Origin of the sequence: Bradyrhizobium sp. LTSP849 (assembly GCF_000938255.1) — a bacterium.
Taxonomy (GTDB): Bacteria; Pseudomonadota; Alphaproteobacteria; order Rhizobiales; family Xanthobacteraceae; genus Bradyrhizobium.
In genome coordinates, this window is record NZ_JYMR01000055.1 from 100772 (window position 1) to 216114 (window position 115343).

Below are 115343 nucleotides of genomic sequence, written 5' to 3' on the forward strand. Positions count from 1 at the left end.
TCAGCCGCGTCAACAGCATAGTCTTGCCCGCACCGCTCCAGCCCGCAAGGCCGATGACTTTCATCGCAACCCAATCTCCGCCAGCCGTATCACACGACTGGAACTGCCTGGTTCATCATTGTGAGCATGCTTATATCGGCTTGACCCGAATGTCATGCTAACGTCGCGGCCATGATGAAGATCGACAAAGCTCCGGTGCCCCTGATCGTTCCTGATACGGCCGACCCGCGCCTGACCCAGAGCGTGACCGGGACCGACCAGGCCGGTGCCAGGGTCGAGATCAAGGTGCCGATGGAGCGTCCGCTGACGCTCTATTTGAATGCACAGGAGATCGTCACCATGATGACGATCGGCGACTATCCGGAATATCTGGCGCTGGGCTATCTGCTCAACCAGAACATGCTGAAATATAATGACGCGGTCACCGAGGTCGAATACGACGACGATCTCCAGGTCGTCGTCGTGCGCACCGAGCACCACACCAATTTCGAGGCCAAGCTGAAGAAGCGCACGCAGACCTCTGGCTGCGCACAGGGCACTGCTTTCGGCGATCTGCTCGAGGCAGTCGAGAGCGTTGCGCTGCCGAAGGCCGAGCTGCGCACCTCCTGGCTCTACCAGATGACGCAGACCATCAACACCATGCCTTCGCTCTACCTCGAAGCGGGCGCGATCCACGGCTGCGTGCTATGCAAGGAGGGTGAGCCGCTCTGCTACACCGAGGATGTCGGCCGCCACAACGCAGTCGACAAGATCGCGGGCTGGATGTACCGCCACGGCGTCGATGCCTCCGACAAGATCCTCTACACCACGGGACGGCTCACCTCGGAGATGGTGATCAAGACGGTCCGCATGGGCATTCCGATCCTGGTGTCGCGCTCCGGCTTCACCGCCTGGGGCGTCGATCTCGCAAGGCAAGTGGGCCTGACGCTGGTCGGCCGCGCGCGCGGAAAGCGCTTCATGACGCTCGCGGGCGAAGACCGCATCGTCTATGACCAGAATCTCGCTTACGTCGAGGATGAGTCGGCGAAGCACAAGCGGAAGGGTGAAGCTGGTGACGACTAGGATTCCGGCGACAAGCTTTCCGTCGACTCTTGGCGTGCTGCTCGCCGGCGGCCTGGCGCGACGCATGGGCGGCGGTGACAAGCCGATGCGCACCATCGGCGGCCGCACCATTCTGGAGCGCGTGATTGCGCGCCTCTCATCCCAGTGCAGCGGGTTGATTCTCAATGCCAATGGTGATCCCGCACGCTTCGCTGCATTCGGGCTGACGATCGTTGCGGACGACGTGCCCGGCTTCCCGGGCCCGCTCGCGGGCATCCTCGCCGCGCTTGACTGGAGCGCGGCGAACCAACCGGAGATCGAATGGGTGCTCAGCGCGGCCGGCGACTGTCCGTTCCTGCCGCGCGATCTGGTCGCACGCTTGCATGAAGCGCGCGAACGAGAGGGCGCACAGCTCGCCGTTGCAGCTTCAGGCGACCAGACGCATCCGGTGATCGGTCTGTGGCGCGTGAGCTTGCGCAACGAGCTGCGTCACGCGCTGGTGGTCGAGGACATCCGCAGGATCGACCGCTGGACCGCGCGCTATCCGCTCGCGACGGTGACCTGGCCAACCGAACCGCTCGATCCGTTCTTCAATGCCAACACGGTCGAAGACATCGCGGAAGCCGAGCGGTTGGCGGCGCTGGATGCAGCGTCTTAATCAAGCTCAAGCCGCCAGCGGCTCGGTCCAGGCGTCGTAACCGTACACCCAGCTCGTATCGGTCCGCTCCTTCAGCCAGATGTTGGCGCGCGAGGTCTCCTGCACCCGCGTGGTCCGCACCTTGCGCGTCGCCTCGAAGCGACGGAACGCGTTGCCGACACCGTCACGGTCAATGCCCTCAAGACATCGGGAGAGAACGGCAGCGTCCTCGATCGCCATCGCCGCGCCTTGCGCCATGTAGGGCGTCATCGGATGGCAGGCGTCGCCGAGCAGCGTCACCTTGCCGTCAGACCAGCGATCCAGCGCGTCGCGGTCCATGATCGCCCATTTGTGCATGTCGGGGCACGCCGCGAGCACCTCTCCGACCTGCGGATGGAAACCTTCGAACGATGCGCGCAGATCGCGTACGTCACCCTTGGCCGACCAGGACTCGATGCGGAAGTTCGGCTCGGGCTGGCTGGTGACGAGATAGACTTCGCTGCGGTCCGGCTTGACGTAGTAGATCACGATGTGGCGGTCCTCGCCCCACCATTTGGTGCAATCGTCGATCTTCTCGCTGCCAAGCAGCGATGCGGGGTAAGTCGTGCGGTAGGCGATGCGGCCGGTGAACTTGACCGGCGCGGTGTCGAACAGGATGTCGCGGACCGCTGAATGGACGCCGTCCGCGCCGACCACCGCATCGGCAACGGCACTCGTGCCGTCGGCGAAAGTCAGCCGGACGCCATCGCCGGTCTCGTCCAAACCGACCAGCTTGTGGTTGAGCCGGACGCATTCATCCGGCACCGCGCTCGCCAGCGCCGCGTGGAGATCACCGCGATGGGCAAGCAGATAGGGCGCGCCGAACTTCTCTTCCGCACTCTCGCCAAAGATCATGTCGAACTTGATGTCGCCGCTCTTCCAGTCGCGGTTATTCCAGGAGCGCGGATAGAACGACTGGCCGCGCATCCGTTGCTCAAGCCCCAGCGCGCGCAGCACTTTCATGGCGTTGCAGCCAATCTGGATGCCGGCGCCGATGCGGGCGAATTGGAAGGCCTGTTCGTAGACCATGACGTCGACACCGACGCGCCGGAGCGCAGCGGCGGTCGCAAGCCCGCCCATGCCGGCACCGACAATCGCAACCGAAAGCGGCCTTGCCATCGCGTCCCCCACCTTCTCGCGCGGCTTGAACGCCGCGTCGTCCTCTTAAACCGGCCGGAAACCGGCCCGCTCCAGCGCCGCGCGAGATTCGTCCGAGCCGAGTGCGTCGAGGAAAGCCTGCACCGCCGGACGCTGCTTGCGCGCTGTGACCAGCGCGAAGTCATAATGCTCTTCCGCGAGCGGAATGAAACCGAGGCCGACCGCATGGGCGACCGGCGCAATGGTCATGCCCCAGTCGGCGCGATGCTGCGCGACAGCGGCCGCCACGGCGTTGTGCGAACGCAGCTGGTTCCAATAGCCCTCCGGGCGCGCGCCGCCGAGCAACCGGTCGATCAGGATGCGCGTGCCGGCGCCCTGGTTGCGGTTGACCATGATGCAGGCGGAATCGGCGAGCGCAGCGGCGACGGCCTCCTTCGCGCTCAGGCCTTCGAAGCGCTTATCGCCGTTCCGGAACACAATGCCCTGCATCCGCCGCCAACCCGGCACGAGTTCGAGTCCCTCGACGAGATAGGGCGTATTGTACGTCTCGCTCTTGTCGTCGAACAGATGGATCGGCGCGAGATCGCATTCGCCGCGTCGCGCTGCCGCAAGGCCGCCGAGGCTGCCGACCGCAATCGAGCGCACGGTCAGGCCGGCATGCGCGAGCGGCGCGGTGACGAGATCGAGGCCGGTGCAATGGCTGCCGACGATGACGAGATCAGGCACCCGCACATGCGGCGTGAACAGCGTCACCTCGACCTCGGTCCCGGCCGGCATCTGGTCGGCGAGCGCATCGATGCGCAGAAAGCCGTCGGCCTGCGCGAATGAGGTGATCGCACCAGAGCCTTTGCCCGAGGGATAGGCGATCAGGCCGTCCTTGCCGTCGACCAGCGAGACCATGACGAATTCGGTGCGGCCGAGCTCGGAGGCGATGCGCACCGGGACGGTCGCGCTGACCTTGGCATCAGAGCGCGGCGGCAGTCCGGCCATCCTGCGCAACACCGGCACGATCATGTCGTGGAAGGTGAACATCGCCGAGGTCGGAAATCCCGGCAGGATCACCACAGGCTTGCCGTCGCAGACCGCAAGGCACAGCGGCTTGCCGGGCTTGAGCGCCACGCCGTGCGCGATGATACCGGGCTTGCCGAGCCGATCGATGATGCGGTGGGACAGATCACCCGCCCCTTTCGAGGTGCCACCCGACAGCACCAGCATGTCAGAGTCCGCCAACGCGTTGCGCATGGCGGATTCGAGCTTTGCTTCATCGTCGGGAATGGCGCCGAGGAAGATCGCCTCGCCGCCATTCTCGTCGATCGCAGCGGCGACGATCGCACCATTGGTGTCGTAGATCGCAGCCGGCGCGAGGGCTTCGCCGGGTTGAACGAGCTCGTCGCCGGTCGAAATCACGGCGACCCGCGGCTTACGTGCGACAACCACCTCCGCAATACCGCAAGCCGCCAGCATACCGATCTCGCGCGAGCCGATGACCGTGCCGGCGCGCAGCAGCGCCTCGCCGCGCGCGATGTCGGATCCGGCGTAGGACACGAATTGCCCGGGAGATGCGGCGCGACGGACATCGATAGCATCAGAGCCGGCCGGCTGGGTGTGCTCGACCATGACGACCGCGTCGGCGCCGCGTGGCACCGGCCCGCCCGTAGCAATCGGCGTCGCGGTCCCCGCCGCCACTTGCAGTGCCGGCGCTATGCCGCAGTGGATAGTCTCGCCATTCAACGCAAGGCGCACGGGCGCGCCTTCGCCAGCCGCAGAAAGATCCGTCGAGCGCACGGCAAAGCCGTCGACATTGGAACGATCGAAGGGCGGCACGTCGATCGGCGCCATAACGTCTTCGGCCAGCGCCGCGCCGAGCGCGTCGGCGAGCTTAAGCGTTTCGCTTGGGATCGCGCGCGGGAACAGCGCGGCCTCGAAACGCGCCAGCGCATCCTCGCGCGACAGGATCTTGAGGAACTGCTCTTGCTCAAATGCGCTGCGATCTTGCGACTGCGGGACCTTGGTCATGTCGGAACCCATATCATTCCCGCATCAGATAAGCATCGGCAGCCGCGCCCGCCGCGAATCCCTCGTGGCTAGCGGAAATGAGCAGCCACGCATCCGCTCGGGCAATTGCCTGGAACGACCATTCGCCCACGGCAATTGGCGTCCACGCACGATGTTCCTCGGCCAGCAGCGCGATTTCGGCGATCCCGACATTCGATGCGATCTTGCGCGCGAGCGGCAAGGTCATCGACCGACGCGGCAGCCGCGCCGACAATCGGTCGATCAGCGGAAGCACCAATGCCAACCAAACCGCGAGCGCGTGATCGGGCGAACCGGGCAAGGCGACGACAGGAACTTCTCCAAACCGCCCCACCGCGGCGGTGCGTCCGGGCTGGAGCGCAAGACCATGGGCGATCAAATTGCCCCGCTGAGCCAGCGCCAAGACAGCGGCATCCTGGCGACCGACGCCGCTGCCGCCGATCGTCAGCAGGAGGTCGCAGGCGGAAACATCAAGCGCGGCCGCGATCGATGTCGCATCGCGCGCGCCGGCTTCGAGCGTGCTCACATCCAGTCCCGCTGCGCGCGCGACGTCGGCGATCATTTGCGTCGTCACTGTTGCGCCCGGCAAATTGACGAGGCGCAGCCGCGGTCGTCGTACGCTCAGCTTTTCCGTGCCGGCGACACGCGCGAGCAGCAGAACCGCCGCACTGATCGGATATCCCTCTGCGGCGACAGGCGTGCGTTCGGGGATGTCGGTGCCCGCACGCCGAACGCCCTGCCCTGGCACGCCCTCCGCCAGCACCTGCGCGAGTGGACCCGACACCTCGACTGCGTCGGCATCGAGCACGCAGTCGCATCCTTCCGGCATGGCATCACCGGCATCGACCCACACTGGAAGCCTGGTCACAGGCAGCGGCGAATAGGAGGACGCGCCGACGAGATCGTTAGCACGCAGCGCCCAGCCGTCCGCGGCGGCGATGTCGCAAGGCGGATAGGCCGCGAGCAGCGGCATCCCCGCCGCGATGCAGCCGGCCGCTTCAGTCAGCGGCAATTCGACCGGTGCGACCGGATCAACGCCCCGCAGCAGCGCGGTGAGCGCAGTGTCGAGCGGCGTGAGCGAGGGCGGCAGGCGCTGGGTCATGCGCCATGATGGACCATGCATCACCGGGTTTGGCAACCGCTCGCGCTTCGCGCATCAACCGCCCGGCTTGTCCGCGTTCGGAAAGAACACCTGCTGCCCGTCGACCTTGTAGCCGGCGATCGCCGTCTGCCCTTCCGGCGAGATCAGCCAGTCGATGAAGGTTTGGCCCAGCTCCTTCTTCACGTCCGGATACTTTTCCGGGTTTACCAGCATCACGCCGTACTGGTTGAGCAGCCGCTTGTCGCCTTCGACGACAACGTCAAGATCGCCACGATCTTTGAAGGCGATCCACGCGCCGCGGTCGGACAGCACATAGGCGTTCGCCGTACGCGCGGCTTCGAGGGCCGCGGTCATGCCCTGCCCGATCTCGCGATACCAGGCGCCCTTGGCGCTGGCGATGTCGATGCCGGCGACGATCCAGAGCGCGAGCTCGGCCGCGTGGGTGCCCGAGCGATCGCCGCGCGTCACGAACGGCGCACCCTTGGCCTCGATCGTCTTCAGCGCGGTCGCGATGTCCTTGCCCTTCACGCCGGCGGGATCGCTCTTCGGCCCGATCAGCACGAGATCGTTGTACATCACGTCGAAGCGTTTCGCGCCAAAACCGTCAGCGACGAACTTTTCCTCCTGCGGCCGCGCGTGCATCAGCACGACGTCAGCCTCACCCCGTCGCGCCATGTCGAGCACCTGATCGGTCCGTCGTGCGATCACCGTCACCTCGATGCCGGTCTTGGCGGTGAAGATCGGCAGCAAATAGTCGAGCAGGCCCGAATCCTGCGTCGATGTCGTCGAGGCCAGGACGATCGCGCGATCCTCGGCGGATGAGGGCGCAATGCCCGCGGCAAGACCGCAGAGAAGTGTCAGTGCAACCGACAGTCGGCGAACGGCCATGAAGGGTTCCCATTGCATAGGACGCAATCATGAGGATCGATTGCGCCACACTCGTGACGCGTTTGCCCATTGCGGCAGCAACAGGAGATAGAATTCAGTTCGAGCCGCTACCGAAAGGCAGGCTTTGCCGCGTGCCGGCGACCGCACGGAGATGAGTCACTCGGGAAATCTCGGCAATGAATCAACCGGCATGTTGATTGCAGTCACGAGCGAGACGGCCGCGAGGCCCGCACCATTCGAGCCTCTCAAGATCGTCAACCAAGATCACAACACGCGTCAGGATGTGTTGCAAAGCAACGAGATCATCAGGCATGGTTCGCACTGACTGAAATTGAAGTGCAGAATTCCACCTGCGTTGAACGTCAAAAAGAAGCAAGAATTTGCATAGGAATGCAGGATGGAATTCCTGACGACCAGCGAAGCCGCTGACTATCTCCGCCTTGGCGAACGCAAACTCTACGAACTCGTCACCAACGGTGCGATCCCCTGCACCAAGGTGACCGGAAAGTGGCTCTTCCCCCGGCACGAACTCGATCTCTGGGTGCTGTCCGGACTGGCACGTCCGGCCGGCATGCTGACCGCGGAGCCGCCGCCGGTCGTGGGGGGCAGCCAGGACGAGCTGCTGGATTGGGCCTTGCGCGAATCCGGCTCGGGGCTGGGATCGATGAGCGAGGGGAGCGCGCGCGGGCTTGAACGCCTGCAACGCGACGAGGTGATGGCCGCGGCGGTCCACTTCCACAGCCTCGATTCCTCCGGCAATCTCGCCTCCGACGCCAGCATGACGGCGCTGCGGGACGCGCCTGACCTGCATGATGTGCTGCTGGTCGCCTTCGTGCGCCGCGAGCAGGGTCTCGTGCTGCCGCCGGGCAATCCGAAGCGGCTGCGCGGTCTCTCCGATGTGCTCGCGCTCGGCGTCAGGGTGGCGATGCGACAACAGGGCACAGGCGCGCAGATGCTGCTCGACATGCTGCTCAAGCGCGCGGGCGCCTCGACGCGCGATCTGCGCCGGGTGGAGACGCCGAGCCTGACGGGCCCGGATCTCGCCGAAGTGGTGCGCGCGGGACACGCCGATTGCGGGGTGGCGACGCGCGCGGCGGCGCGCTCCGCGGGCCTCGATTTCGTGCCGCTGGTCTGGGAGAACTTCGATCTGGCACTGCGGCAGCGCAGCTATTTCCGCCCGCCAATGCAGGCCCTGATCCGGTTCCTCAGCGAAAGACGGCTGCGGCAACGCGCCGAGGAGCTGACCGGCTACGACCCCTCGCCCGCCGGACAGATCCGCTTCGCGGCCTGACATTGACGCCCGCCCCCAAATAGTTGCAAAAGAAACCAATTCAGCCGGGCCATACCCGGCAGGCAACAGCGGCCAACGCGCCGATGAGGGAGGACAAGCGTGAATCCAATGAGATTTGGACTGCCGGTCGCTGCCGCGTTAGCGGCGACGCTGATGTCGGGCGCCGCAATGGCGCAGGTTTCGGACGACGTCGTCAAGATCGGCGTGCTCACCGACATGAACGGCCCGGCCTCCGCGCCGACCGGCCAGGGCTCGGTGACGGCGGCGCAGATGGCGATCGACGATTTCGGCGGCACCGTGCTCGGCAAGCCGATCAGCATCGTGATCGGCGACCACCAGCTCAAGGCCGATATCGGCGGCGGCATCGCGCGGCGCTGGTATGACGTCGATCAGGTCGATTTGATCGTCGACGTGCCGGTCTCGGCGGTCGGGCTCGCGGTGCAGAACGTGGCCAACGAGAAGAAGCGGCTGTTCATCACCCACTCCACCGGCACCGCCGATTTCCACGGAAAATTCTGCTCGCCCTATGCGATCCAGTGGGTATTCGACACCCGCGCGCTCGCGGTCGGCACCGCGGATGCGGTGGTCAAGCGCGGCGGCGACAGCTGGTTCTTCATCACCGACGACTACGCCTTCGGCCATTCGCTGGAGCGTGATGCCTCCAGCGTCATCACCGCCAATGGCGGCAAGGTGCTGGGCTCGGTGCGGCCGCCCTTGGCGACGCCCGACCTCTCCTCCTTCGTGCTGCAGGCGCAGGCCTCCAAGGCCAAGATCATCGGCATTGCCGCGGGTCCTCCGAACAACATGAACGAGATCAAGACCGGCTCGGAGTTCGGCGTGTTCAAGGGCGGCCAGCAGATGGCGGCGCTGCTGGCGCTGATCACCGACATCCACGGCCTCGGTCTCCAGGCAGCCCAAGGGCTGTTGCTGACGACGTCGTTCTACTGGGACATGGATGACAAGACGCGCGAATGGTCGAAGCGCTATTTCGCCAAGATGAACAAGATGCCGTCGATGTGGCAGGCCGGCGTCTATTCAAGCGTGATGCACTATCTCAACGCCATCAAGGAGACCGGCACCGACGATCCGCTCAAGGTCGCGGCGAAAATGCGCGAGAAGCCGATCGAGGATTTCTTCGCCCGCAACGGTAAACTGCGCGAGGACAATCTGATGGTGCACGATCTCTGGCTGGTGCAGGTGAAGACGCCGGAAGAGAGCAAATATCCGTGGGACTATTACAAGATCCTCACGACGATCTCCGGCGACAAGGCGTTTGGTCCGCCGGACCCGGCGTGTTCGATGGTGAAGAAGTGACGGCCTAGCCGCGCTGACGGTGCCCCCTCTCCCCTTGCGGGAGAGGGTGGATGCGCGAAGCGCAGCCGGGTGAGGGGTTGTCTCCGCGAATACAACTCGTACTGAACTTGCGGAGGCAACCCCTCATCCGGCGCTTCGCGCCACCTTCTCCCGCAAGGGGAGAAGGGAAGTAAGAGCCCGCTACTTCACCACGCCGATCTCGCGAAAATACTTCATCACGCCGGGATGAATCAGCTCTGGCTTGGGCGCCGCCGCGACCGTGTTCGCGGCGGTGGTCTCGCAGGCCTGCGCGAGCTTCTTGCAGAAAACAGCTTCCGCACCGTGCAGCGTCTTCGCCAGCCGATAGGCGACATCGTCCGGCAGATCCTCGCGCGTCAGCACAAAGCTCCACGAGCCGAGCGAGGCGATCGGCTCGGACTGCTTCGGGTAAGAGCCGGCCGGCACCGTGAGCGGCTTCAGGAACGAATGCTTGGCGCGGATGCGCGCGATCTCCTCGGTGCTTGGCGCGATGAAGCGCGCGCCCGATGGACTTGATGCCACCGCCGCAAAGCCGGGCCAACCGATGCCGGCGCCCCAGAGTGCTGCGACACGGCCGTCCTCGACCATCGCGGGGCCGTCGCCGGCGCGATCGAGATAGATCGCCTTGAAGTCCTCGTCCTGCTTCAGGCCGAGCCCGTCGAGCACATAGCGCGCCAGGATCGGCAGGCCCGAGCCTTTTGCGCCGAACGCGACCGGCTGACCGACGAGATCGCGAATGGTCTTGTAGGGACTGTCGGCGCGCACCACGAACATGCCGGGATTGGAATAGATCGCGGTCAAAATCTTCAGCCGCACCGGCGCACGGCCGATGCCGGCAAAAGCTTCATAAGCAGGCTCGCCCGCGACCAGCGCGAGATCGAGCTCGCCCTTCTCCAGGAGCGGAATGTTCTCGTTGCTGCCCTTGGTGTTGCGCGGGACGATGGTGAGCGTGCTATCTGCCGCATTCATCACCTCCGCGAAGGCGTTGCCATAGAGCGGGAAACCGCCGCCGGGCGTCGCGGTGCCCAAGCTGATTGTCGTGGTCGGAATGGCGTTGCCTCCGGTTTGAGCGGCGGCGGGGCTCGCTAGGGGATTTGCGAGCAGCGCCGCGCCGAGAAGGATGATCGAAGCAAATTTCATTGATTGAGTCCCGGCCCGCCCGCGTCAACATCGACTTCCGACGATGTAGGCAGCGGACGGTTTTTGTGAAAGCATGCAAGCAACGATAATAAAGCAATGGGAGGCGTCATGTTGCGAATTTTGCGTAACAGTGTTTTTGGGCTCGCGATCATCTCAGGCCTGTTCAGCGCCGCGCCTTGCGCCTCCGCCGCCGACTACCCCAACCGCCCCGTGCACTGGATGATCGGCTTCGCCGCCGGCGGTCCGGTCGACATCGTGGCGCGGATCATGGCGCAGTGGCTGTCGGACCGTTTTGGCCAGCAATTCATCGTCGAGAACCGCGCCGGCTCCGGCGGCAACATCGCGGCTGCGGCTGCGATCAACGCAGCCCCCGACGGCTATACGCTGCTGTTCGTCGCGCCCAACAACGCGATCTCGACTTCGCTCTACAAGAAGCTGCCTTACGATTTTCTGCGCGACACCGTGCCAGTGGCGAGCATCATGCAGCTCACCAACATGCTGGTCGTCTCCAACGCGATGCCGGTGAAGACGGTTCAGGAGTTCATCGACTACTGCAAGGCCAATCCCGGCAAGATCTCGTTCGCCTCGTCCGGCAACGGCACCTCGGTGCACATGTCGGCGGAGCTGTTCAAGGCGATGACCAAATGCGACATGGTGCACGTGCCCTATCGCGGCTCGGCCATCGCCTTCCCCGACATCATCTCCAACAAGGTGCAGCTGATCTTCGACAACCTTCCCTCCGCGCTCGAGCAGGCGAAGGGCGGCACTGTCCGCGCGTTAGGGGTGACCTCGCCGCAGCGCTGGCCGATCGTACCCGACGTGCCCGCGATCGCCGAGACCGTGCCGGGATTCGAATCGGTCGGCTTCTACGGCATCTCCGCGCCAAAGGGCACGCCGGGCGAGATCGTCGAGCTCCTCAACAACGCCGTCAACGAGGCGCTGAAGGACCCGAAGCTGGTGGCGCGCCTCGCCGAGACCGGCGGCATCCCCAAGCCGATGACACCCGCCGAGTTCGGCAAGCTGGTCGCGGACGAGACCGAGAAGTGGCGCAAGGTGGTGGAGTTCGCCGGGGTCTCGGTGGACTAGGGGCAACCTGCCGCGAGCTTGCAGCTCGCCAGCGAGACATCGGAGGGGATCGGAAGGCCCCCTCCCATCAAAAACGTCGAAAACAACCCCATGCACAGTAGAAACAGCAAGCGATCACAAGGGGTTACAGAATCGGAAAACAAGCCTTGGCGGGGGGCGGTTTGACCCGTCGGGCAAAACAGGACTATAAGTGGATCATCGCCAATTTCGGGTATTTAAAAATATCAGGCCTTGCTGCGCCGGCGTTTCCGCCACCAGGCCGAGCATTGCACCCCCGCCTCCATCCCTGTAAACGAACCGCGCACCGTTGCCGGCCGCGCGATCCCGCGGCCGTCTCGCGGCGGGGCCTGTAGCTCAATGGTTAGAGCCGGCCGCTCATAACGGTCTGGTTGCAGGTTCGAGTCCTGCCGGGCCCACCAGCGGATCAATGGCTTTTAGCTCGGCATGCGACGTTCTCCGAAGCGCCTTACCTCAGCAGCACGCAAGCACTGGCCGAGGCCGGAAACGCTTCTTCTCCCGGCAACGTCTGAAGCAGCTTGTAGTCGTCCCATGAACCCTTCGACTCCAACTTGCTCTTCACTTCAAACAGATGGAAGTCGCGAACCGCCCGTCCATCGGCGCGCAGGCGGACGTCCTTTGAATATATGTCGTTGATTGGGGCCGCCTTCATTGACGCGGCAACGGGAATCCCCTCGGTCTTGCCGACGCTTTCGACCGCCTTCAGATAGTGAAGCACCGAGCTGTAAACCGCCGCCTGGAGCATGTTCGGCGCCGCCCCTGTGCGTTCCCTGAACCGTTTTGTCCAGGCTCGGGTGGCATCATTCATGTCCCAGTAGAATGATTCCGAGACGACGACGCCGTGCGCAAACTCGAGACCCAGCGCTTCAATGTCGTTGATCATGGCAAGCAGACCCGCCACCTTGATCGCATTGGGCCCTGATGTAAGGCCAAATTCGGCTGCCTGCTTGAGCGAAGTGACGACATCAGCACCGGCGTTGGCCAGCACGATAACATCAGGCTTGGCTCCCTGAGCCTGCAAAAGAAACGAGGAGAAATCCGCAGTATTGATCGGGTGTTTCACGGAGCCTACGACGGATCCACCGTCCGCTTCGATGATCTTGGTCGCGTCCGCCTCCAACGCGCGACCTGCGGCAGCGTCGAGAGTCAGAAAGAAGAAGCGCTTTCCGCCGGACTTCATCAGAGACTTGATGCTGGTCGCGACCATCGCATGTGTGTCCCATGCCCAGCTCGAGATCGTTTCGGCACACAACTTTCCGGTTACGTCGGGCGAAACAACGCCGGAAAATGCAACGATCTTATTGCGTGATTTCGCAATTTCCAGGATCGCCAGAGCAACGGATGAGCCGGCGCCATCGAAGATGGCATCGACTCCCTCATTGTCGTACCACTTTCTGGCGATGCTTGCGCCGATGTCGGGCTTTTGCATGTGGTCGGCGACGACGAGTTCGACCGGCTTGCCAAGCACCTTCCCGCCGAAATCCTCGATCGCCAGCTCTGCCGCGGCGACTGACCCCTTGCCAGTTATCGCTGCATAGGGGCCGTTCATATCTGTCAGAACACCGATTTTGACGCGATCATCGGCAGCTTGGACGTGCGCCGACATAAAGAATGTCGCAAGCGCGATTGACGACAGCAGAACGCGTATTTGCATCGTTGATTCCTCCCCGTGACGAATTACGTATTATTGCTGGGCGATGAACTCGCCAGGTCCTCTCACTTGAGCTCCGATGAGGCGGGCGACACCATTTTGGTATTCATCCTTAAGCTGCTCACAGAGGGCGCGGACCGGCACGATTTCGGTTATCGCCCCCACGCCCTGACCGGCGGACCAATAGTCCTTCCAGACCTTTGGGCTGATTTCCTCGGCCACGTTGAATTGAACGGGACCGCTCTCCGGTCGACGGAATTTCTCGATGGTTTGCTTGAGGAAACTCGCTCCCATCCCCGAGATCTCATCCGTGAAGACGATATCTTCGATGCATGAGGAGACGATCATCTCCTTCTGGCCGCGGGAAGCCATGCTCTCCTCGGTGGCGACGAACCTCGTTCCAAGCGACACCATGTCGGCCCCCGCGGCGATCGCCCCCGCGATCGCCTGCCCACTGCTGATCGCGCCGGCGAGGATGAGAGTCTTCTTCCCGACGATGGGCCGCAATTCAGCCAGGAAGGCGAAGGGATTGTATGTCCCCGCATGGCCACCGGCGCCCTGCGTAACCGCGACGATCCCATCGACTCCCGCTTCCAGCGCCTTGATCGCGTGTCTGACGGTGGTCGCATCGTGAAATACAAGACCACCATAGGCGTGGATCGCATCGACAATCTCGCGCGTGATGCCAAGCGTCGTGACGACGATGGGGGCCTGGTACTTGATCGCAAGCGCCAAATCGGGAGCTTGGCGCGGATTGGTGCGATGAATCCCGAACATGGGGGCAAACGGCGCTGAACTCTCGTCGGGCAGACGGCGTCGAATTTCGATGAGCCACGCTTCAAACCCTTCCGCCTTTCGTTGGTTGAGGGTCGGAAATGCTCCGACGACGCCGGCCTTGCATGCCTCGACGACAAGGTCTGGTCCCGACACCAGGAATAGCGGTGCGGCCATCACCGGCAGCTTCAGTCTTTGACGCAGTTTCTCGGGGATCATCCGTCATCTCCCGAGGATGGTGACAACAGCGGCAGCCTCTTCAACGCCGATGAAGCCGCCGCTATTTTCAGCGATCGCGATACGCGCGTCAGCGACCTGCCGGGCGCCAGCCTCGCCGCGGAGCTGCTGTGTGAGTTCGTAGATCTGACCGAGACCGGTGGCGCCGATCGGGTGCCCCTTTGATTCGAGACCTCCCGAGGGATTTACCGGAATTCGACCACCCAATGCGGTCTCACCACGTTCCGAAAACGCCCCACCCTCGCCGATTTCGCAGAACCTCAGATTCTCGATCTGGACGATTTCTGCGAATGCGGACGCGTCGTGCACTTCCGCGACTGACACGTCCTTCGGTCCGACACCCGCCTCGTCGTACGCCTTGTCCGCTGCACGTTGACAAATGTGTCCTTCGGTATCGGACCAATCGCGGGAAGATCCGCTGGTGAGAGCGCAACCGAGAACACTGACCGGCCGGGCGTCGGAAAATCGCGGCAATGCTCGCTTGGTGCAGAGAATCGCTGCCGCTGCACCGTCGCTGATCGGCGAACACATCGGCAGCGTGAGTGGCCAGGCGATGAGTTTACCTGCCAACACATCTTCGACACTCATGTCGTTCTGGTATTGCGACAGAGGGTTCAACGTGGAATGGCGGTGGTTCTTGGCGGCGACTGTCGCAAGCTGACGTTCGGTCGTGCCGAATCTGCTCATGTGGCCCTTGGCGAGGGACGCATACAACTCCATGAACGGGCTTGCTACCCCGGGCCCACGCCCCGCCGGTGTCGGGAAGTCGGCCCCGATCGAGGCGAGCCGCTCGGCAATGGCCTTCGACTGGTGGACGTCCCATCCGCCATCGAAAACGGCAGCGGATTTGAGGCGATCCTCGTTGTACATCTTCTCCGCGCCGACCACGAGCGCGATATCGGCGGCACCGGCGCGAAGATGGTTCATCGCCTGATAGAATGCGGTAGAGCCGCTGGCACAGGCGTTTTCGACGTTCACGACCGGGATGGACTCGATTCCAATCTCTCGCAACGCGATCTGGCCACGAATCAGATGCTGCCCCTCGATGATCGACTGGGTCGTATTCGAGAAGAATGCGGCCTCGATATCGGCGGCTCGACAGTTCGCATCTTTAATTGCCTGCAGAACGGCTTCGGTCACAAGCGATTTCAGAGACCGATCCAACCAGCGGCCGAAGCGTGTCATACCGACGCCGACGACAAAGACTTCTTCATTCATGAGACGTGCTCCCTGGAGTGATCGTCATCGGCCGAGGAAGTTCGGCTTGCGGCGTTCGCGGAACGCCGCCAAACCTTCGCTTCGGTCGAAGCTTGTCGTGTGGAGATTGCTTAGCGCCTGTTCCAGCGCGAGGCCGGCCGACTCGGACATGTCGAAGGCGTGGGCGACGATCTGCTTCACCCGTGCGAGCCCGATTGGGCTTTTGGCCGCAATGGCCGTGGCGATGGCATCGGCGCGCGCATGAAGTTCCGCGGCCTCGACGACCTCGTTGACGAGACCGAACTCTGCCAGTCGTTCGGCAGGCAACAGCTCGCCTGTGAACAGGAGTTGTTTCGCTCGTGCCATGCCGATCCGACGAGGCAAGCGAATGCTGCTACCAGCGCCCGGCAGAAGACCGTAGTTGGCGTGACCATCGCCGATCGGTGCTCCACGCGCCGCGACGATGATGTCGCAGGCTAACAGCAATTCCAGACCACCACCGACGGCGGCGCCGTTGACCGCAGCGATCGTCGGCTTCGGACTTGCCGCAATTCTCGACATGAGAGTCGTCGCGGTCAGAAGGAACGCCGCGGTTGCTTCGTCACGCTCGTGATCAGGCAGTGTTTCAAGGAATTTGAGGTCGGCGCCTGCGCAAAAGGCCCGACCAGCACCCGTGAAGACGATCGTCCGGACGGATTGATCCGCCAGCATATCGGCGAGGCCAATGTCCAGGGCCTTCAACAAGTCCGGGCACAGGCTGTTCAACTCCTTAGGGCGATTCAGCGTGAACCACGCAGCCGCATCGCGTCGTTCAATGGACAGTTCTTTCATTCAACGCTCCCGCTATTTACTTCAGAGTAAAAAGATTGTACTAAAAGTCAATAGCGCCAAAGGAGCATGCCTGATGACCAACATTCTCGACCTCAAGGGACGCGTCGCGCTCGTCACCGGCGCAGGGCAAGGGGTGGGTCGGCAGGCCGCGCTGCACCTGGCTTCCAACGGCGCCGGCGGCGTGGTGGTCAACGATTTCCATTTGGATCGGGCGCTGGCCGTCGCCGAGGAAATTCGCGCTATTGGTGGGTCCGCTACCGCCGTTCAGGCGGATGTCACTTCACTCGAATCGGTCGAGCAGATGTTCGCGAAGGCCCAGGAGGCTTTCGGTCCCGTCGATGTCCTGATCAACAATGCGGGCAATGCCGGACCGACCCGGGATGTTGCCGACATCAAGCCGTTTTGGGAGACCGGCCCACACGACTGGGCTACGTGGCTCGGTACCAATTTCTACGGCGTGTTGAACTGTTGCAAGGCAGCATTGCCGAATATGATGTCGCGACGATACGGACGGATAACCACGGTGATTTCGGATGCGGGCCGCGTGGGCGAACCGCACCTTGCGGTCTATTCCGGCGCAAAGGCGGGAGCGGCCGGCTTCATGAGAGCGCTTGCCAAGGCCGTCGGACGGTCGGACGTCACCGCGAATTGCGTTGCATTGTCGGGAATCCGTACGCCTGGAGTAGCCGGTCTCATCAGCGATGAAGCGGTTGCCCGAATGTTAAAGAGCTACTTGATCCGCCGTCTCGGTGAACCGACCGACGCCGCCAATATGATCCTCTTCCTGAGTTCTGATGCGGCGAGTTGGATCACCGGCCAGACCTATCCGGTCAACGGAGGGTACGCCGTTTCCTCGTGAGGAGCTCCGATATGCACCGGATCGAACCCCGAGCTGATTGTTTAAGTCTGCCGGTTCTGGTAATCGCGGGACGAAGGGAGACAACATTGCCAGCACGACCTCGGAAGGCCGACGCATGGAAAGACGCCGGCCAGAGTCGCGACGAGCAGTTCGCGGCAAAGCGGGCTGCTCTGATCCGGAAGGCGGCCAGAGCCTTTAGTGCGCGGGGCTTCTATAACACCTCGCTCGACGACATTGCGGCAGAACTCGGCGTCACCAAGCCGGCTCTTTACTACTACGTCAAGAACAAGGAAGAGATCCTTTACGCCTGCCACCTGATTTCGAACGAACTCGGTACTCAGGCGATGACCTTCGCGGAGAGCCTGCCCGGCTGCGGGCTCGATCGGGTGGTGGCGCTCGCACGCCGGTACGTCGAGCTCCTCACGGGCGAATTTGGCGCATCCGCGGTGTTGATGGAGTTTGATGCCCTCCAGCCCGAAAACAAGAAGACGATCGTGGCCGGCCGAAACCGCTTTGATCGTCGTTTCCGTAGCCTTATTGCCAAGGGTGTCGAAGACGGGTCCATCCGTAAAGTTGATCCCAAGCTCACCGTCTTTTTCTTCATGGGATCGGTGAACTGGATGACCCGCTGGTTTCGACCGGATGGCACCTTCAACGGGCAAGAAATGGCGGATCGGTTCGCCGACTATCTGCAAGAGTCCATAAAGGCGCGTTCGAACCAAACCTGACGCTAGAACCACAGGCCGTGCACTGATTCCGTGTATCGCAAAGGTCTGGCAGCGTTTTTACTTTGAAGTAACTTTATAGCCGGAAAAGGCAAATAAGGGAGGATGAACTTGTCGATCCACAGCGGCCTTACCATCGCCGGACAGACACTTCGCGCCCTCCGCCGATATCCCGACCGGATTGCGTTTTGCTCCGAAGTGGGGACCCTCAGCTATGCTGGGGCAGTCGACTTGATCGGACGCATTCAGTCGGTGTTTTCGCGCGGTGGCCTCAAGCGAGGCGAACGCGTAGCCCTGCTCTCCGAGAATTCGGCCGAGAGCTGGTGCACCGCCGTCGCAGCTCAAGGGTTGGGGCTAAGCGTCACATGGCTACATCCCAAGGGCTCACTTGCGGACCATTCCTTCCAGGTGGAGGACAGTGAATCAGCCGCTATCGTCATCTCCGCTGCGTCGCACGCCGAGCGCGGCAGAGACTTGGCTTCCAAATGCGGGAGCGCGGTCAAGCTATTCTCGCTGGGCTCTTTCGACGCCGCCCCCAACCTGCTGCAACTCGCTGCGGATAGCGGCGCGGCGACGGCGGTCGATCTGGCAGAGCCCGATGATATCGCACTTGTCCACTATACCGGCGGCACGACTGGTCGAAGCAAAGGCGCCGTTCGGTCGAATCGAAACGCAGTCGCCTTCGCGTGCGTGAGCGTTCTCGCCGATATCGAATTGCCTGAGCTCCCTCACTATCTGGCTATCGCCCCGAACAGTCATGCAGGTGGAACGATGCTACTTCCGACCTGGCGTCGAGGTGGAACCGTTCATACGGTATCGAAGTTCGAACCCGACCGAGTTTTCAATGCGATTGAAAAGGGACGGATCAACATAACATTCCTGGTGCCGACAATGCTGTACGCCTTGCTGGACCATCTCGAACTCGCCCGGAATGATATCAGGTCGCTTCAGTGCATCTATTATGGTGCGGCACCGGCGTCGCCACAAAGGCTGCAGCAGGCGATCGATCGGTTGGGACCGATTCTCTCACAGGGATACGGTCAAACCGAGTGCTACCCGATTTCAGTGCTCCGGCGCCAAGATCACTTGGTCCCGGAGCTCTTGACGTCTTGCGGGTTGCCGGTGGCGAACTGCGAAGTGCGGCTTTTGGACAGCGCAGGTCAAGAGGTCCCGGTTGGCGAGCCCGGCGAGATATGCGCTCGCACTCCGGCGGCGATGGATTTCTACTGGCGTCAGCCCGAACTCTCAGCCGAAACACTTCGAGACGGATGGGTACATACCGGCGACATCGCACGCATGGATGAACGCGGGTACATGTTCATCGTCGATCGCAAGAAAGACCTCATTATCTCCGGCGGCTTCAATGTCTATCCGCGAGAAGTGGAAGATGCGCTGACGAACTGTCCGGGAGTAAAAATGGCGGCCGTGGTTGGACTACCGGACAATTACTGGGGCGAAACGGTCGCGGCTGCCGTCATCGTGGATCCTGGATCCGACATCTCAAAGGAAACGATCATCGCTCATGTCAAAGCATTGAAGGGAGCGATTCACACGCCGAAGCGCATTCAAATCGTTACCGAGTTGCCACTCACCTCGCTTGGCAAGATCGACAAGGTAAGGCTCCGACAAAACCTGATGGCTAACCATGCAGGCTGACGCCTGATGGGGGGCGCCGGCATGGATGCCTTTGGGCTAAATCCTGCAAAACGTTTTGACAGGTCGGGCAAATCACCGACACTATTCCATCGATGATTTCCGCGACGATTGAAACAGGTCAACGCAACATGGCTGTGCTCGAGCAAGCGGTGATCAAGGACAATACGCTTCTGCCCGGCGAATGGTACGGAGGCCAACTGCACCTCGCGCCGCCCACTGATCAGGGCGGTGCGCAAAAGACCTATACTGTGGTGATCACCGTAGGATCGGACCGCCACGTGATCGATATGGCTCAAGGACCGCCCGGCGTGTGACCGGGTTAAACTTCATCAATATCGAGATTGCGGTTCCAGTGCATTCAATGGCTCAGCCGCTTTCGAGGGTGCGAAGACGCGTGAACTAAGTGCACTGTCACCGTCATGCGGCTAGCTCCGCTTCTCAGCATACCATCGGGTTATCCCCGTGGTCGCAAACGCCATCCGGTTGCTCCGAGGGCACCGGCGCAAATGCGTGGTGGGCCGGCGCAGCGATCGACCGCTCGCCCTCGATGCGAGGGATGCTCGACCCCACGCTCTGTTCGGCGTGCCGATCGCCGGTACGGTTCTCATGCGCCTGGAGCGGCGTCGTAAAGATTGCGGTGACGACCAGTCCGGCCAGCAAGGCCCTGGACAGGACTGATCCGATGGGACGTTGAGATGTGATCATGGTGGCGGTTCCTTTCGATTGGGTGATCTCCCGCGAGGCAAGAGATCCGATACATCACCTTAGACGTCCGCTGCCGCACGCTTGTTACCAGATCACGAAGTAGTGCCCGATATGCCCGCCGCACGTCATCTGAGCGGTCACGAGACAGAGAGCTGCGCCAGATCCGCTTGCCTGCATCCAACGTGAACAAAAGTTTAGTTGGACCATGTCCGCCAACATTCTCTCTTCCGCCTCTCAGCCCAGGATCGATCGGTACAAGGCCAAATATCGATCCGCCATGCGGTCCACCGTAAAGCGCGCAGAGACCGCGGCACGGCAAGCCGCGCGATCGATCTGGTCGATGCGCGCGATCGCATCGACCGCTGCGTCGAGACTGTCGATCAGAAACCCGGTCACGCCGTCGTCGATCAACTCACGCATCGATCCGCGGTTGCGGGCAATGACCGGCGTTCCGCACGCCAGCGCTTCCACCACCGACAGGCCGAACGGCTCATCGAAATTGATGAGGTGGAGCAGCGCGCGCGCGGACCCGAGGGTTTTCGCGCGCGCCGCGCCGCCGACCGGGCCAAGATAGACCGCAGAGCCGTCCGCGAGTGCGGGAGCGACCTGCTCATCGTGGTAGGTCCGGTCCTGGACGATGCCGGCCATGACCAGTTTCGGTCCCGATCGACGGGCCGCCATGATCGCCTCAGCAGCCCCCTTGTCCGGATGAATGCGGCCGAAGAACAGCAGGTCTTCGCCGCCATGCGGATCGAATGGAAAGTCTGCCAGCGGGATACCGTGGTGGATCGTTGCGGCATAGCGCAGGTCCGGATGACGATTGGCCTCGCTGATGGCGACATAGTGGACGCGATCTTCGTATTGCTTGTAGGCGGGCAGAATGCGTTCCGACGAGAAGCCGTGGATTGTCGTCACCATCGGGGTCCCGACCAGCCGCGAGAAAGCGAGCGGGACGAAATCGGCCTGGTTGTGAATCAAGTCGAACGCGCCGGCCTGCTCGAAGACATGGGCGACGTGGAGCATCTCCCACACTTTCGCGTCGATCGCGGGATCTTCGGAATAGGGCGCCGGGCAGACTCCATCCAGACGGGCTGACGTCCTGCTGTCCAGCGTGGCGAACAGGGTGACGTCGACGCCGCGCGCCACCAGCGCCTCGGTCAGAAGACTCGTGACCTGCTCCCAGGGCCCGTAGTGGCGCGGCGGTGTACGCCAGGAGATCGGCGCCAGCATGGCAATGCGCAAACGACCATCCTTCTCTTTGTGCTATCCAGCCTCGAGCACGACGGCTTCATTTGACCGTAACAGGAGAGCGCCGTCTTCGGCCAGCGCCGCATCCTCGCGCGTGGACAGGAGCAGCCGGCTCCCACGCGCCCAATCCGGCAATTGCAGAAGATGCGGCCGTTCCCCGAGGTTGAGCGCCACCACCAGCCGCTCCGAATCGTGCCGGCGCGCGTAGACCAGGATCTCGTCTTCGACATTCAACACAACGAAGTCGCCGATCGACAAAGCCGGACAATCGCGTCTGAGCGCAAGCAAGCGACGATAAAGTGCCAGGATGGAGTGAGGATCTTCCATCATCCGCGCCACGTTGCGCGTCCGCCAGTCGGCATGGAGCGGCAACCACGGTTCGGCCGTGCTGAAACCCGCATTGTCGTTGCCATCCCACGGCATCGGCGTGCGCACGGGATCGCGGCCCAGCCCCAGCCCGGGCTCACGCAACTCGCGCGGGTCTCTCACTTGCGAGGGTTCGATCGTGACGTCGCTCAACCCCAATTCGTCGCCGTAATAGAGCGTGGGCGTGCCGCGCAGCGTCAGCAGCAAGACGGAAGCGACGCGGGCCTGAGCCTGACCCAGCCTGGTGGCGACGCGCGGCCGGTCGTGGTTGCCGAGCACCCAGTTTGGCCAGCCGGCGACCGGAAGTGCGGCCTCATAATTGGTGATTGCCGCAGCAAGGGTGCGCGCATCCCACGGCATATCGATGAGCTGGAAATTGAAGGGCAGATGCACGCCCGGGCGTTCTCGGCCGTAATAGTGCATGAGACGGTCGACCGGCAGGTAGATCTCGCCGATCAGAACCCGCTCGCCCAGTCCTCTTGCGCCGTAGCTGTCGGCGACGTCGCGCATCGCGGCGGCGATGTGGTGCACCTCGGGCTGGTCTGTCGAGTGACGTTGCAGCAGGCGGTGCATCTCGCCCATGCCGGGCCGATAGTCCGGGTTGGGCGGATTGTCCGGGAAGTCTGCCGCCTTCAGCATGTGCCACAGCACATCGATACGGAAGCCATCGACGCCGCGGTCGAACCAGAACCGCATCACATCAACCATCGCCGCCTGCACATCCGGATGACGCCAGTTGAGGTCGGGCTGCTCCTTCAGAAAGGCGTGGTAGTAATATTGCCCGGTGATCTCGTCCCATTGCCAGGCTGAGCCGCCGAAATCGCTGATCCAGTTGTTGGGCGGCCCGCCGTCCGCGGCAGCATCGCGCCAGATGTACCAGTCTCTTTTCTGATTTTCTCGGGCAGCGCGGCTCTCGACGAACCATGGATGCTGGTCGGAGGTGTGGTTGGGCACGAAGTCGAGCAGGACCTTGAGTCCCCGCCGATGCGCCTGCATCAGCAAATCGTCGAAATCCGCCAAAGTGCCGAAGCATGGATCGATGTCGCAATAGCCGGCAACGTCATAGCCGAAATCGACCATCGGCGACGGGTAAATCGGCGAGATCCAGATCGCGTCGACCCCAAGGCCGATGAGATAGTCGAGCCGCTGCGCGATCCCCTTGAGGTCGCCGATGCCGTCGTCGTTGCTGTCCTGAAAGGAGCGCGAGTAGATCTGATAGATCACGCATGTCTGCCACCAGAGCGCGGTCATGCAAACCGAGCCCTCAAACCGAGCGCCTGGCGTGTACTCTGATTGCGGCTTACCGATCACACGGTGACGTCAAAGCAAACATCCGAGACATGGCAAGCCACTCTGTTCCTGCCGCGATCGAAAGTCGACGGATTTTTGCCGTTCCGCTCGATCTCGCCCGCCGCAACCCGGTCAACGCCGATGTCATGACGTATCACCCAAATTACGGCGCTAGCGCACTCGATGAGTCCGGCCGCGTTCCTGGGCTCGAAGGCTTATGAATTAAGCAGTCCAGCACCGTCACCGTCATACTTGCCGTTCCACTCGACAAAGTGCCTGTTCGCTATGCCGTCTTGCCGTTCGACCCGATACTGGCGCGCAAAGTATACGCTGGTCTGCGATATTCTACGCCTTTACAACGCTCGACCAAGGTGGGAGGCACTCGACACGCGCCATACACACACTGAAAGCCATCAGGTGTCAGAGCATATTGGTGCCCCACAGGTCGGTTGATGCGCTTGCTCAGTTGCATCAATATCGTGGTCAATCGAATGAGCGGTATTGGGAATGGTCGATTCGGAACTTTTGTCGCAGCTGATCGGAGATATCTACGACGCAGCGCTCGATTCCAGCTTGTGGGTCGGAGCGCTCGAGCAGGCGACGCACTTCATCGGCGGAACTGCGGCTGGAATTTACTGGAAGGACATCACCGTTCAGGGTGAACTTCACTACGTTTACAATGTTGAACCGTCCAGCGTGGACGCTTATTTCAACAAGTATATCCGTTTCGATCCGAGTTTGACGGCTCAATTTTTTTTCAAGGTCGAGGAGATTTACAGCACGACCAACGTTTTGCCCTACAGCGAGTTCGTCGAGACGACTTTCTATAAGGAGTGGGTCAAGCCGAACGGTTGGGCCGATCATCTGGCTGCCACGCTCGACAAATCCGCAACGAGCTTCGCTCAGTTCGGGGTATTCCGAAACGAGCGCCAAGGGCTTGCCGACGACAATATGCGGCAGCGCATGAGTCTGCTGGTTCCTCACGTGCGCCGCGCGGTGTTGATCGGCAATGTCATCGACCTTCAAAAGACAAAGGCCGGAAGTCTCTCAGATGCGCTCAACCGGCTCGACGCTGGCGTTTTTCTGTTGGACGATCATTGTCATATTGCATTCTCCAACATAGCCGCGCAAGCGCTGCTCGATGATGCGACGATTTTGAGAACCGTCAACAATAATTTGATCGCCGTGGACCCACAGGCGGCACAGCTATTGCGGAATGTTATCGCCGCCGCGAGCGGTGGCGATGGCGCTGTCGGCGCGAATGGTGTTGCCATTCCGCTGTCCAGTCAGCCTGGCCAGAATTGGGTCGCTGATATCCTGCCACTGACCTCGGGGGCCCGCCAACAAGCCGGGGGCCGACACACTGCGGTCGCTGCCGTCTTCGTCCGAAAGGTATCAATGGCGGCGCCTTATCCGACCGAAGTGGCGGCGCGACAATTTCAACTCACGCCGAGCGAAGTGCGGGTCCTTGATGCGGTGCTGAAAGTAAGCGGAGTATCTGAGATAGCGGAGGCGCTTGGCGTCAGCGAGTCCACCGTGAAAACTCATCTCCAGAATATCTTCGGAAAGACCGGCGTGCGCCGCCAGGCTGACTTGATCAAGCTTGTTGCGGCACATCCCAGGCCGTTTCCGGGGTAAGAGAGGACGGTCTACCTTTTGAAACTCGTCGTGCGAGGCCAGCCCTTCGAGGCTATGGCAGTGAGACCGAGGCCGAAAAAGGCGCATGGACCCACGGCGGGTATCGGACCATATTAGCCGGGCATCACTTTGTTCGACGAGCAAGGGAGCCACCGCATGTACGCCAATATTCTCTTGAGCACGGATGGATCGGACGTCGCGAAAAAAGGCGTTGAGCATGGCATTGCCTTGGCGAAGGCCTTGAACGCCAGGCTGACAATCATCACCGTGACGGAAGCGCTGCCGGTCGACTATGGCGGCGGACACGACTCGGGATGGATTCCGACGCAGGACGAGGTTGATAGCTATGACGCAGCCTGCAAGGCCCGTGCGGGCAAAGTGCTCGATGAAGCTCGCGCCATGTCGGAGCAGATCGGCAAGCCGGCAGAACTCCTGCATGTTCCGAATGCGCACCCGGCCACTGCGATCATTGAAACGGCAAAGTCCAGGGGCTGCGACTTGATCGTCATGGCCACTCACGGGCGTCGCGGTCTCAGGAAGCTGTTTTTGGGCAGCCAGACATCCGAGGTCCTGGTGAACGGAAGCGTGCCCGTATTGGTGGTGCCGAAGCCGGCATAGTGCAGGACTTGCCTGGCGCCGCTTGCCCGGTACCGCTTGCCTGGCACCGCTTGTCTGTTTCGCCGAGCTGGCGCACAAGAACGTTGACCGCCCTCCAGCGGCAGGAGAATTTCATGACGAGTGAAAAAGGCCCGAACATCAAGAAGAAGCAGAAATGCAAAAACTGTGAGGGCAAAGGTTTGCTCAAGAAGGGCGACAAGGTAGTGAAGTGTCAGCGCTGCAAAGGCACGGGCGTGCGGTGATGTTGAGTTGATGAACTCTCGGGAACGAACGACGTTCCCGTCAACGCGATCGGGCACATTGTTCGCCCCGACCGAAGAGTGAAGCCAGGCTGCACGAGGTTATCCGGCGCGCGTGACCGTCTAATCTCCCTATCATGAGAGGGAGACCGACCATGACGAGTGATGCGATGACCGGCAGGGCCCAGCGGCAGGAGTCCCCATCCCTGCTGTTGCCGGCCTTGCGCAATTTCTACGAGATCTCAAATCCGGTTTCCTATGCGCTTCTGCGCGTTGCCTTCGGATTGATCCTGCTCACGCACGGGCTGCCAAAACTGCTCGGCGAGTCCCACGGCGCCATGGCCAATCCGTTCGCGAGCTCCGTGAACTTCATCACGAATTCGCTGCATCTTCCAGCCCCGATACTGTTCGGGTATTTTGTGATGTACCTGGAAACGTTCGGGGCCGTCATGCTCGCGGCAGGGTTCTTCACCCGGCTCATCGCACCCATGATCGCCGTGCAGATGGCGATGATCTGCCTGATCCATTACCCCAAATGGGCCTGGATCGATCGAGGCATGGAGTACCCGTTCCTGCTGGGCCTCGTTGCCCTGCACATTTCGTTTCGCGGCGGAGGGCGGTTCTCGGTGGACCGCTTGATTGGAAGGGAGCTTTGAGAGGGCGTGCTGGACGAACCAGTGTCACCTGGCTCGCTCAGCCGCCTTCAAGTTCGTCGATCATCCAGGCGATGAACGCGTTGGCCGCCGGCGAATCCGCGCGCTCTGAGGCCGGCACGATGGCGAGCCCATCCGCAAACGGCACGAACTGGGCTGGCGCGACCAGCCTGCCGGCGAGGAGGTCGTCGTGGACCATCCGGCGCTCGACCAGCGCGACGCCGAGGCCGGACAACGCGGCCTCGATGCAAAGATGCGTGTGCGGAAAGCTGAGCTCGGCCTTGCTGGTGATCCGCCGGTCGGCATTGTCCTGCCAGACGTTCCAGGCGCGCGAGGTGTGCTCATGCACGATGCGCGTCGCGCACGACAGCCGCCGCCCCTTGACCGACACCGGATAGTCCGGCGCGCAGACGGGGCCGAAGGCGACGTCGGCAACACGGATGGCGCGCGCCTGGTCGCGCTCGGGATAGGACTGACGGTCCCAGGCAACGACGAGATCGGCGCCCTGGTGGCGGATCTCGCGGGCCGACGTCATCGATAGCCGCACCCGCATGCCGGGATGGCGGCGATAGAAGCCCGCGAGATGCGGCACCAGCCAGCGCATCGCGAAGGTGGCGCTGCAAGCAACGTGGACACTGGGCGCGCGCGCCTCGTCGAGCATCCGCAGCCAGGCGTGCTCGAGATGATCGAGCGCCTGCGCGACAGCCGGCAGCAGCTCTTCGCCCTGCCGGCTCAGCCGCAGGCCGGTCCCCGCCTTGTCGAACAGCGCCGTGCCGGCGTGCTCCTGCAGGGCCCGAATTTGCTTGCTGACGGCGCCATGCGTCCGGCCCAGCTCCTCGGCGGCGCGCGTGACCGAGCCCAGCCGCGCCGTCGCTTCGAAGGCTTTGAGTGCGAACAATGGCGGCAGGCGACGTGCCAAGCGGGGCTCCTATTTGTGAATAATACTCACGCATTGGCGAAGCGAAGTCGATAGCAGCTTTGTACGGAGCGCGATAGTTAGCGTGAAAATTCAAGCAATTGGATGCCTGCGCGGCCTGCTGGCCGTGCATATGGCTCACCATGCCGACAAGGATGAGAGCACGCCCATGACAGCCATCACAGAGATCGCCGCCAGCGAAATTCTCGACAGCCGCGGCAACCCGACCGTCGAGGTCGAGGTTCGCCTCGCGGACGGCGCGCGCGGCCGCGCCGCGGTGCCGTCCGGCGCATCGACAGGCGCGCATGAAGCGCATGAGCTGCGCGATGGCGGCCCGCGTTTTCATGGCAAGGGCGTCCTGCGGGCGATTGAGGCCGTCAACACCGAGATCAGCAGCGCCTTGCACGGCCGGGACGCGTTCGCACAGGCATCCATCGACCGCACCATGATCGATCTCGACGGCACGCCCGGCAAGAGCCGTCTCGGCGCCAACGCCATCCTCGGCGTGTCGCTGGCGGTGGCCAAGGCCGCGGCCGCCTCCCTCGACATCCCGCTCTACCGGTATGTCGGCGGCGCCAACGCGCGGCTATTGCCTGCCCCCGGCATGAACGTGATCAACGGTGGCGCGCACGCCGACAATCCCCTCGACTTCCAGGAATTCATGATCATGCCGATCGGCGCTGCGACGTTCGCGGACGCAATCAGGATGGGCTCGGAGATCTTCCACACCCTCAAGCAGCACCTGATACGCGCAGGCCACCAGACCAATGTCGGCGACGAAGGCGGCTTCGCGCCGAACATGCGCGACGCACACGAGGCGATCGAAACCATCCTCGCGGCGGTCGAAGCGTCCGGCTACAGGCCGGGCCAGGACGTCGCGCTGGTCATTGACCCCGCGTCATCGGAGTTCTTCGAGGACGGCGCCTATCACTATCGCGGCGAGAAACTGGTGCGGTCGGTCGAACAGCACGTTGCCTATCTCCTCGACATCGTCCGGCAGTATCCGGTCTGCTCGATCGAGGATCCGATGGCCGAGACGGACTTTGCCGGCTGGCGCCTGATCACGCGTGAGCTGGGATCCAGCTGCCAGCTCACCGGCGACGACGTCTTCTGCACCAATCCCGAACTGCTCGACGCCGGCATTCGTGCGGGCATCGCCAATTCCATTCTGGTCAAGGTCAACCAGATCGGGACCCTCACGGAGGCCCTGCAAACCGTCACCCGCGCCCACAAGGCCGGCTACACCGTTGTGTTGTCGCATCGCTCCGGCGAAACCGAGGATACGACGATCGCCGATCTCGCTGTCGCCACCCAGTGCGGACAGATCAAGGCAGGCTCTCTTTCGCGGTCCGATCGCACGGCCAAATACAACCGTCTCATGCGGATTGAGCGTGAGCTTGGCACTGAGGCCTGTTACGCGGGCCTCAGCGCGTTCAACGTGGCACTGCCCGCCTGGAGTTCCGCGGTTGCCGACACAGCGCCTTGCATCAACACCCCTTCCTCTGATAATGAAACGACGTTCTAAAATACGACTGACCTTGCGTGGAAGGGAAAACGATGTCTGTTGGATTTCGAATTTTGCTGCGGAAACGAAAGGTCGGCGCCGACGTCGTCGCCCGTTTCGCCCCGTTGCCGGTCGCCAATGTCAGCGACAGCATGTCGCGCCTGACAGCCGGCGGCGCGCGGCTTCGCCCGATGCACCAGGGGGGCGGGCTCGCAGGCCCGGCGCTGACGGTCAAGACGGCTCCGGGCGACAATCTCATGGTCCACAAGGCGATTGCGCTCGCCGCGCCCGGCGACGTCATCGTCGTCGATGCCGGCGGCGACCTGACCAATGCCATCACCGGCGAGATGATGTTGATGCAGATGGTCAAGCGCGGTGTGGCTGGCCTGGTCATCAACGGCGCGATCCGCGACGCCGGCTTTATCCGCGGCCAGAAGTTTCCGGTTTTCGCGGCGGGAGTCACGCACCGCGGCCCGTACAAGAATGGGCCGGGCGAAATCAACGTTCCGATCGCGATCGACGGGATGGTGATCGAGCCCGGCGACCTCATCATCGGAGATGATGATGGCCTGCTCTGCGTGCCGTTTGATCAGATCGATGCGGTGTTCAAGGCGTCAACGGCGAAGTTTGAGGCCGAGCAGAAGCAGATGGCCAATATCGAGGCCGGCACCCATGACGCCTCCTGGGTGGATCGGCAATTGCGTGAGTTGAAGTGCGAGGGCGTCGATTGAGACGCCTTCGGCTAGTTGGCTAGAAGCCGAACAATTCGGTGGGATTGTCGACCAGGATGCGCCGGCGCGTGAGTTCCTCCGGCGCCCAGTCCGCGAGCAGATCGAGCAACAGGGCATCATCGGGCTTTGTGCCACGCTGGGTCGGATGCGGCCAATCCGTACCCCACAAGATGCGCTCCGGCGCCGCCTGCACGTAAGCCCGCGCAACTTCGCTGGAGTCGGCATAGGGCGGACCGAGCTTGCTGTCCTCATAGGGCTCAGTGACCTTCACCCAGGTGCGGCCCTCATCCAGCATGCGACGGACCGCGGCAAACGCGGGATGCTTGACGCCGTCCGGCTGCGGGATACGTCCGAGATGGTCGATCACCACCCTCGTCGGAAGCGAGCGGATGACGCTCTCATGGGTCACGATCTGATCGCCGGTCATCAGGATCTGCACATGCCAGCCGAATGGGCTCACCCGTCTTGCGAGCGTGGTCAGCATCTCCGGTGTCGTCGTCCCCCAGGTCTGCGGAGAGACGAAATTGACGCGGATGGCACGGACGCCGGCATCCGTCAGCGTTTGCAGTTCCGCAACCTTGACGTCGATGTCGACGACGGCAACACCGCGCGACGCCGAGCCTAACTGGCCCAGCGCATCCACAAGACACCGGTTGTCGACCCCGTAGGTGGATGGCTGCACCACGACACTCCTGCTGGTGCCGAGCCGGCGCTGGAGATTTCGATAATCAGCGACGGTTGCACCGGGTGGAAAGCCCTGATGCCAATGCGGTGAGACGGGAAACCGTCCGTCGTAGATGTGATGATGGCAGTCGCACGCACCCACAGGCGCGCTCAGGCGCGGCGGCGCCGACCCGGTGCTGTTGGGCACCGCCTGCTCGACCCCGGCGGCCCACGCGCCTGTGCTCGCAGCCAGCATGCCTGCGAGAATGCCGCGTCGGGTGATGACTTGCTTCGGACTGTTGTTGCGCACGCTCATGGTTTCACCGCCGCCATTTCGGTTCCGCGCACGGCGCTGCGCCCAAGCACCAGGACACAGGCTGCGGCCACCGCACAAAGCAGCGCAAGCGGTAACATCCCGAGTACGAAGCTACCTGTCTGCTCTTTGACAATTCCGACCACGTTGACCATCAAGCCGCCACCGATCAGGTTGGAGATCGCGTTGATCCCGGCGAGGCCTGCCGCGAGCGTGCTCGCCGAAAGCCAGCTTGACGAAAGCGCCCAGAATGGCCCCTTGAAGGCATACGCGCCCACCAGACAGCACGTGACCATGACGATCGTCGGCACGATTGCAGTTCCGGTCATGCCCAATGCAGCGAAGCCTCCGGCGGCGAGCAGTAGCGGAATGGCCGTGTGCCAGCGGCGCTCATCTGTCCTGTCCGAATGGCGTCCCCACAACACCATGAGTACGGTCGCGATGCCGTATGGGATCGCATTGACAAAGCCAGTCTGGAGGTTCGAGAGGCCGAACGACTTCAACAATTGCGGTTGCCAGACCGACAGCACACTGCCGGTGGCGGAAGCGCCGGAGCAGACCAAAGCCATGACAAGAAAATACTTGTTGGTCGCGAGCTGCCAGAGGGAGAGATGTCCGACCGGCTTGCGCGCGGCCGCATCCGTCTTCATGCGTCCGATCAGCCACTCCCGCTGCTCTGCGGTGAGCCAGGACGCCTGCGCCGGCTTGTCGGTCAGAACGAACAGGCACACGAGACCCAGCAGAATGGTCGGCAACCCTTCCAGGATGAAGAGCCACTGCCACCCTCGCAGACCGAGAGCGCCGTCAAGTTCGAGCAGGCCGACAGAAAGGGGCGAGCCCAGGAAAGTGGCGAGCGGGATCGAAACCGTGAACGTCGCCAGGATGCGCGCCCGATACTGCGCCGGAAGCCAATAGGTCAAATAGAGGATCGCACCTGGAAAAAAGCCGGCCTCCGCTGCGCCCAGAATAAAGCGCATGGCATAGAGCGAATAAGGCCCGACGACGAAGGCCATGCACGCGGTCACCAATCCCCAGGTGATCATGATGCGCGCGATCCAGCGCCTGGCGCCGAACTTCTGGAGAGCCAGGTTGCTTGGCACTTCCACCAGAAAATACGAGACGAAGAACAGGCTGGCGGCAAAGCCGAACATCGCCGGCGTGAGCCCCAGATCCTTGTTCATCTGGAGCGCTGCGAAGCCGACGTTGACGCGATCGAGCAGCGCAAAGAAGTAGCAGATCATCAGGAACGGCACGAGGCGCAGGATGACCCTGCGCATCGTCACCTTCTCTATCGGGTCGATTTCCGTTTGAGCGGCCGTCACGTCTCTCTCCCTGTTGTTATTGGTCTTATTCGGCCGCTTTCGCCGTTACCTGCATCCTGGTCGCGATCGCATCAATGGCGATCTTGTAGTTTTCCGGAACGACGCCCTTGAAATGCTCCTTCAGACCCAGGCTGTCCTTCCAGCGCAACCGCGCCACCGTGGCGCGCGCCATCAGCGGCTCGATCCCGGCATCTGCGACCGCCTCGGCGGCCATCTCGACCTCTTCGGTGCGCCGCTTGGCATGGATGACGCCGGAGGGCGTGAGGCTCTCAACGGTGTCCATGAACGGACGCGTGAGCGTCTTCGACGCCGAGGCCAATACGGTCTCCTCCAGACCGTAGGACCGGGCCGCCAACAGCGTCTCATCGATCAGTGCCTCGATGCCCTTGATCAGGACGGAGCGAAGGATCTTGATGCCCGAAGCCGTGCCGAGCTTCTCGCCTGCGAATTCGATGCTCATGCCCCAGGGCACGAGCAGGTCGACGACGCGCGGCCCGGCGGGACCACTCGACATCATGTGCATCGCATAGCCGTGCTTGGGCGTCCCCATGATGGAGCCGTCGCCAAGCGTGGCGCCGGCCTTGGCGAGCCGCTCGGCCACGCCGTATTTCACCTTGGGAGTGGCGGAGGCGAAGTCGAGGAAGGTGTGGCGGCCATCGAGCACGGATGCGAACGCGGTTGCGCTTTCGAGCGACCTGGAGCCCGGCGTGACGCTGAAGATCAGCTCCGCTGCATCCGCCAGCTCTTGATTGGACTTCACCAGCGTGACGCCTGCCGCCTTGGCGCGCCCCTGGATCAGATCGGCATACGGGCCGTCGAAGGCGTATTTGTCGTAGCAGAAGATCTGCTTCAGGCCGGCCTCGCGCAGTCCTTTGCCCAGCGTGCTGCCGATCTCGCCGTAACCGACCAGACCAAGGCGGAACTGCTTTCGTTCGCTCATTTCTAAATTCCTTTCGAGAGGGTTGCGATCGGGCTGGTGCGGCTGTCAGCCGCTCCGGCCTGTCGCTGGAGACTGGCACCAACCACCCGGATCAGGATGGCGGCCAAAGCAAGAAAGGCGGCCACCGACATCAGGGCCCATGAGAAGCTGTCGGTCGACTGCTTGATCACACCAATGAGATAAGGACCGACGAAGCCACCGAGATTGCCGATCGAGACGATCATCGCCAGGCCGCCGGCGGCCGCGCTGCCGGTGAGGAAGCTCGACGGGATCGGCCAGAAGGTGGACTGGTAGCACATGATCCCGATCACCGCGCCGCACAGCGCCACAACCGAGGTGAGCGCCGAAGACGTCGCGTAGCTGCAGGCTACCAACGACACCGCCCCCAACAGCAGCGCGCTGGCCACAAACCAGCTTCGTTCCCCGCCCTTGTCCGACAGGCGGGCCCACAGCATCATCGTGACGGCGCCGCAGATGTAGGGAATGGCGGCGATAAAGCCGACGGCAACGACGCCGAAGCCGAGGCCCTTGATGATTTGCGGCATCCACAGGCCAAGCCCGACGGAGCCGATGATGGCGCAGAAGTTGACGGCTGCACACACAAGGACCCGCCAATTCAGGAAGGCGTCCTTGAGCCGCGATGAGTGCTTGGCGGCAATAGCCTGACGCTCCGCCGCCAGCACCTCGGCAAGCCAGCTCCGCTCCTCAGGGCTCAACCATTTGGCCTGTTCGGGCTTGTCGGTGAGCGTGAAGAAGCACACGAAACCAAGAATTATTGCGGGCAGACCTTCAAGGATCAGGAGCCACTGCCAACCGTGCAACCCCGCCACACCATCGATGGTGAGCAGCGAACTCGATATCGGCGCGCCGATGATGTTCGCGATCGGGATGCCGAGCAGAAATGCCGCGGTCGCCGTCCCCCGCGCACGCGCCGGAAACCAGTATGTAAAATAGAGAAATACGCCGGGCGTGAAGCCGGCTTCGCCGAGCCCGAGCAGGAAGCGCATCACGCCGAAACTCACAGGACCGACCACGAATGCCGTTGCGGCCGAGATCAGGCCCCAGGTGATCAGGATGCGGGCGATCCACTTGCGCGCGCCGATGGCCTGCAAGGCCAGATTGCTTGGCACTTCCGCCAGGAAATAGCCGAAGAAGAACAGCCCGGCGCTCCAGCCGAATTCGGACGGCGAGATGCCGAGGTCGTGGTTCATCGTCAGGCTGGCGATGCCGACGTTCACCCGGTCGAGATAGGCGATGATGTAGCAGAGCAGCAGAAACGGCACGATCCGCCACAGCACCTTCGAGAGGATCTTCTCCTGCTCGGGTGTGAAGCCCGAGCCAGCTGAGGCGGCAGCGACACTTGCCATGGGTTTCCTCCGGGCGGCCGGTGTTTCCCGGCCATGAGGCGGCTTACCAAAAATAGAACGCCGTTGCAATTTGTTTTGAAACGGCGTTTCATTTTCTATGAAGGCGCCGAGGCGCCTGCGTCGCGCGACTGGACGTGTTCCCTGGGAAAAGTGGAGCGCTGGCCATCGGTTAGGGGGCCTGCATGCGGCAGCGCCGATCGGCACGACCATTAGTCGGCGTGCGAGAACATCGGCATGCCCGGCGTTTCGAGCTCGGCGCGCAGCAGGGTTCCGGTGCGGCTCTCGGTGATGAAGAGGCTCTTTCGTTGCGGCCCGCCAAAAGCCAGGTTGGTCGTACCGACGCCCGCACAGGAGACGATGCGGTCGAGCGGCTCAGCCAGCGGCGACAACCGCCATACCGAGCCGAAGCCGGTGTGGCAGACCAAGAGGTTGCCGCCGTCGTCCAGCGCCAGTCCGTCGGGACCGCCGGGACCACCATGCAAATGCGAGAAGATGCCGACCTTTGTTGTCAGGCCGCTCGCAGGCAGCGGCACGCGCCAAATCTGGTTCGCCCGCGTCACAGCGACGAGCAGAAAACTTTCCTCGGGATCAACGACGATGCCGTTCGGGCTCGGGATCGTGTTGATCAGACAGGTGAGCCGGCCATCCGGCGTGAGTTTCCAGACGCGGCCCGTGGGATCATGCATCCCGGTCTGCCCCTGGTCGGTGAAATAGAGATTGCCCGACGGAGCGAAGATGAGATCGTTCACGCCCTTGAAGCTCTCGCTCGCCGCTGTCTCCAGAAATGGCGTTACGGCGCCGCTGGAAGAATCCAGCAGCATGATCCCGCGCTTGTAGTCGGTGATGAACACGCGGCCGTCGCGATGAATCTTCAGCCCATTCGGCCATCCATCATACTCGGACACGAGCTCCCACGCGCCTTCCGCGCTGACACGGAAGATGCGTCCATAGGGAATGTCGGTGACATACAATCGGCCCTCCCGATCGAAGGATGGCCCTTCAAGGAAGCAGTCGATCTCACGTCCGCCCTGATTGGCATCCGCCCATGAGGTGCGGCGCGGCTTGCGGAACTGATCCGGAAGCCGCGTGAAGATGCTGGTTTCGATCCGACGCGGCGGGTTGAAGAACGTCATGGGACGACCTTTGGGACGACCTTTGGGAAACCATAGAGCTCGGCAGGATTATCCACCAGGATGCGCTTGAACGCGACGTCGTCGCCTGCGCATTGCGCGAAAAGGTCGAACAGCCGCGCGTCATCCGGCTTGCGCTCCTTCGGCTCGGAGGGATGCGGCCAGTCACTGCCCCAGACCAGCCGCTCGGGCGCTGCCTTGACGTAGGCTGCCGCAACGGCGCCTGCGTCAGCGTAATCCGGCGCGCCCTGCTTGCTCGAGACATAGGGACCTGACAGCTTCACCCAGGTCTTGCCGCGGTCGAGCAGGCCTCGGATGATCTTGTAAGGCGCGCTCTCCAGGCCAGCCGGCTGCGGTATCTGAGCCAAATGGTCAAAGACGAGACGCCCAGGCAAAGCGACAAGAAGGTCCGCGTTGTCCTCAATCTGCTTGGGACGCATGTTGATCTGGCAGTGCCAGCCGAGATTGGCGAGCCTCGGGGCGAGCAACTTGAGAGAGTCTAACGTCAACACGCCCGGAAAACCGAGATTGAAGCGGACGCCGCGCACACCCTGCTCGTCGAGCCTTCGCAGATCGGCGTCCGATATATCCTCGAGCACCACCGCGACCACACGAAAGTTCTCCGCGCCGAGCGCCTGTCGCGACGCGATCTGCAACCGGTTGTCGGTGCCATAAGTGGAAGGCTGGATGATGACGCCACGCATCGTGCCGATCCGGCGTTGCAGTGCGCGATAATCCTCGGGCAAGGCGTCGTCGGGCAGCAATGTCGCGCCCTTCACGATTGGATAGTTCTTGTCATAGGTGTGGAAGTGGCAATCGACCGCGCCGGCGGGCGGGACGAAACGTGGCTTCTCGGAGCCGTTCGACCAGCGCACCTCCTGCGCCGTCCCGACGTGCGGAAGAACGGATGCGCCCAGTCCGGTCAGAACGGCCCTCCGCGTGAGCGATGCTGCTGCCAAGACGTTTGTCCTCCCCCATCGTTGTTATGGAGAAGGCTTATAGGCCCGCTGATGTCCGCGCAAGTTAAAACGAAACGACGTTTCGTTTTGGCCTATGCCGTCCGTTTGCGTGCATTCTTCCCCGTGCCGGAGGACGGAGTTCCCCCACACGCCAGGGTTAGCTTGGTTGCGGCCTCGACCAGCGCCCCTTTGATCTGCTCCGCCCGCACTGTCGTGAGCCGGCTGACCGGCCCCGAGATCGCGAGCGCCCCGACCAGGGAGTCGGCAATGCCGAAGACGGGCATGGCGAGAGCGGCCGCATGAGGATCCGTCACACCGGACGTAAACAGCGGCAGTTCGTCGTCCGATTCTGGCGGTCCGGACTCATACCGCCGCAGCGTTTGAGCGATGGCGGATTTGTCCATGGGACGTGTATCGCCCGGCTGCACGGTCATCCGGATTCGATTGGTGGTCTCCACCCTGAAAAGACACAGCCTGTCTTCACCGTTTCGAACATAGAAGGACGTCGTCTCACCCGTCTTCGCCGCGAGTTGCTCGAGGACAGGCATGACATGATCGGACAGACGAAACGCCTGCTGATAGGCAGTGCCGAGACGCAGGGTCTCCGCATCAAGCCGGTAAGAGCCGTCCGGCAGGCGCGCGAGGAGCCGATATTGCTGCAACGACAAGGCAAGCCGCAGGATCGTGCTCTTGACCAGACCGGTCCGCTCCGCCAATTCGGCCAGGCTCAAGGCGCCATCGCCGCGGCGAAACGCGGTTAATACCGCGAGTGCCCGTTCGGCTGCTGACACGCCCTTCAATGCGGGCGGCTTCTTCACGGTCTGCTTTGCCATCTCAAATCCTCGTCCCGGCCATCCCTACGGCATTCTCGCCGCAGGTAGAAGAGCCTTACGAAGCTTCATTGGGCGAGCTGGCCAAGCAAGCTACGCGCTGCAAGCAGATCGACAGTTTCGAAGCCTTCGGTGAACCTGTTGTAAACCGGCTCCAGCAACTCCATGGCCTCGCTTTGGCGGCCGTGATTGGCCTTCAATCGGGCGAGATTCATCGCCGCCCGCAGCTCCCAGGCCAGTGCACCTTGCTTGCGGGCCATCGCTGCCGCTTGCAGAAAGAGACTGGCTGCCGCGTCGGCGTCCCCATCCGATTGCGCCAACAGTCCTTTCACCCGCAGGACCTCGGCCGTGCACCAATGCTCTTCGTTACGATCCCTGCTTGCCAGCTGCGCCATCAGGGAGACAGCATCAACGTATCGGTCCGCCGCAATTGCGGATTCACTGAGGTGAGCCAGGATGAGAGGAACGAACACTTCGTATTGCATTTCGGCCAATAGCCGCAGCCCTTCGGCCGCCAGCGGCATCGCTGCATCGAACTGATTCCGCCTCGTCTGGCACAGGGCCAGAAGGCAATTCCCAATCCCCACCTGGGGCTTTATCGAATGGGTTCTGGCGTGCTCGATCAGCTCGACAATGTCGTGCTCGACGGAATCGATGTCGGTATCGGACAAGTACCGGTGGAAGCTGGCCCATGTCATCGCAACGCTGAGCGGCATTGCGAATTGAAGCGGCCTTGCCGCCGCCAGCACCCGCACCCCCAACAACTGGGCCTGCTCGGGAAACCCCTGCATCCACACCGTGCTTGCGAGATTGCCGAGCGTATCCACGCGACGGTCGTAGCCGATCGCATTGACCTGCGCGAGCCGCGCCTTTTCCGTGTCGATGTCGAGCGAGCGCTGGAGATGGGTTCGCGCCTCCGCAAGCTTGCCGAGATGATGCAGCGAGTGGCCCAGCATCCATTCCGCCAGAGCGGTCGGACCCGGATCAGACAGCTTCTTCGCATCCTCGGCACAACGCTGAGCAAGTTCGAGCGCCTCATCATAGCGGGTACGGATGCTGCTCCCCCACGACGCCAAATAGCGCAGTATCAACTGCCCCTGGGTTTCGCGAACGGTTCTTTCCAGCGTCCTGGTCCAGGCGACCATTGCCTCCACCGAGAAGCTCGTCGTGAACAACTGGGAACTCGCGAGCGCCAGATGAATCACGATCTGCTGATCTGTCGCCTTGCCATCCTCGCGGCTTGGCGCGACCGCGCCGGCCAGGATCGTCCATTCACGGCATTCGGCAAACAAAGCCTTGCTCAGCCAGATCGAGCTCGCATAGCTCGTCAGGTTGACACCGATCCCTGGATCGCCGTCGCGTCCAAACGCCCAATGCAGCGCGGCGCGGATGTCGTCGAGATGCGCGACCAAGGCGCGCCGCTCATCTGTCGGCAAATCCGCCTCATTCGCCGTCTTCAACAATGCGCAATAATATTCGGCGTGCGCGCGCCGGAATTGGCCGAGCTCTCCGGCATCGGCCAATTTCAGCGCGGCATAAGTGCGGGTCGTGTCAAGGAGCCGATAGCGTGCGCTCGATCCCGTGGTGTCGGCAGAGGCAAGCGATTTCATCAGCAGTCCGCCGACTGCGTCGAATACCTCTTCCGCCCCGGCCCCCTGACCTCGTGCGACCTGGTACGCGGCTTCGAGCGTGAAGCCTGTGACGAATACGGACAGGCGCCGTAAAATCGTGCGCTCGACATCCGACAACAGGTTGTAACTCCAGTCAAGCGTCGCGCCCAGTGTTTGATGACGCGGCGGAGCCGTCCGCCGTCCGGGCCAACGCAAGGCAAATTCGGTGTCGAGCAGCCTTGCAATCTCTTGCAGACCATAGGCTTCGACACGCCCCGCCGCCAACTCGATGGCGAGTGCGTTGCCGCCAAGCTTGCGACAGATATTGCCGGCGATCTTGACGTCCTGGTCCGTCAGGTTGATCTGGCCGCCGCTCGTCGTCGCGCGCTGCAGGAAGAGTCTGACGGCCGGGAAGTCGAGCAACTCGGCCGCCGTCAAACCGGGGCCGTCAGGCGGAGTCTCGAGGGGAGACAGCCGGTAGACGTTTTCGCCACCGACGCGCAGGACTTCTCGGCTGGTCACGAGCAAATGAAGCTGCGGCAGCTCGGCAAAAAGCCTCTCCGACAGCACCGCCGCCTCCGCAATAAGGTGTTCGGAGCCGTCGAGAATCAGCAGGACGGGCCTGCCGCGCAAATGACTGACCAATCCCGGAATCGGGTCGCCGGACTGAACCGGCAGGCCGAACGCGGAGACGACGGCTGGCGCCAGCAGGCGCGGATCGGAGACCGGGCTCAGCTCCACAAAGCAGACGGCGCCAAAAAATTCCGGCAGCAATGTATGCGCGACCGACAGCACGACCGTCGTCTTGCCCAATCCGCCTGGTCCGACGATGGTCACGAACCGCTCGGTTGTCAGCTTGCGACAGATTCCGCGAACGATCTTGTCGCGCCCAACCATTTGCACGAGCAACGGTGGCAGAGGGTAGTGAGCTTCAGGAAAATCATCGGCAGTCGGCAAACCTGCCGTGTCCCGCGACGTCGGCGCAATGAAGCAATAACCGCGGCCCGGCACATTGGTGAGGTATCGCTCGCCGCCTTCGCCGGTTTCGAGGGCTTTGCGCAAGGCCGTGATATGGACCCGAAGGGTGACCTCTTCGACGAAAACCCCGGGCCAAACCTTGGCGATCAGCTCCCTCTGGCCAACCACTTCACCTGCATGCTCGACCAGAACAAGCAGGATATCGAACGCACGGCTGCCAAGCTTGACCGCCTCATCAACCTTCTTGAGAACGCGCTCTGCGGGAAACAACTGAAACGGACCGAAGGAGACGACCTCCTGGGTACGTGGGCTGCTCGTTGGAATAGCCGTCTGCAAGCCAAATTCTTCTTCAGGATGAAGCAACGATCGAGTGAAAGGCTTGAGTCTTGGCCCGGACCGCCGCGGAGAAGGGTGCGCTTGCCTCGATCTTAATGGCTAAGCCTCAGGGATAAAAGCGGAAAGTCGGCGCGCTGGCGGACGACGTAGCCGTCAGCCAGGCGAGTGCGACCGTGGCTGAAGACGCGCGGACGAGTAGACTGCGGGCGCTATTGCGTGTGCTGCGGAGGTCCCCATCTGTCTGACCAGACCAACCACTCAAGTCAGGACACCTTACATGGCCAAGCTCGACGGCAAGATCGCTCTCATCAGCGGAGGCACGACCGGCATCGGCGCTGAAACCGCCAAACTCTTCCAATCCGAAGGCGCAACGGTCATCGTCACCGGCTCCAGCGAGCGCTCGGTGGAAGCCGCCAAGGCGGCGCTGCCCGGGATCGAGGTGCTGCTCTCGGACGCCGGCAACGTGGCCGCCACTCAGGTGCTGGTCGACAAGGTCAAGGCCAGGCACGGCCGCATCGACGTCCTGTTCGTCAACGCCGGCATCGCCAAGTTCGCGCCGATCGCGCAAGTCGACGAGGCGCTTTACGACAGCCAGTTCAACATCAACGTGAAGGGCGCGTTCTTTCTGATCAAGCATGCCATTCCAATCATTCCCGACGGCGGCGCGATCATTCTGACCGCTTCGGTGGCGGGCGCGAACGGCGGCTTGGGAGGCAGCACCATATACGGCTCGACCAAGGCGGCGCTGCGTTCGTTCGGCCGCACGATCGCCAAAGAGCTGACGCCGCGCGGCATTCGGGTCAACACCATCAGCCCCGGTCCGATCATCACCCCGATCCTCGACAAAGGTGGCCTCACCCCCGCCCAGAAGGATAACTTCATCGAAGGCGCCAAGACGCGCATCCCGCTTGGCCGCACTGGTACGGTCGCCGAAGTGGCCGCAGCTGCGCTCTACCTTGCTGCCGACGCCACCTACACCACCGGCGCCGAACTGTTCGTCGATGGCGGTCTGGTCGATCTATAGCGACCTTGCGAAGGTGCGACGTGGTGCTCGCGCCGGACACGGCGAGGGATCATTGTCGCGCCCCTAAGGTCATTGTCGACCGGCATCCTTGTAGGGATGGCGGATGACGCGGATTGCGCCAGCTTCACACCAGCTTTGCACCAGAAACTACCGCAACGGGACGCTACGGTCGCGCTCGGTGGACCCCGCAAGCACAGCTGCAGCGAACTGATGAATCGACAAGAGCGCCGGACCGCGGCCAAACAAACCAAACCGGTCGCACCTCAACGTTTGCCGCAACATTTTGAGGCCGTAAAACAGGGCAAGTCACTGTTTGATCTCGGCCGGTATGCCGAAGCCCTGGAATGCTTCAACATATTCGAGAAGCACAATCCAAATATCGCAGCTCTCTATCAAACGCGCGGCCTTTGCTTGCAGCGGCTGGGCCGGTTCGAGGAAGCGCAGACCGACTTCGAGAGATCCATTGCGCTGAACCCCCGCGAGGCGGAGACACACAAGAACCTTGGCTCGCTGCATGCGAGATTTGGCCGGATGGAGCAGGCATTTGCGGGCTTCGATCGCGCGCTCGCACTTCGTCCGAATTTTTCCGCAGCGCTCAACGAGAAGGCCCGGGCGTTGTGGAGCCTGCATTTGCTGGACGAGGCTTTCGCAGCCTTCCATCAATCGCTGGCGGTTGACCCCGGCAATGCGGACACGATCTGGAATCTCGCACTGCTTCAGATGCTGACCGGAGATTTCGAGCGGGGCTGGTCGGGACGCGAGGCCCGTTGGAAAGCGTCGTCTCTCGGCCTCGTCGATCGTGGTTTTTCGCAGCCCCTCTGGCTTGGTGACGAGCCGATCGAAGGCAAGACCATCTTGCTGCATGCCGACGAGGCATTGGGCGATGCAATCCAGTTTGCGCGCTATGCGCCCATCGTGGCCGTGCTCGGGGCTCAGATCATTCTGGAGGTCCAGCCTCCGATCCAGCAGCTTTTGGGTGGGATCACTGGCGTCGCCAATTGTGTCGGCCGATCGTCTTCGACGTCGCCGGCGTTCGACCTGCACTGTCCTCTTGGAAGCCTGCCGCTGGCGTTCGGGACACGGCTCGATACGATCCCACTCGCGGAAGGCTACCTTTCTACGCCCCCGGTGGCGCGCGTGCAGGCGTGGGAAGACCGGCTTGGCCCCCGCACGCGCTTCCGCGTTGGTCTTGTCTGGTCGGGGAATCCAGATCACAACAACGACCACAATCGATCGATGGCACTGCGCACGCTTGCGCCTCTGCTGGATTGCGACGTCCAGTTCGTCTCCTTGCAAAAAGGCGTCCGGGATCCGGACCGGGCCTTCCTCGGCGAACGTCCCGATATCGTCGACCCGACGGAACAGCTGACGGATTTCAGCGAAACGGCGGCGCTGATTAGCTGCCTTGATCTGGTGATTTCGGTCGACACCAGCGTCGTTCACCTCGCCGGCGCGCTGGGCGCTCCGGTCTGGACGATGTTGCCCTTCAACCCGGATTGGCGCTGGCTGCTCAACCGCGACGACAGCCCGTGGTATTCGTCCATGAGGCTGTTCAGGCAACCAAAGCGAGGCGACTGGGCCAGCGTCGTCGACGGCGTTCGCCTCGAACTGGAGCGCCTGGTTTCCGCGTGGCGGTCGGGAGCACGGCAGCACCAGAGCACGGCCCCGACCACCAAACCACAGGATGCGGTCCTGTCTAATTATCTCGGCAATCTGCTCTGGCAACGCAAGCGCATGGACGATGCTGTGCTGCATTTCCAGCGGGCGCTACAACTGTATCCGCAATATTTGGAGGCAGCGCATAGCTGCGGCGGACTGTTGTTCAATCTCGGCCGGTATGCGGAGGCCCTGGAGTGCCTGGACATAGCCGAGAAACTGGATCCAAATTCCGCAGCCCTGTATCAAATGCGCGGCGCTTGTCTCCAAGAGGCGAGCCGGTTCGAGGAAGCGGAGGCCGACTACGAGAGGTCCATGGCACTGGACCCCGGCCTGGCGGAGACGCACAACAACCTCGGCTTGCTTCATGCGAGACTTGGCCGAACCGAGCAGGCACTTGCGCGTTTCGATCGGTCGCTTGAACTTCGTCCCGATTTTTCCGCGGTGCTTAACAACAAGGCATTGGCATTGTTGAATCTGCAATTGCTGGATGAAGCCTTCGCGACCTTTCACAGATCGCTGACGGTCGACCCGGGCAATGCGCCAGCGACCTATAATTTAGCGACGCTTCAACTGCTGACCGGAGACTATGAGCGAGGCTGGCTTGGGCGCGAAGCGCGTTGGAAGCTTCCCGTCGGCTTGCCCGATCGCGGTTTTTCCCAACCCCTTTGGCTCGGCGACCAGCCGATCGAAGGCAAGACCCTATTGCTTCACTCTGAAGAGGGATTGGGCGACGCAATTCAATTTGCGCGCTATGCGCCCATCGTCGCCGCGCTCGGGGCTCAGGTCATCCTGGAGGTCCAGCCTCCGATCCAGCAGCTTTTGGTTGGTGTCGCTGGAGTCGCAAATTGTATCGGCCTATCGTCTTCGACGTCGCTGGCGTTCGACCTGCATTGTCCTCTTGGAAGTCTGCCGCTGGCGTTCGGGACGCGGCTCGATACGATCCCGTTCGCGGAAGGCTACCTTTCTGCGCCCCCAGTGGCGCGCGTGAAGGCGTGGGAAGACCGGCTCGGCCCCCGCATGCGCTTCCGCGTCGGTCTCGTCTGGTCGGGGAATCCAGATCACAACAACGACCACAATCGATCGATGGCGCTGCGCACGCTTGCGCCTCTGCTGGATTGCGACGTCCAGTTCGTCTCATTGCAAAAAGGCGTCCGGGATCAGGACGGGGCCTTCCTCCGCGAACGTCCCGATATCGTCGACCTCACTGAACAGCTCACGGATTTCAGCGAAACCGCGGCGCTGATTTCGTGCCTTGATCTGGTGATCTCGGTCGACACCAGCATCGTTCACCTCGCCGGCGCGCTGGGCGCCCCCGTCTGGACGATGTTGCCTTTCAACCCGGATTGGCGCTGGCTGCTCAACCGCGACGACAGCCCATGGTATTCGTCCATGAAGCTGTTCAGGCAACCAAAGCGAGGCGACTGGGCCAGCGTCGTGGACGGCGTTCGCCTCGCGCTCGAGCGCCTGGCTTCCGCATGGCAGCCAGTGCAAGAGCCGTCTTTGCTTCTTCCTGCCGAGTAAAATCGAACAGACGTCCGGCTCACTGCGCCTTGCGCGCTTCCTCGAGGCGAGGATCGAACGCAAACTCGATCCGTACTCCGCTGGGCTCGCGCACGATGAAATGGATCTTCGGGCCGGCACCCGATCGTTCCGGGCTGAACTCGACGACGACGCCAGGCCAATTCGACACGCGCTTGTAGAGGGTATCGAGGCCGGCCTGGTCGACGACGGCGAGGGCCAGATGATGCAATCCGACATTGGCACGCCGATCGAACGGGATTGCGTCGCCAGGCGATTGGACCTGCCACAACGTCACAACGTCGTGTCCGTCGGATACGAACACCGCTGGATACTCCGGCCGCTCGCCGACGATCCGCCATCCCAGACAATCGCAAAAGAAGTCTCGCGTGCTCGCGAGATCGCGAACACTGAGCCCAATGTGGTCGACACCGTAGGTGCCGGTCTTGAGGTCATCTACCATAGGTCCTCCGATGAGCTGCCGGATGCGTCGCAACTGTGGCCTAGCGGCGTGGCAGCGATTTGAGCAGCGACTTGGCCGTCTCCGTAGCCCGATTGATCGCATTCCGATCGCGGTAAACCCTCGAAACGACGAAGCCGCCCTGCACGACAGTGATGAGCATCAGCGCAAGCTCGTCGGCGTCGAGTCGTTTCGCAATGTCGCCATCGGCTTGAGCTTCGCGAAGCGCCGCCGCAAGGATCTGCTGGAGTTCGCGGAAATAACGTTCGACCGGCTTCCTCAGCGAGGCCTCGGCGATGGACGCTTCGCAGGCAAATCTCCCCATCCTGCAACCCTTGAGGCCGTCGCGCGCAACGTCGAGATAGCGGATGACGCGATCCAGGGCAGAACCGTCGGTCCCCACGGTCTGGCGTGCGAGCTCGCACATTTCATCGGAGACTTCATCGAGAGCCACAGACGCCAGGTCCATTTTTCCCTTGAAATGATGATAGAGGCTGCCCTGCCCCGCACCACTTTCGTCCAGCAGGTCGCGCGGACTGACGGCCTCGTAGCCACGCTCCCACATCAACTTCTTGGCCGCCTTAACGAGCTCACCCTTCGCCTTCATGACGTCCTCAACACCGTATTCGAATCAACCGAACGTGATTGTATTTTGTAACTACTAGTATGTACAGACAACCGCCAATAACGGGTATCAGCCATGTTTTCGCAAAGGCGTGCGTCCATGATCGCAGGACTCTCATGACAGGGACCACGTCTCCCTTTCACGACGGCGAGCAGAGGATTCAGAGCCTTGCCGGCGTCCGCGATCGCATCGAACTCAGGGGGCGCGCAGTCATTCGCGACTACATGCCGGAGCAGCATCGGGCGTTCTTCGCTGCGCTGCCGTTCTTGGTCGTGGGGCTGGCGGACCAGAACGGCCATCCCTGGGCCACCACCCTGTCCGGCCCCGCAGGGTTCATGAATTCGCCGGAAGCGAACCTACTTGCCATCAAAGCGTGGCTCGAGCCGGGCGATCCCTTGCATTCGTGCATTCGGGATGGCCGCCCGATCGGCGGGCTTGGGATCGAACTTTCAACGCGTCGTCGAAACCGGATCAACGGCCGCATCGAGGATTGCATCGTCGGTGAAGGTTTCTCGATCAGGGTTCAGCAGAGTTTTGGAAACTGCCCGAAATACATCCAGGCCCGCAACGAGCGGCCACAGCTCCGTTCAACGGCCGTGCCCGAACCCCGAATGGCTTCCGATCTGGGCGATGACGAGGTCAGCTTCATTGCCGAAGCCGACACGTTCTTCATTGCATCGCGGTCGGCGCAGCTCGACCAGGAGGAATCCTCGCAAGGTCTCGATGTGTCCCACCGCGGCGGACGTCCCGGCTTCGTGCGGGTGGTCTCACCAAGCGAACTTTGCTTTCCCGATTTCAGCGGCAATTTGCTCTTCAACACGCTCGGCAATCTGGAAGCGGATGCGCGCGCCGGGCTTCTGTTCATCGACTTCCGGAGCGGCAGGATGCTGCACATCATCGGGAGAGCCCGGATCCGCTGGGACGTTCCGGAAACCACGCGGTCCGCTGGAATCGAACGGCTCATCTTTCTCGACATCGCGTGCGTCGTGACCCGCGAGCACGCATTTCCGCATGTGTTCGACTTTGTCAGCTACTCGCCGCATCTGGGGGCGGAGGGCCAGGATTCCAGAATTCCCCAAAGGAGATCGTGATGCTAAATCTAACCCGCCGTAACGCTCTGTTGACGGCAGCGTGCGCAGGAGCAGCGTTCGGCCTGCCCAGGCCCGTCTCGTTCATCGAGGCAGCACTCGCCCAGAAGGGACCGGAGGCTGGCAAAGGCTTCCGGCCGTTCAAGTTCGGTGCGAACCAAGGGTTCATCCTGAACGATGGCGTTTGGGAGAAACCTCACGATCCCAAGTTCATCGAGAACGTGTCCGTTGAGGAAACCAAGGCCGCACTGGCGGCCGCGGGGATCGCGAATGACGTCGTGCCGATTCCGTTCAACATAACTCTGCTCAGGTTCGGCAACGAGACGATCCTTTTCGACGCCGGCACGGGTGGTCAGTTTCAGCTCACCGCCGGCGCAATGATCGCCAATATGGCGGCAGCCGGAATCAAGCCGGAACAGATCACGAAGGTGATCGTTTCGCATTTCCACCCGGACCATGTCTTTGGGCTGATGAGCAAGGCCCCTGACAACACACCGGTTTTCCCGAACGCCGTGGTTTACGTGCCAAGCAACGAGTACAAGTTCTGGATGGATGAGAGCATCTTCACCAAGCTCCCTGAAAAGCAGCACGGCCTGCCCAAAAGGCTTCAGGCGATGTTCCCACTCCTGAAAGACAGACTGAAACAGTACGAGTGGGACACCGAGGTCATTCCGGGCATCCGCTCCATCGCGGCACCGGGCCATACGCCGGGCCACACTGCGTTCCATGTCGCGTCAGGCAACGAGCAACTGATGGTGCTGAGCGACACGACGAACATGCCTGCGCTGTTCGCGAAGCACCCGAATTGGCACGGCGCGATCGACGCCGACCCAGTGCTGGCCGAAGCGACGCGGCGCAAACTGTTCGACCGTGCCGTGGCCGACAAGGCGCTCGTGACCGGCTACCATTTCCCGTTCCCGGCCGTCGGCAGGATCGTGACGGACGGCGCAGGTTACACCTTCGTGCCTGCTGCGTAGTCAGGGACGACGCATACGGAAACGGCCATCGTCGGTGCCCCGCCGGTGACCGTTTTCGGCACATGATTTCGTTCAGCGAAGAAGCGCTCAGACGCTCTGCCCGTAACTGCGCTTTGCGGCCTCAGCACTGACATAGCCGAGCCGGACATCGCGCTCGACGAGCTCCCGCGCTCGCAATCCGGCCTCGCCGAAGCCGCCACCGCCGGACGTTTCGAGCCGAATGATATCGCCACTCTTCAGCATCATGTTCGTCACCTTGGAGCGCAACGCCTGCGTTTGACCATCGCGGGTCAGATAGAGCGCGCTTGGCGCCGCGGGCTCTCCGCCGGCTAGACCAAACGGGCGGAACTTGAAGCGATCGAGATTGGTCGAGAGCTGCGCCATCGCACAGTTGATCCGCCATTCGCGCCAGAGACCCAGGCCGCCGCGCCACTGGCCGGGCCCCCCCGTATCGGTCAACAGCCCGTAGCCCAGAAACGTCACCGGCATGTCGCTTTCGATCATCTCCATTGGAATGTTCGCGTTGTTGTGCATTCCGAACGACAGCGCCGAGGCACCGTCCGAAACCGGCAGCGCGCCGATGCCCCCGACCTCGATCTCGACCAGGACGCGACGGCCGAGCACGGGATCGACGGTCTGGAGCGTGACGACGTAGGACACCGCATAGTAGGCGGCCGGCATGCGCTCCGGCACGGCTTGATGCAGCGCACCGAACAACACCGTGGCGAGCCGGTGCCCGATGGCAATGCGATGCACGACGGGTGCAGGTGCAGCAGCACTCACGCACAGGCCCGGCGGCGCAATGATCTTGACCGGGCGATAGCAGCCCGCATTTGCCGCGATAGTGACATCGGCCGATGCGATCAGCGCATAGAAGACCGTCGAGCATGTCGACGACAGCGTTGCATTGCTCGGCCCCATCACCTGCGGGCTACAGCCGGAGAGATCGACCGTGAGTTCGTCACCCTCGACCATCAGCCTGGCGTGAATGCGTATTGGCGCATCCGAGATGCCGTCGTCGTCGACATGGTCCTCGAATTCGTAAGTGCCATCGGGGATACGGCCGATGACCGCCCGCATGGCAGCCTCGGATCGATCGAGCAATTGACCGAGCGCGGCTTCGAAACGCACGTCGCCGAGCTTCATGGCGAGGCGTTCCACACTGGCCGCGCCGATGTGAAGCGAGGCGAGTTGGGACTGCAGATCTCCCCACAGGATCTCGGGCTGGCGGACATTCTGCAGGATGATGTCGCGAATTGGCTCATTGAGCTTGCCGCCTTCGACGAGCTTCACCGGCGGTATGCGCAGGCCTTCCTGGAATATCTCCGTGGCGCTCGAGCCGTAACTGCCCGGCGAGGAGCCCCCGACGTCGAGATGGTGACACAGCGTTCCGACGAACCCGATGCGGCGGCCCTTGTGGAAGATGGCCTTGAAGGCGACGATATCGGGGAGATGTTGGCCTCCGCAGTAGGGGTCGTTGGATACAATGATATCGTCGGGGCCCCAACGATCGGGCGCAATGTGACGAGCCAGGATCTCGGTGAGGAAATAGCTCATGGAATTGAGATGGCTCGGGATCCGTGCCGCCTGCGCGACGTTCCAGCCATTGCGGTCGAAGATCGCGGTCGAGTAGTCGAGCAATTCCCGCACGATGGTCGAGCGACTTGTGCGCCAGATGGTGACATCCATTTCGGCGGCCGCAGCGGTCAGGGCATTGTAGATGATCTCGAGCTCGATCGGCGTAATCTCGACGTCCGCCACATCCGCGTTCATTGATGCCTCCCCGCCACGAGGTGGCCGCTGTTGTCGCGCCGGCAACTCCATCCGTCGCCGAGAAGCACGCTCGTGTAGGCTTCCTCGATGACGGCGGGCCCCTCGATCGTGGCGCCGGGAGACAGCTCGTCGCGGCTCCAGACCGCGACATCCCGCCAATGGCCCGCAAGCCAGACTTTACGCGTGCCGGGTGGCCGGCCGCTATCGTGCGCAGCCGGCGGTTTGGCTGCGGGCTTGGGCAGGCGTCCTATCGCCGAAGCGCGCAACGACACGATCTCGACGGCTGAACCAGGATTGGAATAAGAGAAACGCTGGCGGTGGAGATCATGAAAATCGGCGATCAGCGCCGACAGCGCCGCCTCATCGAGCTGCAAGGAGCGCATCGGCACCGTCAGCTCGAACGCCTGCCCCTTGTAGTGCATATCGGCAGCGAGCTCGATGTGACGGTCGCTGGCGGGGATGGCGTCGGCGTCAAGCCTTGCCCGCGCGTCGGCGAGGAGGTTTTCGAGCAGAGGCTCGATCACGGCAAGGCTCTCGGGCTTTGCGTCGATAACGCGCGAGCGGACGAGGTCATGGATCAGATCCGAATGAAGAATGCCGTAGGCGGACAACGTGCTAGCATTCTGCGGAAACACGACGCGCCGGATCCCTGTCTCGTCTGCGACCGCAACCGCGTGCAACCCGGCGGCACCACCGAAGGCGACCATGGTGAATTCGCGCGGATCGACCCCTTTCTCGAACAACGATAAACGGATCGCGGCGCCCAGATTCGCGTTGGTCACCGCCAGCAATCCCTCCGCGGCAGCTTCGACCGAAAGACCGAGCGGTTTCGCTACTCCGGTGTCGATCGCTACGCGCGCTGCTTCGCGGTCGAGACGCATCCCGCCGCCCAGAAAGCTTTCGTCGTTGAGACGGCCAAGCGTGACATTGGCATCGGTCACCGTCGCCCCGACTCCGCCGCGACCATAGCAGGCAGGGCCTGGGCGCGAGCCTGCGCTTTCGGGCCCGACCGTCATTCGCTTGTCCTGCTGCACCTTGGCAAGCGAGCCGCCGCCGGCGCCGATGGCGCGGATTTCGACCATCGGTATGCGCACCGGCATCCGGTCCACTTCACCCTGCATGACGACGTTGACACGACCGTTGCGGACAACCGAGACGTCGAAGCTCGTCCCGCCCATGTCGACGCCAATGAGGTTGTCCTCGCCGAGGATTCCGCTCAACAGCGCGCAGGCCGCGCTCCCGCCCGATGGCCCCGAAAGTAGAAGGCGCACCGGCTCCAGCGCCGCGGTCCTGGCCGAACACACCCCACCGTTCGACTGCACGAGGAGCAGCCGCGGCGCAAACCCTTCCGCCTGCATCCGGTGTGTCAGTTTGTCGAGATATCCCGCGATGACCGGGATCAGCAGCGCGTTAAGCACGGTGGTCGACGTGCGTTCGTATTCGCGGATCTCGGCGCTCAAAGCGCTCGAGCACGACACCTTGAGCCCAGGCCGGGCCTTCGCAAGGTACTCGGCAATGCGCTGTTCATGCTCCGGATTGAGGTAGGAATTCATCAGGCAGACGGCCACGCAGGCTGGATCGAGCCTGTCGAGCGTCTCGGCGAGGCCGTCCAGCGCGGCGGCGGTCAGCGGCACCTCGACGCTACCGTCCGCCCGCACTCTTTCAGTGATGCCAATGCGGCAGTCGCGCGGGATGAGGGTCGGCGGCTGCTGCGGATTGAGGGCATAGACTTCGCGCCGAACGTGGCGGCCGATCTCGAGGACATCCTCAAATCCTGCCGTGGTCACCAGCACACCCTTGGCGAGCTTGCGCTCGAGGATCGCATTGGTGGCGATCGTCGTGCCATGGAGCAAAAAGCCGACATCGCGAAGCGCGAAGCCGTGACGATCCGCCGCTTCCTTGATTCCGGTCATCAGACCGATTGAAGGGTCTTCCGGCGTTGTCGGCGTCTTGAAGCCAAAGATCGCACCCGAGCGTGCATCATAAATCTGAAGGTCAGTAAAAGTGCCGCCGATATCAACACCGATCCTGACCGGCAGTACCTCCGTCATCGTCACTTGCATTACCCCGGGTATCGATACACAGCGAACACCAGCCGCGATCCTACACAGATCGGATCGTCATACCAGCACGCGATCGAGGCATTCTTGTAGGCGCATTGCCCAGTTGGCAAGCATCCGCCGGAGCCGGAAGCGGGGCCGCTTGTGCTAAGCGCCCTGCACCATATGGTGGCCAGCAGCCTGCCCTCCGTCGACGTGGAGAATCTCCCCGGTCACAAACGCCGCACCGTCCAGGTAGAGCACCGCGTCTACGATGTCGGACACTTCTCCCATCCGCCCCATCGGATGGAGGGCCGCCAACGCCTGATGCGCTTCCGGCGGATGCATCGGCGTCTTGATGATCCCCGGTGACACGGCATGCGAACCCCGGCCTTCGCGTATTCGATCGCAAGCGCTCGCGTTGCGGCGGCCAGCGCTCCTTTCGTGAGAGAGGCCAAGGCGGCCGGGACACTGCTCATCGGCTGGTCGACAAGACTTGTCGTGATCGTGACGACATGGCCGGATCCCTGTTTGCTCATGAATTCCAGCGCACGCTGAGTCATGTGAAAGAAGCCGGTGACGTTGGTCGACATGTAGGCTGCATAGTCGTCCTGCGAATAAAGCGCGAAAGGCTTCGCCATGAACAGGCCGGCGTTGTTGACCAGCGTGTCGACACGACCGAACTTCTCGAACGCCGTTTTGAACACCCTCTCGGCCGTGTCCGCGGCGCCGATATCGCCTTGTACGGTCACGACGTCCGAATCGGCGACCGGCTTGATCGACCGCGACGTCGCAACAACGCGATAGTTGCGATCTCTGAAAGCCTGGCGCATTCCCGCGCCGATCCCCTGAGATGCTCCTGTTACGATGGCTACTTTCTGCCCTGCGCTCATGATTCATCCTCCTCGACAAAGAAGCTTCGCATCAGGCCTCCACCTCGCCGCTGGTCACCAGCGGATCGTATTCAGGCCGTTTCAAGATCGCGTGGAGTTGTCGACGTCGGACACCGATGTTGCCTCCGCCAAAGAGCGGAAGCGCCAGCGCATCCTGCAGCAGGCGCCCTAACGGAACAGCATGATCGTAGCTCTCTACCCCGACGACACGCATGAGATCCGTCAGAACCCGCACGGCGGTTTCCGAACCATGGATTTTCGCTTCGATCGCCAGCTCCTGCGCGCCAGGCGATTGCATATCGACCGCGTGGCACGCCCGCCAGCAAAGACAGCGGGTCGCTTCGATGGCCATCTTTGCATCCGCCAGCGCGTATCCGACGGCTTGATGTTCGATCATGGGCTGAGTGCCGCCTCGCCTTTCATTGCGCGCGAAACCCAGCGTGAACTCAAACGCGGCTCGCATCAGCGCCACGGCGAAAACTCCGACCAGGGCGGCCGCGCCCGTGAAGCAAGCGCCGGTGAGAGCCAAACCCCCGCCGAGGCTGCCCAAGATATTATCTCCGGAAACTCCGACTCCCCTCAGACTGAACTGGGGCAAGAGGTGTGCACGATGCCCCATCGAATCGATCGCACGCTCGAAGACCAGGCCTGATGCGGGGCGCTCCACCACCAAGATTGAAATACCCCGTTCGGGAGGGGCCTCAGGATCGGTTCGGCAAAGGACCGATAGAAGGTCGGCGCCCTTGCGATCCCAACCTGTGGCCGAGGAAACCCAGCTTTTTCGACCTTCGATGATCCATCGGTCCCCCCGCAGCGTCGCGGTGGTCCGAACGCCTTCGCCCGGTGGCGGCGACGCGGCATTGGCGCTGCCGCCCGGTTCGGTGGCGCAAAACCCCGCCAGGGGCGCTCCAGTTTGCTTGAGGAATGGAGGTAGCAGCCGAGCCCGCTGCTCCTCCGTGCCGCCGATCAGGAGCGGCAACAGTCCAAGGACGGTTCCAACCAGCGTCAAGGTCACGCTGGCGTTCACCGCATAGAGCTCCTCGATCATGATCGCGGTATCGGTGAGACCGGCGTTGTCTCCCCCGGCGGAAAGAGGAATGCATTTCCGCAGAAACCCGGCCGCAACCATCGCTTCGTAAGCGGGCTTCGTGGCAGCAAACCGCTGCTCCGGCGTGGGCAGAGCCTCTGCCGCCAATGCCGGCGAAAGCACCTCCCGTGCGAACTTCCGGGATTGCAGCTGTAGCTCGCGCTGGCCTGCGGTCAGACGAAAGTCAATGGCCACCGATCTTCCCTCCCATCGGGACATCATCAGCCAGACGCACTACGTCGCTCCGCATGCAGCAAGCGAATCATAGTCGCTACGCCTGAACATCATGTGCAGCTGCCGCCGCCTGACGCCCATATTGCCGCCGTCGAAGATCGGCAGCGCGAGCGCATCCTGCAGCAGACGAGCGAACGGAGCCTCATGATCATAGCTGTCGATGCCGACCACCCGCATGAGATCGGTGATGACGCGTACCGCCGCCTCGGAACCAAAAATCTTCGCTTCGACTGCAAGCTCCTCGGCTGCCGGCGACTGGGCGTCAAGCGCATGGCAGGCGCGCCAGCTGAGATAGCGCGCCGCTTCGATCGTGGTCTTTGCATCGGCCAGCGCATATCCGACCGCCTGGTGCTCGATGATCGGGTGAACGCCGCCACGTTTCTCGGTACGCGCAAAATGAAGCGCAAACTCGAATGCCGCACGCATCAAGGCAACACCGAAGATGCCAACGAGTGCCGCAGTGCCCGTGAACGCCGCAGCCGTCAGCGCGAGCCCCGAACCTTCCTGTCCGAGCAGATTGTGGCCAGGTGTCACGACGTTCTGGAGGCCGAATTGCGGGACGAGATGCGCCCGATGACCGATCGTGTCGATCGCACGTTCGAAGACAAGGCCTGTAACCGGTCCTTCGACCGCAATGATGGAGATCGCCGCATCGGGTGGCGCCGCTGGATCGGTTCGGCACACGACGCAGAGAACGTCGGCGCCTTCGCGGTTCCAACCCGTGGCTGACGAAACCCATTTCTTGCGGCCGTTGATTATCCAGTTGCCGCCCTCTCGCCTGGCCATGGTGCGGACGCCCTCACCGGGCGGAGGGGAGCCAGCGTTGGCGCTTCCGCCCGGTTCGCTGGAGCAGAAGCCAGCAAGCGGCGCGCCGCTTGTTTTCAGAAACGGTCCGAGCAGCCACTTGCACAGGTCCGGGGTGCCACCGAGCAGAATCGGCAACAGGCCGAGCACGGTGCCGAGCATCGTCAGCGTCACGCTGGCGTTCACGCTGTAAAATTCTTCCGCGAGGATCGCCATGTCTATCAGGCCGGCATTGTCGCCGCCGGCAGGTGCCGGGATGCACTTGCGCAAATAGCCGGACGCCACCATCGCCTCGTAGGTCGGCTTGGTCGCAAGAAAGCGCTCTTCCGGAGAAGACAGCAACTCCGCTGCTTTGGCGTCGTTGAGCACCTCTTTCGCAAATTTTCGGGAAGTAAGCTGTAAATCGCGCTGTTGCGCGGTCAGCGTGAAATCAATCGCCAAGGTAATCTCTCCCTGACCGGAATGTCGGCCTTTGACCCAAGGCTATTCCTGCACGGAGAGGGACTCTCGGACGGTGGCGCCCGATTTCTTGGCCTGGAGTGAACCAGACTGACTAGCGCGCAGCCATTGCGCGGCGAAACTCCCGCGGTGCCATGCCATTGCAGCGCTTGAACAGGCGGTTGAAATGCGAGATGTCACGGAAACCGGCGGCAAAGGCGATTTCGGCGACGGTCCGGTGGCGTGAGTTGCGATCGAGCAGATCCCGCGCGCATGCGACGATCCGCTTCCCGTTGACGTGCTCGCCAACCGAGCGGTTGGTTGTCGCAAACAGACGGTGCACGTAGCGCTCAGAACAGCGGAATTTCGCGGCGAGTTTGGCTGCGCCGAGCTCAGGATCGTCGCTGTGACGGTCGATGTGGCTGAGCATCATCGACAGCAGCACGGGGACATGCACGCGCTCCACGGACATGTCGGTGAGAGTTTCCGGCGCATGCGAAATCAGATCGATCACGTGCGCCCCGGCGAGGGCCGATGTCTTTGGGAGTGGGCAATCGCTCAGGCAGAGTTCGGCATAGCCGGCGAGGGTTCTGGAGAGCGCCCGGCCGGCTTCGGTCACGGACAGGTTGAGCCGCGGACGGTCGAGCAGCCTTTTCGGTAACAGTCGTCGCGGGACGGCAAAACAGAACAGTTTGAAGTCGTGGCCGTTGGCGATCTCGAACGGCTCTGTTGTATCCGCAAGCGCCAGGTCCCCGGGGGCGCAAATCTGTTCGTAACCGCGCTGCGTGGTACGCCCCACCCCCTCCAGCTGGAGGTTGAGAAAGCAAAGATCGTCGGTGCTCGAGGCAATGTGCGAAGCGAGGCGAAGCACGGTGTGCCGGGTGGCTGTGACCAGCGATATCTGGATCGGAGCCGCGTCGACCCGCGAGATTGCGCCCTCAAAGGACTGCTCAGCGATCCTGCGCGGCTCCAGCCGTACGAAGGCGGCAGCAAGGTTGTCAGCCCAGCTTCCAAAGGGCTGGTCCTGATGTCGCGGATGTGTTGACCATTCCATGAGCACCCCAAACAATTCGCAAGGGTCCCAGCCGACACAGGATAGCGCTCGCAGAAAAAACGGTCAAACTCCATGCACCAGTTTCACACCGAGGCGACCGCGCCAAAACGCAGCGAGCCGGCTGGAAGGCTGATGAAAATGCAATGAAATCAAGCGGTATCAGTGCTCGACGCGGTACAGGCGCCATCGCTCCGGCACGCCCTTGAGCTGGTGGACGCCGTGATCCCTGAAGCGGATTGCGGACTGCGTCTTCAGCAGGTCCTTGACCGCGCTCGAGACCAGGACTTCGCCGGCGCGCGCTTTCGCGGCGACGCGCGCGCCGATGTGAAAGGCGAGACCGACCACCTCGCCTCCGCTCACCTTGTATTCGCCGGCATGCAGCCCCACCCTGATCTCGAGCCCCAACGTGCGCACGGCCTTAAGGATCGCGGTGGCACAACGGACGCCGGACGCCGGCACCTTGAATGTCGCGAGTAGTCCGTCGCCCGTCGTCACGACTTCCTTTCCGCGCAAGGTCTTCAGCTCCTTGCGGACGGCGGCGTAATAGTGGCCCATCACCTGCGTCCAGCGGGCATCGCCGAGCTTTGCTGCCTTTTCGGTGGAGCGGACGATATCGACAATCAGGATTGTGGCGAGCGCTTGCTTGAGGTCGTCATTCCCGCCGGCGGATCGGCGCCGGTTCGCGATAGGCCCCGTCAGCGGCTCATAGCGATGGCTGCGTCGCCGCACGATCGCGGCTTTTGCATAGTCCTGGGCACGCTGCTCCGTGCCACAACGAACTGTTTTCTCCTGCGGCAGACGCGTCCAGTAAACCTTTCGCCCGGTTCCGGCGCCCAGGACCTCCACGGCGCCCCACTTCAAGAAAACCGTAGAGCCAACTCTCCGAACACACCACGCTTTCGACGTGTATCCGGAAACGTTCGACTGATGGAGTCCGATGCGAAGGAATTTTGGCATGACCATGCGGCCAATAAGGAACGTCTGGGTGGCCTGCGATCAAGCGTAATTGTACATTGCTGCGTTGGCAACAGGACGAACGCGCGGCGACCTTGGCGATCCCTAGATCACACGCCGGGACTGTTGAAATGGGCCCCCGAAAGCCTCTTCCTTGCGCGTTCGGTAGATGGTTACGACCTCCCGGCACGCCCGTACATTCAACCGGTGGAAATCGAGCTTCAATCGCTCCAGCTCACCGGCGGTTATCCGGTAATTGGCCGCTCCCAGGAATAGCAGCGCCATCGTGGTGGGCCACGAGAAATCGAGAGATTTGGCCAGGATCAAGGCCGGCTCGCGATCTTTCTCGATCAACGCCCGTTCCGCGACATCGATCGGCAACCCGCAGAGCAACGACAGCGCGACAGTGGTCTCGTTGAACTTGAGCGAGTGGGCGAGTTCGAAGACCTTGTCTTCCGTCAGTTCGCCTCTCTCATGCAGCTTCGCCACCGTGCGCTTCGCCGTGAAGTAATCCTTCGACGCCGGGCCAAACCTGGCGTGAATGGCCCCGGTGACGTCGGCGACGACGCGATGGATCTGGGTTTCAATATCCGGACACTCCCTCTGGAGCTTTTGCCGCACCTCTTCGGAGGCCTTGGCGATCAACTGGTGGAAGAGGTGTCGGGGAATGTCCTTTCGGAGGCCCACCGACTCCGCAAGGATCGAATCGCTTTCCGAGCGCCGGACCAGGTGAAGAAATCCGGAATTGGAAAAATTCGCTCCGGTGTTCGAGGCGACCGAGGTCACGACCTCGGTCGATCCGCGCACCACCAGTACATCGGTGACCGCTTCCGGGACCGCCTGCCGCTTGGAGATCGCCAGCAAATGCTGCTGGCTCTTGCTTTTGGCGCACGCGATCAATGTCTCGGTATCAAGCCGTTCCGACTGGCTGAGAATCGGCCATGCGACGTCGATGCAGTCGTCGCTGGCCATCTGCCGGGTCAGTGCATAGGGCGCGTTCGAGCTACAGGCGAGCTTTCCTGCGAGCTTCACCCGCGCACTCGTCTCGATCTCCTGCGCGAGACGACCGATGACCTCGCCAAAGGTCCAGATCTGCTCTTCGGAATAAGTGCCGGCGATCAAAACGTCTGCCGCATGCCAGAGCGCCCGCAGACAGCTCTCGGGATTTCCTCTCGCAACCGCTTCGTCCAACTCGGCCAGGAATGACGCAGTAACAGCCATCGATGCGCTCGCAGTTTGAAAACGATCAAACGAGAAAAGAGGTTCCACGAAACGAGGCGATCACACCACTTCAGACCTCAACGCACGGTAAAACCTCCCCAGTCGCCTTGCGCCGGGCTTAAGGTCCGCCTAATCGGATCGATTGGATTTTAGGTATTGCGGGAGCTGGCCCGGGTCACGTCGTGCCGCAGGCGTTGGGCTGGCTGAGCGGAAAAATGGCTCTGTCGGTCGAAGCCGTCAGTGTCTCTACATTATGCAGCCTTCACATCGGCCACAAATGCCTCGAACTCGCGGCGAAGATCGACAGCCTGATTCGCCAAAGCCGCGGCAGCCACGAGCAACAACCCGGCCGAACTTTGCGTATCCGTGGCAGTGGTACTTACGAGTGTGATCGAAGACGACACTTCGTCGGTTCTTGACGCGGTCTGCTGGACATTGCGGGCGATCTCCCGGGTCGCAGCACTTTGTTCCTCAACGGCGGCCGCAATGGAACCGCTGACAGTACTGATATCATTGATAACCGAAGCGATCTTTTCAATAGCGACGACCGTGGCACCAGTCTCGCCCTGGATTGCCATGATCTGACTTTCGATTTCCTCTGTCGCCCGAGCGGTCTGGGTCGCAAGACTTTCGACTTCGGATGCCACGACGGCAAAACCTTTGCCAGCCTCACCTGCGCGTGCCGCTTCAATCGTCGCATTCAGCGCCAGCAACTTGGTTTGTCCGGCAATTGTCCGAATTAGCTGGACGACATCGCCGATTCGTTTTGCAGACTCGGCCAATGACTGGACCTTGGCAGTGGTATCAAGCGCCTGCGCCTTTGCGCTGTTGGACGAGGACGCAGCATCAGCCATTTGACGGGTAATCTCGTTGATGGACGCGTGCAGTTCTTCCGATGCGGAAGCCACCGAGTTGACGCCGGACGTCGCGGCCATCGCCGCCTCGGCAACGGCTGTCGCCCGCGACGCCGTTGTCTCGGCCGACAGGTTCAGGCTCTCAGATGATTGCTTCATACCGCCGGCGGCCTCGGCCAGACTCCGGCAAACTCCGTCCATGAGGTTGCTGAATTCGTGGGTCAGGGCTTCCAACTTCCGACGCCGCGCCTCTCGGTGTTCGTCAGCCTGAGCCTGCTCGCGGTTCAGACGGTCAGCCTCGGCCGATTTATCCTGCAATACACCGATCGCTTTTGCGAGTGTGCCCATCTCGTCAGCACGCTCGCGGTATTTGATTTCCAAATCACGCGTGCCATCGGCAATTCGTCCGATGACGTCGGACAGTTCTGTCAACGGTCTGGTTACGCGTCGGTTGACCAACATCAAGACCGCAATGACGATCGCCAAAGCTGCCAGTACTCCGGCGACAGACATGAGTGCACCAAACACAGCCTTATTGTGCGCATCGGCCATGTTTGTGGCGGCGGCAATATACAACACGTCACGCAATGCAAGGATATTTGCGTAGAGCGGGAACACCTTCTCGCGAAAGGACGAGCCGTCGTATGGGAAATTCCCGGTCGCGTATTGGGCCGACAGATCCTTCTTGATGGCATCGAAGCCGTCAATGAAGCCTTCCTGCACCTTCCTTATACCGTCGCGCAGGCTGTCTGGCGTGGTCGGCAGATCGCGGATTGCGAAGAGGCGGCTCCAGATCTGATCGATCTGCCCCTGCAAAAGCAGCATGGTCGAGCGCTGATCGTCCGAGACCGGCTTATGAGCAGCGACGAGATTCAGCAGAAAGCCGCCTTGCCGGCCGCCAATATCTCGCAAGGACGATGCTGTATTGGCTATTTCAGCGTAGCGATAGACCGTGCCATCCAGCGCTGAAAGTCCGGCCAGTTGGTCGTTGATCAGCACTGCGATCAAGCCGTTGAGGGCGAAGCTGTCGGCGGTCATTTTTTCAATGCCGCCGCCACGCTGATCTATCGGTTTCGCCAAATGGTCGTCGGTTTCCTGGCGAAACCGCGCGAACAGACCGTCAACCTCTGCCATCTTCACCTGGATGCCCGCGCCATCTTCGACGGCATCCTGCAAAGCCGAGACACTGAGTCGTGCCGTTGCAAAGGCTGCATCGGTCAGCTTGCGGACGTCGACCAGGTTATTCAAACTGCCTGGATTGCCGGGCGCGACGGAAGCGACAGCCAGCGTTGCGATTCCCCGCTCCGACGAGATGAAAGGCGAGACTTTCGCAAGATTGCTCAGAGCGTCGAGTCGCTTGGCAGCAGTGGTGACGCGTCCGATCTGACGAACCTCGCCAACCGCGAGAATGCCTCCCAGCAAGCATACAAGGCACGCCACGAGGATGAGTGAAATCGACAGAAATCGGCGAATCGACATGGCTTGGCTCGAAATCTACGTCAGGTGAAACAATGGGTTGAACTGACTTGTCAGCTCAGGATGCAAATGATCTGGCGCAGCTAGGAGCCTCGTCGAATCATCAATTGAAGCCGTCTGCCTGATTGGACAGCTGAGCGAACCGCTTTTCGGCTCGTTTCTCGACCGCTGCTTCGGGAACGATCGCCCGCGCATGGGTTCCTTTCCCGATGAGGCCGCCTTCATCCGTCGCCCATATTTCAAATAGATAGAGCGCTCCGTCCGAGCCGACATATCGCGCATACGCCGTCACCTCGCCGCCGAGTGGCGTTGGCGCAAGGTGCTCCATCGTGACGTGCGCTCCCACCGACACTTGTCCGGACTCCAGAATTGGGCGCAGCACTTTGGCGGCAGCTCGCTCGAACTGAGCCAAGAGCCACGGCGTCGAGAATACGGACGGATAATTTTCTTCCGGCTCACTCGCCAGTCGAGCCGCCAAATGTTCGGGCCCAACAGCACACCGAACGGAGCTTGTTGAACCAACCTCGATAGGCCGCATTTGTGTATCTCCAGGCAATTTTCGCCCTCGTAGAATTTCGGTGACTCTTGGCCGCACAGAGCTTCACTCGCTTCGCCGAGCGACCTGCGTCGCCTTCACGTCACGATTGTTGCAACCGCGCCCCCGCCTAGCCGGCTATTGCCGTGCCGGGGACACCGACGACGGGCATTTTGTCCGACGAGCTCTGATTTTCTTCGACGTCCAAAGTCTGATCGGGGCGCATGAAGAAGGTTGCCGCTGCACCAACCAGCAACAGGCCGATTGACGCGATGAACGGCGCCGTCCAGCTTCCCGTCAATTCGACAACGTATCCGAACACGGTTGGCGAAATGATCGCCGCAATGGCCGCGCCGGTATTCATGATGCCTGACGCCGTGCCGGCATGGTTCGGAGCAATATCCATGGGCACGGACCAGACCGGTCCAATGCTTAGCTCCAGGCAGAAGAATGCCGCGGCAAGTGAAGCCGTCAGGACTGCGAGATCATGCGTGTAGAAGACAGGTATCAGACAGATCAGAGAGCCGAGGAAGCTCAGGCAGATGAGGTTGCAGCGCGCCCGCTTGAGATTGCCGGTCCTTGCCAGGATGCGATCGCTGATGACGCCGCCCAGGGTATCGCCGACGACGCCGGCCAGAAACACCGCCGCTGAAAATAACGCGGAGCTCTTCAAGTCCAGGTTTTGACCTTGCTGGAAGAACTGAGGAAGCCAGCTGACGTAGACCCAGAGAGTCCAGCCGTAGCAGAAGTACACAAGCGTGGTCGGCAGCATCCGTCGCACCAGCGGTCGCCATGGCGTGGCAGCCCCCTGGGGTGCGGCCGATGTCTTGGGAAGGACAGCCAGTTCCGCTTGGCTGATCCCGGCATGATCGGCCGGCTCGTCCCGGAAGTAGAAGAACCACAGAACTGCCCACGCACAACTCAGCAAACCGAGGCCAAAGAACGAGCCGCGCCACCCCCACACCACGATAAGTGCTGCGACGAGCGGAGGGGCCAATGAATTGCCGAGCCGGGCAAAGGAATGGGTTATGCCTTGGGCGAAGCCTCTCGACCCGACCTTGGTCCACTTGGCGAGCGCGCGCGTGGCCGTCGGGAACGTCGCGCCCTCGCCGATTCCGAGCAGAAGCCGCACCAGGACGAGCGACCAGAAGCCGCTCGTCAGCCCCATGCCGATCGTTGCGATGCCCCAGATCACGCCGCATGTCGCGAGCGTCAAGCGCGGCCCAAACCGGTCACCGAGAAAGCCGCCGATGATCTGGAACGCCGCGTAGGTATAGGCGAACGCCGAAAAGACCCAACCATATTCGATATTGGAGAGGTTGAAGTCCCGCCGAAAAGCGATCGCGGCCGTTGCGATGTTGACGCGATCGACGTAGGTGATCGCGTACATGAGGCAGAGAAGAAAGAGAACAAGCGTCGTCGCTCGATAGCCATATCTGCGCATGGGAGCTGTTCCGGAGGCTGGTGTTGAGCCTGTTACTTCGCGTTCAGGGCAAGCGGTTGGCCTTCTTCGTGAATCAGAACGACGACGATTTGCGCAGGCTCTGTGCTGCTGGCGTTGGTCACCTTGTGGATGTGCCCGCGAGGCGTAAACGTTGCCTGGCCGGCGCTGATCGTCTTCGGCTGCTCGCCGTCGATCTCGAACGTCAGCGCACCCTTGAGGACATAATTGAATTCATATCCGGGATGGGAGTGTCGCGGCGCGGCTGCTCCCGGCGCAATGTCCGTGACGTACATGATGCCGTCCATCCCCTGAAGGCCCTGGAGTTCGGTCTTCAGGATCTCTCGTCTGGTGATCGGCGCGTCCTGCGCAGGGACGGATGCCGCGGTGAACAGGGTTAGCGACAGCGAAAGCGCGAGCGCGCGCCACTTTGAAGGCGTCATGGGTATTTCCTCTATGTTTGCTTATTGAAGTCGCTGAGCGCTCGACAGCGTCAGTGCCGCTCGAACAGCGAGCCAAACCCCGGGAATTGGTCGTTGATTCCCATCTTGCGAAGCGCCGTCCAATAGATCGCCGTGCCGACGGAGAACACGGGAAGGCCGAGCCAGCGCTCGGCTTCGTCAGCGATGCGGGCAAATCTCAGATTGGTCCCGAGCTGAACGATTGCGTCCGGCTTGGCGGCAGCAAGCTTCGTGACCGCGGGAATCAACGTATCCGCGCGCTGCGAACCCACATGGATGATGCTCTTGCACTTGAGCCCTTCCGTCGCGACCACGTCGTAGCCGCGTTCGGTGAAGTAGCGGACCGCGTTCTGATCGATGACGGGATAATACGGCGTGAGAAGAGCAATGCGCTTGGCACCGACCGCTTCGAAAGCGCGCTCCGCGGCTTCCGCACCGACGGTCACATCGCATCCGGCGCGGTCCTTGAGCTCCTTTCGAAGGGCCATGCTGCCCTCGACGCCGCCCATGAAGCTTTCGGACGACATGCCCATGATCAGGTGATCCATCTGGGCCTGGACCAGCGCGTCGACGGCGTTGGCAACGTTCTGGCGCGTGTGCGCCATGATCAGGCGCCAATCGTCGTCCGAGCGAACCTTCTGGTTCGGCACGTAGTACCGATTGACCACGTTGATGACGCCGCGCGGGGCCATCTCGTGAAATTCGCTCTCGACGATGGTGTTCGGGGCCGGCGTCAGAACACCAAACTTGGCGCGCCACCCCATCGCATCCGGAAAGCGCTCGTCGTCCAGACGCAGACCGCTCGACAGGTCGCGGGCGGGAGCAGTTTGAGCAGCAGTCATTAATTCCTCCATTTGCATTCATTATCTGGAATTATCGGATGTTTTCCCAAGATATACGGCGATATCCGGCAATAATGCATGCATTATTTGGCTCGTCAAGCCAGGACTGGCTATAAGCTTCCAAAATGCATGCAAATCTCGTAGGGAAGTCCGGCAACTGACGGACAGGACATGGGCAACGCCAGCGCAAGCATCAGCCACGATGAGCTCGTCGCTCAGATCAGGACCATGATTGTCGACGGCGTTCTGCCGCCCGGCTCAAAGATTCCGGAGCGAGAGCTGTGCGAAAGATTCAAGATTTCGAGGACGCCTTTGCGCGAGGTCTTGAAGGTTCTCGCGGCGGAAGGCCACGTGACGCTCTCCCAGAACAAGGGAGCGCGCGTGATTCTTCTCACGACGCGCGATGTCGACGAGCTCTATGAAGTGCTGGGTGCGCTCGAAGCGCTGGCCGGCGAATTGGCCGTTGCCCGGATGACTAACGAGGAACTCGCTGAAATCAAGGCCATGCACTACGAGATGGCCCTCTACCATCAGCGTCGCGAGCTCGCCCCTTACTACACTCTCAACCGCCGGATACATGAGGCCATCGTGAAGGCCTCGCGCAGCGTCGTTCTACAGACCCTGTACGAACAGATCGGCGCCCGTATCCGCCGAGCACGGTTCGTCGCCGCAATGCCTAATCACCGTTGGGACGAGGCTATGAGCGAGCATGAGGGGATTCTCAACGCGCTCGTGCGGAGAGATCCGGTTACGCTCGCCGCCATCCTGAAGATGCACTTGCGCAACAAGAGCAAGCAGGTCGTCTCCGCGGGCTTTGCCGTCGAGGTCGACCAGGAAGAGACTGACGATCCGGATTCGTTACGCAAGAAGCCCGCCCGTTCGGCGAGCAAGACGTAACGCGCGGGTTCGCTGAGTGCGTTTATCTTTGGGCTGAATGGCCGCGATCCTGGCCTGCCTGTGTCGAAAGACGCACGAGCTCTTCGGTGAACCGCCCGATATCATCGTCGGTCGAGTAGACATGAGGCGCCACGCGCACGATTTTCGTAAGGCCCCGCGCTTCGAGTTCCCACCGGGCATAGTCGAGGCCAACGGACGCGACCGCGATGCCGCGCATCGCCAGTTGGTCGACAATGGTGTCCGCGGGAAGCAGCGCATGCTGGAAGGTCAGGAATGCCGCATCCGCATCCTCGTCCTCGAACACCGTGAGACCGGGGACGTCGCGCAAATTCGCACCCAAACAGCGCAGCTTTTCGGCGTTGTGGGCGCGAACATGCGATCGGCCAATGCGATCGAGTTCCTGAAGGGACGCCCGCAGGCCAAGACGGCCGGCGGCGGAGAATTCCCAGGCCTCGAAGCGTTTGGCATCCTCCCGCACCAGGAAGCTATCGTCCGGGCACCAGGCGCCGGCACTCTGGTCGATGACAATCGGCTGCGCCAGACGGCGCAATGCCCGGTCCGATAGCGCCATCATCGCCTGCCCGCGACCGCCCCTGAGCCACTTCCGGCCCGGCGCAACCATGACGTCGGCAGATGCCGCCGGTAGCGTCAGGTCAAACTGGCCGATGGCTTGCGCTGCGTCGACGAAGTAGAGGCAGCTCTCCGGTCGCGGAATTGAGCCGAGCGCCTCGACGGGCTGGCGCAGTCCAAAACTGCTGGCAACGGCGGACGCGCAGATCGCGACAGTGCGCTCGTCCACCAGTGCGGCGACCTTCTCGATGTCGATCAGCCCCTTCCCCGTCATGGGCAGTCTGATCACCTCGGCTCCGGCACAAGCTGCACGCCGCACGGCGCTCAGAATATTTCCACCCCAATCGTTCCGTGCGATCAGGATACGATCCCCGCGCTTCAGCGGCATCGATGCAATGGCAACCGCCCAGAGCCGGCTTGCCTGCTCGCCGAAGCCAAGATGCGTCGGGGCAACGCCCATCAAGCCGGCCGCCAGGATGCGCGTCTCTTCGATGGCGCCGATCGCATCGGCCGCCGCCCAGTGCGCGCCGCGTCTCACCTCAAGATCGAGGTGAGACTTGATGGCCGTAACGACGCTCTCGGGCATCAGACCGGCGCCGGCGGCGTTCAGGTGCGTAAAGGCGCCGCTCTCGGCCCTTGCCGCCGCCGGGCCGTTCCCGGAGATCACTACGCGGTCCCGATGGCCGCGATGATATCGATCTCGACCGGGGCACCGCGCGGGAGTTCGGCCACACCCACCGACGTTCGCGCGTGCCGGCCTCTGCTGCCGAGATGTGCCACGAAAACTTCCGAGGCGCCGTTCATGACTTGCGACTGCTGTACGAAACCGGGCGCGGAGGCGACATAGCCGGTTATTCGGAGAATCTGTTCGACCCGGTCGAGCCCGCCGACGGCTTCCGCGAGGACCGCGAGGCACAGCTCGGCGCAGATGGCCGCTGCACGCTGCGCGCTCGCGAGATCGATCTCGGCGCCCACCTTGCCCTTGAAGACGAGTTCATCGCCCCGGCGTGGCAATTGCCCGCTGACATAGGCAACGCCGCCGTGAACGATGACCGACACATAGTCGCCACCCGGCGCATTCGTCTTAGGAAGATTCGCGTTCATCGCCGTCTCTTTCAGTGATTGTGCGGAAGATCTTTGGTCACATCTGGTGACCACCCGGTCGGTCGTCGAACTCCCGGAGCTTGCTTCGACCCTCACCCGTGAAACGCAAACAATTCGATCGGCTCACTGAATCCGCGCACGGCGTGCTGGCCTACCCGCTCGAGCTCGAACTCCCGTTTCACCAGCTCCGCAAAGTCGCGCGACAGCAGCACCGTTTTTCCCAGCTGCTTGGTCAGCGCTTCCAGACGCGAGGCCATGTTGACGGCGGGACCGATGACCGTGAAGTCGAGCCGGGTGCTCGACCCGATATTGCCGTACATGACGTCGCCGACATGGACGCCGATGCCGTAATTCAACGGTGCGCGGCTGGTCGCGCTGTTCCTTTCGTTCAGGGCGACCATGGCCTGACGCGCCTCGGTCACGGCATGCAGCAGGTTTGCGCAGGCGTTGGGCTCGTTGAGCGGGAAGATGGCGAGCAGGCCGTCGCCGATGAATTTCAGGATCTCGCCGCCGTGGCGCGCGATCGGCTCGGACATCGCATCGAAATAGTCGTTGAGGAGATCGATGACGTCGTCGCGCGGCCAATTGTCGGAGATCTTGGTGAACTCGCGCAGATCGCAGATCATGATCGCGGCGCGGACCGTTGTCCCGGTGCCGCGCCTTGTGGCGCCGGCCAGGATGAGCTCGCCGGCATGGGAGCCGACATAGGTCTCGAGCAACGTTCGCGCCAGGCGGTTCTTGATGCGGATTTCGCTGACGAGCGCCAGCACCGGCAACACTTGCTTCAGGCTGGCGATATGCGTCGCGTCAAAACCGCCGGGACGGTCGGTCGAGAACGTGACGAGATGCCGCTTGCCGAGGGTGTGGTAGAGCGGCCAGGCCACGTAATCGGTCAGGCCCTTTGCCCTCATCTCGTCATAGAGGGCGTGCTTGCGGCCGAGCGACGGGTCCTGTTCGAGATTCTCGCGCACCTCGGCGGCACCGTCCTGCATCTCATTGGCCGGGCTGCCGATATATTCGGACCGCTCCCGCACATCGAAATCGACCCGCGAGATCTCCGCCTCGCGCATGCCATCGGACCACATGAAACGAGCACCGAGCCATTGCGGGTGCTGGATCAGGACATGAAGCGTCGACCGCTTGAGCGGAATGCCCGCTTGCTGCAGCCGGACGCACATCTCGGCAAAGATGTTGTCGATGAAGCGCTGGTCGTGTGTGCCGTTGGTCAGCCAGTCGACGACGGCATCGCTGCCGGAACGGGCGGATTCATTGTTTGGCGGCGCGTTCATATCCTGCCCTTGGGCTGCGGTCTGCATCGGGGAGATATCGTGCTCCGGCGCGGCGGCGTCAACCTAGCCAGTTGCATGGATTGTGCGCATCGCTCTGGCGGGCAGGACCGCCGTTCAGCCCAGGATTTGGATAGATCCCAGCACGGCCAGCCCCGAGACGAGCGCGAGCGTCGACGCCCCGGTCAGTTCGACCTTCAACGTGTTTTCGTGCGAAATCGCAAAATCAGCGCCGCCGAGACGGATGCTGCAATCGCCGCGAGCCGCATAGAGGAGATGCGTGCCGGCGGACAATTGCCGATCACCGGGCTCTCTGAGCGCCAGAAGGTCGATCTCAACTGCGCCGCGCCGTGCCATCAGGTTCACGACCTCGACCGGGCCGGCCTCGAGCTCAGTCACGATGTCGAGCTCGCCGGTGAAGCGGACGGTCGTGAAGGGCTCGCGCTCGTCGAACTCCAGCCCCGGCGATTTGAGCACCAGACCGCGCCCGCCAACGACCATCTGCAAGCGGTCGATGCCCTGCATGTAGGAGAAGGCGCCGGGCGCCACGATCGGCGTCGCGGCGAAGCGCCACAGCAGGCTGTCCCAATCCTTCACCGGGCTATCTGCCCGATGCGCGTCCGCGATATCGGTAAAAATTCCGCCGCCGTTCTTCCACGGCGAGCGGGTGTAATCTTCGGATTTCAGCAGCGTGGTTTTCATGTTTTGGAGACTGCCCGAAAATGGCATGTCGAGCAACATCACCCGCGCAATAGGCTGCCTCCCTCACTCGCCCTTCCCGCTCTTCAGCTTCGGCAGCGTCTCGACGATCTTCTGCTTGCCGTCGACGATCTCGGCGAGAAAACTCGCGCGGTCGATGTCGCCGTTCTGGTCCCAGCTTGCTTCCATCAGCATGCCCGGGGCCTTGTCGGGTGTCAGCGTCAGGCCCTTCATCGTTGCGCCAAAGGCCTTGCTGTCGAACTTGCCGATCTTTTCGGTGACATATTTGATAAGATAGACCGCGGTGTAGCCCTTGATGCCGTTGTGATCGGGCCGGTACTTGAAGCGTTCGCTGAATTTCTTCGTGAACTCCTCGATCGCGGGCACCGGCGCGTCGGCGCTGAGGCCGACATGACCACGCACGCCGTTGGCTGCGGGGCCGGCAAGCTCGACCACCTTCTGGCTGAGCAGCGTGGTCTCGCCGAACAGCGGCGTCGACAAGCCCTGCCGCTTCGCCTCGATCAGGAAGCGCGCGCTCTCCTCCTCGTTGGTGTAGACGAAGATCGCCTCCGCCTTGGCGCTTTTCAGCTTGATGACGTCCGAGCCGAAATCGACCTGGCCCTGCTCGGTCGAGATATCGGCCGCAACCTCGATGCTGCGCGCCTTCATCTCCTTCACGAAATTATCGCGGCCGCCCTTGCCGAAATCATTGTTGACCCAGACCACCGCGACCGACTTCACGTTGAGGCGGTCGTGCAGATAGTTGGCGATCTTAGGCATCGAGAATTGCTGGCCGAAGGCGGTGCGGAACACCCAGGGATTGCCCTGCGTGGTGATGTCGGCGGCTTCCGCGCCGACGATCTGCGGGATCTCGGCCTGTTGCGTCAGCGCCATGTTGACCTTGACCGAGCCGGAATAGATCGGTCCGAGCACGACATAGGGCTCCCTGTCCAACACCTTCTGCACCTGCGCGCGCGAGATGCCCGGATTGCTCTGGGTGTCGAGATGCTCGGTCTGGATCTTGCGGCCCAAAATGCCGCCGGCATTGTTGATCTCGTCGACCGCGAGCGCAACGCCGTCGCGCCAGTTGGTACCGGAGACCGCGCCGGGCCCGGACAGCTCGATGACATCAGGAATATAGACCGTGGTCTGCGCGCTAGCCCCGCCCGCCGAGAGCGATGCCGCAATGGCGATGCCGAGCGGCCCTGCAAGATGCCTCATGATGTCCCTCCCGTTTGGCTCTGTTGTTATCTTGTTTGATCCGCCGCGCCGTCGAAGCCGAGCAGTCTTGCCGGCGTTTGCCACAGCAGGCGATGCTGATCGCCGGGGTCCGGAAACAGCTTTGTCAGCACCGCGAGCAGTGGTCCGTAATCGAGCCGCTCCGCGGCGCGCAGGAACGGATAGTCCGAGCCCCAGACGCAACGGTCGAGCGTGAAAGCATCGACCAGCGCGGCGATGAACGGCCAGATATCCTCATAAGGATGCGGCTGCTGCGAGAACTTGTAATAGCCGGAGAGCTTTATGTGCGCATCGCGCTCACGGCCGATCGCGAGCAGGGCCTGGAAGGCTTTGCCCTTCATCCCCTGCGCGACCGAGGGACGCCCGCAATGGTCGAACACCAGACGCACGTGTGATTTTTCGATGAGCGGCAAGAGCGGGATCAACTGATCGTTCTCGACCTGGATTTGCAGGAACAGACCAAGGCTCGTCAGCTTCTCCAGCAGCGGTGCTGCCTTGAGATAATAGTCGGCGCTGTGGAACGGCACGTTGAAGGCGACGCCGATCACGCCGGCTGCCTTCAGCCGTTCGAGCTCCCCGATGTCGACGTCGTTTTCGACGACGGCAACGCCCTTGAAGCGGCCACCGCCCTGCTCCAGCGTGTCGAGCAGGATACGGCTATCGCTGCCGTAACCGGTGTTGGTCGCCACCACGAGCGCGTGGCGGACATCAAAGGCGTCGAACACGCGGATGAGCTGCGCCGCCGTCGCGATCTCCTGCCCGCTCGGCCGGTATGGCGTATCCTCACCATACGGAAAGCGAACGGGATCGATAGCGTGGATGTGGCAATCGATCCTGGGGGACGCCGGCATTGTCATGGCGCAAACTCCCCGGCGTTCGGATCAGAACGTGGCCTCGATGGCCTTGATCAGCTCGGGCGTCACGTCCGGCATGATACCGAACCAGGCCTTGAAGGCGAGCCGCGCCTGGTTAAGCAGCAGGCCGAGTCCGTTCACGGTGACGCAGCCGCGCGCGCGGGCCTCGGCCAGGAACGGCGTCTCGAGCGGCGTATAGATGAGATCGGCGGTGAGCGTCGTGGGCTTGAGCCGCGACAAGTCGATCTCCAGCGCGTCCTTGCCGACCATGCCGCGGTCGGTACAGTTGACGAGAAGCGCGACATCGGCAAGTGCGGCGCTACGGTCGTTCCAAGCAATGGTGCTGACGGCGGCGCCGAACTCCTTCGCGATGGCCTGCGCCTTCTCAGTGGTGCGGTTGGCGATGCGGATCTCGCGCGCGCCGTTTTCGAGCAACGCCACGACCACCGCACGCGAGGCACCGCCCGCCCCCAACAGCAGGATCGGTCCGGCGTCGCCGCGCCAGTCGGCCTTGGCGTCGCGCAGGCTTTGCACAAAGCCGTTACCGTCATTGTTAAAGCCGGAGAGCGTGCCGTCCGTTTCGACGACGATGGTGTTGACGGCGCCGATGCGCTTTGCGGTCTCGTTGACGCGGGTCAGCAGCGGCATTGCCGCCTGCTTGTGCGGCATGGTGACGTTGCAGCCACGGAAGCCAAGCGCGATCAGGCCGTCGAGCGCATCCTCGAGCCGCTCCGGCTTGACCGCGAGCGGCACATAGGCGCCGCGAATGCCGTGCGCCTTCAGCCAGTAATTATGAATGACAGGCGAGCGCGAATGCGCGACCGGCATTCCGATGACGCCCGCCAGCCCAAATCCATCCGCCTGCGACATGCTGCGATATCCATCCCTGACCACGCCCTTTGGCGTATGACCATTTAATTTGGTCACTTGTCCAAGACAATTAGAGGGAATGGATAGCGGGTGCAATCTGAATTTGGGTGCCCAGCAAAGCCGCCAGTCAGTAGCCCGGAGGGTACTTAAATTTCGCCGTCGTCCTGGCGAAAGCCAGGACCCATTATCTCGAATGGTTGTGATTGTGGCGAGCGAGCGGCCACGCCGTCGTCCCACAATTACTGACGGTGGTTATGGGTCCTGGCGTTCGCCAGGACAATGCTGGGGAAGGACGGCACGCGGCCTATCCGTGATAGCATACCCCGTCCTGCCCAGATTTCAGCGAGGCAAGCATGTCCGCAACCGACAAGGTCTTCGCCGGCTCGATTCCGAAGCTTTACGACGAGTATCTCGTCCCGCTGATCTTTTCCGTTTATGCCGACGACATCGCAAGGCGCGTCGCGGCGCTCTCTCCCACGGTGCTACTCGAGACGGCGGCGGGCACCGGCGCGGTGACACGCGCTGTTGCGGCTGCGCTGCCGCGCGACGTCCGTTACATTGCAACGGACCTCAACGAGCCGATGCTCGCCGTCGCGGCGCAGCGTCAGGGCGAGGACGATCGCATCTCATGGCGCCAGGCTGATGCCACCGCCCTGCCCTTCGACGATGCCACGTTCGACGTGGTCTGCTGCCAGTTCGGCGCCATGTTCTTTCCGGACCGCATCAAGGGTTACGCGGAGGCGAAGCGGGTGCTGCGGCCGGATGGCGCGTTTGTGTTCAATGTCTGGGACCGCATCGAGGACAATGTGTTCGCGCATGACGCGACGATCGCGCTCGGCAAGATGTTTCCCGATGATCCGCCCCGCTTCATGGCGCGGACGCCGCACGGCTATCACGACAAGACCGCCATCAAGGCCGATCTGGAACAAGCAGGGTTCGGCCACATATCGATCGAAACGCTTTCTGCGGTGAGCCGCGCGCCAACGCCCGACTACGTCGCAATTGCCTACTGCCAGGGGACGCCGCTGCGGAGCGAGATCGAGGCAAGGGATGCAGGCAAGCTTCAGGCTGCAACTGAGGCCGTCGCCGAGGCGATCCGAATGCGCCACGGACCCGGACCGGTCGAAGCTGGAATTCAGGCCCTGGTGATCACAGCGCGTCCGTAGTTGGTTTCGGCATTTGATCGGATACTACACCGCGCGGTTTCTGAACATCGTTGGGCGCCTGCCGCACTGATGCATCGCTCTGTACGAAATGAACTCGCGCCGCTTTGATTGCCTGTTCTCCCAGCACCATTCCCAGCAGACCGACCAACGCGATCAATGGAGGGGCTGGCGAGCGAACCTGGACGAGGCCGTAGGCGACGCCGACGGCCGCACCCATCAGCAGGGAGACCATATATCCGGTCATCGTCACCCTCTTATTGCTGGGGCCGGAGCACGACGCGACCTGTCCATCCCGTTGCGACCTTGCGATACGCCTCCTGGGCTTCAGCGAGCCCACAGGTTTCCGTGATCGGTGCCGCGCGGTAGTCGCCGGCGGCGAACCCCGGTGTCAGCGCATCAAGCACCTGCGCTGACGCCGCAAGATCGCGCTTGAGCGTATCCACCCCGAACAATCGGCTTTCGTTGTGGTAGAAATCGGCGAGGTCAAAGCCGACTTCGCGTTGACCGGTCGCGGAGATTTCAACGAGCCTCCCCCGCAGAGCCAGGCTGTTGACCGCACTGCGGAACATCACGCCACCGACGAGATCGAACACGACATCGGCGCCCTTGCCGCCCGTGGCCGCGCGAATCGCCGCGGGCAGATCCTTTGGATCGATCAACAGTTTCTCCGCGATGGCGTGGATCGGCGCGTCCTGGTGCGGCGCATGCCTATCGACACCAATCACGCGAGCGCCGAGGCGCTTGGCGATCTGCGCCGCGGCGCCACCGACGCCTCCGCCGGCACCGATCAGAACCATCGTCTCGTCCGCCTCCAGGCCGGCCGCCTCGATGCCGCACCACGCGGCGACGTAGTTGACACCGACAGACGCCGCCTGCTCGAAGCTGAGATTTTCCGGCTTGCGCCTGAGGCTCGCCAGCGGCACTGCAATAAACTCTGCATGGGTGCCATCGCGAGTGAAGCCGGTATCGCCGCCAGTGCCCCAGACCGCGGCACCACGCCATTCAACGGGTCCCGTCTCGACCACACCTGCATAATCCCGACCCGGGATACGCGGCAGCGTCGTCTGGCTCATGGCCCCAGCCACGTTCTTGACATCACTGGGATTGATGGACGCTGCGATGACCCGCACCAGCGCGGCGTCGTTGCCGACAACCGGCTTTGCGACCTCCGTCAATTTCAGAACCGAGGGATCGCCAAAGGCTTCGAATTGTATTGCACGCATGATCTAGCTCCTCGCTTTGATGGCCAGAAAATGTGTGATCACACGCGCGCCGGAAAGTGGTGCGAAAGCATGCTATGTTTCCGATAGATGGAAACATAAGGGTATTATCTTGACGGATAGCATTGGGGATATTGAGCTATTTTGTACGATCGTTGAAGCGCGCGGAATCTCCGCGGGCGCCACGGCGTTGCGTTCCTCGCCTCCGGCGACCAGCCGCCGTCTGGCCGCGCTGGAAAACCGCCTTGGCGTGCGCCTCGCCGAACGCAACGCGCGACGGTTTCGGCTGACCGAAGAGGGGGCGCTGTTCTACGAGCACTGCCGCAGGCTTCTTGCGACGATGCGCGACGTGGAAGCGGAGGTTTCCGCGCGAGGCGCGGCCGCCCGCGGGCTCTTGAAGGTCGGAGCACCGATGGAGCTTGGCCGACGGCGGATCGCACCATTGCTTGCGGAATTTGCGGCGCGGCATCCGGGGCTCGAAGCCCATCTGGTTCTGTCCGACGCCGGCCTCGAAGTCGGGCAGGATGGAATTGACGTCGCGCTTCGCGTTGATCGGCCCGACAATCCGGCGGTCATGACGCGCAAGATCGCCTCGACGCGGCGCGTGCTCTGCGCAGCGCCGTCCTATCTGACGGCGCGCGGCACGCCCAAGAGGCCCGCGGATCTGGCGGATCACGATTGCCTGCGCCTCGCCCGCCGACACCACTTGCACGATCGCTGGCGCTTTCACACAGAGCACGGTGTGGAGGAGATCGCGGTCGGCGGTCATCTCTCCAGCAGCAGCGGTGACGTGCTGCACGGCTGGGCTCTGGAAGGGCGCGGCCTTTCGTCAGAGGCCCTTTGGGACGTGGCTGAGGACCTGCAAGCCGGGCGGCTCGTTGCGTGCCTCACCGAATATTCATGCGACGAGATCGAACTATTCGCCACGTTTCAGCCCGGCCATCCGGTAGCGCCGCGCGTCCGCCTGTTCGTAGATTTCATGGCGGCCTCCCGTCTAAGCCAGTCGTCGTAGCCGCGCGGCTTCTGCGATCGATCGGCTGAACTGCGAGGCCAACGATGCGGCCCGCGTCCTACCAGAAGCTCCGCTGCATCGGCTGCGCCGGTTGATAGTACTGGTACTGACCGCCGCGCTGCCGGCGCGGATTGACCGGTTGTGGCGCCGGATCGCGCTGCCCAAAGAAGAAGCCGAAGCCGTTGCCGCCATTGCCCCAGCCATCGTCGCTGGCAATTTCCATCGGCGGCGCGGTCGGCTTGCGCGTGATGAAGCCACCCTGGGGATGGTTGCTCAAGACCGCGACGAACTCGGTTCGGTAGTTGGTCTCGGCGCTCAGAGGCTCGTCCGAGATGATGATCGAGGACCGCGGCAATGCGGTCGGCCCGATACGATCGATGATCTCCTGCGGGATGGTGACGCGGTCGAGTGCGTCCTTGGCGTTGTCGCCCTCGTCGATCGTGACGACGCTCCAGCGCAGGCCCGTGTCGTTCTTCGCCATCGCCGTGAAGATGTGGGTGCCGAGCGGCTGGTCGGGATTGCGGATGGTGACGGGAACCTCGATGCTGGTGTCGAACACCTCGCCACCGCCGTCCGGCGCCGGCTTATGGGTGTTGCGACGGACGTAGAGCTTCTGGGTCGAGCGGCTGATGTAGACCGAGACCGGTTCGAGTGCGAGCTTTGCGTCAGTCGACGCTTTGACAGCATCGGTCTTCTTGGTCGCGGCGGCCTTGGCGGCATCCTTGGTTGCGGCAACTGCATCGCGCTTCGGCTGCGCGGCGGCCTTGGCGGCGTCCAACTGAGTCGCCGCATCCGCGGCCTTGGTTGCGGCCTTCTGCTTCAGCTCGTCGGCCTTGGCTTTGGCCTGGTCGTTCTTGGCATTCGCAACCAGCTTGTCGGCATAGGCGTTCTCGGCGTCGGCGCGGGCCTTCTGCTGCTCGAGCTTGCGCAGCGACGCCGGGAGCGATTGCGCTTCTTTCGCCGCCGCGGCAGCAGCCTTCTTGGTTTCGTCGGCCGCCCTGGTGGCCTCCTCGGCCTCGGCTGCGAGTTTGCCGATACGGCCGGGAGCCGCAGCAATGGCCTCCTTATTCGGCACGAACAGCGAAGGATGCGAAAAGTCGACCGGAGCGGCGTCGTTCGGCGAGATGATCACCCGCATCCCGATATTGGTCTTCTCGAACAGCCCCTCGGCGAAGTTGAAGGGCATCCGCACGCAGCCGTGCGAGGCCGCGTAGCCGGGCAGCGGTCCGCCGTGCAGCGCGATGCCGTTCCAGGTGATGCGCTGCATGTTCGGCATCCAGGCATCGTCATACATGGTCGAGTGGTGGTCCTTGTCCTTCTCGACGACGGCGAAAACACCGGCCGGCGTCTCGCGCCCCGTGGTTCCGGTCGAAACCGGCGCACGCAGGATCCAGCCCTCGGCGTCATAGAAGGTGACCTGCTGGCTCTTGATCGACACGACCGCCATGATCGGCTCGCCGGCTTCGCGCGGCGCAACTGCCTCGGCGGTCTGGCGCGGCTGCTTCGCAGCCATCGCACCTGTGCTCAGCGCGGTCAGCGCAGCCACTGCCGCGAACATCACAATTCCGGGAGGCCCCCAACGCCGCATCGTTTCCTTGGATTGCGCCGTCGTCAGTCGGTCTTTCATGCCATACCCCGGTTGCCTGTCAGCACTTGCGTCGATCATCGGTCAGATTGCGATCTTTGGATTAAGAAATCGCAGCCACCATCCGTTCCGTATCCGGCGATTTTCGGTCCGTACCAGTGACAAATCTCTCATATACGACGGCTCGCGCGGGCGGAAGGGCGACCGGGGACTGAAGCTGGTGGCTGAGAGGCTGGCCAGGGGCTGGCGGACCTGCGCGGCAGAATGTCCGCCTTCGGAGGCGACGCGGACAGGATGTGACCGGAATCACAGAGAATTGCGTTAGACCGCGGCAACCTTGGCCCTAACCTCTGTGAGGCGGCCTATCGGAGGATGAGCAGGTGTCCTCAATTCTCTCGCAGATTGCTTCGGTCGTGGCTGGCCTCGCGCTGCTCACCACCGGCTTCATCGTCTTTCCCGAAAACTATAGAAGAAGTCTCGCGAAAGGCCTGGCCATCTCGATCTCGCTTGCCGTGCTCGCGGCTGTTCTGATCACGGTGGCACGCAACCTTGGTTCTTGAAGGGGGCAGGCGTTTTCAGTCACGGCGGGCTGACATCACGTTGCAGCCAAACCAGATGGTTCTGATATCCATTACATTTTTGTGACGTAGGCCACATAGGCCTCCGGCTCATGCTGCTAATTTCGCATGCATGATGAAACATCTCAGGCTACCGATCGTCCTCACCGCCCTGGTCGTCGCGACGCAAAGCTTCGCCGCCGAGACCACGGGTGCAGGCTCAACCTTCGTTTCGCCCGTGATGGCGAAATGGATCGACGCCTACAAGGCAAAGACCGGCAACACCGTCAGCTATCAGGCGGTGGGATCGAGTATCGGCGTCGGCTTGATCAAGAAGGCCACTGTCGATTTCGGCGCCACCGACATGCCGCTTGATCCTAAGGAGCTGGAGAAGCTCGGCATGATCCAGTTTCCGATCGTGATCGGTGGCGTCGTTCCGGTCGTCAACATCGACGGCGTCAAGCCGGGCCAGATTCACTTCACCGGCGAGGTGCTCGCGGGCATCTATCTCGGCAAGCTCAAATCCTGGAATGATCCGGCCATTCGCGCGATCAATCCCGACCTAAAGCTGCCGAATGCGCCGATCACCGTCGTTCATCGCATCGACGGCTCCGGCACGACGTTCAACTGGTCGAACTATCTCTCCAAGGTTAGCCCGCAATGGAAGACGAGTGTTGGCGAAGGCACGGCTGTCGAGTGGCCGGTCGGCGTGGGCGGAAGGGGCAATGACGGCGTCGCCTCGCTCGTCGGTCTCGTGCCCGGCTCGATCGGATACCTCGAATATGCCTATGCGCTGCAACGGCTCGACAAGATCTCGTTCGGCGTGGTGCAGAACAGCGCCGGCAATTTCGTCGTCCCCGACGCCGCATCGTTCCAGGCGGCTGCCTCGAGCGCGGACTGGAAAGCGGAAAAGGATTTCCACCTGGTTCTCACCAACGCGCCCGGCGAGGATGCCTACCCGATCACGGCGACGACCTTTGTGTTGATGCCGATCAAGCCGAAATCGCCGGAGAGATCGGCGGCAGCCATCGACTTCGTGCGCTGGTCGCTGGACAACGGAAAATCGCAGGCCGAAACGCTCAATTACGTTCCGTTGCCGGCCGCCCTGATCCAACAGGTCGAGCAGTACTGGCAGCAGAGCTTTGAGGCGACAACCGTAACGGCGTCGGCGATCGGCAAACGCTGACGCCAGAGCGGCGCGCCTTAGGGCGCGCCAACTGCCTTGTTCGCAACGAGCGTCTCGATTTCACCCTCGCTCAGGCCCGCTTCGCGCAGCACCTCGCGCGAATGCTCACCGAGGCGCGGCGGCATGCGATGGATGCCGGCGGGGCTTTCGGAAAATTTCGTTGCGGGGCGGGCCTGCCGGATGCGGCCTTCGGTCGGATGATCGATATCCGCAAACAACCCGACGGCGGCGAGATGCGGCTGCTCGCCAATCTCGGTGAGCCGGGCGAAGGCCGTGTGCGGCACGTCCAGCCGCAGCAGCAATTCCTCCCACTCGGCCGTGGTGCGGGTCGGTCCGATCTCGCTCATGCGATCGTAGATTTTGTCGATATTCTGGGAGCGCAGCACGGGATCGCGCACGCCGAGCTCGTCGCTTAGTTCAGGACGGCCAACGGCCTCGAAGAAGGCGCACCAATTGTCCCCGGAATAGGGCAGCATCGTCAGCCAGCCGTCCTTGGTCTTCACCGGACGCCGGTTCTTCATCCGCTTGTATCCGGTCGGGCCGATCGGAGGATCGAAGGCGTGCCCGCCCAGCATCTCGATGCTGTTGAAGCCCGCGATCGTCTCCAGCATCGGCACTTCGACCATCTGGCCCTGTCCGGTGCGCTCGCGCCGGAACAAGGCCGCGGACACCGCGCCGACCATGGCCATGGCGCAAATCTTGTCACCGATCAGGCTGGGGACGAATTGCGGCTCCTCATCCGATCCGATCGATGATGCCAGGCCCGAGGCGGCCTGGATGATCTCGTCGAAGGCCGGGCGTGCCGCCCATGGACCGTCCTGGCCGAAGCCGGTCGCGGCGGCGTAGATCAGCCGCGGATTGAGCTTTGCGCAGTCCCCGTAACCGAAGCCGAGCCGCGCCATCGCTGCGGGGCGCACATTGGTGACGAGCGCATCGACCGTCGGGATCAACTTTGCCAACACCGCCTTGCCGTCGGGATGCTTGAGATCGAGCGCGAGGCTGCGCTTGTTGCGATTGACCGCCATGAACTGGCCGCTCATGCCGCGGTTTCGAAACACGCCGGTGTAGCGCCAATTGTCACCCGACGGCGGCTCCACCTTGATGACGTCGGCGCCCCAATCGCCGAGCATTTGCGCGGCATAGGGACCGAACAGCACGCTCGTCAGATCGAGAACGCGGATGCCGCTGAGAGGACCGGTCGGTGTCGTCATGTCTACACTGTGGCTGGAGGAAGCTATCAATCGATATCTGGATGTTATTCGCCGATGACGTCGCCGAACAGCTCCCAGGACTTTCCGTTGAAGCGCGCCATCTGCAATTGCCGGATCGGCGTGACCTGCTCGGCCGAGGTGTTGAGCCTGATGCCCGGCAGCAGCATCGGCAACTCGACGTCCTTGAAAGACTGCGCCTGCTTCATCAAATTGGCGCGCGTGAGGTCATTGCCGGCGCGTTGCAGCACCAGCTCCATCATCTGCGCCATGGTGTAGCCGGTAACATTGAAGATATCGGCGGGGTCCGCACCCGCATTGTAGGTCTTCATCCATTCACGCCAGGCCTTCATGCCGGCATCATCCGCCCAGCGCGGATCGCCGGGATCCTTCTGGAACGCGCCGGTGACGATGCCGACGGCATTCTCGAGCCCGGCAGGGATCAGCACGGAGCCGACGGAATTGGAGACAGCCGGAAGAATGATCTGCGGCTTCCAGCCGAGCTCGGCGGCCTTCTTGATCGCCTGCGCCGCGAATTTCGGCGTGCACTCGTTGAACAGCACGTCGGCCCCCGCGGCCTTAAACTTGACAATCTGGGAGTCGACCGTCGGATCGGTCGTCTCGTAAACGGCTTCCGACACGATCTGGCTGACGTGCTCGCCGAGCCCTTCCTTGAAGCCTGCGAGATAGTCGCGCCCCGGATCCTCGTCCGGCGTGATGACGGCGATCTTGGCGTCGGGCTTGTTCGCCAGGATCCACTTGGCGTAGACGCGCCCCTCGGTTCTGTAGGTCGGCTGCGAGCCGGTGGTCCAGGGGAAATGCTGCGGATCATTCCAGCGGCTGGCGCCACTCGACGGGAACAACTGCGGGATCTTCTTGGCATTGAGATATTTTTGCGCAGCGATGTTTGGGCCGGTGCCGAGCATCGAGAACATCGCGAAGACTTCGTCGCTCTCGGCAAGGCGCCGCACCTGCTCGACCGTCTTCGCCGGCGAGTAGGCGTCGTCCATGCTGAGGAGCTCAACCTTGCGGCCGTTGATGCCGCCCTTCTCGTTGAGCATCTTGAAGTAGGCGATTTCAGCGCGGCCGATCGCGGAATAGGCGGACGCCGGCCCGGAATAGGGCATGGTCTGGCCGAGCTTGATCGAGGTATCGGTCGCGCCGGTGTCGTAATTTCCGGCGCGAGCTGCCGAGGCAGCGCCCAGGACGGCAAGCAGAGCGACAGCTCCGCCGATGAGCTTGAATGTCTGACCGAGCATGCGCGGCATCTCCTTCCCTGGCAGAGTGCGTCGACGCGTGGCCCCACAGGCCGCCGTCAACATCCTCCACTTCTGTTCTTGGTTATCATCGGCCGCATCGCACGCGATGGCGGCGAGGCAGACGATACCTTGATTATGGGGCGTGAGATGTAGCGCAGAATACAGATACGTATGCGCGAGCCGCAGCCGTTCACGACCACGTCACCAGAGGTGACGTCAGACCTCGAGCCATTCCTGCCGTACGGCGGCATTCGCCTTGAGCTCGTCCGGCGTGCCTTCGAACACGACGCGGCCGTGACCCATGATATAGACGCGCTTGGAGATCCGCATCGCGATCGACAGCTTCTGCTCGACGAGCAAAATCGCCACGCCGGCCTGTGCGATGCGGGCAATGAGATCGCCGACCTGCTGCACGATCAACGGCGCCAGCCCCTCGGTCGGCTCGTCGATCATGATGAGGTCGGGATCGCCCATCAGCGTGCGGCATGTGGTGAGCATCTGTTTCTCGCCGCCGGACAGCACACCCGCGGCCGTATCGGCGCGCGCGGCGAGATTGGGGAACATGTCGAGCATGTCCTGAAGCCGCCATTTGCCGGGCCGGCGCGTGTCCTTGACACCGAGCAGCAGGTTCTGCCGAACCGTCAGACTCGGGAAGATGTCGCGATGCTCGGGCACGTAGCCGAGGCCGAGATGCGCGATCTTGTAGCTGGGCAGACCAGCGATATCCTTGCCCTTGAAGCGGATCGTGCCTTGCGGGGCGACCTCGCCCATGATCGCCTTGACCGTGGTAGAGCGGCCGACGCCGTTGCGGCCGAGCAGGCTCACGACCTCGCCTGCGGCGACATCGAGGTCGACGCCCTGGAGGATGTGGCTCTTGCCGTAATAGGCGTGGAGATTCCTGACCTCGAGCATCAGTGCGCTTCCTCGCCGAGATAGGCTTCCTTGACCTTCGGATCGCGGCGGATTTCTTCCGGCGTGCCCGACGCGATGATGTGGCCGTAAACCAGAACCGAGATGCGGTCCGCGAGCCCGAACACGACGCTCATGTCGTGCTCGACGATCACCAGGGTCTTGCCCTCGGTCAAGCGCCGGATCAGCGACACCGCGCGGTCGGTTTCGGCGTGGCTCATGCCGGCGGTCGGCTCGTCGAGCATGACGACGGTGGCGCCGCTCGCGATGGTGATGCCGATCTCGAGTTCGCGCTGCTCGGCGTAGGTCAGGAGACCGGCCGGAACATCCCGCCGATGAGTCAGATGGATGTCGTCGAGGATCTGAGCGGTGCGCTCGCGCACCTCAGGCAGGCTGTCGACGTTCTTCCAGAAGGCGTAGCGGTGGCCGGTCGCCCACAGCACGGCGCAGCGCACGTTCTCCCAGACCGACATGCGGGCGAACACGTTGGTGACCTGGAACGAGCGCGACAGGCCGCGCCGGTTGATCTCGAACGGCTGCAGGCCGGAGATCAAATCGCCATTGAGCCTCACCTCGCCCGAGGTCGGCTTGATATGACCGCTGATCAGATTGAACGTCGTCGACTTGCCGGCGCCGTTCGGGCCGATGATGGCATGCCGCTCGCCTTGCGCGACGCTGAGGTTGAGGTCGCGGATGATGCCGACATTGCCAAAGCGCTTTTCGACGGCGTGGACTTCGATCGCTGGGCTCTTTCCAGATACCGCTCCGCTCATGCCAGATACCCCCGATCACGGGCAACCGTGGCGGCGCGGTCCCACGCCTCCGCAATCCGCCGCCAGGTCAGCCGCGCGACAAACGCGCCGCCGACAACGAGAACCGCTGCGGTGAGCCACGTCATCGGCGAGGTCGGATTGAAGGGAATGCCGAAGAGATTGATGGGGTCTCCGCCGGAATAGCGCGCGACCGTTTCGATGGTCAAGATCACGCCGCAAGCCAACGCGACCGTCGGCACGATCGCGACGAGATAGGACGGGATCACCGTCCACAACGTCCCGGCGCGGATCAGCGGCCGATGCATCATCAGAAGACCTGCAATTCCGCCCGGCGCATACATCACAATCCCGATGAAGATGATGCCGAAATAGAGCTGCCATGCCGTGGTGAGGTTGGTCAGCCCGAGCTGGAGATAGGTGACCAGGATCGCGCCGAGGATTGGACCAAAGAAAAAAGCGGTGCCGCCGATGAAGGTGGAGAACAGCACCAGACCGGACTGGATCGCACCGAGCAGCGCGGAGTTCGCGATCTCGAAATTGATCGCGGTCAGGCCGCCGGCGACGCCTGCGAAAAACCCGGCAAAGCAATAAGCGAGGTAGCGGACGACGTGAGGATCGTAGCCGATGAACTGGACACGCTCGGGATTGTCGCGGACGGCATTGCTGATCCGCCCCAGCGGCGTCCGGGTCAGGGCGTACATCGCGATGGCTGATAGCACCAACCAGAAGGAGATCAGATAATAGACCTGAAGCTGCGGCCCGAACGACCAGCCGAGCATCTTCGGCAGCGCGGTGCGGTCCGTCGTGATGCCGGACTCTCCGCCGAACACGGAGCGCAGGATCAGCGAGGAGGACGCCACCAATTCACCGATGCCGAGTGAGATCATCGCAAACACCGTGCCGGCTCGCTTGGTCATGACCCAGCCGATGATCATTGCGAAGACGAGGCCGCCGATACCGCCGAACAGCGGAATGAACGGGAGCGGGATCGGCCAGCCGCGCGACACCACCGCATTCATCATGTGGCAAGCCGCGAAGCCGCCAAGGCCGTAGTGAACCGCATGGCCGAACGACAGCAGGCCGGTCTGGCCGAGCAAGATGTTGTAGGACAGCGCAAAGACGATCGCGATGCCGATCAGGCTGAAGGACGTCAGCGAGCCGCCCGACGAGAACACCTGCGGCAGGACGATCAGCGCGGCGATGCCGATCAGCCAGATACCGTAGAAGCGCAGATTTTCACCCGCGGGTTTTGCTGTGACGCTCGATGTTGTTGCAGCGGTCATGACTCGCGCGTCCCCATCAGGCCCATGGGGCGAACGATCAGAATGAGCACCAGCAGCATATAGGGAACGATCGGCGCGACCTGCGCGATCGTGACGTTCCAGATATCGGTGAGGACAGACGGTCCCGTCGATGGATCGAGCGGGCCGAAGGCGCTCGCCAGCGAGCCATCGAGTGCCACCGCAAAGGTCTGCACCAGTCCGATCACGAGCGATGCGATGAAGGCGCCCGGCAAAGAGCCGAGGCCGCCGAACACGATGACCACGAACAGGATGGGCCCGAGCGAAGCCGCCATGTCCGATTGCGTCACCAGAGCGGGGCCGGCGATGACGCCGGCAAGCCCGGCCAGCGCGCTACCGACGCCGAACACCACCATGAACACGCGCCCGACATTGTGACCGAGATGGCCCACCATATGAGGATGGGTGAGCGCAGCCTGGACGATGAGGCCGACGCGGGTGCGTTTGAGCACGAGCAGCAGCGCCACGAAGATCACGACCGAGATCGCCAGCATGAAGATCTTGTAGGCGGGATAGTTGGTCGAGAAGATCGTGAAGGCCGGGAAGTCGAGCAGCGCCGGCACGCGATAGTCGAGCGGGCTCTTGCCCCAGATCATCGACACGATCTCTTCGATCGCAAAAGCCAAGCCGAACGTCAGCAGCAGCTCGGCGACATGGCCGTGCTTGTGGGTGTTGCGCAGGCCATAGCGCTCGACCGCCATGCCGATGGCGCCGACCAGCAGCGGCGCCAGCACCAGCGCCGGCCAGAAGCCGATCCACTTCGTGAGCTGGAAGCCGAAGAAGGCGCCGAGCATGTAGAAGCTGGCATGGGCGAAGTTGAGCACGCCCATCATGCTGAAGATGACGGTCAGACCGCTCGACAGCAGGAAGAGCAGCATGCCGAACAACACGCCGTTCAGGGTTGAAATGACGATGAGTTCAAGCACAGCGCACTCATGAATGTCCGGGGCCGAATGGCCCCGGTGAACATCGCCCAATCGATCAAATGCATTCCGGCCGCCCTCCCGCGACCGATGACGGTCGCGGAAAGGCGACGTACCCCGTGATTACGGCCGCGTCATCTTGCAGGTCGTGGAGACCATGGCCTGCGGCGTATCGATCCTGGAGACCAGATGCCAGCCCCAACCGGTGCTCTCCTCGTCGAACGGCTCGCTCTCGGTCAGCTTGCCGAAGGAGGAGATGTAGATCGGCTGCAGGAACTGGTGATCGTCCTTGCGCATGATGCCGGTGCCGCCATCCAGCACCTCGAACTTCAGGTCCTCGAGCGCCGCCGCCACCTTCACGGGGTCGATCGAGTTGGCCTTCTCGGCAGCCGCCTTGAACATGCGCATCTCGTTGACCGCGCGCGGGTACCACAGCGACAAATTGACCTTGGCGCGGAACGCCTTCTCGTAGTCCATCGCGGCCTTGTTGCCGGAGTTGGCAAAGCCTTCGGTGATCTGGAAGACCTGCTGGTCAAGACCGGTCTGCTTGATCGCGGTCGGGCCGCCGGCGCCGCCGGCGTAATAAGTGTACCAATTGACCTTCAGGCCGGCGTCGGCCGCAGCCTTGAGCAGCAGCGCAAAATCCTGGCCCCAGTTACCGGTGACGACGCTGTCGGCGCCCGACGCCTTGATCTTCGCAATATAAGGCGAGAAATCCGTGACCTTCAGCAGCGGGTGCAGCTCATCGCCGACGATCTGGATGTCGGGCCGCTTGGCCCCAAGCATCTTGCGCGCGTCGGTTCGCACCGACTGGCCGAACGAATAATCCTGGTTGATCAGGTACACCTTCTTAATGGAGGCGGTGTCCTTCATGTAGTTGGTGAGCGCTTCCATCTTGATGTCGGAGCTGGCATCCCAGCGGAAATGCCAGTAGCTGCACTTCTCGTTGGTCAAGCTCGGATCGACGGCGGCGTAGTTGAAGTACAGGACTTCCTTGCCGGGATTGCGCGTGTTGTTCTTGGTGACGAAGTCCGAGAGCGCCGCGCCGACGGACGAGCCATTTCCTTGCGTGATGTAGTGGACCCCGGCATCGATCGCCTTCTGGGCCTGCACCAGGCTCTCTTGCGGATTGGTCTTGTTATCGAGCGGGACGATCTCGATCTTGTGGCCGAGAATGCCGCCCTTGGCGTTGAGCTCATCGGCCAGATATTGGAATGTCTTTAAACCACCCTCGCCGACGCTGGCGCCGCCGCCGGAAAGCGGATCGATGTAGCCGATCTTGATGGTGTCCTCGGCCGACGCTGCATGACCGAGCATCGGAGCGATCACGGCAATGGCCAAAGTGAGCTTGCGCATTATTTTGTTTCCTCGCTGAATTTCGACTTTAGTCGATAGATGCATGCGCATATTGCTGCGCAATTTCAAACCCATACTGAGCAGAACGAGCTTTGATTGACAAGCTCGGCAAGGCATGGCTTCGGCCGCCGCTACGGCAAAATGTAAGGCCGACTGTCCATCCCGTTCGCAGAAATTTCCGTGATGAGAAATAGAACACCAGCCGGAACGCAGAGGCCTCGCGCGACCATCCGGGCTGGCGCCGGCTGGAGGCTACGACAGCCCGCGACCGCCGGCAGATCGGGCTTGGACCCGAGCCCGCGCCTCTCCAAAGGAGACGAGCTGCAGCCGCTCTTCATCCCACAAAACCAGTCGCACAGACCGCAGACTCTGGAGCAGGGTCATTCGTCCGACGCCAGCGAGTTGCGGATAGTCCCGCAACACGTCCGGCAATCGATAGCAGGGAATCCGACTGCACAAATGATGGATGTGGTGGATACCGATATTTGCCGTGAACCATCGCAAGACGACCGGCAAGTGGTAATGGGAACTGCCATGCAGTGCAGCTTCGTGAAAACTCCAGTCTTTGCCATGGGACCAGTACGTGTCCTCGAACTGGTGCTGGACGTAGAACAGCCAGACACCGATCGACGCCGCCAGAACCATGATCGGCAAATGCACAAGCAGGAATGGCCCATAGCCGACCAGCCGGATCATCGCCACGACGAGAACCGCAATGGCGGTATTCGTGCCCATGGTACTCAGCCAGGGCTTCCAGCCGCCACGCATCAACCCCACCGGCAATCGATGCTTCAAGACGAACAGGTACGTGGGACCTACGCCAAACATCACCATGGGATGCCGATAGAGGCGATATCGCATCCGACGCCAGCGCGACTGCGCAAGAAACTCCCGCACGGTCAATGTATCGATGTCGCCCAGGCCCCTATGATCGAGGTTGCCGGAGCTCGCATGATGGCGCGCATGGTTATGTCGCCAATAATCGTATGGCGTCAGGGTCATGACACCGATGGCTCGGCCGACCCAATCATTCGCAACGCGGCTGCGAAAGAACGAGCCGTGTCCGCAATCGTGCTGGATCATGAAGAGGCGCACCAGCAAGCCAGCCGCGGGCACCTCAAGCAGCAGGCCAGCCCAATAGCCATGGTCAAGAGCATTTTGGATCAGCGCCCAGATGATCAGGAACGGCACTGCCGTGATCACCAGCTCAAAAACCCCGCGCGCGCTGTCGGGTTCGCGATAACGGGCGAGCAATCGCGGCAATGCGCGGATTTCCGGCAGCCTTTGGCTCATATCTGGTTTGCTTCCGAGCAGGCCCGCCCAAGACGGCATGGTTCTCGCGCACGGACGCCTTCGGCAGCGGCTCTGAGGTCGCGCGCCCCACGCACCGCCATATTGATCCGTGCGAGGATGTCTTGCTGAGCAATATTGCTCAGTCCAAGATCCAACATTCACTCGCGAATTTGCCAGACCGCAGGCAATTTTCCGGAATATGAGCAATATTGACCAGTGGATGACACGGGACCACGGCATGCTCACGCCGTCGCAGCCAGCGGATCGGCCGCCAGCGGCAGCAGCTTCGCGTACGGCATACCCCGCCATATGGGCAGGAGCATCACATGTCCGAGGTCTACGCTCGTCCGGAACCGTCGCTGATTCCGATACCGCGGCCACTCTGCCCGATGTGCCAACGTCGCATGACGCTGATCCGCATCGGATTGGGTTGCAGCGATCCAGATATGCGAGTCTTCGAATGCTCCAACTGCGGTCAGGTCTATGGACGACCAGCTGACGATCCGATCAAATCGGCCAGGTGAATCGGAACGCTCGACGAAGTGGCCCCAGCACGGGGGTGCGAACAGGGCCGCCATTCATCGGATATAGTAAGTGGGCATTACATCCGGTCGCCATCATCAAGCGACCGCGGCAATGTTGGTTCCAGCGGGTCACACAGCGAAAACTGCTCAGATACCGGTCGTTTGAACAGCGCACGGCTTGCTGCCAAGTGTGGACCATTGCTTCGCCGAACCTGAGCACTTCTGCTCTGTGACAACGCGCAACCGATAGGTTCATTGGGACCGGCATCGGACGATCGCACGGCACTGCGCGGACGTGCGCCGCATTGCGAGCCTGTCGAAACAGCCACTCCAATTCGCCGGTTCGGATGCCAGACGGGTCGGAGGTCAGAAGCAAGATTTGGCTAACGGACCCAGCACCGGGCCTGCTAAACTGAGTATTCCCCATCAGGCTTTCACGACTTCATGGCAAAAGCGCCGAAAAGCTCATTTGATCCAAAAATCTTTCTCGCCATGGTCGGCGAGGGCAAAGCCATATTGAAATTTGACAAGAGCCAGGTGGTGTTTTCGCAAGGCGACGCCGCAGATACCGTTTTCTATATCCAGCAGGGGAAGATCAAGGTTCTCGTCGTCTCCGAGCAGGGCAAGGAAGCGGTGGTCGGAATCATGGAGCCCGGACAATTCTTCGGCGAAGGTTGCCTGAACGGACATCCCTTGCGAATTTCGACAACGGTGGCGATGGAGCAATGTGTGATCACTTCCATCGCAAAATCCGCGATGCTTGCGGCACTCAAAAGCGAACCGAAGTTTTCCGAGTTGTTTATGGGCTACCTTCTCAGTCGAAACAGCCGCATCGAGGAAGACCTGATCGACCAATTGTTCAATTCCAGCGAGAAGCGGCTTGCGCGTCTCCTGCTGCTGTTGGCAAATTTTGGAAAGGAAGGTGTCCCTCAGCCCATCGCAGTGCAGATCAGCCAGGAGACGCTCGCTGAGATGATCGGGACAACCCGCTCGCGTGTCAGCTTTTTCATGAACAAGTTTCGCAAACTCGGCTTCATCAGCTACAACGGCAAGATCGAGGTTCACAATTCGCTCCTGAACGCGGTCTTGTATGACAAGCCTGAGATCGTGAGAAACGACGACTGAGGCATTAGGACGCAAGGGTCGAATCGGCTCGAGCGGTCTCCCGCGCATTGCGGAACATCAAGCGCGCCGTCGGGTTGCCAACAAGGGCCGTCGGCCCCGACGCGATGCGGGGATAGCGGCCTCGGAACCAGCGACCTCTATTCTATAACGATACAAAGGCACCCAATGAAAAAGACCATCACGCCAGCAGACGAGAATGAGCCGAGAATCGTTCAAAGGGCTGATGTGGCGCCAACAGATGGATTCTCGCTGGTGGTCGACGGTCAGTTCAAGGCGCATTACGACGACGGAAATGCCGCGCAAGAAGCTGGCGCCGAGCTGTTGGGCAGGTTTCCAATGTTGCAGGTCCTGATCTACGATGCTGCCACCAGGACGAGATCCCCGCTGCAATAGTTCTCGGCAAATGTTCAGCGTGGGGCATTCGGTAGGGCGGAAACCGCCCCTAAACGCCCAGCGCCTTGCGGTTGAACGTCCGTAGGAAGCGCAGCGACAGCGTCCGCACGTTCGCAACATTCAGCAGCCACGCTGCGGCGGCGTAAGCAAGGCCGCCCGCAACACTCACGACGATCAACGACACGAGGGCGGTGCCGCCGACCGCCGAGCGTGCAATGAGGATCGCGGCCGCCATCGCTGCGGCCGACACGCCGACGCCGGCAAGCCGGTTGAAATCGAACGGCACCGGATGGGCGCGATGCATCAGAACGACGGCGACGACGAAGCCAATCGCCTCGGTCGCAAGCGTCGCGAGCGCCGCACCGTAGAGGCCGTAGCCTGCCACCAGCGCGAACATCAATGCCACGCTCACGACCAGGATGAGGAACGATTGCGCCGCCAGCATGAAGGGGCGCTCGGCGAGCTGAAAACTGATCTGCACATAGAACTGGTTGGCGATCCCGAAGAAGCGGGCGAGCACCAAAATCGGCAGCAGCGCCGACACGCCGGCGCGGAAATCGATGCCGACGAGCGTGCCGGCGACCTGGTCCGCCGCGAGCGCAAGCCAAACGGCAACTGGCGCCACGACGACGAGCAACAGTTCGAAGCTCTCGGATAGACGCTCGCGGGTCGCATCCGCGCTCTTCTCCGACAGCGATCGGAACACGAGCGGCACGGTCGCCGCGGCGACGCTCGAGGCGATCATCACCATGAACTGGCGCGGCAGATCCGCGGCGACGCCAAAGATGCCGGCGGCGTCCTTGCCGAGCAGCCAGGCGACGATGAGACGATCGCAGGTAGAGTACAGCGCGACCGAAAGACCGGCCAGCGTCAGCGGCAGGCCATAGCGCGCCAGTTGCATGAACTGGCTGCGCTGGAAGCGCGCGATCTTCGTGCGATCGCCGACGAGATTCAGGATGATACCGCTCAGCGAGCCCAGGCCGAACGCCGCGAGCAAGCCCATTCCGCCCCAGCCGAGCCAGATCCCGAGCAGGCCAAAGCCGACGCTCGCCAGGCTCCGCACGATCGAGATTGTGGCGAACCGGTAGGGGCGTAGCTTGGCGCGTTCGAACTCCTGTCCGACATCGACCGCATTCGACATGATCGCGACGAACATGCTGGCGAGCAGCAATTCAATGCTGACGTCGCTGCGAAACAGGAAGACCAGTGGCGTTGCAGCGCACATGGCGGCGACCGTCAGCGCGAAGGCGGCCATCGCCGTGCCGCGAAAATCCACCTCCGCCGACATCGCCTGATAGCGCGACACCGACAGCTTGATCCAGGCAAAGAAGATCGCGCCCAAAATGCCGGCAATGCTGATGCCGACGACATAGACGCCATACTCAGCCGGGGTCAGCAGCCGCGTGTAGGCGGTGACCGCGAAGAAGCCCACCGCCGCAGGCAGGATGTAGGCGACCAGGTAGATCGAGAAATGGCGATTCAGCATGCGTGCACGGGACCGGCGGCCTTGCGATCGAGTGGCCGTTAATCAGTTGGACCTTGGCGTGACTATCGGAGGCTTGGCGATCGGACTGCGCCGCAGCATCCCCCAAGATAGTCACATAAGTCTGCAAATCGGCCCCCGAATGGGGCAGGCCCACCGGTTTCGCGCGTTAGCGTTAAATTTGCCCTTTCCTTGAACCTGAAGGCGCGATCACCGAAAAGAAACCATGATTTCAAGACTGGCGCCGGCCGTCTGTTTAATGCCTGGACGTAACTGACATGGACGTTGCCGAACGTATACGGACGACGTCGCCTGCGAGCGACCTTTCGGGCGACGCCGGCCGGCTCGCCACGCTGTCGCCTGCCGGTTCCAGGCACGGACGCGAGCGCATGGTCCTCAATCTCTTCTTCGAGGAGAGAGACGACCGCTGGTTTCCCGGCGACCGGCATGTGAGGCCGTGGCTCAGGCGTCTGCTCTACGGCAAGGCCCGGATGAGCGGCCAGCATCGCGTCTTTCTCAATCTGTGCGCCGGCCTCGACCGGCTTGGGATCCGCTACCGGGTCAACGACTACGGCCACATCCAAAAGCATCCGGAAGAGCTCGCCTGCATTATCGGCCGCCCTTTCGTGCTCGATTGGATTACGTGGAAGAATCCGATCCTGCTCGGTGTCGCAGCGTTCAATCACCCGATCGACGCCCCGGATCTGTTCCAGCGCCTTCCGGTCAAGACCGTTCTGGTTCCGAGCACCTGGTATGCGGACATGTGCAGGCCGGGATGGCCCAAAATCGAGGTCTGGCCGATCGGCATCGACACGGATGCGTGGAGGCCGTCATCGCCCGAGCAGAAAACCACCGACGTGCTGCTGTACGACAAGGTGCAATGGCAGCGCGAGCGCCATTCGGTCGAACTGGTCGCGCAAATCCGCTCACATCTTGCGGTGAACGGGCATTCGGTCGAGGAACTCCGCTATGGCAGCTACGAGGAAAGCGATTACCGGCGCGCGCTTTCGCGCTGCCGCGCCATGATCTTTCTTTGCCAGCATGAAAGCCAGGGCATCGCCTATCAGGAGGCGCTCGCCAGCGGCGTTCCTGTCTTCGCCTGGGACGGCGGCGGCGCCTGGCAGGATCCGGATTATTTCCCCCACAGAGTGACGTTCGAGGGCGTGTCCTCGGTGCCCTATTTCGACGCGCGCTGCGGCATGAAGTTCATCGACGCCGACAGCTTCAAGTCCAGCTGGAGCGCATTCTGGGAGCGCGCCGCAGCAGACGGCTTCTCGCCTCGCGATTACGTGATGGACAATCTCGCACTCGAGCAGCAGGCGCTGCGATATTACGAGATCGCCGAAAGCCTCGTGCAGCAGCGGCCGAACAGTTAACCCAATCGCTGGAAACCCCGGCGTCGCAAGGCACCGCTTGGTACGATGGCGCGTTGGTTCCGGAAGGACTACGGCCACGTGATCAAGCTCGACAGACGCGAATTTCTTCTCGGCAGCGCCGCGACGCTTGCGGCGGGCGCATCGGCGTCCGCGGTCCCTGCGGCAAAGCTTGCCCAGCGCCGCCAAGGCTTTGGCGCTGCGGCCACGCTGTGGGACCTGCAAGCCGATCCGCGGCTCGGCGAAGCCATCAGCACCTATTGCACGCAGGTCGTACCGGTGCTCGAGCTGAAATGGCCGATGCTGCGGCCGGATGCGCACACTTTTGCTTTCGAGCGCGCCGATGCGATCTTTGATTTCGCTCAGCAGAACGATCTAACCATGCGCGGCCACGCGCTCGCCTGGTATCACGACATTCCGGACTGGACCAAGCAGATCAAGGAAACGAAGGGCATCGAACGCGCCTTCGTCGACCACATCTCGACGGTGGTCTCCTACTACAAGGACAAGCTGACGTCGTGGGACGTCGTCAACGAACCGATCCCGGACAATCCCCGCAGTCCGAAAGACAGGCGAGACTCGTTCTGGTCGCAAAATCTCGGCGATCGCTGGATTCCGCTGGCTTTCCGCACGGCCGCCGCAGCCGATCCTTACGTCAAGCTCGCGATCAACGAATACGACATCGAGTCGGCCAAGGACTCCTTCATTGCCAAGCGCGCAGCCTACCGCAACCTCATCATGGATCTGCTCGACCAGGGTGTTCCGCTTCACGCCGTGGGTCTTCAGTCGCACCTGCACGCGGAGCTCGAGATCGACACGCACGGGCTGGCGGAATTTGTCACCGAACTGCGGTCGTGGGGCCTGGAAGTTTACGTCACCGAGCTCGATGTCGACGACCAGAAGCTGACGGGTAATCCGGCGGAGCGCGACGCCATCGTCGCCAAGCGCGTCGACGATCTCCTGACGGCGATCTCGACCAGCGGCCCGGTGCGCTCGATCCTGACCTGGGGCCTCTCGGACCGCTATAGCTGGATCAACGGCACCTTCGCCCGCAAGGACAAGCAGCCGAACCGTCCTCTGCCGCTCGACGGCGAGTTCAAGCCAAAGCCGTTCATGGACGTCCTGACCAAGTTCACGAAAGACGTGTAAGCGCGCCGTCCAGGATCTAACGCGTCTTGGGCGCCTCGAATGCAGCCGCATCTCCCATGTGATCGGGAGACAGGCTCGGGCCGCGCCGGTCGCGCGAGCTCAGCCGGAACACGTCGCGAATGTCGTCGGTCGAGGTCGACGAATAGGACTGGATGCAGAGCGCGACCTGCTCGGACGAAGCGGTGCTCATCAGCGCTTCGATGGCTGGGCGATCGAGGCGCGTGTCCTCCCAGTGCGAGACAGCAATGCTGTCTTCAGTGATCCGATGTCTCGCCAAATGTTCCGATGAGTTCGCGACGAAGTTTCCGTAAAGCAGATACTCGGAGAATTTTTTCTTCCGGCACAATGCCAGAGCCCAGCTTAAGCCCGTCGCCGACTTGATGGCGTCAGTCATCGCGCGCGCGGTGTCCTTGTCCCAGACCAGCGCGTTTCCGACATAGTCGTCTGCCGGGAACGAGCGCTCCTTGATACCGAGAAGCTGATCGACGGTGCGGAGCCATAGGCCATGCAACGGGTGGTCGGCGTCGATCGCCTTGCGTGTCACAAACAGCGGCGTCTTCTCGGCGCCGGCATATTGGCTGACGTCGAACTCACGGAAGAACAGATTGTCCGAATCCAGGATGCAGACCCGCTGCTCCGGCGCGTTGAGGACGCCGGCGATCTTCAGGATCTGCTGAATGTGCCAGCCATGCACCGGCGAGGACAACAGCGACAGCCAGACCCGGCGATTGCTGATAAACTGAAGCGCCGGCGGCAGCGCCCAGAGCCATTTCGGCAGATAGCGCGAAGCCGGAACGATGACGCGCTTGTCGGAAGCAAACCGCTCGAACAGCGGCAAATCCTCATCGTTAACGAGAACATAATGCCGCGTGTATCCCGTCAACCAGGTGTCGATGCTCTCGCTGAGCAGCGAAAAGCGCTCGATATCCTTGGCATAGCTGGCAGTCAGCAGTGCAACGGAATGCATAATGCGTGCTCAAATGGCGACCGAACCGCAGTCATAGCCCCGCCGGGAGACGCTGGGAACTCACAATCCGAATCAAGGTAAAGCGAAACAGGGTTACAAGTCCGACGGCAGCCCCCGCTCAATGCCGCGAAACCGCAACGGCGCCAATGCGGAGGCCCGCTGCCACCAGTCGGCGACGCGGTCGTCGAGAGCGGTCGTGCCGCGGCCCTGGCCGGGAAAGATCCGGATCTGCTGGACCGCCTCGGCCTCGAAGCCCTTGCCCTTGCGCGTAATCTTGATGACCGCGCCTTCGCGGTCCCGCTGGGTCAACGGCACCAAAAGACGGCCGCGCGGGCGGAGCGACTGAAGCCAGTGCGGATGCGGATGCGAGAAACCGGCATGCACGATGATCACGTCGGCCGGTTCGCGGACCTCCGCACATCCGTCGCCGTTGATGACCTCGACATTGCGATAGGCGCGAAGGTAGTTCGCAGCGCGCGCCGCGAGCCGCTCGTCGCATTCGACCGCGAGCACCCTGCCCTTTGGGCCGACGATCTTCGACAGCACCGCCGAGAAATAGCCGAGCCCGCAACCGATCTGGACCACGCGCTGCTTCGGCTTGACGTCGAGCACGTCGATGAAATGCGCCCACAGGCTCGGCAGCCCGGTGTCGAGCTTGCGGCGCGCATCGATCGCGACCAGCACATTGTCGTAGAGATGAACGGGATCGGCGTCCGGCGTCAGCCGATAGCTGCGCGCCGCCTCGCTCTTGATGCGCCAGGGCCCCTTCGCCAGAAAATCTTCGCGCGGAACTGCCGCGAGGGCTGCGAGCAGCTGGGGCGAGGAAATCCGTTCCCGCTTCGCGATCAGCTCGACATAGCGCGCACGCGCGGCGGCAAGATCGCTCATTTCACCGGATCGGCCTGCTTACGAACGGGCGTGTCCCCACCGAGCTCGTGCACGAGCTGCATGGCCTGCTTCAGGTCCGGCGTGAGGAATCCTTCGTTGAACTTACCGACGATCGGCACGAGCAGGAGGCTCGCATGCTCGCGCTTGCCGGCTTCGTGCGACAGGCGTGCGAGGCTGACGGCGGTGCGAAGCTCCCATGACAACGCCCCCTGCTTGCGCGCCGTCTCCAGCGACAGGCCAAACAGATCCTCGGCCTCCTGCACCGAGGCCGGATTGCCGTCCGACAGCGTGATCTCGCCTTGCAGGCGATAGACTTCGGCGAGGTAGGAGTGATCGCCGGTCCGTCTTGCGGTCGCCAGCGCACCGTCCAGCGCGCGCAACGCGGCGTCGCGCATGCCGACCTTGGCATAGGCCTCCGCGAGCAGGCAGCGGAACCAGCAGCCGGCGAGCCACGAATCCATCGCCTCATATTCGTCGAGGCCGAAGCGCATCTGGCTGATGCCCTCATCGGCCTCGCCGAGCTGGGCCAGCGCCCAGCCGCGCAGGATCGCGGCTTGTTGCTTCCAGTGCAGGAAATTGTGCTCGGTGGCGATGATCATGGCGCGGTTGGCGTGGTCGCGCGTACCTTCGATGTCGCGCAAATGCTGGCAAAGATAGGCGCCAAACACCAGCGCGAAGGCGAGCGAGAAAGGATGGCGAATCTTCTCCGCAAGCAGGATTGCCTGCTCGCTGTGCTGGCGCGCTGCGTCGGGCCGGCCGAGGAACCACAGCAGATAGCCGAGATAGGACAGCGAGACCACGCCGGGATCGGTACCGTGCCGCTCCATCAGGTCCGAGTGCAGATCGGGGCTGTAGAGATTGATGCAGCGGTGCAGATGATGCTGTGAAGCAGCAAAGCGCCCGCGATAGAGCATGGTCATCGCGATCGAGCGGTGAGCCTCGATCAGATAGCCGGTCTGCTGCGCCGGCTGGGTCCGCTCGTTCAGCCGCTCACGCTTGGCGAACTTCAACAGCTCGACACTGAGATCGTGCGCACGGGTGAGATCAGCACGGATGAAATGGCACACCCAGAGCCCGCGTGTGGCGGCAAAAGCCTTTTCGTCGTCGTCGAGCTGCTGGCCGAGCTCGAGCGCGCGGATATAGTTCTCCTCGACCTCCTGCACCGCATAGCCCTTGGCGGCGATCAGCGCGTTGCCGAGCGCGATGCGCAGCTCGAGCTCGATCTCGTCGGCGCCCTGCATGCGCGCATTGGCCTGCACGACGCTCAAGCCCCGGCGCAGATGGCCGATCGCCTCCAGATTGGCGCCGCTCTTGGCCGCCTGCTTGCCGGCCTTGAGCCAGAAGCTCGCCGCGCCCTCGCTCTGGCCGGACTCGGTCAGATGATGGGCGAGGAGCTCCGGCTCGCGTTCGGTCTTCTCCGGATACATCTCGGAGAGCACCTGGGCGATGCGGGCATGCAGCTTGCGCCGCTCGCTGTGCAACAGGCTCGCATGCGCAGCGTTCTGGATCATCACATGCTTGAAGGAGTAGAGCGCGTCCGGCGGATGGCCGCGGCGCATGATCAGTCCCGCCTCCTCCAGGTGATTGAGCGCCGCTTCGATCTGCTCCGGAGGCGTGTTGGCGACCGCGTGCAGGGTCTCATAGGAGAACTCGCGGCCGATGGTGGCGCCGATCTGCGCGATCCGCTTGAACGGCCCCATGCGGTCCAGACGCGCCATCAGCGAGTCCGTCAGCGTCGCCGGGATGGCGAGCTGCCGCCACGGGCCCGACAGCACGTAGCGCCCGTGCCGCTCGGTCAACAGGTTGGATTCGAGAACCGTCTTGGTCAGCTCCTCCAGGAACAGCGGCACGCCATCGGTCTTGACGATGATCTCCTCGACGACCTCCTTGGGAAGCTCGCGTCCTGCGACGCGCTCGACCAGCGTCGCGCGCAACTGCCGGCTCAGCCGGTTCAGCACCAGGGTCGTGATGTGCGAATGCGCGTTCCAGCTCGGCTGGAATTCCGAGCGCGCAGTGATGACGACAAGGATCGGCCGGTTCTGCACCCGGTCGACGAGGAGGTCGATCACCTCGCGGGAGGTGGGGTCGATCCAGTGCAGATCCTCGAAGGCGATCACCAAGGGCTGGTCTCGCGCGAGCCCCAGGAAATGGTTGACCAACGCCGCGACGGTTGCGTCCTTCTGCTGCTGCGGCGACAGATCGAGCGGCGGATAGCGATCTCCGGCCGGGATTGACAGAAGCGCAGCAAACAGCGGCGTGACCTGCTCGATGTCGCCATGGGCGGCGGCGATCGCGGTCTCCAGGGTCCCCAGCGACATCGCGGAGGCATCCTCGCGGTCGAGGCCGAGAGAAAATTTAAGTTGCTCGACGAAGGGATAGAACGCCGTGGACGTATAATAGGGCGAGCACTGGAATGAGACCTGCCCGTGCCGGTCGCCCGCAATCCGCTCGAAGATTTCCTGGATGATGCGCGACTTGCCGATGCCGGGCTCGCCAAACTTGACCACGACCTGGCCGGCGCCCTCCTTGACCTGCTGCCAGCGCCCCATCAGGAGCGCGATTTCCTCCTCGCGATTGACGAGCGGGGTCAGCCGCGTCCCCATGGCGGCCGCGAAACGGGTCTCGACCCGCGAGGCGCGCACGACGTGCCAGGCCTGGGCCTTTTCCGTGATGCCCTTCAGCGCATGGGCGCCGAGATTGCGGTAGTCGAACTTCCCCTTCAGCAACGATTGCGTCGAGGCGGAGATCACGACGCCGTTGGGTGGCGCCAGCGCCTGCAGGCGCGCAGCGAGATTGACGGTTTCGCCGACCGCGGAGTCGCGTTCTTCGGTGCCCTGGCCGACGAGGTCGCCGACCACGACGAGACCGGTCGCGATCCCGATGCGGACGGCAGGCGCGTGGCTGAGCGCACCGCGCGGCTCGATCGCGCGTGCGGTCGATAGCACACGCACGATCTCGAGCCCGGCGCGCACCGAGCGCTCGGCGTCGTCCTCATGCGCGGTCGGATAACCGAAATAGACCAGAATGCCGTCACCGACGAAGCGGGCGGCAAAGCCTTCATAATGCTTGACCACGCGGACGCAGGTCTCGCGGAAGCTCGCGATCATGTCGCGCACGTCTTCCGGGTCGAACTGGGCCGAGAGCGAGGTCGAGTCCACCATGTCGCAGAACATGGTGGTGAGCTGACGCCGCTCGGCGCCGACCTCCGTCCGGGCTTGCGGGCGCACCGCTGCGACCGGCGCTTCCGCTGTTTCAGCCTGAAACAACGCCGCCATCGCCCGTTGGAGCCGCTTGCGATCGCCGAGCGGCAGTCCAAGCTCAGCCAGGTCAGCCTCGGTCAGGTCCCCCATGACGTCGAGATCGAGGCGGTGCTGCGCGAACAGATCGGTGTAGTGGCCAAGACCAACGCCTTCGAGCCAGCGCTTCAACCCGCCTTCCGTCTCCGGCTCTTTCTCCAGCATGGTGATTCCGCTCGACTATCACTCCGTCGAAGGGCTTAAGGCCCCTCAACCACAGATTTTGGGGCTCAAACTTCACCTCGGACTGGACGCGTTCCCTAAGTTCTTGGAAGAATAGCTCAATCGAACCAAAAAGGAATGGAATTGTCGGACGTTACACACGGAGCGGGAGAGGTCTCGGCCAGCTTGAGCGCCGAAACGAAGGTCTTTGCGCATGTCGGCGGTCTTCTCGACTACTACGCGCGAAGGACACCGACGGCGCCCGCCCTCCTCGCCCCCGGCCGGCCGCCCCTGAGTTATGGCGCGCTCGGCGCCAGGACCGAGCATCTGGTCCGCACGCTGCGCGGGCTCGGAATTGCACCTGCCGACCGGATTGCCGTTGCGCTGCCGCGCGGGGCCGACAGCGCGCTGGCGCTGATCGCGGTGGCGACGGCCTGTGCCTGTATCCCCGTCAACCCCGACCTGACGGCGGACGAGCTGCAACGCCATTTCAGCGAATTGAAGCTGACGGCGCTCGTCACCCGGGCCGACATGAACTCAGCGAGCCGCGACGTCGCCAAGGCGCTGGATATCGCGGTGATCGACTTCATGCCGGGGCCTGAGACCAATCTCGGCGGCTGCGAATTCATCGGCCCGACGGTCGGTCCGGCCTGTGCAAGCGGCGCTGCGCGCGGCGACGACGACGCGTTCATCCTGCTGACGTCAGGCACGGCGGCGCGGCCGAAAATGGTGACGTTGACGCATCGCAACGTGTGCCTGTCCGCCACCAATGCCGGGCGTGTGCTGTCGCTCACGTCGCACGATCGTCTCCTTAATGTCCTGCCGCTGTTTCATGCCCATGGGCTGATCTCCGGCCTGCTGACGGCGCTGGCCGCAGGTTCGAGCGTCATCTGCACCAACGGTTTCGACGCATCGTCCTTCTTTGGCTGGATGCGGACGCTGCAACCGACCTGGTACACGGCCGTGCCAACCATTCATCGCGCGCTACTGACGGCGGCGGAAGCGGACCCGGACCGCGCCAGATCGTCGTCGTTGCGCGTGATCCGCTCGGCTTCGGCCTCGCTTGCGCCTGCCATCCTCAACGGGCTGGAGGCAACGTTCGGCGTTCCCGTGCTCGAGACCTACGGCATGACGGAGGCGGCCTCGCAGATCGCGGCCAATCCGTTCGAGCTGCGCAAGATCGGATCGGTCGGATGCGCCGCTGGTCCCGAGATCGCGATCATGGACGAGGTCGGCCGCGGGCTTGCAAGCGGCGCGCATGGCGAGATCGTGCTGCGCGGGCCGAACATGAGCCGCGGCTACTATAATGACGAGGCGGCAACGCAGACCGCATTCCGCGACGGCTGGTTCCGGACCGGCGATCTCGGCTATCTCGACGCCGACGGTTATCTCTTCATCGTCGGCCGCATCAAGGACGTCATCAACCGCGGCGGGCAGAAGGTCTCGCCGCTGGAGGTGGAAGAGATCCTGCTGAGCCATCCGGCGGTGCTGGAAGCCGGAGTCTTTGCCGTCCCGCACCCCAAGCTTGGCGAGAACGTCGCCGCCGTCGTGGTGCTGCGGGCGAATTCCGAGGCGAGCTCGGACCAGTTGCGCCAGTTCGCGCGCAAACGACTCGCCGCCTACAAGGTGCCGAGCCTGATCCGCAGCGTAGCGGCGCTGCCGAAAGGCGCCAGCGGGAAGGTCAAGCGCAACGCATTGGCCGAGCTGATTTCGGCCGCAAATGATAGTGACGAAACACACCTGCCCCAAACTGCGCTGGAGACCCAGATCGCGGACATCTGGGCCAATCTGCTGGAGCTGCCGCAGGTCGGCGTCGATCAGGACGTCTTTGCGCTCGGTGCCGACTCGCTCGCGGCAACGCAAATGCGTTCACGGCTCCGCGAGCGCTTCAACGTCGACTTCTCGTTCGAGGACATTTTTGACTGCGCCACGGTGTCGGCGCTTGCGGCCCGGCTGGAAACCGCCGCGGCCCATCGTGGGGCGATGCTGCCGGCCTGGGGCCGGACCGCGACCGATGAGGGAGATGCGCCGCTGTCGTTCCAGCAGCAGCGGATGTATGTGCTCTCGCGGCTCGATCCGACGCGTTACAATTATAATGTGGTCGAGGTCGCGCTGCTCAAGGGCCCGATCGACCTCTCCGCGCTTCAGGCAAGCCTCGCCGCAATCTGCGAGCGCCACGAGGCGCTGCGCTCGGTCTTCATCGAAAGCCAGGGCGAGCCGCTGCAGCGGGTACTTCAGTCTCCGCCGCTCGAGCGGATCAAGCTCAAGCCTTGCCCCGCGGACAAGCAGGCCACGGTCGTCAGGCGCGAGGCGCTCAAGCTTGCGCAATATCCGTTTGATCTTGCCAGCGAACCGCCGCTGAAGGTCACGTTGCTCTCGTTCGACAAGTCGAGCCACGCGCTGGTGGTCAATGTCCACCATCTCGTCACCGACGGATGGTCACAGCGGCTGTTCTGGGAGGAACTCGCCGCCGAATATTCCGCCGCGCGCAAGGCGAGCGCGCCAGCGCCGCCCTCGCACACCTTCCAATACCGCGATTTTGCGCGCTGGCAGCAGAGCTGGGCGCAAACGCCGGCGGCGAAAGAGCAGTTCGATTATTGGCGGACGCAACTCGACGGCGTCACCACGCTGCCGCTGCGAACCGACCGGCCGAGGCCCGAAGTCTGGAGCGGCCAGGGCGCCCGTCACTATCTCGAATTCTCGAAGGCCTTGTCCGCCGATCTGAGGGCGCTGAGCCAGGATCAGGGCGTCACACCCTTCATGACGCTGCTCGCGGTGTTCCAGTGTCTCCTGTTCCGCCACACCTCGCATGAGGACGTGGCGACGGGATCGCTGATCGCCAACCGCAACCAGATCGAAAGCGAGCGCCTGATCGGGCTGTTTGCCAATACCCTGATCCTGCGCAACGATTTCGGCGGCGACCCGACCTTCGACGAGCTGCTGCGGCGGGTGCGCCAGGTCACGCTCGATGCCTATCGCAACCAGGACCTTCCGATCGAGGAAGTCCTGCGCGCGTTGCAGATCGCGCGAAGGACGGATGGCAATCCGCTGTTCCGGATCATGTTCATCCTCCAGAACGCATCGATCGAGGTCGCGCGCTTCCCAGGCCTATCGACGCGCCGGCTGGAGGTCGACCCAAAAGTCGCACGCTTCGACATCACGCTCGAGCTGGTCGAGGCCGAAGGCCGTTTCACCGGCTTCTTCGAATACGCCACCGATTTGTTCGACGCGGTGACGATCGAGGACATGGCGGCGCAGTTCGAGACCCTGCTCAAGGCGGTCATCGCAAATCCGGAGCAGCACATCTCGCGCCTGCCGCTCCTGACGGAGGCGGAACGCCGGCGATTGCTGACGAAAGGCACGCCTGCCAATTTCACGACACGCGGCAATCTCTGCGAACGCTTCGACCGGCAGGCGAAGAAGACGCCGAATGCCGTGGCGATATCCGATGGCCATGTATCCGTGAGCTATCGCGAGCTGGCACGCCATAGCCAGGCCATCGCGCGCTGGCTGGCGCGCGAAGGCGTCGGTGCAGAGACGGTGGTCGCGCTGCTTGCAGACCGCGGGCCCGATTTGCTTGCCGCAATGATCGCGGTGCAGCGCGTGGGCGCCGCGTTCCTGAACCTCGATCCCGAGCAGCCGCCGTCGCGGCTCACGACTATCCTCGGATCGAGCTGCACTCGCGTGCTGCTGACGGGGCGTGCGCAGTCCGCCATGGTCGAAGCGCTGCTCGAGCCGCTGGTCGAGCGCATCCTGGTGGCCGAGCTCGAAGATGCGATCGCGCTCGGATCGACCAAGCCGGCCCGCGCGGCCCGGCGCGCGGCCTCAAGTCTTGCCTATCTCATCTATACGTCCGGCTCCTCCGGCGCGCCGAAGGGCGTCATGATCGAGCAGCGCGGGTTGTCGAACCATCTGGCGTCGCTGATTTCAGAGCTCGGCCTGTCGGCCAGGGACGTGATCGCCCAGACCGCGCCCCAGAGTTTTGTGATCTCGGTCTGGCAGTTCCTGGCCGGTCCGATGGCCGGCGCACGCGTCCATGTCTGCGGCAATGCGGTGGTGCAGGACCCGATCCTGCTTGCACGCGAGATCGAGCGCGAGGGCATCACGGTGCTCGAGATTGTCCCGTCGCTGCTCCGCGTGATCCTGGAACGCCTCGACGAGGCGCCGATGCTGCGCGCCTTCTCCAAGCTGCGGGTCCTGATCTCGACCGGCGAGCCGCTGCCGGTCGACCTCTGCCGTGCCTGGTTCGCCCGCTGCCCGAAGGTGCCGCTGATCAACGCCTATGGCGCCTCGGAATGCTCCGACGACGTCTCCCTGCATCGGCTGACCAAGGCGCCAGCCGCGACGACAATCAATGTCCCGGTCGGCACGGCGCTGCCCAACACCCAGCTCTACGTGCTCGATCCAAATCTGGAGCCGCAGCCGGTCGGCGTGGTCGGCGAGCTCTGCATCGGCGGCGCCGGCGTCGGCCGCGGCTATATCAACGATCCCGCGCAGAGCCGGCAGCGCTTCATCGCCGATCCGTTCGCGCGCCAGGCAGGTCACCGGCTGTACCGGACCGGCGACCTCGCCCGCCGCCGCGCCGATGGGACGATCGAATGCCTCGGCCGCGCCGACCACCAGGTCAAGGTCCGCGGCTACCGCATCGAGCTGAAGGAGATCGAGAACGCGCTCGCCGACCACGAGAGCGTGCGCGCAGGCATCGTCGAGCCGCGTCGCGACAGCAATGGCGATGTCAGGTTGATCGCCCATGTCATTGCCAAAGCCGGCAGCCAGACCAGCGCCAGCGCGCTGCGCGACTTCCTCAAAAGCCGGTTGCCAAGCCATGCAATCCCGTCCGCATTCCTGTTCCTGGATCAGGTTCCGCTCAATGCCCATGGCAAGGTCGATCGCTCCGCACTGCTGGCACCCGCGCAACAGGAAACCGCGGGGACCGAGGCGGCCGTGCCGGCACGCCGCTTCACCGAAAAGGTGCTGTCCGACATCTGGATCGACCTGCTGAAGGTCGAGAGTCTCGGTATGACCGACAATTTCTTCGACCTCGGCGGCCATTCGCTGCTGGCGGGCCAGGCGATGGCGCGCGTGGCCCGCGCGCTCGGGGTCTCACTGCCGATCAAGACCATCTTCGAAGCGCCAACGGTCGAGGAGCTTGCCCGGCGGGTCGATGAAGCTGTGGTAGCGCAACCGCGCAAGCCTCCGACAAGCGTGCCGCGGCTGGCCGACAGCGGACCTCCCACGCTCTCGATCGCGCAGGACCAGATGATGCGGATCGAGGCGAACCTGCCGGATCTGCCGCTGTTCAACCTGCCCTTCGCCTTCCACCTCGATGGCCCGATCGATCCACGCAAGCTGGCGCAGGCCATCGACGACATCGTGCGCCGCCACGAATCGTTGCGGACGGCGTTCGGCTGGAGCGGCAAGGAGCCGGTCAGCCGCATCGTCGCGCCCGCTACGCTCGGCCCGGTCCTGACCGTCGAGACCATTGGCGATGGGCAGAACCACAACAACAAGCGGCGCAAGGCCCTCGAGCGCAGGAAGATCGAGCTCCTGATCGAGCAAGAGTCCTATATGCCGGTCGACGCCACAAGGGCACCGCTGCTGCGGGCGCGGCTGCTGCGGCTTCACGCCGAGGATCACATCCTGCTGCTGACACTGCATCACGCCATTGCCGATGGCTGGTCGATCGGCGTGCTGTTCGAGGAATTGTCCAACCGTTATGCCGCGCTGGCCGGACACCCGTCCGTCCCCTTGCCAAAAATGCCGCTCGCCTTCTCGGACGTTGCGCGCTGGCAGCGCTGGTGGTGCGGCACTGATTCGGCCCGGCGGCAGGCCGCCGAGTGGACGGACGCCTTACGCGGTGCGGTCCCCGTGTTCGACGGCGAATCAAGCCCGGGCGCGTCCACCGGTCACCATCCGCTCAGCCTGGAGCGCGAGCTGGTCGCCCGGCTCACGGCCTTTGCGCGTCAACACAATGCCACGCTGTTCATGTGTCTCCTCACTGGCCTGAAAGCCCTGCTGCTGGCGCGGACCGGACGGACGGACATTTCGGTCGCCACCGCCATGGCCAATCGCAGCCAGCCGGACACCGACCGGATCGTCGGCCCGTTCGAGAACACGGTGATCGTCCGCAGCCGAATCACGCCGGAGCTGTCGTTCGCGCAGGCCCTGGGTCGGGTGCGCCAGGGCGTGCTCGACGCGCATGCGCGGCAGGAGCTGCCGTTCAACATCCTGGCCGACCATCTCGAGCGAGAGGGAATTGATCCGTCCTCGCTGCTCCAGGTCTATTTCACCCTGCAAAATCCGCTGCGCCAGCCGCTCGATTTGCCAGATGTCACGGTACGATCGACAGGAAACGTCGCGCGCGAGGGCCAGCCGGTGCTGCCGATCGACCAAACCTGGCTATCCCTGATGCTGAAGGAGCGTCCGACCGGCATCACCGGTTCCTGCAATTACAAGGGCGACTTGCTCGACGGCGGCATGGTCGGCGCCTGGATTGAGGATCTCGTCGCACTGCTGGCGGCGGCCATCGCCCAACCCAATACGCCGCTCGGCCGGCTGCTCGATCGGAGAGCGGCATGACCGGCCGTCGGTCCGTGCCGAACACAGGTTCACTCGCCAAAGCTGTGAATGATCAAGTTGCATCTTGATTATTTGGCGCTTGCCGCGCAAGATTATTCCTGCGTTTTTGATTTGGACGATTATTTTCAACCGGGGGAGTGTCATTATGGGTTTCATCAAATTTACCAAGGGTACCTCGCTGAGCGACAAGGACCGCAAGGCCCTGCAAAAGCTGCTCGCTGCCGAGAAGAAGAAGCTTCAGTCCGCGCTGAAGGACGTCGACGCCAGCCTTTCGGTGCTGGGCGGGTCGAAGAAGGCCAAGAAGAAAAAGTAAGACTCGTCGGCCGGGACGCCGTACGAATCTTCTCTTCAGACTTCACCTTTCGAACTTGGGCCGCTCGCCTGTCGAGTTGGGGTCTCGCACAAGCTTGCGCCTGTAAACCGGCCAGCAATCGACAAGAATTCGCCCGGGTGGACCGCTAGAAGCGGTCCACTCAAGTTGATTCTTGCTCAGTTGATACTTCCGTCAGGGCCGGATTTGGCCTCCGCCTGACGCTATGGGCCCAATTGATGGCAGACACCGGAATTGAACTGTTTGTCGGACTGATCGAGAGCATTGACACGCCGGGCGCGGTCAGTGCCTGCCGGCGCCTGCTCTCGGTCGACGAACGGATACGCGCCGACCGCTTCATGTTCGAGCGGCATCAGCGGCAATATATCTTCGCGCACGCCATGTTGCGCCTTGCGCTCTCGCACGCAGAACCTGATGTCGCGCCGACCGACTGGTCCTTTGCGGCCGGCCGCTACGGCCGGCCCTTTGTCGCAGCGCCTGCCACTTCGACAGCACTGCATTTCAGTCTGTCCCATGCCGACGGCTGTGTCGCCTGCGTCGTATCCCGGCATGAGGCCGTCGGCGTCGACGTCGAGACCGTATCGCGACGCGTCGCACCGCTGTCGACCGCGCTTCGCTTCTTTGCGCCGGAAGAGGTGGAGACGCTGCGCACACTGCCGGAGCCGGCCGCGATCGAGCGCTTCTTCGACTACTGGACGCTGAAGGAAGCCTATCTGAAGGCCAGGGGTTTCGGGCTCAATCTGCCGCTCGATGCGTTCGCGATGCAGGTGTCGCGGGAGGCGATCGAGATCAGCTTCAAGCCCGATATCGCCGACGATCCCGCAGGCTGGCGCTTCTCGCTATGCTCGCCATCGCCCTCGCATCGTCTGGCGATCGCCGACGGATCGCGCGCGGCCGGCGGCCTTCCCATCACCCGCAACGCCTGGCCGTTCCAGGAAGCGGCTGAATGACGCCCCCGCGGCTGCGCGTCTTTCCCGCGATCTCGCGCAACCGCGATCCCAAAAAATATGTCGGCGAGCTGATGCGGGTGGCAGAGTTCGCCGACCGCAACGGCTTTGAGGGCATTCTGCTGTTCGAAGGCAATGACGTGTTCGTCGAGCCCTGGGCGATGGCCCAGCACATGCTGGCAACGACGACGCGATCTTCGCCGCTGATCGCCGTCAATCCCGTCTACATGCACCCGTTCACCGCGGCGAAATTCGTCTCGTCCTTCGCGCAGCTCTACGGCCGCAAGGTCTATCTCAACATGATCACGGGAACCGCGGTCAGCGACTTGCAGGGGCTCGGCGACGACCAATCGCATGCCGACCGCTACCTCCGCCTCGGCGAGTTCATCGCGCTGGTGCGCCAGCTGCTTTCAAGTCCGCGCCCGGTCAATGTCGACGGCCGGTTCTATCGCGCAAGCAATCTGCAACTGCGGCCGCGCCTGCCGGCCGTGCTGATGCCGGAGTTCCTGATCGCGGGCCAATCGGAAGCGGCGCAGCGCGTCGCGACGGAGACCGGCTGCATCAAAATGCAGATGCTGCCGCCCGATCTCGATTGCAGCCTCAACGCGCCCGGAATGAACTTTGGGATTTTTGCGCGCGAGGAAAGCCAAGAGGCGCGGCAGGCGGCGAAGGCGCGCTTCCGCGACAATTCCGACGACCGCGAGCTGCTCGCGCTCACGGTGGAGAACAGCGATTCCGTCTGGAAGCGACGGTTGTATGAGGGTCAAAGCGGCGAGCTTCAGGACAATGGCTATTGGCTGCTGCCGTTCCTGACTTTCCAGGCCGACTGTCCCTACCTCGTTGGCAGCTACAGTGAGATCGGCGCGAAGCTCAGGGAATTTGCGGCCAAGGGCCTGACCACAATCATGCTCGACATGGTCGCGGATGACGCAGAGATGCAGCACGTCTGCAAGGCGCTCGCGGCAAGCGGGATGTTTTGAACGTCTCCCTCTCTCCGGTTGCGGGGAGAGGCGAAGATGGCGCTCAGCGCGCCTCCTCGAAGCCTGCAAGAACCGAGGTCAGGTTGGCGCCCAAAATATCCGAGAGATAGCCGCCCTCCTGCACGAACACGGTCGGCAGGCCCATCTTCGCAATCGCCTGGCCGATGCGGCGGAAGCCTGGCGTGGTGACGGCGAGACCCTTCAGCGGATCGTGCTCGGAGGCATCGAGGCCAAGCGCAATGACGAGGGCGCCGGGCGCAAAGGATTCGATCGCCTTGCGCGCGACGTCCAGCGCCTGGATGTAGCCGTCGTCGCCGGTGCCGATCGCCAGGGGAATGTTGAGATTAGTGCCGAGGCCCGGACCTTCGCCACGTTCATGCGCGTAGCCCCACACATAGGGATAATACGCAACGGGATCGGCGTGGATCGACACCGTATAGACATCCGGCCGCGCGTAAAAAATGCCTTGCGTGCCGTTGCCGTGATGGACATCGACGTCGAGGATCACCACGCGCTCATGCTTGAGCCGCAGATGTGCCGCCGCGATCGCGCTGTTGTTGAGGAAGCAGAAGCCGCCGGCCATGTCGCGATAGGCGTGATGGCCGGGCGGGCGGCAGAGCGCGTAAGTCGTGTCCTCACCGTCCATCACCATCTGAGCCGCGGTGACGGCAACGTCGGTCGCAGCACATGCCGCGGCCCAGGTGCCGGGGCCGATCGGTGCGGCAGTATCAGCGGTGTGCCAGCCGAGCTTGCCCACGATATGCGTCGGATAGGTCGCCGCATGCCGCACCGGATGAATATTGCCGATCATCTCCGGGCCGGAATCGCCGAGTGCTTTCCAGGCATCCCAGGCTTCGCTCAGGAACGACAGATATTCCGGGCTGTGAATGCGCGCGCGTGGGCCTTGCCCGAATTTGGTCGGCTCGACCAATTGATGCTTGCCGTCCTTCAAGCCCTTCAGCAGACGATCGGCACGCTCGGGTTGCTCGGTGGTGCGCTTGACGACGCCGCGAACCAGGAAGAATTGCGGATCGTGGCTGCGGTGCAGTTCGGTATGGACGGCTTTCACTCAAACACTCCGTGGTCGCATGCTCGGCGGCAGCGTAAGCTGGCGCTCTTTGACGGCGCCACAGATGTCTAAATCCCTGCGGCGGCCAGATGCAAGCAAGAAGAATGCCGTCCCTGCCGGGCTGTTCTGCGCTGGAAGCAAACCGCCTCTGATGCTCAGCAGCGCCCGCGCTGAAGGCAGTGCTCGCGGCCCTGCTGATCGGTGCGGAAGGACTCGATGAAGCCGCCCTGGCGCTGGGTGACGAAGACGGTCTTGCCGTCGCTGCCGCCGAAGGCAAGGTTGGTCGGCTCCTTGCCCTTCAGCACGATCTCGCGTTCAACCGCGCCATTGGGCTTCATCAGCGCAATCGTGCCCTTGAGGATGCGCGCGACATAGAGGCGGCCGACGACATCGGTGCGCAGGCCGTCGATGGTGTCCGGCTGGAATGCCTTGACGAGCTTCCCATCGGTGAGCGCGTTGCCGCTGATCGTGTACGACCAGACTTGGCCGTTGCTGGACTCGCCGACATAGAGCGTCTTGCCGTCGGGGCTGAGATCGATGCCGTTGGTTGTGCCCATCGCCCGCGGCGCCGTCATGACCTGTCCCTGCACCGAACCATCAGCCGCTTTCGCAATGCGCCAGACGTGACCTTCCCGGCCTTTCCAATTCGGATCGCTCGCATAGATCGTGCCGTCGCGGGCGATCGTGATGTCGTTGGGCTGGTTCATCTCGTCGGAGTGAAACCAGACGGCGGGCTCGGTGGCGCCCTTGGGGATCGCGAAGATGTTGTGCTTCTTGTAGTCGGCAATGAACATCGTGCCATCGCGCGCGAAGCGGATCGCGTTGCCGACGCTGCCGTCGGGGAGTGCCGTGAAGGCTTCCGAAGCCGCACCGCCCGCGGGCAATCTGCCGATGGTGCCGGGCTTACCGAAATTGACGACAAAGAGGTTGCCGTCGAGATCGGCGGCAGGCCCTTCGATGCCAAACGTATATTCGCTTGCAGGCGTCACCTGCACGCTTTCGAACAGCTTCGTCTCGGCCGCAGTCAGCGGCGTCGCGATCACGAGCAAAATGCTACTGCACAGGCACCAGAAATTCCTGCCGGATGTAATAGCCATCGTCGTCGCTGCACTCGCCATTCAGATAGGGATCGGCCGGCCGGAAGAAGCGGCTGAAGCCGGGTTTGTCTACAGCGTTCCTTTGTGTCACGACGACGACCTTGGCGGCCGGTATTTCGCCGCATTCCTTGTTCGCCTTGCTGAAAAACTTGCGCTGCGGCAGGCCAAGCTTGATGAGCATCCGCGTTCCCGAAACCATCTTTGCTACGAGCAGGTCCGCGGTATTGAGCAGGCCCGTGTAACCGGACTCGGTCTTCGGCAGGTTTTCGCCACCCGGCGGCATCAGCTTCTCTGCACCGATGCCACGCAGCCGCGTGCGCAACTTGCCGGAGTTGGGATCGCCCGGATAGATCCAACCATCCTGCGACAGCACGAAGCGCAGCACGGTTGAGTCCTTGTCCGCGTCAGATTGTCCCGGCTTCAGGCCGAAATCGGAATGGCAACCGAGGCAGTGCTTCTCGACGAGGCCCTTGCGCAGCGTGGCGAGCCGGATCCGGTTCTGCGCGTCCTTAGTGACGAAGGCTACAAGCTGGTCGATCAGCGCCTGGCTACGCGTGTCGCAGGGCAGCGGCGGCGGCGGATCGCCGGCCGCGCGATCGATACGGATCACCGTCTGGTTCTTGTCCTCGACCAGCCAGATCGCGCCGTCCTCCGCAACCGTCATGCCGACGGGCGCGCCCTGCGGTCGCGCACCGTTGACGCGGTGCCAGCCGGCGATCAGCTCCTCGAACGGCGCGGCGGCGACCTCGCCGGCGTCGGTCTGGAAACTGCGGGTCGGGTCGGCCGCACAACTCACGTGATAGCGCACCGGCGCCGGGCTCGGCTTGGGAAAGCCGTGGTCATCGACGTCGTAGACGAGGACGCGGCTGCCGGTCGGGCGATAGCCGTGCAGACCGATCAGGAGCTTGCCTTCAAGCTCCGGGAATTTCGCGCCGTGATAATAGAGCATCGCCAGCGGCGCGCCGTGCGGCGGCAGCAGCGAGAACGGCGGCCTGTAGAGCGCGTTGGCCGTACAGAGCGATTTGTAGGTCCCCGCTTGCAGCACGCTTCTGAACTCGGGGCTCGGCGTCGACAGGTCAAAGCAATAGGGCCAGCCATAATGCCTGCCCTGCTCGATCGCGTTGATCTCCTCGTTCGGCTTGAAGATATCGGGCAGGTCTCGGCCGTTCTCGCCTTGTAGGAAGGCGTAGCCGTCGTCGGGGAAATTCGGATGCAGCGCCAGCGCCATCGAGTTGCGCAAGCCGCGTGCATAGACGGTGTGTGGCTGATCCGGATCGTTCGACTTCAGCGCCGGGAAGACGCCGCCTGACGGCGGCGTGAACAGCCAGATCGCGGCCATGGCGGAGGCGCCTTCAGCCGCCGCGCAAGGTCTCGTGATCGGGGCCTGCGTGATGCAGTCGTCGCTGTGGGCGCCGATATTGACGAACAGCCGGCCGCTTTTGTCGAACACGAATTGCTTGAGCGGGTGCGCGCTCTCGTCGAGCCTGGTGCCATCGGGCAGCGTGATCCGGCGGCCCGGCATATGACGGATGATGGTCTCGACCGAGCTGCGCGGATTGTCCGCGAGCGGGTCGAACCGGAAGATGGTCTCGGCGGTCGAGGCATAGAGCTTTTTATCCGGGCCGATCACAAGGCCGAACGGATATTCGACACCGGTCAACAGCTCCTTGAACCGCTGGCCTTCGGGAGCATGCGGATCGAGCAGCAGCAACCTGCCGTCGGTGTGGCCCCAACCGCCCATGTCGGCGACCACGAAGAGATCACGACCGGGCACCTGAATGATCGAACGCGGAAATTTCAGATGGTCCTCTTCGCTGGCGACGAGCCCGGCGCAAAATCCCGCCTTCATGTCGATCTGGATTTTGGGAAAGGCGAGATCGCCGCTGCCGCAGGTTTCCAGACCGAGCGCATAGCCGCTCTTGCGGGCCGGTTCAGATGAGCCTACCGAGGCAAGAGTCAGGAGGACCACCAGGGCGCCCGCGCATGCGCGCAGGCTTCGGCTTTCACGCCAAAATGTGAGGTGGTTCACGGTGGTCTCCCGGACTTTCCGTCCAAAGTTGTTCCATGCCGCGGGAACGCCGTCCAGTTGACCAACACCCCCTTGTGATCAAACCCGCAGGGGCCTTCGTCCCGACCAATCTCCGTAGATTCCCTTACCGGGCTCGACCCGAATGTTTCGCGAAGGCCTCAGATGGTATCCGTGTGCCGTCCTAGTCGCTCTCTACAGGAGGCGTATATGGTTCAGATGTATTTCCACTGCTCCAATCCCGAGGGCACCCTGATTGATCGCTACGGCACGGCCGTCGCCAATCTGAACGAGGCGCGCGACCGCGCCGCCCAGATCATGCAATCGATGATCCAGACGCCCGGCTCTGAGGATTGGCGCGACTGGGTGATCCATGTCAGCGGCGACGACGGCGAGGAGATTTTCGATCTCCCCTTCATCGCCATGCTCGGCAAGCCGCATTGAGGTGATGCCGTGCTGATCGCTTCACTGAGCCTGCTCCGCCAGCCCCTGAACTTCGTCGCCAGCAAATGGCAGAAGCTGCTGAGCATCGCGGGCAACCCCTACCGCCCCGAACTTCACTACATGCGCGGGCCTGGCCCAAAATGGCACGCCAAGTATCAGGCCAGCCGGCTGGACCGCCGGCTTTGAGCGCAGCCCGCATCTCCACCCCTACTTGCCCGTGAACTTCGCCTTGCGCTTCTCGACGAAGGCGTTGCGGCCTTCGACGGCGTCGGCGCTCTTCCGGATCCCGGCCTGAAGCTCGATCTCGCGGCGGAACTGGGCCTCGTAGCTCGCGTGCTCGCTCTCCTCGACCAGCGCACGGGTCGCGACCAGAGCGCGCGTCGGACCTTCCGCCAGGCGGCGCGCCAGGGTCAACGCTTCCTCCATCAGCTTCGCATCGTCGACGACCTGCCGCACCAGGCCGATCTCCTGGGCGCGCTCGGCCGTGAGTGGTTCGTTCAAGAGCATCAGTTCGAGCGCGCGTTGCCGGCCGATCAGCCGCGGCAACAACCAGGTCGAGCCGAGATCGGGCACCAGCGCAATGCGGCTGAACACCTGGATGAAACTCGCTGACCGCGCCGCAACAATCATGTCGCCTGCCATCGCGAGGCTGAAGCCGCCGCCAGCGGCCACCCCGTTGACGGCAACGACCACAGGCACCCGGCATTCGCGCAACGCCTTGAAGGCCGGCCAGTAGAAGCGCATCACGCCGGCCGCGATGTCCTCGCCGAGCGCTTCCGACGCCTTCAAGTTCTGACCCGAGCAGAAGCCGCGCCCCGCGCCGGTCAGGACCAGGGCGCGAATGCTCTCATCCCGCGTCGTCTCGGCCACGGCAGCGGCGAGCGCGCCGAGCAGGTCCGGCGTCATCGCGTTCAGGCTTGCCGGCTCGTCGAGCGTCAAGATCCCGACCGCGCCATCCCGCGCCTGTTTCACACCTGCCATGTCGCTTCTCCCTCTGGATGTTCTCGTTGGCGGCAATGTGCCATTGTCCGTGCGCCTCGCCAACCAAGACAAGACACAAGACGACATCATGCCTCACCAGTTCAGCCTCGCCCAAACCGTCCGCAAACCCGCAATCAAGTCCAAGGGCGGCATCGTCGCTGCGCAGTCGCGCCGCGCAGCCGAGGTGGGAGCGCAAGTGCTGGCGGCTGGCGGCGATTGCGTCGACGCGATCGTCGCGACCACCTTCGCGCTGAATGTGCTGGAGCCCTGGAACAGCGGCATCGGGGGCGGCGGCGCGATGGTGCTCTACCGCGCCAAGGAAAATCGCTACGAGGTGATCGACTACGGCATGTGCGCACCGCAGAGCCTGCGCGCCGCCGACTATCCCATCACCGGAGATCGCGTCGCCACTGACCTGTTTCCGTGGCCGCGGGTGAAGGACGATCGCAACGTTCACGGTCCCGGCGCGATCGCGGTGCCCGGTGTCGTCGCCGGCATGGAGGAGGCGCACCGTCGCCACGCCAGGATGCCGTGGAAAGACCTGGTCGAGCCGGCTGCGAAGATCGCCGGCGAGGGCCTGCTGGCCGACTGGTGGACCACACTGACGATCGCGGGCTCGGCCGCCGATCTTCGGCGCTATCCCGCAAGCGCGGCAATGTTTCTGAAGGACGGCCTGCCCCCGAGCCCGCCCTGGAGTATCGACGCTGAGACCCGGCTACCGCAGGACAATTTGAAGGCGACGCTGTTGCACCTCGCCGAGGCCGGGCCGCGCGACTTCTATCAGGGCGATCTCGCCAAAAGCATCGCGTCCGACATCAGGGCCGATGGCGGCTCGCTGTCGGTCGAGGATCTCGCCGCGTTCCGCGCGCATCTGCGCGAGCCGCTGGCGATCCCCTATCGCGGCGGCAAGGTGCTTGCGACGCCCGAGCTCACCGCCGGGCCAACGCTGGCGCATGCGCTGCGCCTCTTGCAGCAGAATATGAAGCCGGCAGGCACGCCGGATGCGGCCGCCTATGCCGAATATGCCGCTGCCCTGCAAGCGGCCTATCGCGAGCGGCTCAAGGATATGGGCGATGCCGACGGCAAGCGCTCGCTCGGCGCCGAATATCTGGCGCCGGCCTGCACCACGCATTTCTCCGTCGTGGACCGCCACGGCAACATCGCCGCGGTGACTCAGACGCTGCTCTCGTCCTTCGGCTCGAAATACGTGACGCCGCACACCGGTATTCCCATGAACAACGGGATCATGTGGTTCGATCCGACGCCGGGTACCACCAATTCGCTCGCCCCCGGCAAGCGCTGCCTCACCAACTACACGCCGGTCATCGCCGAGACCGAGCACGGCAAGCGCCTCGCGGTCGGCGCCTCCGGCGGCCGCCGCATCCTGCCTTCGGTGATGCAGCTCGTGTCCTTTGCGATGGATTTCGACATGGATCTCGATGCCGCCATCCATCAGCCCCGCATCGATTGCAGCGAAGGCGCGGTCGTGGTCGGCGACACGCGGCTGCCCGCGGATGCGCGTAGAGAGCTCGCCGCGCGCTTCGACTACAGGGAAGCGCCGGTGCAAACTCTGCCGATGAAGTTCGCCTGCCCGAGTGTGGTGATGCGCGACGGCGACACCAACTCCGGCGCGGTCGAGATCTTCCAGCCCTGGGCTGACGCGGTGGCGGAGGGCTAGATCCCGAGCCGATCGCGGACGCGGCCCGCAATCACGGCCGTCGTCACGCCGACCGGCCAGAACGCGTGCATCGCGATCGGCTTGATGCCGGTGACGGGCATGTCGATCTCGGCCTTGGCTCCGCCGATCAGGCGGCGCGCGAGCTGGGCGCCCATTGCGGTCGAGAGCGCGACGCCGCGGCCGTTGCAGCCGAGCGAGATCAGGATGTTTTCCGCTGGCTCGTGCACATGCGGATAATGGTCATTGGTGATGGCGAGCCGGCTGTTCCAGCCATGGGTCCAGGCCACGCCCTTGAGCTGCGGCCATAGCCGCTCGGCGTAGCGCATGAGATAGGCGACGTCCGTCGGCGACTTGATCCAGCGCATCGGGCCGCGGCCGCCCATCAGCAGGCGATTGTGCTGGTCGATGCGGTAATAGACAGTGATATGGCCGCTCTCATAGAGCACCGGGCGCGTCGGCATGATCGAGCGGGCGACCTCGTCGGAGAGTGGCGCGGTCGCGGCGATCGAGGAAAACACCGGCACGATGGTGCGTCGGAGTGCAGGCCAGAGATCGTCGGTGAAACCGTTCGTGGCGAGCAACACCTTGTCCGCATGCACGATCGCGCGCGGCGTTTCGATGCGCCAGCGCGCGCCTTCGCGGCGGAGCGACAGTGCGGGCGTCCCGCCATGCACCTTTACGCCCGCCGAGATCACGGCGCGCGCCAGGCCACGGGCATAGCTGAGGGGATGCAGATCGCCGCCGCGCGTGTCCAGCATGGCGCCGATGTAGCGATCGGTGCCGGTCATCTCACGCAATTGCTCGCGGTTCAGATATGTCACCGGCATGCCGCGGCGGATGCATTGCTGCGCCGTCTTTTCGATCGCGGCGGCGCTGGCCTCGTTATAGGCCGCGCGCAGCGTCCCGTTCTGCCGCGCCTCGCACGGAATCTGGTAGCGGCGGATCAGATCGTGGGTGAAGTTCGGAGTGCCGTAGGAGAAGTCGATCATGCGGCGGCCGAGCTCGGCACCGAAATCGGCTTCGATCTGATCGGGGTCGTGCTTCAAGCCGGGATTGGTGTGGCCGCCATTATTGCCGGACGCGCCCCAGCCCGGCTCCTGCGCCTCCAGCACAAGGGCTTCGACACCCTGCTCTG

General features: G+C 62.8%; 97 protein-coding genes, 1 tRNA gene and 2 pseudogenes (2 of these 100 running past the window's edge). 37 read left to right on the forward strand and 63 right to left on the reverse strand.

The genetic code is table 11. The features are described from left to right. Positions 1 to 64, reverse strand: the 5' portion of a protein-coding gene (mobB, locus tag UB31_RS36475) for a molybdopterin-guanine dinucleotide biosynthesis protein B (RefSeq protein WP_045014364.1). The gene continues 464 nt to the left of window position 1, outside the view; only the first 64 of its 528 coding nucleotides appear in the window; its start codon is at positions 62 to 64; its stop codon lies beyond the left edge, outside the window. Between the two features lie 107 nt (positions 65 to 171). Here mobB and fdhD point away from each other — a divergent pair, with 107 nt between their 5' ends. Together fdhD and mobA are read left to right on the forward strand one after the other, a co-directional pair. Then, positions 172 to 1062 carry a formate dehydrogenase accessory sulfurtransferase FdhD gene (gene fdhD / locus UB31_RS36480; RefSeq protein WP_045014365.1) on the forward strand — a complete coding sequence of 297 codons (891 nt, stop codon included), beginning with the start codon at positions 172 to 174 and terminating at the stop codon, positions 1060 to 1062. After that, on the forward strand, positions 1016 to 1699 hold the full coding sequence (gene mobA / locus UB31_RS36485; protein ID WP_045014366.1) for a molybdenum cofactor guanylyltransferase MobA: 684 nt from the start codon (positions 1016 to 1018) through the stop codon (positions 1697 to 1699). Before fdhD ends, mobA begins: the two co-directional genes overlap by 47 nt. 6 nt (positions 1700 to 1705) lie before the next feature. Here mobA and UB31_RS36490 read toward each other — a convergent pair whose 3' ends face one another. The 4 genes from UB31_RS36490 to UB31_RS36505 are packed head-to-tail and all read right to left on the reverse strand — an operon-like array spanning position 1706 to position 6839. Further along, complete coding sequence (locus UB31_RS36490) at positions 1706 to 2836, reverse strand: FAD-dependent monooxygenase (protein ID WP_045014367.1); 1131 nt, start codon at positions 2834 to 2836, stop codon at positions 1706 to 1708. A gap of 45 nt (positions 2837 to 2881) precedes the next feature. Then, a complete protein-coding gene (locus tag UB31_RS36495; protein ID WP_045014436.1) occupies positions 2882 to 4831 on the reverse strand; it encodes a molybdopterin biosynthesis protein in 1950 nt (649 codons plus the stop codon). A gap of 13 nt (positions 4832 to 4844) precedes the next feature. Then, on the reverse strand, positions 4845 to 5951 hold the full coding sequence (locus tag UB31_RS36500) for a molybdopterin-binding protein (RefSeq protein ID WP_045014368.1): 1107 nt from the start codon (positions 5949 to 5951) through the stop codon (positions 4845 to 4847). Between the two features lie 54 nt (positions 5952 to 6005). Further along, entirely contained in the window at positions 6006 to 6839 is an 834-nt protein-coding gene (locus UB31_RS36505; RefSeq protein ID WP_045014369.1) for an ABC transporter substrate-binding protein, read from the reverse strand. Between the two features lie 397 nt (positions 6840 to 7236). Between UB31_RS36505 and UB31_RS36515 the strand changes: the two genes are divergently transcribed. Both UB31_RS36515 and UB31_RS36520 read left to right on the forward strand, forming a co-directional pair. Then, positions 7237 to 8130: a substrate-binding domain-containing protein gene (locus UB31_RS36515; RefSeq protein ID WP_045014371.1), complete on the forward strand. Its 894-nt coding sequence runs from the start codon at positions 7237 to 7239 to the stop codon at positions 8128 to 8130. A gap of 99 nt (positions 8131 to 8229) precedes the next feature. Next, positions 8230 to 9444, forward strand: coding sequence for an ABC transporter substrate-binding protein (locus UB31_RS36520; protein ID WP_044999644.1), 1215 nt, complete (start codon positions 8230 to 8232; stop codon positions 9442 to 9444). A 180-nt stretch (positions 9445 to 9624) separates the two neighbouring features. Here the strand turns inward: UB31_RS36520 and UB31_RS36525 are convergent, their stop codons facing one another. Next, the gene (locus tag UB31_RS36525) at positions 9625 to 10602 is read right to left on the reverse strand and encodes a TAXI family TRAP transporter solute-binding subunit (protein ID WP_045014372.1); all 978 of its coding nucleotides are present in this window, start codon (positions 10600 to 10602) and stop codon (positions 9625 to 9627) included. Positions 10603 to 10710: 108 nt separating this feature from the next. Between UB31_RS36525 and UB31_RS36530 the strand changes: the two genes are divergently transcribed. Together UB31_RS36530 and UB31_RS36535 are read left to right on the forward strand one after the other, a co-directional pair. Beyond that, positions 10711 to 11688, forward strand: coding sequence for a Bug family tripartite tricarboxylate transporter substrate binding protein (locus UB31_RS36530; protein ID WP_045014437.1), 978 nt, complete (start codon positions 10711 to 10713; stop codon positions 11686 to 11688). Between the two features lie 343 nt (positions 11689 to 12031). Beyond that, positions 12032 to 12107, forward strand: a tRNA-Ile gene (locus UB31_RS36535). A gap of 47 nt (positions 12108 to 12154) precedes the next feature. Here the strand turns inward: UB31_RS36535 and UB31_RS36540 are convergent. Genes UB31_RS36540 through UB31_RS36555 form a run of 4 tightly spaced genes read right to left on the reverse strand, consistent with a single transcriptional unit; the run spans position 12155 to position 16396 of the window. Then, positions 12155 to 13360, reverse strand: coding sequence for an ABC transporter substrate-binding protein (locus UB31_RS36540; protein WP_045014373.1), 1206 nt, complete (start codon positions 13358 to 13360; stop codon positions 12155 to 12157). A 30-nt stretch (positions 13361 to 13390) separates the two neighbouring features. Further along, positions 13391 to 14350: an NAD(P)H-dependent flavin oxidoreductase gene (locus UB31_RS36545; protein WP_045014374.1), complete on the reverse strand. Its 960-nt coding sequence runs from the start codon at positions 14348 to 14350 to the stop codon at positions 13391 to 13393. Between the two features lie 3 nt (positions 14351 to 14353). Beyond that, positions 14354 to 15586, reverse strand: a complete 1233-nt coding sequence (locus tag UB31_RS36550; protein WP_045014375.1) for a thiolase family protein — start codon at positions 15584 to 15586, stop codon at positions 14354 to 14356. Between the two features lie 24 nt (positions 15587 to 15610). Next, a complete protein-coding gene (locus UB31_RS36555; RefSeq protein ID WP_044999678.1) occupies positions 15611 to 16396 on the reverse strand; it encodes an enoyl-CoA hydratase/isomerase family protein in 786 nt (261 codons plus the stop codon). A 73-nt stretch (positions 16397 to 16469) separates the two neighbouring features. Here UB31_RS36555 and UB31_RS36560 point away from each other — a divergent pair, with 73 nt between their 5' ends. The 4 genes from UB31_RS36560 (at position 16470) to UB31_RS36575 (ending at position 19950) form a co-directional block, all read left to right on the forward strand. Further along, positions 16470 to 17255 (forward strand): SDR family NAD(P)-dependent oxidoreductase, encoded by a 786-nt coding sequence (locus UB31_RS36560; protein WP_044999680.1) that lies wholly within the window; start codon positions 16470 to 16472, stop codon positions 17253 to 17255. 11 nt (positions 17256 to 17266) lie between these two features. Next, a complete protein-coding gene (locus tag UB31_RS36565; RefSeq protein ID WP_082081192.1) occupies positions 17267 to 17983 on the forward strand; it encodes a TetR/AcrR family transcriptional regulator in 717 nt (238 codons plus the stop codon). A 102-nt stretch (positions 17984 to 18085) separates the two neighbouring features. Beyond that, positions 18086 to 19636 carry an AMP-binding protein gene (locus tag UB31_RS36570; RefSeq protein WP_044999681.1) on the forward strand — a complete coding sequence of 517 codons (1551 nt, stop codon included), beginning with the start codon at positions 18086 to 18088 and terminating at the stop codon, positions 19634 to 19636. Positions 19637 to 19728: 92 nt separating this feature from the next. Next, positions 19729 to 19950, forward strand: a complete 222-nt coding sequence (locus tag UB31_RS36575) for a hypothetical protein (RefSeq protein WP_156175729.1) — start codon at positions 19729 to 19731, stop codon at positions 19948 to 19950. Between the two features lie 625 nt (positions 19951 to 20575). On the opposite strand, the gene UB31_RS41905 is transcribed toward UB31_RS36575, so the two are convergent. Then, positions 20576 to 21571: a glycosyltransferase family 4 protein gene (locus UB31_RS41905; RefSeq protein ID WP_197090904.1), complete on the reverse strand. Its 996-nt coding sequence runs from the start codon at positions 21569 to 21571 to the stop codon at positions 20576 to 20578. Between the two features lie 33 nt (positions 21572 to 21604). Continuing rightward, a complete protein-coding gene (locus tag UB31_RS41910; RefSeq protein WP_045014379.1) occupies positions 21605 to 23206 on the reverse strand; it encodes an alpha-amylase family glycosyl hydrolase in 1602 nt (533 codons plus the stop codon). Positions 23207 to 23752: 546 nt separating this feature from the next. Between UB31_RS41910 and UB31_RS36595 the strand changes: the two genes are divergently transcribed. The 4 genes from UB31_RS36595 (at position 23753) to UB31_RS36605 (ending at position 26396) form a co-directional block, all read left to right on the forward strand. After that, positions 23753 to 24883 (forward strand): helix-turn-helix transcriptional regulator, encoded by a 1131-nt coding sequence (locus UB31_RS36595; RefSeq protein ID WP_045014380.1) that lies wholly within the window; start codon positions 23753 to 23755, stop codon positions 24881 to 24883. Positions 24884 to 25039: 156 nt separating this feature from the next. Beyond that, positions 25040 to 25501: a universal stress protein gene (locus UB31_RS36600; RefSeq protein WP_044999689.1), complete on the forward strand. Its 462-nt coding sequence runs from the start codon at positions 25040 to 25042 to the stop codon at positions 25499 to 25501. Between the two features lie 113 nt (positions 25502 to 25614). After that, positions 25615 to 25743: a hypothetical protein gene (locus UB31_RS42910; RefSeq protein ID WP_007600646.1), complete on the forward strand. Its 129-nt coding sequence runs from the start codon at positions 25615 to 25617 to the stop codon at positions 25741 to 25743. A 152-nt stretch (positions 25744 to 25895) separates the two neighbouring features. Then, a complete protein-coding gene (locus UB31_RS36605; RefSeq protein ID WP_245306130.1) occupies positions 25896 to 26396 on the forward strand; it encodes a DoxX family protein in 501 nt (166 codons plus the stop codon). Between the two features lie 37 nt (positions 26397 to 26433). Here UB31_RS36605 and UB31_RS36610 read toward each other — a convergent pair whose 3' ends face one another. Further along, the gene (locus tag UB31_RS36610) at positions 26434 to 27312 is read right to left on the reverse strand and encodes a LysR substrate-binding domain-containing protein (RefSeq protein ID WP_045014381.1); all 879 of its coding nucleotides are present in this window, start codon (positions 27310 to 27312) and stop codon (positions 26434 to 26436) included. A 166-nt stretch (positions 27313 to 27478) separates the two neighbouring features. Here UB31_RS36610 and eno point away from each other — a divergent pair. Together eno and UB31_RS36620 are read left to right on the forward strand one after the other, a co-directional pair. Beyond that, positions 27479 to 28741, forward strand: a pseudogene (gene eno / locus UB31_RS36615) (phosphopyruvate hydratase); the annotation flags it as partial. A gap of 125 nt (positions 28742 to 28866) precedes the next feature. Further along, positions 28867 to 29544, forward strand: a complete 678-nt coding sequence (locus UB31_RS36620) for an RraA family protein (protein WP_045014382.1) — start codon at positions 28867 to 28869, stop codon at positions 29542 to 29544. Positions 29545 to 29563: 19 nt separating this feature from the next. On the opposite strand, the gene UB31_RS36625 is transcribed toward UB31_RS36620, so the two are convergent. The 8 genes from UB31_RS36625 to UB31_RS36660 all read right to left on the reverse strand — a co-directional run bounded on the left by UB31_RS36625 (position 29564) and on the right by UB31_RS36660 (position 39992). Further along, positions 29564 to 30523, reverse strand: coding sequence for an amidohydrolase family protein (locus UB31_RS36625; RefSeq protein ID WP_045014383.1), 960 nt, complete (start codon positions 30521 to 30523; stop codon positions 29564 to 29566). Continuing rightward, the gene (locus tag UB31_RS36630; protein WP_082078755.1) at positions 30520 to 31842 is read right to left on the reverse strand and encodes an MFS transporter; all 1323 of its coding nucleotides are present in this window, start codon (positions 31840 to 31842) and stop codon (positions 30520 to 30522) included. The genes UB31_RS36625 and UB31_RS36630 overlap by 4 nt, the downstream gene beginning before the upstream one ends. A 25-nt stretch (positions 31843 to 31867) precedes the next feature. Further along, on the reverse strand, positions 31868 to 32782 hold the full coding sequence (locus UB31_RS36635; protein WP_045014385.1) for an NAD(P)-dependent oxidoreductase: 915 nt from the start codon (positions 32780 to 32782) through the stop codon (positions 31868 to 31870). Between the two features lie 2 nt (positions 32783 to 32784). Then, positions 32785 to 34149: an MFS transporter gene (locus tag UB31_RS36640; RefSeq protein ID WP_045014386.1), complete on the reverse strand. Its 1365-nt coding sequence runs from the start codon at positions 34147 to 34149 to the stop codon at positions 32785 to 32787. Positions 34150 to 34358: 209 nt separating this feature from the next. Continuing rightward, positions 34359 to 35282: an SMP-30/gluconolactonase/LRE family protein gene (locus UB31_RS36645; RefSeq protein WP_045014387.1), complete on the reverse strand. Its 924-nt coding sequence runs from the start codon at positions 35280 to 35282 to the stop codon at positions 34359 to 34361. After that, on the reverse strand, positions 35279 to 36238 hold the full coding sequence (locus tag UB31_RS36650) for an amidohydrolase family protein (protein ID WP_082078756.1): 960 nt from the start codon (positions 36236 to 36238) through the stop codon (positions 35279 to 35281). The genes UB31_RS36645 and UB31_RS36650 overlap by 4 nt, the downstream gene beginning before the upstream one ends. Before the next feature lie 92 nt (positions 36239 to 36330). Continuing rightward, complete coding sequence (locus UB31_RS36655; protein ID WP_045014388.1) at positions 36331 to 37071, reverse strand: IclR family transcriptional regulator; 741 nt, start codon at positions 37069 to 37071, stop codon at positions 36331 to 36333. Between the two features lie 65 nt (positions 37072 to 37136). Continuing rightward, on the reverse strand, positions 37137 to 39992 hold the full coding sequence (locus UB31_RS36660; protein ID WP_050044929.1) for an ATP-binding protein: 2856 nt from the start codon (positions 39990 to 39992) through the stop codon (positions 37137 to 37139). 277 nt (positions 39993 to 40269) lie between these two features. Here UB31_RS36660 and UB31_RS36665 point away from each other — a divergent pair, with 277 nt between their 5' ends. Both UB31_RS36665 and UB31_RS40010 read left to right on the forward strand, forming a co-directional pair. Beyond that, positions 40270 to 41016, forward strand: coding sequence for an SDR family oxidoreductase (locus UB31_RS36665; RefSeq protein WP_045014389.1), 747 nt, complete (start codon positions 40270 to 40272; stop codon positions 41014 to 41016). A 210-nt stretch (positions 41017 to 41226) separates the two neighbouring features. Further along, entirely contained in the window at positions 41227 to 44196 is a 2970-nt protein-coding gene (locus UB31_RS40010; protein ID WP_197090905.1) for a tetratricopeptide repeat protein, read from the forward strand. 19 nt (positions 44197 to 44215) lie between these two features. Here UB31_RS40010 and UB31_RS36675 read toward each other — a convergent pair whose 3' ends face one another. Beyond that, complete coding sequence (locus UB31_RS36675) at positions 44216 to 44656, reverse strand: VOC family protein (RefSeq protein ID WP_044999702.1); 441 nt, start codon at positions 44654 to 44656, stop codon at positions 44216 to 44218. Between the two features lie 40 nt (positions 44657 to 44696). After that, positions 44697 to 45260, reverse strand: coding sequence for a TetR/AcrR family transcriptional regulator (locus tag UB31_RS36680; protein ID WP_045014390.1), 564 nt, complete (start codon positions 45258 to 45260; stop codon positions 44697 to 44699). Between the two features lie 134 nt (positions 45261 to 45394). Here UB31_RS36680 and UB31_RS36685 point away from each other — a divergent pair, with 134 nt between their 5' ends. Together UB31_RS36685 and UB31_RS36690 are read left to right on the forward strand one after the other, a co-directional pair. Further along, the gene (locus UB31_RS36685) at positions 45395 to 46369 is read left to right on the forward strand and encodes a pyridoxamine 5'-phosphate oxidase family protein (protein WP_044999705.1); all 975 of its coding nucleotides are present in this window, start codon (positions 45395 to 45397) and stop codon (positions 46367 to 46369) included. Continuing rightward, on the forward strand, positions 46369 to 47343 hold the full coding sequence (locus tag UB31_RS36690) for an MBL fold metallo-hydrolase (RefSeq protein WP_044999706.1): 975 nt from the start codon (positions 46369 to 46371) through the stop codon (positions 47341 to 47343). Before UB31_RS36685 ends, UB31_RS36690 begins: the two co-directional genes overlap by 1 nt. A gap of 87 nt (positions 47344 to 47430) precedes the next feature. Here UB31_RS36690 and UB31_RS36695 read toward each other — a convergent pair whose 3' ends face one another. The 13 genes and pseudogenes from UB31_RS36695 to UB31_RS36755 all read right to left on the reverse strand — a co-directional run bounded on the left by UB31_RS36695 (position 47431) and on the right by UB31_RS36755 (position 63449). Then, a complete protein-coding gene (locus tag UB31_RS36695) occupies positions 47431 to 49116 on the reverse strand; it encodes a hydantoinase B/oxoprolinase family protein (RefSeq protein ID WP_045014391.1) in 1686 nt (561 codons plus the stop codon). Then, positions 49113 to 51179 carry a hydantoinase/oxoprolinase family protein gene (locus UB31_RS36700; RefSeq protein ID WP_349643882.1) on the reverse strand — a complete coding sequence of 689 codons (2067 nt, stop codon included), beginning with the start codon at positions 51177 to 51179 and terminating at the stop codon, positions 49113 to 49115. Before UB31_RS36700 ends, UB31_RS36695 begins: the two co-directional genes overlap by 4 nt. A 144-nt stretch (positions 51180 to 51323) precedes the next feature. After that, positions 51324 to 52048: pseudogene (locus tag UB31_RS36705) on the reverse strand (SDR family NAD(P)-dependent oxidoreductase). A 31-nt stretch (positions 52049 to 52079) separates the two neighbouring features. Then, positions 52080 to 53330 (reverse strand): acyl-CoA dehydrogenase family protein, encoded by a 1251-nt coding sequence (locus UB31_RS36710; protein ID WP_044999709.1) that lies wholly within the window; start codon positions 53328 to 53330, stop codon positions 52080 to 52082. A gap of 39 nt (positions 53331 to 53369) precedes the next feature. Further along, the gene (locus UB31_RS36715; RefSeq protein WP_044999711.1) at positions 53370 to 54614 is read right to left on the reverse strand and encodes an acyl-CoA dehydrogenase family protein; all 1245 of its coding nucleotides are present in this window, start codon (positions 54612 to 54614) and stop codon (positions 53370 to 53372) included. 112 nt (positions 54615 to 54726) lie between these two features. Further along, positions 54727 to 55671, reverse strand: a complete 945-nt coding sequence (locus tag UB31_RS36720; RefSeq protein WP_245305367.1) for a helix-turn-helix domain-containing protein — start codon at positions 55669 to 55671, stop codon at positions 54727 to 54729. Positions 55672 to 55824: 153 nt separating this feature from the next. Beyond that, entirely contained in the window at positions 55825 to 56622 is a 798-nt protein-coding gene (locus tag UB31_RS36725; RefSeq protein ID WP_044999791.1) for an adenylate/guanylate cyclase domain-containing protein, read from the reverse strand. 102 nt (positions 56623 to 56724) lie between these two features. Continuing rightward, the gene (locus UB31_RS36730) at positions 56725 to 57591 is read right to left on the reverse strand and encodes a DUF2336 domain-containing protein (RefSeq protein ID WP_349509918.1); all 867 of its coding nucleotides are present in this window, start codon (positions 57589 to 57591) and stop codon (positions 56725 to 56727) included. Positions 57592 to 58091: 500 nt separating this feature from the next. Beyond that, the gene (locus UB31_RS36735; RefSeq protein ID WP_045014392.1) at positions 58092 to 60173 is read right to left on the reverse strand and encodes a methyl-accepting chemotaxis protein; all 2082 of its coding nucleotides are present in this window, start codon (positions 60171 to 60173) and stop codon (positions 58092 to 58094) included. A 100-nt stretch (positions 60174 to 60273) separates the two neighbouring features. After that, positions 60274 to 60708, reverse strand: a complete 435-nt coding sequence (locus tag UB31_RS36740; RefSeq protein WP_045014393.1) for a thioesterase family protein — start codon at positions 60706 to 60708, stop codon at positions 60274 to 60276. A gap of 127 nt (positions 60709 to 60835) precedes the next feature. Then, positions 60836 to 62149, reverse strand: a complete 1314-nt coding sequence (locus UB31_RS36745; RefSeq protein WP_044999720.1) for an MFS transporter — start codon at positions 62147 to 62149, stop codon at positions 60836 to 60838. 32 nt (positions 62150 to 62181) lie between these two features. Next, positions 62182 to 62589, reverse strand: a complete 408-nt coding sequence (locus UB31_RS36750) for a cupin domain-containing protein (RefSeq protein ID WP_044999721.1) — start codon at positions 62587 to 62589, stop codon at positions 62182 to 62184. A gap of 50 nt (positions 62590 to 62639) precedes the next feature. After that, positions 62640 to 63449, reverse strand: a complete 810-nt coding sequence (locus UB31_RS36755; RefSeq protein WP_197090906.1) for a maleate cis-trans isomerase family protein — start codon at positions 63447 to 63449, stop codon at positions 62640 to 62642. 171 nt (positions 63450 to 63620) lie between these two features. Between UB31_RS36755 and UB31_RS36760 the strand changes: the two genes are divergently transcribed. Next, a complete protein-coding gene (locus UB31_RS36760) occupies positions 63621 to 64346 on the forward strand; it encodes a GntR family transcriptional regulator (RefSeq protein WP_063775655.1) in 726 nt (241 codons plus the stop codon). Between the two features lie 22 nt (positions 64347 to 64368). Here the strand turns inward: UB31_RS36760 and UB31_RS36765 are convergent, their stop codons facing one another. From UB31_RS36765 to UB31_RS36795, 7 genes are all read right to left on the reverse strand, one after another. Beyond that, complete coding sequence (locus UB31_RS36765; protein ID WP_045014394.1) at positions 64369 to 65583, reverse strand: aminotransferase class V-fold PLP-dependent enzyme; 1215 nt, start codon at positions 65581 to 65583, stop codon at positions 64369 to 64371. Continuing rightward, a complete protein-coding gene (locus tag UB31_RS36770; protein WP_044999725.1) occupies positions 65583 to 66020 on the reverse strand; it encodes a RidA family protein in 438 nt (145 codons plus the stop codon). Before UB31_RS36770 ends, UB31_RS36765 begins: the two co-directional genes overlap by 1 nt. Positions 66021 to 66112: 92 nt before the next feature. Continuing rightward, positions 66113 to 67309, reverse strand: coding sequence for an adenylate/guanylate cyclase domain-containing protein (locus UB31_RS36775; protein WP_044999727.1), 1197 nt, complete (start codon positions 67307 to 67309; stop codon positions 66113 to 66115). A gap of 114 nt (positions 67310 to 67423) precedes the next feature. Then, complete coding sequence (locus UB31_RS36780; RefSeq protein ID WP_044999728.1) at positions 67424 to 68008, reverse strand: HutD/Ves family protein; 585 nt, start codon at positions 68006 to 68008, stop codon at positions 67424 to 67426. A gap of 63 nt (positions 68009 to 68071) precedes the next feature. Next, positions 68072 to 69226 carry an ABC transporter substrate-binding protein gene (locus tag UB31_RS36785; protein ID WP_045014395.1) on the reverse strand — a complete coding sequence of 385 codons (1155 nt, stop codon included), beginning with the start codon at positions 69224 to 69226 and terminating at the stop codon, positions 68072 to 68074. A gap of 26 nt (positions 69227 to 69252) precedes the next feature. Continuing rightward, a complete protein-coding gene (locus UB31_RS36790; protein ID WP_045014396.1) occupies positions 69253 to 70101 on the reverse strand; it encodes an amidohydrolase family protein in 849 nt (282 codons plus the stop codon). Between the two features lie 24 nt (positions 70102 to 70125). Then, positions 70126 to 70968: a shikimate dehydrogenase gene (locus UB31_RS36795; protein ID WP_044999731.1), complete on the reverse strand. Its 843-nt coding sequence runs from the start codon at positions 70966 to 70968 to the stop codon at positions 70126 to 70128. A 353-nt stretch (positions 70969 to 71321) separates the two neighbouring features. Here UB31_RS36795 and UB31_RS36800 point away from each other — a divergent pair, with 353 nt between their 5' ends. Then, entirely contained in the window at positions 71322 to 72134 is an 813-nt protein-coding gene (locus UB31_RS36800; RefSeq protein ID WP_044999732.1) for a class I SAM-dependent methyltransferase, read from the forward strand. On the opposite strand, the gene UB31_RS36805 is transcribed toward UB31_RS36800, so the two are convergent. Together UB31_RS36805 and UB31_RS36810 are read right to left on the reverse strand one after the other, a co-directional pair. Further along, positions 72118 to 72378: a DUF1427 family protein gene (locus tag UB31_RS36805; protein WP_045014397.1), complete on the reverse strand. Its 261-nt coding sequence runs from the start codon at positions 72376 to 72378 to the stop codon at positions 72118 to 72120. The two genes, UB31_RS36800 and UB31_RS36805, sit on opposite strands and share 17 nt — an antisense overlap. Positions 72379 to 72388: 10 nt before the next feature. Then, positions 72389 to 73357 carry a quinone oxidoreductase family protein gene (locus UB31_RS36810; RefSeq protein ID WP_044999735.1) on the reverse strand — a complete coding sequence of 323 codons (969 nt, stop codon included), beginning with the start codon at positions 73355 to 73357 and terminating at the stop codon, positions 72389 to 72391. A gap of 34 nt (positions 73358 to 73391) precedes the next feature. On the opposite strand from UB31_RS36810, the gene UB31_RS36815 reads away from it, so the two are divergent. After that, on the forward strand, positions 73392 to 74366 hold the full coding sequence (locus UB31_RS36815) for a LysR family transcriptional regulator (RefSeq protein WP_197090907.1): 975 nt from the start codon (positions 73392 to 73394) through the stop codon (positions 74364 to 74366). A gap of 58 nt (positions 74367 to 74424) precedes the next feature. On the opposite strand, the gene UB31_RS36820 is transcribed toward UB31_RS36815, so the two are convergent. Continuing rightward, positions 74425 to 75993, reverse strand: coding sequence for a L,D-transpeptidase (locus UB31_RS36820; RefSeq protein WP_044999737.1), 1569 nt, complete (start codon positions 75991 to 75993; stop codon positions 74425 to 74427). Positions 75994 to 76331: 338 nt separating this feature from the next. Here UB31_RS36820 and UB31_RS36825 point away from each other — a divergent pair, with 338 nt between their 5' ends. Beyond that, a complete protein-coding gene (locus tag UB31_RS36825; RefSeq protein ID WP_044999738.1) occupies positions 76332 to 76511 on the forward strand; it encodes a hypothetical protein in 180 nt (59 codons plus the stop codon). A gap of 130 nt (positions 76512 to 76641) precedes the next feature. Further along, positions 76642 to 77694, forward strand: a complete 1053-nt coding sequence (gene pstS / locus UB31_RS36830; protein WP_044999739.1) for a phosphate ABC transporter substrate-binding protein PstS — start codon at positions 76642 to 76644, stop codon at positions 77692 to 77694. A 17-nt stretch (positions 77695 to 77711) separates the two neighbouring features. Here the strand turns inward: pstS and UB31_RS36835 are convergent, their stop codons facing one another. The 8 genes from UB31_RS36835 to UB31_RS36870 form a co-directional block, all read right to left on the reverse strand. Further along, positions 77712 to 78905 carry a CaiB/BaiF CoA transferase family protein gene (locus UB31_RS36835; RefSeq protein WP_044999740.1) on the reverse strand — a complete coding sequence of 398 codons (1194 nt, stop codon included), beginning with the start codon at positions 78903 to 78905 and terminating at the stop codon, positions 77712 to 77714. Between the two features lie 44 nt (positions 78906 to 78949). Further along, positions 78950 to 80161, reverse strand: coding sequence for an ABC transporter substrate-binding protein (locus tag UB31_RS36840; protein ID WP_044999795.1), 1212 nt, complete (start codon positions 80159 to 80161; stop codon positions 78950 to 78952). A gap of 216 nt (positions 80162 to 80377) precedes the next feature. Then, complete coding sequence (locus UB31_RS36845) at positions 80378 to 81073, reverse strand: ABC transporter ATP-binding protein (protein ID WP_044999742.1); 696 nt, start codon at positions 81071 to 81073, stop codon at positions 80378 to 80380. Next, positions 81073 to 81843, reverse strand: a complete 771-nt coding sequence (locus UB31_RS36850; protein WP_044999744.1) for an ABC transporter ATP-binding protein — start codon at positions 81841 to 81843, stop codon at positions 81073 to 81075. The genes UB31_RS36845 and UB31_RS36850 overlap by 1 nt, the downstream gene beginning before the upstream one ends. Then, positions 81840 to 83126, reverse strand: coding sequence for a branched-chain amino acid ABC transporter permease (locus UB31_RS36855; protein WP_044999746.1), 1287 nt, complete (start codon positions 83124 to 83126; stop codon positions 81840 to 81842). The genes UB31_RS36850 and UB31_RS36855 overlap by 4 nt, the downstream gene beginning before the upstream one ends. Beyond that, positions 83123 to 84070: a branched-chain amino acid ABC transporter permease gene (locus tag UB31_RS36860; RefSeq protein WP_044999747.1), complete on the reverse strand. Its 948-nt coding sequence runs from the start codon at positions 84068 to 84070 to the stop codon at positions 83123 to 83125. Before UB31_RS36860 ends, UB31_RS36855 begins: the two co-directional genes overlap by 4 nt. Before the next feature lie 120 nt (positions 84071 to 84190). Next, positions 84191 to 85423 carry a branched-chain amino acid ABC transporter substrate-binding protein gene (locus UB31_RS36865; RefSeq protein ID WP_044999748.1) on the reverse strand — a complete coding sequence of 411 codons (1233 nt, stop codon included), beginning with the start codon at positions 85421 to 85423 and terminating at the stop codon, positions 84191 to 84193. Positions 85424 to 85675: 252 nt separating this feature from the next. Then, positions 85676 to 86716, reverse strand: a complete 1041-nt coding sequence (locus UB31_RS36870; RefSeq protein WP_044999751.1) for a fatty acid desaturase — start codon at positions 86714 to 86716, stop codon at positions 85676 to 85678. 326 nt (positions 86717 to 87042) lie between these two features. Here UB31_RS36870 and UB31_RS41000 point away from each other — a divergent pair, with 326 nt between their 5' ends. From UB31_RS41000 to UB31_RS36885, 3 genes are all read left to right on the forward strand, one after another. Continuing rightward, positions 87043 to 87240 carry a hypothetical protein gene (locus UB31_RS41000; protein WP_082078760.1) on the forward strand — a complete coding sequence of 66 codons (198 nt, stop codon included), beginning with the start codon at positions 87043 to 87045 and terminating at the stop codon, positions 87238 to 87240. A 444-nt stretch (positions 87241 to 87684) separates the two neighbouring features. Further along, positions 87685 to 88365: a Crp/Fnr family transcriptional regulator gene (locus UB31_RS36880; RefSeq protein ID WP_044999752.1), complete on the forward strand. Its 681-nt coding sequence runs from the start codon at positions 87685 to 87687 to the stop codon at positions 88363 to 88365. 165 nt (positions 88366 to 88530) lie between these two features. Then, on the forward strand, positions 88531 to 88758 hold the full coding sequence (locus UB31_RS36885; RefSeq protein ID WP_044999755.1) for a hypothetical protein: 228 nt from the start codon (positions 88531 to 88533) through the stop codon (positions 88756 to 88758). Between the two features lie 49 nt (positions 88759 to 88807). Here UB31_RS36885 and UB31_RS36890 read toward each other — a convergent pair whose 3' ends face one another. Beyond that, positions 88808 to 90244 (reverse strand): lipopolysaccharide biosynthesis protein, encoded by a 1437-nt coding sequence (locus UB31_RS36890; protein WP_044999756.1) that lies wholly within the window; start codon positions 90242 to 90244, stop codon positions 88808 to 88810. A 275-nt stretch (positions 90245 to 90519) separates the two neighbouring features. Here UB31_RS36890 and UB31_RS36895 point away from each other — a divergent pair, with 275 nt between their 5' ends. Further along, positions 90520 to 91617 (forward strand): glycosyltransferase, encoded by a 1098-nt coding sequence (locus tag UB31_RS36895; RefSeq protein ID WP_044999757.1) that lies wholly within the window; start codon positions 90520 to 90522, stop codon positions 91615 to 91617. 78 nt (positions 91618 to 91695) lie between these two features. Continuing rightward, positions 91696 to 92763: an endo-1,4-beta-xylanase gene (locus UB31_RS36900; protein WP_045014443.1), complete on the forward strand. Its 1068-nt coding sequence runs from the start codon at positions 91696 to 91698 to the stop codon at positions 92761 to 92763. Positions 92764 to 92779: 16 nt separating this feature from the next. Here the strand turns inward: UB31_RS36900 and UB31_RS36905 are convergent, their stop codons facing one another. The 3 genes from UB31_RS36905 to UB31_RS36915 all read right to left on the reverse strand — a co-directional run bounded on the left by UB31_RS36905 (position 92780) and on the right by UB31_RS36915 (position 98079). Next, a complete protein-coding gene (locus UB31_RS36905) occupies positions 92780 to 93730 on the reverse strand; it encodes a DUF6492 family protein (RefSeq protein WP_045014400.1) in 951 nt (316 codons plus the stop codon). Positions 93731 to 93823: 93 nt separating this feature from the next. Beyond that, a complete protein-coding gene (locus UB31_RS36910; RefSeq protein ID WP_045014401.1) occupies positions 93824 to 94618 on the reverse strand; it encodes a protein-L-isoaspartate O-methyltransferase family protein in 795 nt (264 codons plus the stop codon). Next, a complete protein-coding gene (locus UB31_RS36915) occupies positions 94615 to 98079 on the reverse strand; it encodes an ATP-binding protein (protein WP_045014402.1) in 3465 nt (1154 codons plus the stop codon). The genes UB31_RS36910 and UB31_RS36915 overlap by 4 nt, the downstream gene beginning before the upstream one ends. 135 nt (positions 98080 to 98214) lie before the next feature. On the opposite strand from UB31_RS36915, the gene UB31_RS36920 reads away from it, so the two are divergent. The 4 genes from UB31_RS36920 to UB31_RS36930 all read left to right on the forward strand — a co-directional run bounded on the left by UB31_RS36920 (position 98215) and on the right by UB31_RS36930 (position 106913). Further along, entirely contained in the window at positions 98215 to 104655 is a 6441-nt protein-coding gene (locus UB31_RS36920) for a non-ribosomal peptide synthetase (RefSeq protein WP_045014403.1), read from the forward strand. 145 nt (positions 104656 to 104800) lie between these two features. Then, positions 104801 to 104968, forward strand: a complete 168-nt coding sequence (locus tag UB31_RS42365) for a hypothetical protein (RefSeq protein WP_015688246.1) — start codon at positions 104801 to 104803, stop codon at positions 104966 to 104968. 236 nt (positions 104969 to 105204) lie between these two features. Continuing rightward, positions 105205 to 105936: a 4'-phosphopantetheinyl transferase family protein gene (locus UB31_RS36925; RefSeq protein ID WP_044999764.1), complete on the forward strand. Its 732-nt coding sequence runs from the start codon at positions 105205 to 105207 to the stop codon at positions 105934 to 105936. Beyond that, positions 105933 to 106913 (forward strand): LLM class flavin-dependent oxidoreductase, encoded by a 981-nt coding sequence (locus tag UB31_RS36930; protein ID WP_044999766.1) that lies wholly within the window; start codon positions 105933 to 105935, stop codon positions 106911 to 106913. Before UB31_RS36925 ends, UB31_RS36930 begins: the two co-directional genes overlap by 4 nt. Before the next feature lie 43 nt (positions 106914 to 106956). Here the strand turns inward: UB31_RS36930 and UB31_RS36935 are convergent, their stop codons facing one another. The 3 genes from UB31_RS36935 to UB31_RS36945 all read right to left on the reverse strand — a co-directional run bounded on the left by UB31_RS36935 (position 106957) and on the right by UB31_RS36945 (position 111108). Continuing rightward, a complete protein-coding gene (locus UB31_RS36935; RefSeq protein WP_044999768.1) occupies positions 106957 to 107982 on the reverse strand; it encodes a histone deacetylase family protein in 1026 nt (341 codons plus the stop codon). A 155-nt stretch (positions 107983 to 108137) separates the two neighbouring features. Next, the gene (locus UB31_RS36940; protein WP_045014404.1) at positions 108138 to 109079 is read right to left on the reverse strand and encodes an SMP-30/gluconolactonase/LRE family protein; all 942 of its coding nucleotides are present in this window, start codon (positions 109077 to 109079) and stop codon (positions 108138 to 108140) included. Beyond that, on the reverse strand, positions 109036 to 111108 hold the full coding sequence (locus tag UB31_RS36945) for a PQQ-dependent sugar dehydrogenase (protein WP_045014405.1): 2073 nt from the start codon (positions 111106 to 111108) through the stop codon (positions 109036 to 109038). Before UB31_RS36945 ends, UB31_RS36940 begins: the two co-directional genes overlap by 44 nt. A gap of 207 nt (positions 111109 to 111315) precedes the next feature. On the opposite strand from UB31_RS36945, the gene UB31_RS42370 reads away from it, so the two are divergent. Then, positions 111316 to 111549 carry a DUF6894 family protein gene (locus UB31_RS42370; RefSeq protein WP_044999772.1) on the forward strand — a complete coding sequence of 78 codons (234 nt, stop codon included), beginning with the start codon at positions 111316 to 111318 and terminating at the stop codon, positions 111547 to 111549. Positions 111550 to 111558: 9 nt separating this feature from the next. Further along, entirely contained in the window at positions 111559 to 111735 is a 177-nt protein-coding gene (locus tag UB31_RS42375) for a hypothetical protein (protein ID WP_197087092.1), read from the forward strand. Between the two features lie 21 nt (positions 111736 to 111756). Here UB31_RS42375 and UB31_RS36955 read toward each other — a convergent pair whose 3' ends face one another. Beyond that, complete coding sequence (locus UB31_RS36955) at positions 111757 to 112530, reverse strand: enoyl-CoA hydratase-related protein (RefSeq protein WP_044999773.1); 774 nt, start codon at positions 112528 to 112530, stop codon at positions 111757 to 111759. A gap of 88 nt (positions 112531 to 112618) precedes the next feature. Here UB31_RS36955 and UB31_RS36960 point away from each other — a divergent pair, with 88 nt between their 5' ends. After that, positions 112619 to 114208: a gamma-glutamyltransferase gene (locus UB31_RS36960; RefSeq protein ID WP_044999798.1), complete on the forward strand. Its 1590-nt coding sequence runs from the start codon at positions 112619 to 112621 to the stop codon at positions 114206 to 114208. Here UB31_RS36960 and UB31_RS36965 read toward each other — a convergent pair. Continuing rightward, positions 114205 to 115343, reverse strand: the 3' portion of a protein-coding gene (locus tag UB31_RS36965) for an NAD(P)/FAD-dependent oxidoreductase (RefSeq protein WP_045014406.1). It continues 148 nt past the right edge of the window; 1139 of the gene's 1287 nt are visible here — the last part of the coding sequence; the start codon falls outside the window, past its right edge — the gene reads right to left on this strand; its stop codon occupies positions 114205 to 114207. The genes UB31_RS36960 and UB31_RS36965 overlap by 4 nt on opposite strands.

Bases quoted from the DNA above. Each gene is read 5' to 3' on its own strand.
- UB31_RS36640 (WP_045014386.1), bottom strand. From the start codon at position 34,149: ATGGCAAGTGTCGCTGCCGCCTCAGCTGGCTCGGGCTTCACACCCGAG.
- UB31_RS36495 (WP_045014436.1), bottom strand. From the start codon at position 4,831: ATGACCAAGGTCCCGCAGTCGCAAGATCGCAGCGCATTTGAGCAAGAG.
- UB31_RS36685 (WP_044999705.1), top strand. From the start codon at position 45,395: ATGACAGGGACCACGTCTCCCTTTCACGACGGCGAGCAGAGGATTCAG.
- UB31_RS36755 (WP_197090906.1), bottom strand. From the start codon at position 63,449: ATGACTGCTGCTCAAACTGCTCCCGCCCGCGACCTGTCGAGCGGTCTG.
- UB31_RS36760 (WP_063775655.1), top strand. From the start codon at position 63,621: ATGGGCAACGCCAGCGCAAGCATCAGCCACGATGAGCTCGTCGCTCAG.
- UB31_RS36690 (WP_044999706.1), top strand. From the start codon at position 46,369: ATGCTAAATCTAACCCGCCGTAACGCTCTGTTGACGGCAGCGTGCGCA.
- UB31_RS36545 (WP_045014374.1), bottom strand. From the start codon at position 14,350: ATGATCCCCGAGAAACTGCGTCAAAGACTGAAGCTGCCGGTGATGGCC.
- UB31_RS36525 (WP_045014372.1), bottom strand. From the start codon at position 10,602: ATGAAATTTGCTTCGATCATCCTTCTCGGCGCGGCGCTGCTCGCAAAT.
- UB31_RS36500 (WP_045014368.1), bottom strand. From the start codon at position 5,951: ATGACCCAGCGCCTGCCGCCCTCGCTCACGCCGCTCGACACTGCGCTC.
- UB31_RS36730 (WP_349509918.1), bottom strand. From the start codon at position 57,591: ATGGCCAGCGACGACTGCATCGACGTCGCATGGCCGATTCTCAGCCAG.
- UB31_RS36835 (WP_044999740.1), bottom strand. From the start codon at position 78,905: ATGACGACACCGACCGGTCCTCTCAGCGGCATCCGCGTTCTCGATCTG.
- UB31_RS36955 (WP_044999773.1), bottom strand. From the start codon at position 112,530: ATGGCAGGTGTGAAACAGGCGCGGGATGGCGCGGTCGGGATCTTGACG.
- UB31_RS36890 (WP_044999756.1), bottom strand. From the start codon at position 90,244: ATGCTGAATCGCCATTTCTCGATCTACCTGGTCGCCTACATCCTGCCT.
- UB31_RS36575 (WP_156175729.1), top strand. From the start codon at position 19,729: ATGATTTCCGCGACGATTGAAACAGGTCAACGCAACATGGCTGTGCTC.
- UB31_RS41910 (WP_045014379.1), bottom strand. From the start codon at position 23,206: ATGACCGCGCTCTGGTGGCAGACATGCGTGATCTATCAGATCTACTCG.
- UB31_RS36795 (WP_044999731.1), bottom strand. From the start codon at position 70,968: ATGTCGCAGGCGGATGGATTTGGGCTGGCGGGCGTCATCGGAATGCCG.
- UB31_RS36915 (WP_045014402.1), bottom strand. From the start codon at position 98,079: ATGCTGGAGAAAGAGCCGGAGACGGAAGGCGGGTTGAAGCGCTGGCTC.
- UB31_RS36735 (WP_045014392.1), bottom strand. From the start codon at position 60,173: ATGTCGATTCGCCGATTTCTGTCGATTTCACTCATCCTCGTGGCGTGC.
- UB31_RS36770 (WP_044999725.1), bottom strand. From the start codon at position 66,020: ATGAACGCGAATCTTCCTAAGACGAATGCGCCGGGTGGCGACTATGTG.
- UB31_RS36490 (WP_045014367.1), bottom strand. From the start codon at position 2,836: ATGGCAAGGCCGCTTTCGGTTGCGATTGTCGGTGCCGGCATGGGCGGG.
- UB31_RS36870 (WP_044999751.1), bottom strand. From the start codon at position 86,716: ATGAGCCAAAGGCTGCCGGAAATCCGCGCATTGCCGCGATTGCTCGCC.
- UB31_RS42370 (WP_044999772.1), top strand. From the start codon at position 111,316: ATGGTTCAGATGTATTTCCACTGCTCCAATCCCGAGGGCACCCTGATT.
- UB31_RS36595 (WP_045014380.1), top strand. From the start codon at position 23,753: ATGGTCGATTCGGAACTTTTGTCGCAGCTGATCGGAGATATCTACGAC.
- UB31_RS36895 (WP_044999757.1), top strand. From the start codon at position 90,520: ATGGACGTTGCCGAACGTATACGGACGACGTCGCCTGCGAGCGACCTT.
- UB31_RS36675 (WP_044999702.1), bottom strand. From the start codon at position 44,656: ATGGTAGATGACCTCAAGACCGGCACCTACGGTGTCGACCACATTGGG.
- UB31_RS36600 (WP_044999689.1), top strand. From the start codon at position 25,040: ATGTACGCCAATATTCTCTTGAGCACGGATGGATCGGACGTCGCGAAA.
- UB31_RS36880 (WP_044999752.1), top strand. From the start codon at position 87,685: ATGGCAAAAGCGCCGAAAAGCTCATTTGATCCAAAAATCTTTCTCGCC.
- UB31_RS36725 (WP_044999791.1), bottom strand. From the start codon at position 56,622: ATGCCAAAATTCCTTCGCATCGGACTCCATCAGTCGAACGTTTCCGGA.
- UB31_RS36790 (WP_045014396.1), bottom strand. From the start codon at position 70,101: ATGACAATGCCGGCGTCCCCCAGGATCGATTGCCACATCCACGCTATC.
- UB31_RS36550 (WP_045014375.1), bottom strand. From the start codon at position 15,586: ATGAATGAAGAAGTCTTTGTCGTCGGCGTCGGTATGACACGCTTCGGC.
- UB31_RS36620 (WP_045014382.1), top strand. From the start codon at position 28,867: ATGTCTGTTGGATTTCGAATTTTGCTGCGGAAACGAAAGGTCGGCGCC.
- UB31_RS36540 (WP_045014373.1), bottom strand. From the start codon at position 13,360: ATGCAAATACGCGTTCTGCTGTCGTCAATCGCGCTTGCGACATTCTTT.
- UB31_RS36555 (WP_044999678.1), bottom strand. From the start codon at position 16,396: ATGAAAGAACTGTCCATTGAACGACGCGATGCGGCTGCGTGGTTCACG.
- UB31_RS42365 (WP_015688246.1), top strand. From the start codon at position 104,801: ATGGGTTTCATCAAATTTACCAAGGGTACCTCGCTGAGCGACAAGGAC.
- UB31_RS36565 (WP_082081192.1), top strand. From the start codon at position 17,267: ATGCACCGGATCGAACCCCGAGCTGATTGTTTAAGTCTGCCGGTTCTG.
- UB31_RS36750 (WP_044999721.1), bottom strand. From the start codon at position 62,589: ATGACGCCTTCAAAGTGGCGCGCGCTCGCGCTTTCGCTGTCGCTAACC.
- UB31_RS36570 (WP_044999681.1), top strand. From the start codon at position 18,086: ATGAACTTGTCGATCCACAGCGGCCTTACCATCGCCGGACAGACACTT.
- UB31_RS36625 (WP_045014383.1), bottom strand. From the start codon at position 30,523: ATGAGCGTGCGCAACAACAGTCCGAAGCAAGTCATCACCCGACGCGGC.
- UB31_RS36805 (WP_045014397.1), bottom strand. From the start codon at position 72,378: ATGACCGGATATATGGTCTCCCTGCTGATGGGTGCGGCCGTCGGCGTC.
- UB31_RS36775 (WP_044999727.1), bottom strand. From the start codon at position 67,309: ATGAACGCGCCGCCAAACAATGAATCCGCCCGTTCCGGCAGCGATGCC.
- UB31_RS36920 (WP_045014403.1), top strand. From the start codon at position 98,215: ATGGAATTGTCGGACGTTACACACGGAGCGGGAGAGGTCTCGGCCAGC.
- UB31_RS36810 (WP_044999735.1), bottom strand. From the start codon at position 73,357: ATGCGTGCAATACAATTCGAAGCCTTTGGCGATCCCTCGGTTCTGAAA.
- UB31_RS36960 (WP_044999798.1), top strand. From the start codon at position 112,619: ATGCCTCACCAGTTCAGCCTCGCCCAAACCGTCCGCAAACCCGCAATC.
- UB31_RS41000 (WP_082078760.1), top strand. From the start codon at position 87,043: ATGTCCGAGGTCTACGCTCGTCCGGAACCGTCGCTGATTCCGATACCG.
- UB31_RS36655 (WP_045014388.1), bottom strand. From the start codon at position 37,071: ATGGCAAAGCAGACCGTGAAGAAGCCGCCCGCATTGAAGGGCGTGTCA.
- UB31_RS41905 (WP_197090904.1), bottom strand. From the start codon at position 21,571: ATGCTGGCGCCGATCTCCTGGCGTACACCGCCGCGCCACTACGGGCCC.
- UB31_RS36605 (WP_245306130.1), top strand. From the start codon at position 25,896: ATGACGAGTGATGCGATGACCGGCAGGGCCCAGCGGCAGGAGTCCCCA.
- UB31_RS36515 (WP_045014371.1), top strand. From the start codon at position 7,237: ATGGAATTCCTGACGACCAGCGAAGCCGCTGACTATCTCCGCCTTGGC.
- UB31_RS36785 (WP_045014395.1), bottom strand. From the start codon at position 69,226: ATGAGGCATCTTGCAGGGCCGCTCGGCATCGCCATTGCGGCATCGCTC.
- UB31_RS36645 (WP_045014387.1), bottom strand. From the start codon at position 35,282: ATGACGTTCTTCAACCCGCCGCGTCGGATCGAAACCAGCATCTTCACG.
- fdhD (WP_045014365.1), top strand. From the start codon at position 172: ATGATGAAGATCGACAAAGCTCCGGTGCCCCTGATCGTTCCTGATACG.
- UB31_RS36505 (WP_045014369.1), bottom strand. From the start codon at position 6,839: ATGGCCGTTCGCCGACTGTCGGTTGCACTGACACTTCTCTGCGGTCTT.
- UB31_RS36560 (WP_044999680.1), top strand. From the start codon at position 16,470: ATGACCAACATTCTCGACCTCAAGGGACGCGTCGCGCTCGTCACCGGC.
- UB31_RS36530 (WP_045014437.1), top strand. From the start codon at position 10,711: ATGTTGCGAATTTTGCGTAACAGTGTTTTTGGGCTCGCGATCATCTCA.
- UB31_RS36780 (WP_044999728.1), bottom strand. From the start codon at position 68,008: ATGAAAACCACGCTGCTGAAATCCGAAGATTACACCCGCTCGCCGTGG.
- UB31_RS36940 (WP_045014404.1), bottom strand. From the start codon at position 109,079: ATGGCTATTACATCCGGCAGGAATTTCTGGTGCCTGTGCAGTAGCATT.
- UB31_RS36865 (WP_044999748.1), bottom strand. From the start codon at position 85,423: ATGCGCAAGCTCACTTTGGCCATTGCCGTGATCGCTCCGATGCTCGGT.
- UB31_RS36635 (WP_045014385.1), bottom strand. From the start codon at position 32,782: ATGAGCGAACGAAAGCAGTTCCGCCTTGGTCTGGTCGGTTACGGCGAG.
- UB31_RS36820 (WP_044999737.1), bottom strand. From the start codon at position 75,993: ATGAAAGACCGACTGACGACGGCGCAATCCAAGGAAACGATGCGGCGT.
- UB31_RS36740 (WP_045014393.1), bottom strand. From the start codon at position 60,708: ATGCGGCCTATCGAGGTTGGTTCAACAAGCTCCGTTCGGTGTGCTGTT.
- UB31_RS36855 (WP_044999746.1), bottom strand. From the start codon at position 83,126: ATGACCGCTGCAACAACATCGAGCGTCACAGCAAAACCCGCGGGTGAA.
- UB31_RS36885 (WP_044999755.1), top strand. From the start codon at position 88,531: ATGAAAAAGACCATCACGCCAGCAGACGAGAATGAGCCGAGAATCGTT.
- UB31_RS36695 (WP_045014391.1), bottom strand. From the start codon at position 49,116: ATGAACGCGGATGTGGCGGACGTCGAGATTACGCCGATCGAGCTCGAG.
- UB31_RS36745 (WP_044999720.1), bottom strand. From the start codon at position 62,149: ATGCGCAGATATGGCTATCGAGCGACGACGCTTGTTCTCTTTCTTCTC.
- UB31_RS36925 (WP_044999764.1), top strand. From the start codon at position 105,205: ATGGCAGACACCGGAATTGAACTGTTTGTCGGACTGATCGAGAGCATT.
- UB31_RS40010 (WP_197090905.1), top strand. From the start codon at position 41,227: ATGAATCGACAAGAGCGCCGGACCGCGGCCAAACAAACCAAACCGGTC.
- UB31_RS42910 (WP_007600646.1), top strand. From the start codon at position 25,615: ATGACGAGTGAAAAAGGCCCGAACATCAAGAAGAAGCAGAAATGCAAA.
- UB31_RS36700 (WP_349643882.1), bottom strand. From the start codon at position 51,179: ATGCAAGTGACGATGACGGAGGTACTGCCGGTCAGGATCGGTGTTGAT.
- pstS (WP_044999739.1), top strand. From the start codon at position 76,642: ATGATGAAACATCTCAGGCTACCGATCGTCCTCACCGCCCTGGTCGTC.
- UB31_RS36930 (WP_044999766.1), top strand. From the start codon at position 105,933: ATGACGCCCCCGCGGCTGCGCGTCTTTCCCGCGATCTCGCGCAACCGC.
- UB31_RS36905 (WP_045014400.1), bottom strand. From the start codon at position 93,730: ATGCATTCCGTTGCACTGCTGACTGCCAGCTATGCCAAGGATATCGAG.
- UB31_RS36800 (WP_044999732.1), top strand. From the start codon at position 71,322: ATGTCCGCAACCGACAAGGTCTTCGCCGGCTCGATTCCGAAGCTTTAC.
- UB31_RS36910 (WP_045014401.1), bottom strand. From the start codon at position 94,618: ATGAGCGATCTTGCCGCCGCGCGTGCGCGCTATGTCGAGCTGATCGCG.
- mobA (WP_045014366.1), top strand. From the start codon at position 1,016: ATGAGTCGGCGAAGCACAAGCGGAAGGGTGAAGCTGGTGACGACTAGG.
- UB31_RS36845 (WP_044999742.1), bottom strand. From the start codon at position 81,073: ATGCTCGAGGTCAGGAATCTCCACGCCTATTACGGCAAGAGCCACATC.
- UB31_RS36680 (WP_045014390.1), bottom strand. From the start codon at position 45,260: ATGAAGGCGAAGGGTGAGCTCGTTAAGGCGGCCAAGAAGTTGATGTGG.
- UB31_RS36840 (WP_044999795.1), bottom strand. From the start codon at position 80,161: ATGCTCGGTCAGACATTCAAGCTCATCGGCGGAGCTGTCGCTCTGCTT.
- UB31_RS36850 (WP_044999744.1), bottom strand. From the start codon at position 81,843: ATGAGCGGAGCGGTATCTGGAAAGAGCCCAGCGATCGAAGTCCACGCC.
- UB31_RS36665 (WP_045014389.1), top strand. From the start codon at position 40,270: ATGGCCAAGCTCGACGGCAAGATCGCTCTCATCAGCGGAGGCACGACC.